The following is a 110,854-nucleotide window of genomic DNA, read 5'->3' as shown; positions in this document are numbered from 1 at the left end:
CGGTTCGAGCCTTCTCTGGATCCACCCGCAGGTGGAAGGTGTTGTGCCGCAATCGGTTGTGATGGCGGTAACAATGTGCTGTCATGAAGATACAGGGAAACGCAGATTGTGTCTCTGTATCTCTCGACGATGAGGATTCGATGATGGACGCACACCACCTCAGCCGCCGCGACGCATTGCGCACCGGTGGAGGGCTATTGGGAGTGGTCGGCGCAATGGCGCTGACCGCGCGGACCGCACGAGCGGAGCCGTGGAAATGGTCGCCCGCCGATTCGGTGGTGGGCAGCGGTGACGGCGCAGATCCCATGACGATGTTCGATCCGGACGCGGACTCGGTACTGGCCGATGTCATCGATCACTACGATGTGCCCGAGGTCAACAGACTGCTGGCGACATGGGTCTACAACGATCAACCCGTACCCGCCGGACTGCCGAAAGGGTTGGCGGACTTCATCGAATCCGCTCGGCAGCTGCCCTCCTGGGCCGATCAGGGCAAGCTGGCCAGCTCCTTCGAATTCACCAAGAAGCGCGGGCTCTACCTCGGGGTGCTGTACGCATTCGCCAGCGGCATGATGTCCACGGTCATCCCGCACGAGGCGCTCGCGGTGTACTACTCCCGAGGCGGCTCCCACCTGAAGGACCGCATCGCCAAAACCGCGAAATTCGGCTACGACATCGGCACGGCCAACGCCTACGGCGCCGGCGGCGAAATGATCGTGACCTGCGTGAAGACCCGGATCATCCACGCCTCGGTGCGGCATCTGCTGCCGCGCTCACCGCATTGGCCCGACGGGGTCACCCCGATCAGCCAGGACGATCTGATGGTCACCTGGCACAGTTTGGCGACCACCATCATGCGCACGCTCACCGCGTGGCGAATGCCCATGCCCGTCGCGGAATCCGAAGGCTACCTGCACAGTTGGCAGCTGGCCGGGCATATGCTCGGCATTCGCGACGAATACCTGCCCGCCACCTGGGAGCAGGCCAACGTGCAGGCCGTACAGCAACTCGACCCCATCCTCGCGCCGACCGCCGAGGGTAAGGATCTGGCCAATCAGCTGCTCAATCTGGGCGCGAACCTCGACCTGACGCTGCTGAGCCGGGGCGTGCTCGGCGCGTTCACCCGATTCATCATGGGGGACAAGGTCGCCGACTGGCTCGCCATCCCGCGCGAACCGGTGTGGAGTCCGCTGCTGGAGGTCGCATGGGGTCCGTTCGTGGCCGTGCGCGAAGGCGTGCTGTCGGTGGCCCCGGTGGTCGATGCCCCGTACTGGATGTTCGACGAATTCCTGCGTCAATTCGCCATGTGGTACCTGGCCGAACTCCGCATGCCGTTGAGCATCGAGATCCCGCTGACCAACCGGTGATCGAAACCGCCTGTGCCCCCTCGCGATACACCGGCGATGCAATGAAACAGCTAACGTAGCTGCGTACCATCGAACGGTCTGTAGGAGGACACCGTGGAAGCTGTGCCGCCCGCGGCCGGGAAATCCCTCATCGAACGTGCCTATTTGCAGGCGGTGCAGCAGACCGACGACACCGACCGGATTCGCTCGCGCGTGCTCGACGCGGCCGCGGAACAGTTCCGGCACTGGGGAATTCAGCGCTCGACCATGGAGGACGTTGCCCGCCGGGCGGGTGTCTCCCGCATCACGGTCTACCGCCGATTCGCCACCAAGGAAGATCTGGTCGAGCACGTCATACTGCGGGAGTTCCGGGGCTACTTCGATACGTTCCTGGTCGATATCGCCGCCGCGACCACCCCGGCCGATCGCGTCGTAGCCGGTTTCGTGAGCTCGCTGCGCTCACTGCGCGGCAACCCGCTGATCGGCACCCTGATCACCGCCGAACCCGATCAGTTCACCAGCTCACTGATCGGCGACGGCGGCCGGGCGGTGGCGATGGTCCGGGAGTTCGTCGCCAACCAACTCGGCGTGGAACAGCGCGCGGGCACGATCTCGGCGGACCTGAACACCCCGCTGATCGCGGAGATGATGGTCCGAATCTGCGCGTCATTCCTGGCGATACCGAGCCAGCTCGTCGATCTCGAGGATGAAGAGCAGCTCGCTCGGATCGCCCGCCAGTTCCTGGTCCCCATGCTCGAACTGTGACCTGGCGCACGATTCTTCGATCGCTGTCATAGGCCGTGCGTACACTGCGGTAATCCGGCCGGAGGTTGGTGCGGGCGGACGTTGATCGAGATAGCAGGAGGTTTCGTTCCGCACCGAGGGGGCCGAACGTGCTCGTTGATCTGCGCTTGGTTCGTGACTGGTGGCGTGAGGACGTCGACTACCGATGGGTGGTCGACGCGATCGACGCCCGATCGGCACTGGACGGACTCCGTGTCGCGGTAGGTCTGTGTGGTCTGGCCGCACCGATCATCGCCGTACTGACCGTGTTGTCTCCGACGCGGCCGATGGATTCGACATCGCGAATGCTGCTGTGGCTGTTGGCCGGGATCGGTGTGGTGTGGTGTGCCCGCTGGTGGTTGCGGCCGTGGCCGGGGGAGATCGAATCGCTCGTGCTCATTGCGATCGCCGATGTCTGCGTGACGGCGGTGTGCGCGGTGAGTCCCGGATATGTCGTGCGCGCGGTCGGCATGATGATGCTGTTGATCATCGGCATCTATGTCAGCGCGCTGCACAGTCCGAGAGTGCTTGCTGTGCAGACGGTTTGGTCGCTGCTGGCCGCGGTTCTGCTGGCGATACCGCTGGTGCGTGGCGGCGACATCACCTCGGCGATGATCATGCTGCTGGGTATGTCCGCGGCGGTCATCGTGCCGCCGGGCCTGCAATTCTGCTATTCGCTGCTACGCGGCGAAATGCTCTCCGACCCGTTGACCGGGCTGCTGAGCAGGCGCGGCTTGGACTATCACGCCGCGATCTGGTTCTCCCGGCCCGCACCGGCCCCGGCCTGCGTGCTGATGATCGACCTCGACCGTTTCAAAGCCGTCAACGACACCCACGGCCACTCCGCGGGCGATGAGGTCCTGATCTCCACCGCCGACCGGCTACGCCGGACCGCGCCCGCGGACAGCATCGTGTCGCGTTTCGGCGGAGAGGAATTCGCGATCATCGTGCGCCTGCCCGTTGATCCGGCCGCCGAGGTAGCCGATCGACTACGCCGCGCCGTCGCCGAACCGACCGGAGCCATTGCCGTCACCGCCAGCATCGGATTGGCTCCTTTCCCGGCTCGCCGCGGCCCGACCCGCCATGACGATCTGGTTCGCCGCACCCTCTGCTCCGCCGACAATGCGATGTATCGCGCAAAACAGCAGGGCGGCAATGCGATCGTTATTGCCGAAATTCGGAACCTATCCGAAACGCCGGGGTGAACCTACCCGCCGGGTGCGGACTCGGCAGCTATGTTCGTGAACGAAACAACATGGCCGAAATCCGCACAATTGTGGCCGTGTTTTATCGGCTGAACACCTCGGGCGGTCTCTACTCTAATGCGTGGTGAGCCGTCCCCGCCCGGGGCGGCGCGTTCGGTCCCACCTGCACCGGGACCGAACGGAAGCGATCCCGGGTTCCTGACTATCCGAGGGGAGATCACGATGGGTACCGAAACCAGTGGCGCGCTGAAGTTGATGGCGCAGATCCTGTCCAGCTACAGCAGTCTCGAAGAATTTCTCGCGCACCTGCGCAGTGAACTCGATGCACCCACCCAGGAACTTCCCCGCATCGACTTCGGCACCGTCGCTCGGCCCGGGCGTCACGCCGCAAACCACTGACGATCGCCGTTGCCGCACAGCGGCAACGCCGTCGTTATCGCCGAATCGATGACCCGGTGGTTGACCACCGGGGCGCGATTACGGCGCTACTTTCTCGTCCTCGAGCATCCCGCGAAGCTGTTCACGCAATTCCGGACTGTCCTGATGCTGGTGAACCGAGACCGCATGCTCGGCCGCCGCTCGCAGGACTTCGTCTTCCTCGCCGGAAATGGTGAGCGTGCAATTCGAGTCGCTGGGGAACCGACGACAGTCAGCTACCTTTCTCGTCATCGGAAACCTCCTTGCAGATCATTAATGGTGCTTCTCCACGATAGACCTGCAATGGTGCGGCAATCACGAAAACGAGTAGCCCGAATTGCTCAGAGATGCGGCGACAGCAGGGTGAGGATCGCGAGCGCCGACAGGGCGGATCCCCCGGCCAGCGTGGCCAAACCAGCCTGGGCGCGCACGAGTCGATCGCGCTGCGGGGTGCCGTTCGTGCTGCGGTCCAGCATCGAGATGACGGTTCGGCCGGCACTGGTTTGGTATGTCACGGTCATGATCGGGGGACTACCCCGCCTCGATCACCTCAAACCGTTCGCACAGGAACCGCGTCGAGATTCTGCGCCCCAGTGGTTCGTGCGGACCGGCGGTTTGCGTCGAAATCTGTTGTGCACTAGTCGAAGTCGTACACCGTGACGGCGATCTCCCGGGCCAGCAGGGTTTCGGAGATGATCGGCTCGATCCGCTCCCAGCGCCCGCCCGCCAGACCACAGCCGATGCGCGGCATATGCACACTGGCGTCGAGCCGCATCGCGTCATCGCCGACAGTTCGCAAGCACCGAGCCAGGGCGTCATAGCGAATGGGTGGACCGCCACTGCCCGTACGCATTCCGTGCTGGCCGATCATGTTGGCCACCCAGACATCCGCACGAACCTGAATCAATTGTGTTGCCCCGAGCCCGAAGTCGTTCCGCGCCCGGCCCCGATGCCATTCTCGATAGGTGCGCTCCGGCTCGGGCCAGCGCTTCGATATCGACAGCACAAACCCTTTGCCCCACCCGCCGAGATCATTGCAAACATGCGCAATAATCTTCGGCCCCTTGGCCTGAGGGCTCGTCGCATCACCCTTGATCACCCGCAGCGTCCGCACCTCGCGATGCTGGCAGCGGCCCACCCACGCGTCAATCGGGTTTCGGTCGCCTACCGCTCAGGTGTGCCTGCCCGTATGCCCGTGCTTGTCCTGAAGGCATCCGCAGTACTGCGAATATCCGCTCGTATCGAACCGAACGATGGTCGTCTGCGCCCGCAGCCCCCGCCCTTCGAGATCGCTCTTGCTGACCGGCCGAACCCAGTGCTCCCGCCGCTCGACGTCGGTCGTCTCGAGCATCATTTCATCCTCACCGAGCTGAAAATGACTGTGCAACAAGGCAACCCCGAACCGCTCCAAATTCCCATACTTCTCCAACACCCCCCGAATCTCATCCAGACAGGCGGCATCCCCATCCCCGATAGGCCGCACCTCATCAATATCCTCGAGACTGTTCCACTGCAATGGATTAAGCGAGACCCGACTCATACCGTCGCTCCCAAACACTCGACCCGAACAAGTTCCGCCGAATTCTCCCGCCCCACCCGCACTCCCCACTAGAGCCGAAGGTCACCGAGCAACTCATCTGTGCTCACGGACCGATCCAAGGGCGAGAAGTACACGGACAGAACAGAAACCAATCGTCCCCCGAGACCTACGTGCTGGTCCTATCGCCCGGGCCGCGACGACGGAACTCGATGCCGAGCTTCTCGGCTTCGCGGCGGATCTGTTCGCGCTCCTCCTGAGTGGTTTCCACGCGCTCGATGCGCATCGTCTCCTGAGTCAGTGCTCCCACGTCATTCCTTCACCGCGGGAGCTCGTCGCCGCGCGATCAAGTCCTGCATTTTCTGCGGGGAGGCGGCGGTCGAGTTGACGCCGGTGGTGGTGATTTCCTCGATCTTCGCCTGGAGGCGTGCGTACGCCCCCGGTGACCGTTGCTCGATGGCGGCGACGTGCCGCCAATGTGCCAGCAGCACGAAGACCTCTTCGAAGTCCATCGAGGTTTTGACCTCTTCCAAGGTCAGCGCCCACTCGCGATCGAATACCGGCACGGCCATGGCGGGCAGCGCGGCCCGGATCTGCGCCGGGTCGCCGCTGGGCACGAGCACGCCCGAATGCGGATCAGGCGCGGGGGAAGCCATGGCAGAAAGATAGTCGAACGCTCCGACAAGGTCGCCGACCATGGGTGCTCGATCGCAATTGCCGAACCCGAAGCGGTTTTCGACGCGGCCCGGCTCTCTGACGTGGCGTTCTTACCGAGGTGTGTGTCCGGCCGTTATCGGAGAGTCCGCAGGAGGTTTACAGTCCCGTCCGGTTGGTATTTCTATGGGGTCGGCGCGGCACGAGTTTCACCGGTCGAGCCGATACGAGAGCCCCGCCCCGTGGGCCTGTGCGCCGCCGGGCGAGGCTCTTGTCCACGCTTTGCGGAGACCATTCGGAGAGGTCTCGTGCCTCGATGAGGCTATGCCGACTCGGCGACTCGATCGAGGGGTCATTCGGGATCTGTGCCGTAGATGGAGCGGTGTTCCTTGGCGAAGGCGCGGCGGCCGAGGAGGTGCCAGGCGAGGCGGGCGGGGAAAGGCATGTCGGCGAGGAACTTTCGGCGGTCGGTGGGTGGGACGCCTTGCAGGACGAAGCCGAGGAAGATCAGTTGGCGGTCTTTGGGGATGGCGCCGCGGCCGTGTTCGCCCAGGGCGTTCCATTCGTGGGTGGTCATGAACCGCTCGGCGAGGGGGAGGATGGAGACCTCCTCTTCGGTCATGTGCTCGTCCAGGGCGGTGGCGAGGGCGGACAGGGTGGTCGCGAGTTGGTCGCGGATTTGCGGGTGGGCGGATGTGGCGAATTCCGTGGCTTGGTGATCGGCTCGGGCGATCAGTTCGGCGATGCGCTCGTGTTGTTCTTCCATTCGAAGGATCAGTGCGCCATCGGTTTTCGCGCGCTCGAGCAGTAGCGGCCACATCAGCTCGTCTTCGGCGGTGTGGTGGTGATGCAGGCCGGTGTTGAGCTCGGTCAGAAAATCCACGATGCGGCGTGCGCGGGCGGTGTCCGCGTCGGCGACACCGCGCACCAGGGCCGGTAGCGCGTCGAAATGGCGGCGGAAGGCGCGGTGGATGAGCAGCATATCGGTGGTGTCGGGGCGTTCGACGGTGTGGGTTGTGGCGGTCATGTGCCCACTGTGCGTGGATCCACTTGTAGGGCACTTGCAATAGAATTTGCCGCCATGGTGCGGATTCAGGTGCTCGGTTCGCTGACCGCCCAGACCGGGCGTGGCAGCGTGGATCTCGGCGGTCGCCGCCAGCGCGGTGTGCTCACCCTGCTGCTCATCGCGCGCGGCGCGGTCGTGCCCGTCGACCGGCTCATCGATGACCTGTGGCGCGGCGAACCGCCGACGCGCGCACTTGGCACCCTGCAGGCCTACATCTCGCACCTGCGCAAGCTCCTCGAACCGGATCGACTACCCCGCGCACCGGCCACCGTGCTCGTGAGCCAGGCGCCGGGATATGCGTTGCGGCTCGCCCCCGAAGCGGTCGACGCGTGGCAGTTCGAAGCCGAACTACGCGGCGCGCCAACAGATCCCGTGGAACGAAGGCACCGCCTCGAACAAGCCCTCGGCCGATGGCACGGCCAGGCGTTCGCCGAGTTCAACGATGAATCCTGGGCGCGGCCCGAAGCGAGCCGACTCGAAGAGCTGCGCTTGGCCGCACGCGAACGCCTGGCCGCGACACTGATCGAACTCGGTGACCCGACCGCTGCCGCCGTGGAAGCGGATGCCTTGACCAGTGCGCATCCACTGCGCGAGGAGGCCTGGCGGATATCGGCGCTGGCGCGATTCCACGCGGGACGGCAGGCGGACGCGCTCGCGGCATTGCGCGCCGCACGGGAGATTCTCGCCGATCAACTCGGCGTCGATCCCGGCCCGGCCCTGATCCAGCTCGAGGCCGACCTGCTGGCGCAACGCATTCCGATCGAGCTCACCGCGCCGACTCCATTGCCGTCGCCGACCGCCGTGCCCGCCGAGGCGCATTCCGAATTCATCGGCCGCACCAGGGAACTCGACGAACTGATGCGCGCGGCGGGCCCGGGTTCGCCTCGTGTCGCGGCGGTGATCGGGGAAGCCGGTAGCGGCAAATCGCTCCTGCTACAGCGTTTTCGAGCCGAGTTGGTATCCAACGGCTGGCGCGTGATCACGGGCCGCTGCCCCGAAGAAGACGGCGCACCACCGGCCTGGGCGTGGGTGGAGGCATTGCGCGAACTCACCGCCGCCGTCGACCCCGGCGACTACACCGCACCGCTCGAGCCCCTACTGACCGACCGCCGCACCGGACGCGACGCCGATGCCTCGGTCGGACGATTCCTGCTGCATCGCGCCGTCGGCGCATACCTGGACGAGACGGCCCGCTCACAACCGCTCGCGGTCATACTCGACGACCTGCACCGCGCGGACCTGGAAACGCTCACCCTGCTCGGCAGCGTGGCGAAATCGGCCTCGATCCTGATCGTGATCGCCTACCGCCCCGACGAGATCGGCACATCGCTGGGGGAGGTGCTCGGCTCACTGGCCACCACGACTGCCGCGCGAATCCACTTGCGCGGCTTGGACGTCGACGACGCGGCAGTCCTCATCCGCGCGGTCGCCGGGCACGATCCCGCGCGGGCGACCATCGAGGCATTGACCGAGCGCACCGGCGGAAATCCCTTCTACCTCACCGAAAGCGCTCGCCTACTCGCGAGCGAGGGCGCGCTGGTGGCGACCTCGGAAGTACCGCAGGGCGTGCGCGATGTGCTGCGGCGACGCTTCGCCCGACTGCCCGAGGTCAGCGTGTCGATCCTGCGGCTGGCCGCGGTGATCGGGCGCGAATTCGATATCGAGGTGCTGATCGGCGCGGCCGAGATCGGCGAGGACGAAGTCCTCGATGCCGTGGAAGCCGGTGTACTGGCCGGGCTGCTCGAGGAGCCGGATTCCGATCACGCGCGGTTCACCCACGCCCTGATCCGCGACACGTTGATCGCAGACCTGTCCCGCGTCCGCCGTCGCCGCTGGCACCTGCGCATCGCCGAGTCCATCGAGCGCACCCGCCCCGACGACTTGTCCGCGCTCGCACACCATTTCGGCGAATCCCTCACCGCCGCAACGGCACGACGGGCCGCGAACGCCGCACACGCGGCAGCCGAACAGGCCGAACGCCGATTCGCCCACGATGCCGCCGCCGAAAGCTACGGTCGCGTCGTCACCGCGCTCGAACGGATCAGCGGTGAGAGCACCGCGGCCGAACGAGTCACCGCCCTCTCGCGAATGAGCAGGAGCTACCTCGCCGCGGGTTCGGGCCCGCAAGCTCGCGATGCCCGCGATCGGGCGGTCGCGGTGGCCGATACCCCCGACTTGATGATCGAGGCGCTCACCGCGTGGGACACCCCGACCCCCTGGCTGAACCGCGCCTACGGATACGTCGACCACCAGATGGTCACCGCGATCGAGACCGCGCTGCGCACACCCGAGCTCACGCCACAGGCACGTTGCAGGCTCCTGGTCGCATTGGTCCGTGAGATCGGCGGCGAACTGCACGACCGAGCGCGCGAGGCAGCCGAACAGGCCGAATCCCTCGCACGCGAACTCGGCGATCCGCGAGTGCTGGGACTGGCGTTGCAGGCGCGAACCTCGGTGTACGACACCTCGATTCCACTCGCCGATCGCGACCGGCTCGCGGCCGAGTTGATCGCCCTCGGCGAGGACAACGCACTGCCCGCCGTCGCGCTGATCGGGCGCAACGCCGCCCTGCAGGTCGCCGCCGCGGGCGGCGATATCGACCGCGCGCGGGCCGAACTCGCGGCCGCGACCGCGCTGGCCGACCGCTACCACTGGGCGCAGGCCCGGGCCGCGAACCTCATGGGCCAGGCCATGATCGCGCACCTGACGGGCGAGTTCGAAGCGGCGGAACAGCATTACCTGCGCGCACACGAAATGTTCAGCCGCCATGGCGTTTTCGACTCGGACGGCAATCTGCTTATCGCGATCCTCACCATCCGGCTCACGCAGGGCCGGATCGGCGAATTCACCCAACCGCTCACCGAGGCGTTCGCACACCTCGACACCGCGGGCAATGACCTGGCAGTCGACCCGCTGGCCTTGGCGCTGCTGGCGACCGGCGACCGGCCCGGTGCGCTGGCGGCGACACGGTCTCGCCGACCCCTGCGCAACGACTTCTTCCGCTCGCTGTTCCTCACCGTGCGCGGTATGGCCGTCGCCGGTCTCGAACAGCGTGGCGAGGCGGAACATGTGTATGAGCAGTTGCGCGTGTACTCGGGTCAGATCGCGGGCTCCGACACCGGCGCGCACGCCGTGGGGCCGGTCGACACCGTGCTCGGTGACCTGGCGGCATTGCTCGGCAAGCCCGACCAGGCCGCCGAGCACTACACATCTGCCGAACGCCTAGCTCGCCGCTGCGGATGCCGGGAATGGATCAGCGCGGTCCAGCACCGCATCGGTTTACAAGTCGATCACTAGTCGTCTCCGGAAGCTGGATGGCACATCACCCAGCACAAGGAGCGCCACCATGCCGACCGACCGACAGCTCAAGACCATCACCACCATTCACCGCGCGGTGATCACATTCAGTGGCGGCATGCTCGGCACCACCTTCAAAGGCATGCCGACGATCAAGCTGACCACCACCGGCCGCAAATCCGGCCGTGCGCACACGGTCGTGCTCACCGCACCGATCATCGACGGCGACACGATTGTCGTCGTCGCCTCCCGCGGCGGTGATCCCACCGATCCGGCCTGGTTGCACAACCTGCGCGCCAATCCCTCGGTGCGGGTCGCCCGGGGGAATGGTCCGGCTCTGCCGATGACGGCTCGGGTCCTGTCATCGGCAGAGCGGGACGCGCTATGGCCCGAGGTGATCTCGGCGCATCCCGGCTATGCCGACTATCAGGCGCTGACGACCCGAACCATTCCCCTGGTCACCCTGACACCCTAGGCCTGACGAAAACAGAGTGTGCCCCACTGGAATCCGGCCCCGATCGCGGACAGGAGAAAGGTATCTCCCGCGTTGATCAGGTTCTCACTGCGCGCTTGATGCAGTGCGGTGACGACCCCCGCGGATCCGGTATTGCCGAGCATGTCCAGGGTGACTGGAGCTCGCCACATCGGCACCTCGAGTTCGGCCATCGCGGCGATGAGGATATTGAGGTTCGCCTGATGCAGAAAGAAGTGATCGATATCGGTGACGGCGAGCCCGGCCCGACCGACGGCGGCGCGAATACTCTGCGGCAGGCAGCTGGTCGCGGTGTCCCACACCGCTCGGCCGTCCATGCGCAGATAGTGCTCACGATCGGCGACGGTCTGCTCGCTGGTCGGCAACCGGGATCCACCGGCCCGGATCTCCACACTGTGTGAGAGCTGAGATCCGAAGTCCCAGGCCAGTATTCCGGCCTCGGGGGTGTCGGTGCGGGTGAGCACGATCGCGCCCGCCGCGTCACCGAAGAACACGCCGGTGGTGCGGTTACGCGGATCGGTGACCCGGGACGCGCAATCGGCGGCGATGACCAGCACCGCGCGCGCCGAGACCTGCAGCAGATGGGCGGCGAGCAGAATCGCTTGCAGCCCATTGGCGCACGCGGCCTGGGTGATATCGATCGGTAGCGCTCGATGCGCGCCGATGCGTTCCTTGACCATCAGTGCCGTCGAGGGCAGCGGCTGGTCGTAGGTGTAGCTCGCGACGATGACGGCATCGAGTTCGCCGGGCGAGATTCCCGCCTCGGCGAGCGCCGCCGGAGCCGCCGCGACGCACATATCCGAGACTGCCAGGTCGGGTGCGAGCCGTCGGCGTTCACGAATGCCGGTGCGGCTCAAAATCCATTCGGCCGAGGTGTCCAAGGTCCTGGTCAGTTCGTCGTTCGTGACGACGGTCGCGGGTAGATGAACGCTGGAGCCCGACACGGTCACCGGCAGCGGTCGCGCAACCGGTGGCCGAACGGACACGGGACGCGGCTCGGCCACCATGCCCGTCATGCGGGGATCCCGTCATGTGTGGCGGCAGTGTTGTAGTCGGGACTGATCAGATGATCGAGATCCACATAGAACCTCCCGGATTCACACGGTCTGCCGAGCAGGATGCGCCGCGCGGCCGAGGTGACCAGCGCACCACCCAGCGCCACATCGGACGCCAATTGCGGCCAGCTGCTGAGTGTTCGGCCGATCTCGCCGAAGGATGCGGCCAGCTCGGGGCTGATGCGTTCGGCGTCGACCATCGCCAGAATGAGATCCGACTTGGCTTGAGGGGTCAGTTCGGGCAGATCCGCCGCATGCAGATCACCGATGCGCCCGTGCAACAGCGGACGGTCGGGCTCGAGGTCGAAACGCTCGATATCGAGCATGCCGCGATCGTTGCAGTCCATGACCACCGGAATGCGCAGTGCGCGTGCGCATTCCCGCGCCGCGATCTTGACGTACGGGGTATCGCATTCCTCGACCAGCAGATCGATCGGAGTCCCGTCGCCGTGGAAGAACTCGGTCATGGTCTCGTCGGTGAGCCCGCCCGTGAAGATCTCGATATCCAGATACGGGTCGATCTCGTACATCTGGCGCGCGCACAGCACCGCCTTGCCGACGCCGAGGTGATGCACGCTCGCGCGCAACCGGTTCATATTCGACAGGCTCAGATCGTCGAAGTCGGCCAGGCGGAACGCCCCACCGACTCCTTCGAGCGCCATGGTGACCGCGGCGCTGTTACCGACCGACAGCCCGATGATCCCGATCCGATGCTCACGCAGTTGACGCTGTTGGGGGCGTTCGATTTTCCCGCGATTGCGGTCGGCGCGCACGAGCCGGAACTCCTCGCGCGGCAGCACATGCACCAGCCGCCCGGACCACGGATACCAGAACCAGCTGCCGTAAGCCCACGGCTCGACCCCGGCGAGCTGTTCCTCTATCTTGCGTTCGAGGTCGGCCTCGGTGTGGCGAAGATGCGGTTCGCGGCAGCTGATCAACTCCGCCAGCTGGGCGTCGATGGTGTCGTACACCGCGGTGATGTGGTCCGACTCGAGCAGTGCGGTCAGGGTCGCGTAGTCGGCGGCATGGCAGGGTTCGAGCAGCACCGGCTGCCAGGCATCGCGATCCGGTGCGACTCCCGAGGTGAGAGCCGCTGGCTCGGGCGGGTTTTCGGATCCCGCCGAGGCCCACTCCGCGGGGCTGTCGTGCATGAGCGATGGGAATCGGTGGCGCAATTCGCTCACCAGGTCGGTGTACTCGCCCGCGCCGTCTGCGGTGCGGTGCCGCAGAATCACCACGTCCTCGGTGTACCGCTCTACATAGCAACGGGTTCCGGGCACCGGATGGAATCCGAACCGGCCGTGGAAGCGGTCCTGGCCGTCCTTGGTCCCCGAGGTGCCGATCATGAGCTTGGCGCCGAGGTGGTGCGCCGCGCCGATCGCGACCGCGTTCAGGTAGACGCCCAGCCCGAGTTTGCGGGCACGATGCTCGACCACCAGGCGGCTGTGCTCATAGGTATCGGCGGGCTCGGCGCCTTCCTCGGCGAGCAGCCGCTCGTAGCGCTGCTCACCCAGATGCGCGCGCGACTGGAACAGTTCGCCGGTCTCCGGCGTCGACAGGCGAATGTAGCCCAGCACGGGGCCGCGCGGATGTCGGCGGGCGATGAAATGCCATGCACCGTAATCCAATTCCTGATCATCGACATGCGCGCCGCAGGCGTCGCGGAACTCCGGTCGCCTGCCGTTGTCGTACAGGATGCGAGCCCGCAGTTCTCGTAATCGGCTCACCCGATCCGCGTGATCGGCACCGCTGCGCGGTATCCGAAACGCTGAAACATGCCACCGCACATCATGATCGAGGGTGCGGATATCACGTCGTTCGACAGGCATGCGGGATCCATCAGATGCCGACACGGGCATGGAACCTTTCCGGGGGTTCGTGTGTGTGGGTGGCCTGGCGTGAGCGAGTGCTTGTGTGTGGGTCCGAACGGTGGTGCAGTGTGGGGCCGCACCGCGAATTCGGTTGCTAAATAATAGCTTGAGGGGGATGTGAAGTATCCGTAACGCAGATTCGGCGCGGCGCATAACGGCTGGGGCATAGCCTCGAAATGGCGATTCTGTCCCAGAACAGTCGAAGAAATGATTGATTGCTACAAGATTGCTATAAAAGGCTGCCCAAAACCGCTTTCTTGGCCGAATATGGCCTGTTGCTTTCAGATTGACAAGGTCGCGGGGTAGCACAACGAGCGTCGGCCCACAAGGGCATCGAGGTCCGGATGTGCGGATCGGAGTGAGGCTTGCGGGAGGAGGGTTGCTCGGTGGTGGCTGACCAGACTGGTCCTCACTATCGAGGAGAGGGTTCGGCCGAATGAATGTGGTGAAACGACGGGGTAGGTTGCTCGTCGGGCTGGTGATCGTGACCGTTGCGGTGGGAGCTGGGACGGGTGGGGCGGTGGTAACCCGGGTCATCGACGATCGGCGCGAGAGCACGAACGCGCTGTCGGGGGATCCGAACGTTCCGCTCGTGTGTGCGGACAGCCGCCCGGGCAAGGTCGATCCCGGCAGCTACGGGATGCAGAACAATGGATCGTTCCTGCATCCCGCACTCACCTACGTGAATGAAGAGGAACAGCATCCCTTCCCGGGCGGGGGAGAGGACCTGTTTCCCGCGACCGGCGGATACGACCCGAACACCTACAAGAGCGACAACGTGACCGTCGAGGCGCACTATCCCGGCAAGCAGTTCACCCCGGATCCATTCCACTCCTGGCAGAACATCGTGGATTTCGACGGCCGCCGGTACATGTTCCAGTACGACCGCAGCGAGGCGCGGGTGTACGACATCACCGACGTCAAGAATGTGCGGGTCGTCGAATCGCTGAGCCGCGATGATGTCGCCGATGTCGCGGGCAACGATGAGGCCGTCGCCGGAAAGGATTGGGCCGCACACGATTTCTGGGGAGCCTCCACGATTCAGTGGAGTCCGCGGTACAACGGCTACATCATGGTCCAGAGCTTCGAGATGCGGCGACAGGTGCCGTTCTGGATGGGCGACACACCGGACAAGAGCAAATACGCTGCGGCCGACGGTGTTGCGGCGGCGCGCGCCGATACCCAGCTCAAAGGCTTCAAGGTCTACAAGCTCAACGGTCCCCGCAAGAAGGACTGGGAACTGCTCGCGACGGTGAGCACCGATGAGACGCAACAGAATCCGCTGGCACCGGATATGACCAAACCGCAGCAGGGCTCGGGGTCGCTGGACGTGCCGCAATGGAACGGCGGGCGCTACATGTTCCTGTCGACCGCGCCCAGCGATGACTGGTCGAACCAGGAGTATCCGACGTACCTGTACGCCAATGGATTCCAGGTGTGGGATATGGCCGATCCCGCGACGCCCAAGCTCCTGGACACCTGGCATCGCGACGGCATGGTGCGCGGAGAGGATGCCGCCTACCGCGCCAACCCGCGCTGCGGCAATCGCACCTCGTGGATGGGCTCGCGCAATCCGCTCTACATTCCGACCCCGATCGAGGAGGGCGGCAAATACGGCTTCGCGGCCATGGGCGGCTTCGGGCTCTCGATCCTCGACATCTCCGATCCGTCGAACCTTCGCGAGGTCAGTCATCTCGACATCCCCATGTCGGTGTCCGGAACCGAAGCCGACAATGTCGATGTCTCGCAATTCGAGTCGACCGGCATGGTCTATCTGAGCGGCTACCCGCTCTCGGAAGACTGCTATGAGCCGTACAAGGACATCTTCCAGATCGATGCCTCGAATCCGGCGACACCGCACATTGTCGGACGGCTGCCGCGCCCCACACCACCGGCGGGCGCGACGGTGACCGACTACTGCCAGCGCGGCGGCAGCTTCGGCCCCAAACGCAGCGGCTACTACACCTCACCCGGCGACCCGAAAAACGGCCTGCTCATCTACGACTTCTACAACGCCGGCGCCCAATTCTTCGACGTCACGGACCCCCGAAACCCCAAGATCGCAGGCTACTTCGCCCCACCCACCTTCGGCCCCGAAACCGACGACTGGGCCCGCAGCAACCCGACCCACGGCGTCTACATCGAATACGACCGCAATATCGCCTGGCTCATGACCAACGACGGCATCTACGCCCTATCGTCCCAATCCCTGCTCGGCACACCGAATCTCGGCGCCCCCGCCGAGCCATACCGCACCAGCTCACGCTGACGCCGGGTCATCGACCACATCCTGGAGCGCGTCGATCCGGTCCTGCACCACCTCGGCGCGCGCCACCAACTCGACCCGATCGGGCTCGGTAAGACTCTCGGCCCCAAGCTTCTCGTACACGCACGACAGCGCGGACCGTAGATTCTCGAGCTCCATACCTGACTCCACGAACCAACCCTACGGCCGAAGGTGGCGTATCTATGTAGCGGCTCACAGCGACTGATCGGCAGCCTGCCGAAAGAGCGCGCACAACACCAGCGAGCGTTTGCTCGGCTTGCGCGCAAGTGGTGAGGTGGCCCTGCTCGCGACCCCTTGCTCACACCGAGCCGATGACTCGATCATGCCGCCACCTGTGGCGCAACTGCGAAAACCGCTTTCGCTGAAGATCTTTCAGAACTAGATTGCTCAAACATGGCTGAAAAGCCAGAAAGCTGACGAAGAATGCTTCAGTCTGTTGATCGGCCAGTTTGGTTCGTGGAGGAGACGATGACTGCTGCGGACAGGCTTCGTGCCGAAGGGTTCATCGAAGGCTTCATCGAAGGGTTCATCGAAGGCTTCATCGAAAGCAACGCCGAGAGTTTGCTCGACTTGCTGGCAGTCAAATTTGGGGCGGTGCCTGAGCGGATCCGCGTTCTCGTGTGCGGGGGCGACGTAGCTCGGTTGCGGACGTGGAGTGCGCGGTTGCTCGCGGCCGAGACATTGGACGATGTGTTCGCTGACCCGAACTGACGTGAAGGTCGGCAGGTTGCGCACGCGGCTTCACTCGTACGCGTTCGATGGTGCCGGGCGCGTCGGGACCGGGGTGATTCGCACATCGGTCGCGATACCGAGCTGTCCCAGCGTGAGCGGCATCATGCAGTCGCGTACGGGATGGGTGAAGATCGGGTCGAGGTTCGGGTCGGTGCGTATCGTCGCGGATTTGAAGTAAGGACCGAAGGGTTGTCCGCCGGACACGCTCACGCCGAAGCAGTCGACCTCGAGAATGTAGGTGCCCTCGGCGCAGTGTGCGGAGGCTCCGCTCCACCACCGATCGAGTGTGCAGCCTTGCGGGTCGGCGAGTGCCGAGGCCGCCACGACCGTGGTCGTGGTTGCGGCGGTCGCGATCAGGATTGCCGTCGCGACCATGCGGCGAACAACTGTCATATGATCTCTCCGCTCCTCGCCCGGAAGTACTTCTCGGCCACAGACGCTAGTGCGTGGCGCGGTTCGACCGGCGAAAGACACGAGCGTTGCGACGACTCGAAGGTGATCGCGGTCCGGTCTTCCACCGAGGCGGAGGTCGCTCGTGCTGGTGCGGATCGGTTTTCGATACTTCTGATTAGCGGCCGGGAATTCGGTTATGCCGCTTCGGAGACAACGATGGAGAGGACCAATGCCCTTCAGCCCGAAGCACGTCATAGCCGCCCTTGCCATTTTGGCAGCCACCTCCGGCACCACCGTCGCCACCGCCCAGCCGCCTGCCAATGAGCCCACCGCCGAGGCGGACGTGACCCAAGCGGTCCGTGACCACACCCGGCACATCGGTGAACGCTTACCGGTGTTCGGACACGTCTATTCCGATCTCCCCGCATGGCCGCTGGCCTTCGTCACCGCCGACCCCCAGGAGTTCTACGATCTGCACGGTGTGCGCGTGGAACTGACCGGCCAGGGCGCCCAGACGCTCGCCACCGGCGACATCTTCACCGGGACGATGACCATCACCGGTCGCACCGGCGTGACGGATCCCGTTGTCTCCCTGGACGATGTACATGTCATCGACCATCGCCCGGCAGGCTGGGGCTGAGGACGACACCCGCACCGAATGAGACCGGTTGTCGCGCACAGCGATAGCGTTCTGCTCGCGGCGAATCAGGTCAAAATGACGAGCCGGTGCCGCCGAACGGCCACGGTGGGATCGGGCTGTCGTCGATCACCACATTGTCGTACCTGATCCCGAAGACCGGGTTGGGCCTGCTGCACGATCCCGTGATGTCATCCGAACAGGGTTCGCTGCGACTACCGCACCCACCGTTCACGCTCGTCGTCCGATGCGCGGGAAGGTAGGCCCGAACCACACGCTCCGCTCCAAAACCACAGTTGGAGACCACATCTACGCGATAGGTGTCATCGGTCTCATTGCGGCACCAGAAGTCGGTGCACGACACCCAGGGCGCCAATACGACTGTCGCCGCGGTGGCGGGCGGCGTGGAAAGAACGAGAGTCACGCTGAACAGCGAACTGGCAACGCCCAGTGCGGCTTTCCATCGGCGGTGCATATCACTCACTCCACGGTGTGCATCCGAACTCAGGATCGAATCTACCCCGCGTTCGAACCGGCTCTGCGGTCCTAGACCGGCCCCAATTCTGCAGGCTTGCACCAGATTTCAATCCATGGTCGGCAGCGCCCGCCAAACTGATATGAAACATCACCAAGCATTTGCTAGTTCAGTTTGAATGGCGCCTGAAATCTCGCTCGCACCCCAAGCTTTGACCGAGCCTGATGACTCGTTCATGCCGCTCACCTGTGGCGCAACTGCGAAAACAGCTTTCGCTGAAGATCTTTCGGAACTAGATTGCTAAAACATGGCTGAACAGCCGGAAAAGTTGACGAAGAACCCCCACGACGCCTACTTCCGACACGTGATGTCCGAAGCGTCCGCGGCCGAGGGTGAACTGCGGGCAGTGCTGCCGGAATCGGTTGCCGCAGAGATGGACTGGGATGCCATGGAACTGCAGTCGTGCAGTTTCGTGCCGAAGGAGCTGCAGTCCCGATATAGCGATGTCCTGTACCAGACCCGCTGGAAGGGCCGCGAGGCATTCGTGTTCGTGCTGATGGAGCACCAGAGCAGCTCGGACAATCTAATGGCGTTCCGGATGCTCGAATACATGGTCGCGATCTGGAACCGCTACCTGCGCAAGACCCCGGGCGCCCGACGCCTGCCGGTAGTGATTCCGGTAGTGGTCCATTGCGATCCGCAAGGACGACGCTGGAGCGCACCCACCGAACTGTCCGACCTCCTCGATATCGATCCCGGAGCACGTGCGGCACTGGGTGACTGCCTACCGCGACTGCGATTCCTGCTCGATGACTTGGGCGCCACCGATGTGGCAGCACTGCGCGCACGGCAATTGACCGAAGTCACCAAGGTCCTGCTTGTCACGCTGAAGATCGCCCCCGGAAATCCCCGCCTGGGCCAGGATCTACTGCCACTAACGCGTGAGCTACGGGTGCTGATCGAGCACTACCCACGCGAATTCGACCAGGTGGTGGCGTATCTTTGGGATGTCGGCCAGACCGACTTGGCCGGGTTTGCACCGTTGATCGACCAGCTCGGTCCACGAGCGAAGGAGATGATGATGACCGCCGCCGAACAGTTCCGCACCGAAGGCCGCCTCGAAGGACGCGCCGATAGTCTGCGCGATCAATTGACAATCAAGTTCGGGGCGGTGCCGGATCGAATCGTCAGTCTCTTGCGTGTGGCTGACGTGTCGCAGCTACGGAACTGGAACGCGCGCGTGCTTACGGCGAATACGCTCGACGAGGTCTTCGCGGAGTAGCACCTTGCAGTTCCACCGGGCCGACGCAGAGCATTAACGATATCGATCAAGCGTTGGGTTACCTCTTTGATCGACCCGCTCGGTCTGCGAGCGAAGGAGATGCCAATGACCGCTGCCGACCAGCTTCGCGCGGAAGGGCGGGCGGAAGGGCGCCGCGAAGGGCACGCTGAAGGTCTGCTCGACCTGTTGGCGGCCAAGTTCGGGGAGGTGCCTGAGCGGATTGACGTTTTCGTTCGTGGGGCCGACGTTGCGCGGTTGCGGATGTGGAATGCGCGGGTGCTCGCTGCCGAGACGCTCGACGAGGTTTTCGCCGAATAGCGGCGCGCAACGGTGTGATGTCACGAAAAAGTCGGGGCATCGGTCCGGGCTGAGTGAATCCTGCCGCTGTTCACCCGACTTACGCTTGCGATCGAAATGCGTTGCTGGGCAGAGGTTCCCGTGAGAGACGTCCTCGTGCCGTGTAGAGGAACGAGGTAGCGGCGTATCCACTGTCGTGTTGATCATCGTGACCTCTGTCGTGGACATCGTCTGAGAATCTGTCGTGCCGGGATGGGTGGCGTTGGTACCGGGGGAGTATGGGGAAACCGGGGTTCGGATCGGGGAATCCCCTGATGCGAGGCGGCCGCATCGTGGGCACGATGGTGTGAAAGCTGTTCGAGCGCCTCGCATTACCTTGCCGGGCGTCTCGGCATGAGGAGGAATGATGACCGCCGGTGGGTATTACGGACAGGATGCTGGGCTGACGGTGGGTGGGGTTCCGGCTGGAATCGGTGGTCGCGCCGCGGCCCGGTTCATCGACTGGATCATCGCGGGCATTGTCGGGGCGATTCTGTTCTGGCTGATGAGCAAGGTGCCGGGAGTGCCGGGGTGGGTCGATGTCCTGCCCGGCGCCGGATTCGGGTTCCTCTACTTCGTGTTCTTCGAGGTGACGAGCGGTGCGACGCCGGGCAAGCGGCTGCTCGGCCTGCATGTCAATGGAGCCGGTAGCTCGGCTCGGCCGAGTGTTGCCGAATCGGCGAAGCGCAACGCCTACATGCTGTTGAACCTGATCCCGTGGATCGGCGGACTGCTGTGGTTCTGCTCGGCGATCGCCATCGCCGTCACGGTCGGCTCGAGCCCGACCAAGCAGGGCTGGCACGACAACTTCGCAGGTGGCACGCAGGTGGTCAAGTCCTGATGTTCGGATCGGCCGGATCACGGTTATCCGGCCGAGACCGAAAGGTCACGAATCGGGCGCGGGGGAGTGGCCATCCATTGAATACTCGCCCCGCCCATTGCTGAGAAGTTGCGGCAAGGCGTAGTTTCAGATTCCGTCGATCGCGATAGCGGTATTGCGAGCACCACGTCTTCGCCATTGCGGCGCGAACGCGACGGGGATCAGGGTCGGGGACCCGCCTGTGGAGGATCGACATGAGTCAATATCCGCGTCCGACAACAGAATTGACCATCCCGCGGTCTCGTGTGGAGACCCGCTTCGGCCGGGTCCTGGTCGTCGAAACGAACCCGGCGATGGCCGAACTCGCGGTCCTGGTCCTCACCAAAGCCGGTCACGAGGCATTCGCCACCGCCACCGCCCACGACGCGCTCACCGTATCCCAGCAATGGCATCCGGACCTGGTGCTCCTCGAGCTGTCCCTGCCCGATTTCTCCGGCGCCAACCTCTGCCGGCAACTGCGCCGGCAAGCCGAGGTCCAAGTCATCGCCTCCTCACTGGACAGCGATCCGGACGAAATCAGCGCCATCTACGCCGCCGGCGCCTGCGCCTACCTCCCCAAACCCTTCCGGGTCAGCGCCCTCCTGGACCGCATCCACACCTGTCTCGGCCCAACCGCGCATTCGTGACCTCGGGAAACCGAATCGCACCGGCGATCCCGGTGCATCCTCAGCCTGCTTCCCGCGTCCGTACCCTGGCCTCGGCATAGGCCAGCAGCGTGGACTCTCCCACCGTCGGTGTCGCTTCGAAGAACTCGACGCTGACCCCTTGAGCAGCCAGCAGTTCGTCGGTCCACAGCGCGCGAATGCCCTGATCCACGCCACTCAAATAGAGTCGGCCCGCGCTCGCGTCCAAACGGTGCGCGTAATCCGCGACCACGGTCAGGAACGTTGCGCTGGCGGTGGTGCGGCCGCGCAACCGCAGAATCACCGCCGGCGCGTGCGCGCCCGCGGGGTCGGGCAGTCGAGCCTGCAGGGTGCGCGCGCCCGCGTAGAACAAGCTCCCGTACACGTCCAGGATCACGATCTCGTTGTCGGACAAGCGTTTCGGTGGCAGTTCCTCCACCAGCCGATCACCGTCCACCCGCAGTCGCACCACCTTCAGATCCATTGCCTCCTGATTGAGCTGCAACAGCAGCGACAGGGCTACCCCGACGCCCACGGCCGCCGTCACCGGCAAGAGCAACGTGGCCAGGAAGGTCACGGCCAACGCGATACGCGAGGTGAAACCGCTGCTCCAGATCGCCGAAACCCGGGTGGGATCCAGCGAACCGATCGCGGCGACGATCAAGACCGCGGCCAGGGTCGGCATCGGGACCCGGCCGACGACACCGGCGAACGCGACCAGAATGGCGAGAATCCACACCCCCGACCAGATCGCCGCCCAGCGGGTGCGCGCCCCGGCGGCACTGTTGAGCGCGGTCTGGCCGACCGATCCGCCCACCGGCATACCCCGGAACAACGCGGCGGCCACATTGCCCACCCCCTGCGCGGTGAAGTCCCGATTCGCTTGTGAGCGGCGGCCATTCGGGTTCGGCGCGGCGTCGGCGACCCCCGCGCCCTGCACGAGCACGATCACCGCGACCGCCGCCGCGCCACCGATCAACGAGGGGCTGATCGCGGTGATATCCGGTAGGTGCGGCAGCGGGAACCCCGACGGGATGGCGCCCGCGTCGGAGACCCGGCGCACCGAATCCCATCCGGCCGCCAGCACCAGCAACGTCGGCACCACGAGTGCGCCCAGCGAGGCGATCAGCCGCAGCCGAGTGCGTGCGAATCCGACCAGCACCGCGATCGCCAGCGTTCCGGTCACCAGCGACGGCACATCGATCTCACCCGGATGGGTCACCACGAACACCGCTTTGGCTGCCGCGACATCACCGCGGGCCGATACACCGGTCAGATCGGGCAACTGACCGAAGACGATATTGGCCGCGATGCCCAGCAGGAACCCGGTCATCACCGAATGCGATACGAAGCGGGTGTAGCGGCCCAGCCGCAGCGCCGCGGCGGCGATCATCACCACCCCGGCGATCAGGGTCAACAGCACCAGCGCCGAGGCCCGGTCCTCGGCCGCGACATCGGACAGCGCCGATCCCGCGGCGAGCGCCGACGCGCTGGTCGTGCTGATGACCATCAACTGTGTGCTGGTCGCCAAGCCACCGAACAGCGGTCCCGCCATGCTCGCGTACAGCCCCGCCACCGGGCTGACCCCGGCAAGCACCCCCGCCGCCATACCGTCGGGCACGCTCCCGACGGCCCCCGGCAACCCGGCCACGACATCGGCCCTGGTCATCCGGTCCTGCGGCAGTGCCGCCCGCAACCGCCGCGAAAGTCCTTCCATGTGAAGCGATCCTCGCGCACCACCGCGGTCGCCGACCTCACCCGAATCGGATGAGGCACGATCGCGCGCACTGCCCCAGCATGAGCCGCATGCCGGAATCGCCAACGCAACTCGGCCCCGTGGAACTGGTCGTGCTCACGTTCCCGCACGCCGAAATCGCCCCCAGTATCGGCACCGCGCTGGCCGCGGCCACCGATGCCGGTTATGCCACCGTCCTGGATCTGGTCTATCTGGCCAAGGACGCCGACGGACAACTCACGCTACGCGAGTTCGCCGAGCCGCTCGACGACCTCGGCCTGGGCCGACTCACCGCGACGCGCGAATTGATCAGCAACGAGGACCTGGAAGTTGTCAGTGGCGCGATGCGCCCGGGCACCTCCGCCGTCGTGGTGGTCTACGAGCAAACCTGGGCCCGCGCGCTGGGTGAGGCGGTCCGCGCCGACGGCGGCGAGGTCGAACTCCATCTCCAGGTGCCGCGCGATGTACTCGCGGCGTCGCTGGCGGAAATCTGAGAAAGGTTGCCGGGCATGGCATTCGGACGAGGAACTGTCGGGCGGCCCGGACTAGCGGGGACCGTCGCGCGCACCGCGGTGCTCGCGGGTACCGCCAACGAAGTCAACCGGCGCGCCGAACAACGCGCGGCGCTCACCGACACCGAGGTCGCCGCCGCCAAGGCTCGCCTACTGGGCTGACGGCTGCCCATCAGACGGTCATCCGGATATGAGCACAGGGGAGGAAACCATGACCAGCACAAACCAGGTTCCAGCATCCGAACCCAGCGACCTGACGGTGCGGCGTCTGGAACAGGCCGCGGCAACGCTGCCGATGTCGGATACGAATGACTTCACCGACGCCGATCGCGGCTTCGTCGCCGAACTGAAACCCGGTGTGGTCGAGGACGCCGACGGAAATGTGGTGTGGGACAACGACTCCTTCGGCTACATCCAGGGCAGCTGCCCGAACTCGGTGAACCCGAGTCTGTGGCGGCAGGCGCAGTTGATGATCAAGCAGGGCCTCTACGAGGTCGCGCCCGGCTTCTATCAGATCCGCGGCCTGGATCTGTCGAATATGACGCTGATCGAAGGCGAGACCGGGGTCATCGTCATCGATCCGCTGATCTCCACCGAAACCGCGAAAGCGGGCCTCGAGCTGTACCGCGCGCATCGCGGCGACCGCCCGGTGACCGGGCTGATCTACACCCATTCCCACGTCGACCACTTCGGCGGGGCGATGGGCGTCACCACCGCCGAAGATGTTGCGGCGGGCAAGGTTCCGCTACTGGCCCCGGCAGGATTCGTCGAACACGCGGTCAGCGAGAACGTCTACGCCGGCACCGCCATGGGCCGCCGTGCGGGCTATATGTACGGCGCCGCGTTGCCGCGCGATCCGAAGGGCCAGATCAGCGCGGGCCTGGGCATGACCACCTCGACCGGCACCGTCACCCTCATCCCGCCGACCAAGGACATCACCGAGACCGGTCAGGAGGAGGTCGTCGACGGGGTCCGCATCGTGTTCCAGATGACCCCCGGCACCGAAGCGCCGTCGGAGATGAACTTCTATTTCCCCGACCACCGCGCCCTGTGCATGGCCGAGAACGCCACCCACACCCTGCACAACATCCTCACCCTGCGCGGCGCGGTGGTGCACGACGCACACGTCTGGTCGCAATACCTGACCGAGGCCATCGTGCTGTTCGGGGCCAAGACCGATGTCGCCTTCGCCTCGCATCACTGGCCCATGTGGGGCACCGACAAGGTCACCGAATGGCTTGCCGGACAACGCGATACCTACGCCTACCTGCACGATCAAACACTCCGTCTGCTCAATCAGGGCTATACCGGCATCGAGATCGCCGAGATGATCCAGATGCCGCCAGCTTTGGAGGGCAGCTGGCATACCCACGGCTACTACGGATCGGTGAGCCACGATGTGAAAGCCATCTACCAGCGCTATATGGGCTGGTTCGACGGCAACCCCGCGCACCTGTGGGAGCATCCCCCGGTCGAATCCGCCAAGCGTCATGTCGCCGTGATCGGTGGTGCCGACGCCGCGGTCGCGGCCGCGCGCAAAGCCTACGATGACGGCGACTACCGCTGGGTGGTGCAGCTGCTCAACTACGTCATCTTCGCCGACCCGACCCATGCCGCCGCGAAAGCGTTGCAGGCCAACGCCTTCGACCAACTCGGTTACGGAGCCGAGAACGGCACCTGGCGCAACTTCTTCCTCTCCGGCGCCTACGAATTGCGCAACGGCAACTTCGGCACGCCCACCCAGACCGCGTCACCGTCGATCATGGCGGCGCTGACCGTCGACCAGGTCTTCGAATCAGCGTCCTTCCTCGTCAACGGGCCCAAGGCGTGGGATCTGCACCTGATCAACGACTGGACCATCACCGACGAGAACACCACCTACCGCACCGAATTGCGCAATGGAGCCTTGATTCACCATGTGGTCCCGGCGGATTTCACCGGGCCCGACCCGGATGCCACCTTCACACTGACCCGGCACGACCTGATCGCCACCATCGCCGGCGGAGTCGATATCGCCGACGCCATCGCCGACGGCCGGGTCCAGGTCTCCGGTGACCCGGCCAAACTACGCCAACTGATCGCTGTCCTGGACACACCGGACCCGGACTTCAATATCGTCACGCCCTAGTGCCGCAGCGGATCTAGCCTGCGGGCCAGCCGCCGTTCGACCGACTCTTGTCGGTGTCGGCGGCAGGCCCATGCTCGATACCGAGCTTCTCGGCGAACAGGCGACGCTGGGTGATCCAGCCGATCACGGACAGGCCGATCCATGCCAGGGTCGCGGTGACCTGTTGCAGCCCCGGATCCGGATGGCGCAGGAAGGCAAGGGAATCGGTCATCCGGCCGAGTCCGCTGAGCACCATGCTGGCGCCGCCGATGGAGGTCAGCCACAGCAGCGCGCGGGCACGGAACTTCTCGGCGAGGAACGCACCCGCCACGCAGACCGCGAGCGCCACGATCATGCTCAAGGCCCAGTTCTTATCACCGGGCTGCAGCACGGTGGCCAGTTTGGTGCCGATCATCGCGCCGGTGAGACCGCCGATGAAGTAGGACGCGAACCGGAACACCAGCGAGGTCACCACCCAGGACGACACCGCGCCGATCAGGCCGATCAGGATCAGCCACCAGAACGTCGCGTCGAACAGGTCGGCGATCATCCAGCCGAGTCCGAACCCGATCGCGAGGATCCCCAGGTGCACCGACCGGATCCCATAGAAGCACAGCAGCGCCCCGACCAGTACGACCACGATTCCGTTCACGACACTCCTCTCACCGCCCGAGCTACAACAGCTCAGGGATCGGCGAACACGGACTGATCGACGCTATGTAGCTGTGGCAGACGGCGGGTCACCCGCTTCGGGTGAAATCGACAAGGACGTAATTCGTAGCGTTAATAGCGTCAATCGCGAACGTAATCAACGAAACGAAATGAGATAATCTGGCCGCCGATAAGTGAACCTTATCGGCGGTTAGATATCTCGAAGAATCCGCATCGTCCAATGTGAGACCCGTCGTCAATTGTCAGCAGCCGCACCTGGGGCAGTGTTCGCTCTCAGCACCGGTCGAGGTCGGCGACCGTGATCGCGGCGTAGCGAGACCTGGGGACCTTTACGTCACGTGACTGATATCGCGCCTGTCGCGCTCAGGCACTGGACCACGCGCGCGCCGACCACGCCGAACGGTGGCGCGCCGCACAGTGCAACAGATGCTGCCGCGCATCCAATCAGATCGCACGCTGGGTGAGGCCGCTGTCCTTGCTGCGGCGAAGTGGTCCGGTGACGACCGGAATCCCACGGCCATGCGGTAGTCGCATCAATTGCTGTGCGGTCGTTGACATGTCGGGTGATCTTCACGAGAGGGGACAGTGATCGGTGTCCCTCCGGGTAGCCTGCACGGATGCGCCGATCGCTGCCACTGTGGTCAATTCTGAACGCGATATTGATCGCGGTGCTGGCCGTCGCCGGAATGGCCGTTCCTGCCGCGGCGGAACCCTCACCGTCTCGACTGTGGAGCGTGCCGCTCTCAGGTGTTTTGCGGGTGTGCACGACAGGTGACTACCCGCCCTTTACCGTGCGCGATGCGGGCGGCAATTATCGTGGGGTCGATATCAGCCTTGCCACGGAGTTGGCGACGATGCTGCACGCGGTGCCACAGTGGGTGCCCACGACCTGGACGACCCTGACCCAGGATTTCCTCGCGCACTGTGATATTGCGGTCGGCGGAATCTCCGACACTGCCAGCCGCCGCGCAGTGGCCGATGTTTCGGTCGCGACCGTCACCGACGGCAAGACGCCGGTCACTCGCCGTAGCAGTGGCGATGCCTACAGCAGCATCGACGAGATTGATCGGCCCGAGGTGCGCGTCGTTGTCAATCCCGGTGGCACCAACGAGAATTTCGCGCGCACACACTTCCCGCAAGCGCAGATCATGGTGTGGCCGGACAACCTGACCATCTACGACCAACTCAGTCACGGCAAGGCCGATGTATTCGTCACCGATTCCATCGAGGGCCTCTACCGCCAGCGCGAATACCCCGACTTGCAGGTGCTGCATCCCGATAAGCCCTTTGACTCGGCGGCGAAAGTCTATTTGCTGCCACGGGGTGACACGGCCTTCAACGGTGTGGTGAATGCGTGGCTGCAGGTACAGATCAGCAACGGCAGAACCACCGCGCTGCTCGGAGACTGGCTCAGCTGAGCTGACCGATCGCTGCGAGTGACCGGAGGTATGTGATGGGCGCCCTGACCCAAGAAGCGATGCGTGCAGCCCGCGTGCTGTTGACCCCGGAACAGCGCGAAGCACGCCGTCGTGAAGCCGAGAAGCTGGGCATCAAGATCCGCCGTCGCGGTACCACCGACGGTAAAGAAGACAAGTAATCTTCGTGCCCGGCGTCTCTCTGCGGCACGACCGGCGGCCGAGATTCACGCCGTGGGCGCGCCACCTGCCGCGCGGCGGAACCTGTTCGCGAGGCGGTCGAATGCCACCGCGAGCGCGTCTCCGTCGATTACCTCGATGTCGACGTTGAGTTGGGCCAATGACAGGGCGAGCTGGTCCGCGTCGTTGGAACCCACCTCGAGACGGCATGTGGACTCGTCGACCACCTCGATATCGACCGGGACGGGGATCTTTGCGGCGATCTGGCCGGCGGGAGCGTGCACGAGTACCTGGGCGCGGTAGGCCCAGGCCGCTCTGCTGACGCGTCCGACGACGTAGTCGACGACATCGTCCGCCGGGATCACGCGCGGTGAGTACCGCGCGCCCGTCGGTGTGGGCGAACCCATGCGGTCGACGCGAAAGACTCGCCAGTCGTCGCGGTCGATATCCCACGCGAGGAGGTACCACAGCGGCCCCCAGGTCACCAGCCGGTGCGGTTCGATATGCCGGGGTCCTGTCGTGGCTCCGGGTTTCGTGTATCCGAACCGAAGCCGTTCATGGCTTCGGATCGCGGCGGCGACCGTACCGAGTACCGAGAGATCGAGCGGCGGCTGCGTTCCTGGAACGACGCTCGTCGCCTCGCGGACCGCCTCCACGCGCCGACGCAGGCGTGAGGGCAGTACCTGCTCCAGTTTCGCGAGTGCGGTGAGCGATGTTTCTTCGATTCCGAGCCGTTGGGTCGCGACCGCTCCCAGTCCGACCGCGACGGCGACGGCCTCGTCGTCGTCGAGCAGCAGTGGGGGCATCGCCGTCCCGGCGGCCAACCGGTACCCGCCCGCGACGCCGGGACGCGCGTTCACGGGATAGCCGAGTGACCGCAGCTTTCCGATATCGGCGCGCACGGTCCGCGTGCTCACCCCGAGCCGGTCTGCGAGCTCGGAGCTCGTCCAGTCGCGCTTGAGCTGGAGCAACGACAGCAGTTCGAGCAGGCGTGCCGAGGTCTCCAACATGTTTTCGATCATTGCAGCAATTGCGGAAGCTAGCCTGCCGCATTACCCGGGAAGGTGGGTGTCATGAACAAGGACAACGCACTCACCCCGTTCCGCATCGACATCCCGCAGGTCGATGTCGACGACCTGCGCACCCGGCTGGCACATACGCGCTGGCCGCACCCCGTGCCGGGCCGAGAGGATCGCACCGACTTCAGCCGAGGCATCCCGGCGGCGTACCTGAAGGAGCTTGCCGAGTACTGGCGCGACGAGTTCGACTGGCGCGTACAGGAGGCGAAACTCAATGAGTACCAACAGTTCACGACGGTCGTCGACGGCCAGCGGTTCCACCTCCTGCACGCGCGATCGGCGAATCCCGAGGCCATCCCGCTGCTGCTGAACCACGGCTGGCCGGGCTCGTTCATCGAGTACCAGCGGCTCATCCCGTTGCTGGCCGACGAGTTCCACGTCGTCATCGCGTCGCCGCCCGGCTTCGGGTTCTCCACCCCGCTGTCCGGGACCGGCTGGGAGCTGGCGCGTACAACCGATGCCTTTGCCGAGATCATGACGCGGCTGGGCTATGAGAGGTTCGCGGCCCACGGCACCGACATGGGTTCAGGTATCACCGGTCGCCTGGCGGCGCTCTACCCCGAGCGGGTCATCGGCACGCATATCGGCGCCGACCCCCGGTTGCTCGGGTTGGTCGGCGTTAAGTTCCCGCTCCCGGACGGTCTGTCTGATGACGAGATCGCCGAGCTCGAGGCGGTGCGCATCGCGGATGCGGCCGATCACGGATATCTGTTGATGCAGAACCACCGTCCCGACACGATCGGCGCGGCGCTCGCGGACTCTCCGGTCGGTCAGCTCGCGTGGATCGCCGAGAAATTCAAGACCAGGCCCATCGGCGACCACCGGATGCCGCACGAGTCGGTCGACCGCGACCAGCTCCTCACCAATGTCACCCTCTACTGGTTCACCCGCAGCGGCGAGTCGAGCGCGCAGTTCTACTACGAGGCCGAACACTCCGAACTCGATTTCGTCATGGCTTCCGGTGTTCCGTCCGGATGGGCGGTGTTCGACGCCCACCCGCTCATCCGCCGCACGATGGACCCGTGGAAGGCGGTCGGCCACTGGAGCGAGTTCACCGAGGGCGGCCACTTCCCCGCAATGGAGGAGACCGAACTGCTCGCGCACGACATACGCACCTTCTTCCGCGGCATTTCCTGACCCCGCGATGGCTAGGGGCAGATCACCGAGCCCGTAAGCACGTCGTCGCATCGGTCAGGATGTGGGTATGGAACACGCGCAAACGCACGCGGATCGGATCGCCGGGATCCTGACCGACCTCGGCCGACTGCGAGCGGCCGATCTGAAGACCACTGTCGTCTCGCTCGGTGATCGCGAGGTCACCGGCTACAAATGCCGCATCCACGGGGCAGCCGTACACCGCTACGAGTTCGCTGCTCGCGCGAACCCCGATGCACTCGCGGCATTCGAGCATCGACTTGGTGTCGGACTTCCCGCCGACTACCGCGCGTGGATTACCTCGGTGAGCGATGGCGGAGCCGGACCGATGCTCGGGCTGTTCCCGCTGGAACAGGAGGCGGAAGACGCGGAGATCGACTACGCCGCGGACTTCCCCTTCACCGCCGAGCGACCCTGCCCGCCTGCCGACGAGGACTCCGAGTCCCAGTGGTCGGAGAACATCGGAATGATCCACCGCGGTGCCACCTTCCTCGCGAACGAAGGATGCGGCATGTACAACCTGCTGGTCCTGCGCGGCCCGGCCGCGGGGCAGGTGTGGTGGCACAGCTACGAGCACGCCGCCTCGCTACCGTTGCTGCACCCCGACACCCGCGAGCCGCTGACGTTCCTGGACTGGTACGAGCTCTGGCTCGCACGGGCCCTCGATCCGGACGTGGATCAGATAGGGAGCTTTGCCGAGTTCGCTGACCACGCCTGAAGGTGAGCTGGACCCCGCCGCCCGTCCGGTCGCGCAACCCAAACATGGTCCTGCGCAGCCTGACTGACGGGCATCCAGTCGCGTATCACTCAGGGCTCGAGAGCGAGACGGATACCGAAACCGACAAGGGCCACTCCCGCGATGGCGTCGAGGCGGCGGCGAATGCGGTCCGAACGCATCCAGTCTCCGATCGCATTCGCTCCCATCACCAGTGCCGCGCAATACACGGCAGTGAGTGCGACGTAAATGCCGCCCAAACCCACAGTCGTCCACCCCACCGAATACCCATCGGGCACGAATCCGGGCAGAAGGCTGACGAACAGGATGCCGATTTTCGGATTGAGCAGATCGGTGAGCAGACCGGCGCCGAAGCTGCCCAGCCGATCCAAGGGCGACACAGGCGACGAATGGGCCGCGGAGTCGACAACGGCCGGGCGGCGCAATGCCCGCAGGGATTGAACACCCAGCCAGAGCAGATAGCAGGCTCCGACAATCTTGAGAATCTCGTATCCGAGCTGGCTGGCCTGCAGCAGCGCAGCCAGCCCCAAGGCTGCCGCGCCCACCCACACCATGAGCCCACACAGCACACCTATCGATGTGCGTATGCCCGCGCCCCGTCCACCCCGAACCAGGCTCCGGACCACGACCAGGGTGTCAGGTCCCGGCAAGACGACCAACACCACCGACGCGACCGTGAACGAGACAATTGCAGCCAACACCCGGCCATCGTAGGCAACCCGCACCGGACCTGTCGTAGGTCTATGGGTCCGGGACTATGCGATACGAGAAATCAGAGAGCCCGGCGTCGGCGTTCGATGTGGGCGAGCATGTCTTCCAAGCTGCCGCCCTCGGGATTGCCGCCCTGCTCGAGGATTCGCGCGGCCTTGTCCAGAAGGCGCTGATATGAACCCGGGTCGCGCATCTCCGTCACCGCGGTGTGCTGCCACTTGTTCAGCAGCTCGTGAATGCCGGCCAGGGTGTGGGAGGTCTTGGCTTCTTCCAGCGTCGCCTCCCACTCGCCGTCGAACTCCGCACGTAGCAGTGGCGATAGCGCCGCGCGCAGAGCTTCGGGCTCTGCAGCGGGCACCGACTGATGCGATGGATCGTGGTGCGAAGCGGCCATGTACGCACGGTAGCCGGTGTGACCGACAGAGCTCGATCGCTGATGAGCACAGCAACGCGCACGGTGTCGCGACTCACCGGTGCACGGGAAACCGGCCAACCTGCCCGAGTGATTCATCAAATACCGTCAAGTGCAACGGATCTGACCGCGGTGCCAGGGTTGAATCGCGCGCTGCGACTGTGATAGATGGTCACTGTAGATCACGCTGTGCGGCGTCGATCGCATCGGGAATGGGGCGGCGTGCTACCGATATCGCGACGAAAAGTGTTGGGGCTCATGGTGGCCGGGGTGGCTGTCGGTGCCGGTGGGACGGCGGCGGCGCGGCCCGCGCCGGATAGTGTGCCCGCGCTGGGCGAGGAATTCCTCTGGGGTGTGGGGATGTCCGGCTATCAGGCCGAGGGGCATACGCCTGACAGCAATCAGACCCGCTATATGAGCAGACAGAGTCCGGACTTGCGCAGGTATCCCGATTCAGCCGATTTCTACAACCGCTATGGGTCCGATATCGACCTGGTCGCGGGATTGGGTGCGGGTGTGTTCCGGATGTCGATCGAGTGGGCGCGGGTGCAACCGACCCCCGACGGTTGGTCCGAAGCAGGCTTCGATTTCTACGACCGCGTACTGGATCGGCTGGCGGCCAACGGTATTCGCCCGATGCTCGTGCTTGATGAGTGGGTTTATCCAGGTTGGGTCGCCGACCGCGGTGGGTGGCGGACCGACGAGATCGTTGACCTCTGGCTCGCGAACGCGCGGAAAGTGGTGGAGCGCTACGCATCCCGCAATCCGCTCTGGATCACCTTCTTCCAGCCGTTCAACTACATCAAATACGAATGGCGCGACGGTGATCTGGACACCGCCCAGATCCCGGAGATGAATCGCCGAATCGGCCAGGCGCACACCGTCATCTACGATCACATCCATCGGATGCAGCCGGGCGCGATGGTCACCGCGGCGATCGCCTATTTCTCCGATGTTGTCGAAGGGCTCACCAACACTGCGGTCACCGAGCAGATCGAGGACCGCATCGACTACATCGGCATCGAGACCGTCTATACCCCGACTCTCGATCTGTTGACCAAGAATCCGCTGAACTGGGGCAACCCGGACTCATGGTCGGTCCAGCCGGAAACCATCTACTATGCCCTGACCTATTACGCACGACGGTATCCGGACAAGCCGCTCTACGTCGTGGACAGCGGCCTGTACTCGTTCGACGGCGCGGCCCGCCCCGATGGGTACGGACGCGCCGACCACCTGCGCGATACCGTCTACTGGCTGCAACGCGCGAAAGCCGACGGCGCCAACGTGATCGGTTACAACTACTGGAGCCTCACCGACTCGTTCGAGTGGGACGGGTACAACCCGCGATGGGGCATCTATCAGGTCGATATCCGCACCGATCCCACACTGACCCGGCGTCCCACCGAGGTCGCCGACGCGTATCGGACGCTGGTGCGCGAACGCGGCGTGCCCGCCCGCTACCGGCCCGTCCGAATGCCGCAATCCTGTTCCCTCACAGATCTTCCGGACAGCTGTACCGATCCGGTGACGGTTCCCCGGTGACGGCGGGCGCCCGCTCAGGCGCACACCGCCGGTAGATCGTGCCCCGGTAGCGCGGCGGCGAGTTGCGCGGCGATGGTGTCCCGTGTGAGTCCGCAGATTCGGTCGACGGCGTGGGCGGCATTCAGATCCCACACCCGCAGCATCCCGTTGTCTCCGGCGCCGATGAGAAAGTTCGCCCGGGGATGGAACGCGACCCGCCACCCGGTGGAACCTGGCGCAATGATCGACTGTCCCAAGGCTTTCGGATGTGCAGGGTCGGTGGTATCCCACAGCCGCACCGTGGAATCGGTGCCCCCGGTGGCCATGAGTGCGCCATCGCCGCCGAAGTCCACCGAACTCACCGATATGCTGCTCACCGGCAGCGGCTCACCCACCGGCGTGATCTTGGCGGGATCGGCGATCGACCAGAGCCGGACCGTCCCCGAATTCCATCCGGCGGCGGCGATCCGATGGTCCGGGCTCACGGCCACACCCACCGCGCCGACATCCCGGGTCGCGTCCACGCTGCCCAGAGGAGTGCGGGAATCGCTCTGCGCGAACACATTCCACACCTGCAACTTGTCGGTCAGCGACACCACCTGACGGCCATCACGGGTCTGGGCCAACTGCAATCCATCCGTCAGGAGCGTCTGCGACACCGGTATCAGCACCGGTGCGCCCAATCGCACCGGTGTGGCGGGATTCGAGATATCCCAGAACACCATCTCCGGCGACGGAAGCGCCACCACGGTCGCGAGAATCGGCCGATCGGCGGCGAACGCACCCCCTGCTGCACCCGGAAAGTGTGCCACTTCAACAGGTTTCGCCGGATCGGTGATGTCGACCAAGGTGAAGACGCCGTGCAGTAGCAGTGCGACGTGGTGCCCGTCATGGCTCATGGCGGGCACCGCCGCTGCCGACACACCGGCCAGCGCGAAATCCGGTCGTGCGATCGTGCCGAGCAAACGTACCTCGCCCGGGTTCTCGATATCCCAGATATGGGCATCGGTACCGGGCGAGAGGGTGACCATGCGCCGCCCGTCGGCACTGAGCCCATTGGACAGCGAATCGATCTGGCCGGACTGTCCGGCCAGCACCGCGCCCGGCAGCGACCAGCGTTGCACCGCACCATTGTCCAGACCTGCCACGTACTGCCGCCCGTCCGGGCTGAACCCCGACACCGTCGGGACCGCCGAGCACCCGCGCCCGGACTTCGCACACCGAACAGAGTTGCCCGCCAACGGTGTTCCGAGCACGGTCGGCTGCGACAGGTCGGCGAGATTCCACAGCGTGACGCCCTCGACGGTGACGGTCGCCAGAACCGTGCCATCCTTGTTGGCCGTCATACCGAGCAGGTCATTGGCGGCGGCCACGGTAAACGACGTCCCCTCGGGCGTCATGGCGCCGGAGTCGTCCAGGCGCGCGAAACGCACCACGCTGCTGACGGGTCCGCCGGGTGCGATCCGGCCCTGAATATCGGCGAACACCATGGTCCGTCCGGTGCCCAGCGATGTCGCGGCCAACCCGCCCGCACTCTGGATGAGCGGTGTCGTGCGCGAAATACCATGTACGGGATCTATTTTCGCGAACAGTCCGGTCTTGGTCGAACCGAATCCGCCCTGGATGTGATTCACCGCGACCATGAGATCGCGGTCGTCGCCGAGGAAGACCGCGCCGTACACCTGATCCTCGCTCGTAACTCGCCCGGGAAGCGCCATCGGCGCGGCCGGATCGGCGATATTCCAGAGCGTCACATCGTGGGCGTGCACCACCGCCAGTCGGCCACCGTCACGCGTGAGGGTCGCCGTGACGATCGCATCACCGGTATCGATGGTGCGAATCAGCTTCGGGTGCACCGGATCCGACAGATCCCGAATGCGGACCATGTGATCTGAACCCGCCGACAGCAACAGGTTTCCGGCAGAGAGCAAAGTGATGATTCGCTCGGCCGGATCACTGATCGGCGACCCCAGCTCATGCGATCCGCTCCCACCCCGCGCAGGCCGCAATCGTACGGTGTGATCGTCTCCTGCTATCGCGAGCAGCTCACTGCCGACGAAAGCCATCGCGGCCACTTTGCCCGGATGATCGACGAAACTCGAAGCGACAGGCAGGGTTTGGCTCGCGATCAACCGTGAACCGACCCCGGCGTCACCCGGGCGCATCCGATAGGCCAGCGCGGTCAGCTCCGCCGACAACGTCGGATCGCTGCCCTGCAACCGATCCGCCTCGCTCACCACGGAATTGAAGAACGCTTCATCACGCTGATCGGCCACCACGCGGGTATTCACGAAGCCGACCAATGCGGCCGCTAGTAACACCACGACCCCGAACGCCACCAGCGCCTGCGTCCCGATCATCCTGCGCCGCGCCCGGATCGCCGATACAAGAAAGGCGTGGGTTCCCGGCGCGATCTCGCGGTCGTCGCCCGCGATCAAACGACCCCATCGCCGAGGCGATGCGGCCCTATCCGACTCGTGCGCAGCGGTTTCCGCTACGGCGGGGGAATCGTCCCCCGTCAGCGGGGGCCGACGCCAATGCCGCCGAGCCTGATCCAGTCGAGACCCGCGATACAGCAACGCGCTGGGACGCTCCGAGGTCTCCCATTCCGCGGCATCGGTGGCGGTCCGCTGCCGGATCAGATGGCCTTCCCGGTCGGCGTCGAGCCACTCCCGAAGACGGGGCCAGGCATCGAGCACCACCTCATGCGCGAGATACGCGGTGTCACCGTCGACGGTGACGAGCCGCGCCTGGGTGAGCGTCTCCAGGGCCGCGGCGGCGTCCTCGGAATGGCTTACACCGGTGAACAGTTGGTCACGCGGAACCCGGCGGCGAGTATCACGCGTGCCATCGCCGATGGTGACCATGCGCAGCAGCAGGTCCTTGGCGGCCACCTGCTCATCGGAGTTCAGTTTCGCCCACGCCGCGTCGGCGGTGTGCGCCACCGAACCGGCGACGCCGCCGGCGCCGCGGTATCCGGCGATCGTGAGCTGGTTCTTGGCACGACGCTGCCAGACCGCCTCCATGACGTGTGAGAGCAGCGGCAGGGTGCCAGCGCCCTCTGATCCAGTGGTGCCGCCGAGCCCCACCAACTCGACCATGATCAGTTCCGCGAGACCGGGTTCGAGCCGGAGTCCAGCGCGGCGCGCGGGCTCGGTGATCGCGGTGCGGAGTTCGTCGCCGCGCATCGGCGCGAGCACGAAGGCGCGCCGCACACAGGCTTCCACGAGCTCCGGTGTCTCGAGGCAGCGGGCGAAGAAGTCCGCGCGCACCCCGAGGATGACCGTCTCACCCGCATCGGCGCGGCCGCGCAATCGCCCCAGTAGATCCGTGCGCGCGGGTTCGTCGAGCGCGGTGGTGAACACTTCCTCGAACTGATCGACGATGGCTACGACGCGCCGGCCTTCGAGGTTCGCGTCCGATTCCTCTATCCGCCATGGTGTTCCGCTCACGACGGTCCACTCGGACCCGAGAGCAGGAACCAGTCCCGCCGCCAGCAGCGAGGATTTACCGGCACCGGAGGCACCGACGACGACCACGATTCCGCCGCCCGCCGCCGCGGTGCCGGTGACCAATTCCACCAACTCGCCGGTGACCTGTTCCCGCCCGAAGAACCACTCCGCGTCCGCACTGCGGTAGGGCTGCAATCCCGCGTAGGGGCAGCCTTCCGCCAATTCCGGAGTCCAGGAATCACATTCGACCCAGAGGCGTCGCCAGGCGCGCAGGTCGGTCAGTTCCGGCTCCGCACCCGGCGGCACCGCGTCCATCAGGGTCAGCAGCACCGGTCGTAGCGAATCGAATTGCGCCGGAACATTATCGCCGCGCCGCCACGCGCTGATGCGCTGCATTCGCACGGTTCCCCGCGTCGAGGAGCCCCGCGCGGCTTTGGTGCGCTGATTCGCCGCCCGCGTCACCCGGTCGAGAGTCGGATCACCGGCCAGCTCCCACAATGCCGCGAGCCTGCGGACGAATTCCTCACGCGGCGTGCGCGTCAACCGCTCCCCACCCAGCTCGACCACAAGCCCTCCATGTCCCAGCATCTGTCTCCCGCAACAGATTACGGTGCACGATGCGCAGACCGGCTCGGTTCATGCCGGTGGGATACCTCGCCGCTCGGCTGCCGAGTTCCGGTCAGGAATTCCGGTCGGCGGCCTTGACCTGCCGTAATGCGTTGTACGGCAGCATGACCGACTGCTCCGGAGGGATCCGGCGACCTAGCGTCGCCGCCATGACGAATTCGATCGACGCGAACGAGGCAGCCATCCGGCGCGGCACGTTCGCAGCGGCCGCATTGGCCGTGCTCTTCTTGACCCCCGTCGCCGTGATCGGCGTTATTTCCGTGCAGGACGGTCACTTCCACCCGATAGTGCTGCTGCTGACGGTGGTGCCGCTGATACCCGCGGCGTGGACGCTGTGGGTGACATATCTACTCGTCCGCCGCCGGGCCCATTGGCAATTGCGCAATACCCGAGCCCTCGTCACGGTTACCGCACTGCTCGCCACCGGCGCCGTTCGTTCATTGTTCGCCGCGCACTGGGGCTATGCGGCGATCTTCGCGCTCGCGGTCGGCGCGGTGAGTCTTGGTACGGCGGCGATTTCACGCGCCGGCACCGCCCTGGGCGCACCGAGGCGGCGCTGATCTCACCGCCGCAAAGCTTGCCTGCGACAACCGATTAAGCAGAAAGGGTTCACGCCATGACAGTTCGATCCATCCATGAGCTGACCGACACCGATGACCCCGCATGGCCCATGATCGCCAAGAAGCTCACGACCGGTCCGGTGACCGTGCAAGTGCTGCCCGTCGATGCCGACCGAGCGCGGCAATCCCTGTTCCGCCTGCAGGTCACCGCGCGATCAGTGCTCGGCACACTGGTGTTGAACACCGGTGGACTCCTCGTCGATCACGGCTGGCTGCGGATCCTCGGCGGCGGACACGCGGGCCTTCCTGACGTGGCGACCATGAACCGAATCAGCGACCCCGGCGACGATCAGGGAGCCCTGATCATCGCCATCGACGTGCTGGGCGGCCTATTCGCCGTCAACGGCGGCGCGCTACCCGGAAAGCCCGGCGGCATATGCTTTCTCGGCTCCGACACCCTCGCCTGGATACCGATCGGTGGCGGCCACACCACCTTCGTCAACTGGGCCCTCGACGGCGGCCTCAAAAGGTTCTACGCCAATGTGCGCTGGCCCGGATGGGCCGACGAGGTGAAACACCTACCGCCCGATCAGGGCCTGTCGGTATACCCGCCGCTGTGGAGCGCCCAAGGCATAACGAACATCGCCGGAACCAGCCGCCGCAGCTGCGACCTACTCGAACTCGCCGCACTACACCTCGACCTCACCGAGCAGCAGAGCTGACCGGCGTCGCAATACTCGCAGCACTGAAAGACAGGGGGATGATGATGAGTCATCGGATCGTCGCGGCGATCGACTTCGGCACCCACGGGACGGGGTACGCGTGGGCGTTCACGTCCGAACTGGATCGGGAGCCGCGCCAGCGCGGTATTCATTTCTTCGATGAATGGGCGGGCCAGCCCAGTAGCTATATCAAGAATCGGACCGCCCTGCTGTTGGGGCCCGATGGCTCACCGGTGGAGTGGGGACATCAGGCGCGGCGGCGATTCCACACGGACTCTCGCACCGGGGTTTTCGAGTATGTAGACCAGTTCAAGATGGATTTGCTGCAGGACCCGGATCCGAATCTTCCCGGCACCTCGGTGGCGCGCCGCACCGATATGAGTACATATTTGGTCACGGCCTATCTGCAGCTCTTCTTCCGGTTCGCGGTGCAGGACATCGTGGCGCGCAGCGGTGTCACCGAGAGTGAAATCCTCTGGTGTCTCACGGTTCCCGCGATCTGGCGGGATCGGGAACGTCAGCTCATGCGGCAGTGCGCGGAGCGTGCGGGTATACCCGGGGATCGACTGCTGCTGGCGATCGAGCCCGAGGTGGCGGCGCTGTACTGTCGTCACGATGCCGGGCTGTCCGGCGCGGACACCCCGGGCGATCGCTTCATGGTCGTCGACGCGGGCGGTGGCACCGTCGATATCACCGCATACGAAGTGACCGATGCGGGTTTGACCGAGATCGGCTACACCTCCGGCGGCGGCCACGGGTCGACGTATCTGGATCAGGACTTCATCAGCCAGGCCATGGTTCGCAGAGTCGGCCGCAGTTCGCTCGACACGGCCTACAACGCCGATCGTGGTGCGTTCGCCGATCTGCTCGATGCCTGGGAGCGAGCGAAACTCGGCTTCGATCCGGCGGCGGGTCACGACCTGGTCGTACCGTTGAACAATCGCCTCTATCGGAACCTCGACGCGGACGCGCGGGAGAAACTGGCCCGCGCGCAGAACGGGATCGACGACGAGATCATCCTCGATTCAGAGGAAACGATCAGTCTTTTCGATCGAACCTTGGAGCCGATTCTCGATCTGGTCGACGATCAGCTCGCCCGTATCGGAGGCGCGGGTGTGGGCCGGATTCTGCTGGTCGGCGGGTTCGCGCAATCGCGACACCTGCAGAACCGCTTGCGGCAACGCATCGGGTCCCAGTCGATGCTCGTCATCCCGTCGAAGCCTGCGTGGGCGGTGTTGATCGGAGCGGTGCACTATGCGCTGGCGCCGTCGACCGCGATCGTGGGCCGACGTTCACGGTTCACGTACGGAATCGCCACAGCGCTGAAGTTCGAGGAAGGGCGCGATCCCGAGGACTATCGGAGGCATAACTACCGGGATTGGCCGTCGTGCACCAATAGGTTTGATGCCTTTGTCCAGGCGGGCGAGATTATCGACTTGGGCCACGAGGTCAGACGCACCTATCTGCCATTTGACGACGGGAAAGCCACGATCGGTCTCCGGATTTTCACCTCGGTGGATCTGGAACCGCGCTATGTCACCGACAGCGGGTGTAACGAGGTAGGTCAGTTGACCGTGGACGCCTCGGCCTCCCTGTCACTTCCGACCTCCGAGCGAACCTCGGAGGTGATCATGACCTTCGGCGGCACTGAGATCTCGGTGCGGGCCAGGGACCTGCGATCCGATCAGGACGTCAGCGTCACCGTCGATTTCGTCACCGACCACTCGACGGATCTCGAGCGTACGGGCGCTGCGGCGACGAAGCGAACGATGATGAGGCGGAACGCATGAACGAGCGCCATCGCGCCGGATCGAGATTCGACACCGCGCGACTGGACAGGGTCGACGACCGTGTTCGACGAGTAACCGAGTACTGCCTGCAACTGCAACAGTCCCTACTGCCGGCAATGTCAGCCGAAATCGCCCAGCTTGCAGGCGAATTCGCCGAGCTGAATGCCAGGTTCACTTCCGTTCTGGCCAACCAGCACCGGTATGAACAACCCGACACCACCACGGCGGGCCACCTGGGTCACTACGAGATCTCACATCAGCTGCGCTCATTCATCGAGCAGGACCTGCGCCGCGCGGTACAGCGGATCCTGCCGCCCGGTGCGTCATCCAACGATCGCTCCGAAGTGATAAGTCGCTGTGCGGCAGCACTTTTCCAGCATTCGGAGATCGATCGCACCGCCCTTGAGGACATCTTCCACTCCGATTCGGGGGATACCGCGCAACTCGAATATGACGTTCTGCAACGGGCAGCCGAAATACGGCAGGCGGCAGCGGATCTGGGGCACGAGCACCGTTGGGACTTCACCTGCGAGCCGGGCGGCCCACTCGATGCGGAGACCCAGGAGCCCTGGGGTGTGTGCGATCCGGACGAGCCGACCGCCTACGTCGTGGTGCCCGCCTACTACGTATCCCGCCGCCTGCTGCTCAAGCAGCAGGTCGTCACATCTGCCGCTGAGCCCTTGACTGGGCGCGGATCTCCGGATTGAACCACGCTCGTCACGTTTCGGTGGTGGGCGCTACTGCATCAGCTGGATGTGGGGGTGATCGGGTGAGGTCGGGCAGATGCGCAGAATCATGTTGTAACCGCGAGCAATAGTGACACGGGGACCTACGGTCGTGCTGTAATCGTCTGCCAGGGCTTGGTCTTCGTAGGGTATCCAGCTGTGGGTCGCGGCGTCCCATTCGCTCGACGCGACGGTGAGCAGCGATTCGGTTCCGGTACCGCAGGTGGGGCAGGGCTGGGGATAGGGATCTGTTGTACCCCAACGGATATGGCCGCCGACCTTCCATCCGGGCGAGACGCATACGTTGCTGACGAACCAGCTCTTGACGTCATCCGGATCGATTGCGATGTGCTCTCGGCTGGCCCACTGTCGCATTTGCTCGAGCGACTCTTCGCCGAGTTCGTCGAAATCAGTGGGGTATTCGACGATGGGTTCGGGGTCAAGTTTGCACGGAAAAGGTATGTAGTCGTAGCCGTATTCCGCTGCGGACGGCACCGGCGCGGCCCGCAGGACGTCGGTGACGTCGGCGGCGGTTCGCCACACCAGCGTGGTCTTGGGCATGACGTCGTCATGGTCCACCGGGCACCAAAGTATCTGCAGCAGATCCTTGCCCGGCGGCGGACGCAACCCGGGGACATCACGTGTAAACAGTTGCGCCACAGGCAACATCGCGTTCGGCACATCACCGATGTCGCGCCATGGTTCGGGGTCGTAGCGCGTCAGCTTGGCGTCCGCGAGCGACTGTGACGGGTCGAGCGCGTCCGGGTTCCACTCGTCGGTCAACAGATCCCAGTCGTGCGGCCCGTGACAGTGCGGCCAGGGTTCATCGGCCGGCCACAGCAGCGGCCCGCCGATCGAACTGTCGTACACCGACGGCGTGCCGCCGCGCGGATGCAGCCGGGTCGCGGCACGCGCGTATGGCGTCATCGCGGGACACGCGGCCGCGACATCGACTGCTCGGGGTGGGGTGGTTCGGCTCATCGGCAACCTCATCGGATTCGGGCGTTCGAACTGTAGTTCGGATAATCCTGAATTCCACGGCTGGGAATACCCGGCTACCGAGTGGCGGGACGGGTTGACGTCCGGAAAGTCGAAGGCGGATGTACCCATCAGCCCGTCGAAGCGGCGTCGCGTACTTCGAGATGTCTTGCTCTTCTCGCGTTACTGGTATGCGAAGGCGACAATAATTCGTTTAAGGCTTCACCCGCACCGCGTGAGGGCTGCCGAATGCATGATGACACCCTCTACGGTGGTGGTATACCGGCGATGTAGATGATAGGAGTCCGAGACAACCTTCATCGGTAACGGACGCTCACCATTCGGATCCAGTTGCAGAGATAGCGGGACTCAGCCGGTAATGCTTGGATGCGCGCGAAGGGCGACCATGCCGTACGCTTCGTGCCCATGTCCGGGGAGATTGCGCATGCCAAAGGGACTGATGGAACGTCGCGAGCGAAACGATGGCTCGAGCGGACCACCCGGGCGAAAGTGCCTTGGGTGCAGCCCGATCCGGCTGCGGTGCGAAAATTGACCTTTAGAAAACCGAATGGTTCGTTCTCTTTCGATCTCGGGGGAGTGCTTCATGGAGGCGAGTTCGACAAGCAGGAGTTCCTCGCCGAGGTGAAGAACTACAAGGACGCCAGCGACCAGCCGGTCCTGTATCGCGAGTTCATCGCCAAATGCTATCGAGCCTATTCTGAGCGTCCTGAGCGGTGTGATCACTTCATGTGGATCACCTGGGCGCCGTTCAATGCGACAGAGTGGTCCAAACTCGACAGCTGCGACAAAGTGAAACATTGTGTCAGGGAGTGCTGGCAGTTCAATTTCACGAGCAAGGAACAAGCCGATGGCGCGATCCTGGATTCAGGGATCGTGAAGGAAGTAGCCGATCGTATTTGGCTGCTGGTGCTGTCGGAGAAACAGATCGATCATCTGTCCATGAGTGATGAGTATCTGTCGGTCATCGCCATGCACGAGGTTCTGGCGGAGGCGAAGAAATGACCTCGTATACCGAATCGGAATTGAATGAGGCCCTCCGCATCGCCGATGGTGCTGCCTCCATCGAACGGGTGAAGGATATCGTCAGCGACGCGTTGCTCGCGGCCGATCCCAGCGCCCGTGTGATGCGCACGGAGTACTTCAACCACACCTACATCCCGGACCTGGTCGTCGAATGGCCTTCTCGCGGTACCAACTCCCTTCGCCGTGTGTATCTGAGGCCGACTCAGGACCCCGGTCAAATCGATATCGATATCAAAGAGCGTGGGTCGACCCGCCCGGTGTTCGTGCACCTGTCGGCGCTGTTACCCCAGCACAACGACATCAGTCTCGAACATCTGTCCGCAACAGCGCGTTCGGCGCAATCGCTGGTGACCGAGATCGGGTCCTTCGAGCGACTTGCCGAGCATTCGACCGCCCCGGGCGCGCGGTTGCTGCCGTCGTCGGTGCTCAGGGGCGGACGAGGGCTGCTCGAATCGGCGCAGGCCACCGCCGCAGCCCAAACGATCAGCCGCGGCTTCGCTGGTGCCATTCTCGCCGACCCCGAGTCCACCGGGTCGGCGCTGGCGACCCTCGAAAGCGTCTTAGCGCCCAGCACGGCCGTCGAGTTGACATCGGTCCTCGAGACGATGTGGATCGCCTCGGGCGCGCCGTTGAGCCAGTTTCCTAGGCCCCGCCAGGATTGGACGACGACGCCGTGGAGTGCTCCCCTGAGCCCGGACAGGTTGCGGGCACTGCTGCGCGCGGTCTCGCCAGAGCTGCACGCGTTCTGGCGAACGATCGGGCACCAGATCACCCTCGACTCATTCGAGGGGATGAACATCCTCGGCGACGACCAGTTGGCACTCCAATCGATTATGGAATCCGCTCTGGACAATCTCACCGCCCGCACCTGCCGGATTCTCGATTCGGCAGGATCGGAGAATATTCCGGACACACTGACCTGGCATGTACAGCACGGGCAGTTGTCGCTGGCCGCGTTCGGTCGACGGTCGTGGTTCGGTCAGCGAAGTGAGGACTTCCCCGCCTACGACAGCAGCGATGATCGCCGCCCTACCCCGCAAGGGTTCACCGATGTCGCAGTGCGCGCGGATATTTCGATCACACGGGTGGATTTGGCCAATGGCAGTCGGACGTTGTCGTTCGGGTCCAAGGACGGCAACGACATCATCGGTGACGATATGACGGCCTCGTTCGCCCAAAACCTGGGCGAGGGCACGGTGGTCGATCGCGCCGTCGCGCTGGTCGAGTCCCGGCCAGTGACAGTCGATTTCGCCACCGGCACTACATTCGGTCGCCCCAATGCCCGCCTCAAGGCCGCGAACCTGTTGTGGACCACCTGGACCATGCTGGCAGGCCTTACCAAGTCCCAGTGGGCCTCGTTCTCGCGTACGATCCGCCAGTCCGAGGCTGGCGACCCGCATAGGGTCTATCTCGAATCGAACTGGCACCCAGCAACATTCCTCGCTCGTAGTCGCCCTGCAGGCGAGCTGACCACGCGCCTGTCCCGGCTCAGAAATGAACTCGACCGCAACCGGATACCCGAGACAGACTTTCGCCAGGCCGCGCAATCCGGTGATTATCTGGCGATGCTGCTGCTGGGCATGCTGCTGGAGAGCAAAGACGAGACGGTCGAAGCCGAAATGTGGTTTCGCAATGCGATCGAGCCCACCAGCGGCGAGGCCATGGTTGCGTTGGCGTCGCTGCTCGAGCGTCAGGGGCAGCGCGTTGAAGCCGAACGTTGGTACCGCCGGGCATCGAACATCGATTTCCGCGCCTGAGTGCCCAGGCTCTCGGAGAATTCAGAAGGACGGCACCCCGACGTTATTCGTCGGACAAGACAACCAACTCCAACGGCCATGGCAGTACGTCACGTACCGCGGCCCACCGTGCTTGGTCGTGTGTGACGATCTCCCAATCCAGATGTCGCGCCACCGTGAGTACATGCGCGGCTGCCCAGTCGATGTGCTCGGTGACGGCCAAGATGTCGGCCAGCTCACCGGTGTCGGCCAGTGTGGACAGCCCGGTCAACGCCAGTGCGTCGATATTGTCGATGACTCCGTCGATGCTCTCGCGTTGTTCCTCGCCGAGCTCGGCCTTCACCGCCGCCAGGGTGAGGGTTGGGACCGCCATTCGTATGTTTCGCTCAGCAAGATGTGCGATCAGACTGGCTGTTGTCAGCGAACCCTGCGCATAGGCAAGCAGTACCGTGTCGTCGAAGACGTATCCCGTCATCCGCGAACGGCCTGACGGGCCGCAGCGCGCTCGGCGAGCGCATCAGCCATCCGCGCGCCCGCCGACCACGCGGCCGGATCCGCCTGTGCCGCAGCAGTCCTCGCCTCGTACGCGGTTCGAAGCCGAACTCGCACCGACTGATACACGTCGAGTAGGCGATTGAGGGTGTCATCGACCGTCTCGTTGGGTGTCGCGATCGCCGCCAGCCGATCACGCGTTGCGGGCAATGCCGACAGCGTCGTCTTCGCCCGCTTACCTTGAGTATCCGCGTCCGTCATGCTCTCAGCATATCCGTCATGCGCAGAATATGCGGCAACCGGCGCGATACCAACGACTTGGTAGCGGCCCTTGCGAGCGACCAGTTCTAGGCAATTATGTAGCTAATATCATCGAGGTGGTGTTCATCGCGATCGCTCACCCCGTCTATGCCCGCGCCGTCGTGGGCGTCGGGTCGGATTGGAGACGCTGATGTCGGAGATGACGGTCTATGACCGGTTGGATGTGGGCGCGGCGAATGTAGCCGATCAGGTCATCGCCTGGCGCCACCATCTGCATCAGAATCCGGAGTTGTCCAACCGTGAGGTCAACACAGCCAAGCTGATTGCCGATCATCTCAATTCTCTTGGGCTCGACCAGGTTCGAACCGGAATTGCCGGACATGGAGTGGTCGGGGTGCTCAAAGGCGGGGTGCCCGGCGATCGTGTCATCGCATTGCGTGCCGATATCGATGCGCTCCCGGTCCCGGACGAGTGCGGGGTGTCCTTCGCGTCGACTTTCGTCGACGAGGAGTATCCGGGCGGGCCGTTCCCGGTCTCGCACGCATGCGGACACGACTGCCACACCGCGATGCTGTTGGGGGCGTCGACCGTGCTGGCCGACGTGCGAGAGCAACTTCCCGGCACCGTCTTGTTCGTGTTCCAGCCGGCCGAAGAGGGCCCTCCGGTGCAGGAGAAGGGCGGGGCGCGCGAGATGATCGCGCAAGGGGCGCTCGACGATCCGCTTCCCACGATGGCATTCGGGTTCCATGTCACGCCGTATCCCAAGGGCTACGTGGGATATCGGGTCGGCAACCAATTCGGCGCGTCCAGCCTCGTCAAGATCGTCATCACCGGTCAGCAGGTCCACGGGTCCACGCCGTGGATGGGAATCGATCCGATGCCCGCGGCCGGAGCCGTGCTCACCGGAATCGGCCAGCTCTACCGGCAGATCGACGCCTTCGACCCGATCACCGTGAGCATCGGCCATATCGAAGATGTCGGCCGGTTCAACATCATCGGCCAGACCGTAACCCTTTGGGGCACAATCCGTTGCGCCGTCGAATCCGATATGGCGGACGTCCGGACGCGGTTGCACACGCTGGCCACCCACACCGCGCAGGCCTACAACTGCACCTCGACGGTGGACTACCTGCAGGACGTACCCGCCGTACACAACCTGGCGTCGTGGGTCGACGCGGGACTTCCCACCCTGCGCAAGGTCGTCGGCGACGATCGTGTCGTGCAAACCTCGCCCACCCTTGGTTACGACGACGTCTCCGAATTCGTCAACAAGTACGGTGGCCTCTACGTCACCCTCGGGGTGCAGGACACCTCATTCAGCGGTCCGAACGGCTTCGAAGCCGAACCGGGCGGACGCGGAGCGTGGATGAACCACAATCCGCACTTCTACGCCGACGACGACACCCTCGTAACCGGGGTGCGCCTGCACACCTACGTCGCCTACGACCATCTACACGGAGATCTGCTTCCGAAATAGCGGCACTTGCACGGGGATGAGGACTGCCGGAGGATTCGCGCAGCAGCCGCCCCGGCGACACCCGGGCCGAGCGGCTCGGTCATGGTGCGATGCGGGCGACCGCTCCGGATTCCAGCGCCGCCCATACCGCGCCATCGGGTCCGACGGTGATGCCGTGTGGTTCGGATTCCGTTGTGGGCAGGTCGTATTCGATGATTTCGCCGGTGGGGCTGATGCGTCCGAGGCGATTGGCTCCCCATTCGGTAAACCAGCAGTCACCCGAGGCCAGCGCGGTGATGGCGTGGGGTTTCGCCGTCGGATCGGGGAGCGGGAACATTCTCATCGTGCCCTGCAGGTCGACGCTGCCGATGCGGCCGGCGGCGATATCGACGAACCACAATGCGTCCGTTCCGCGAGTGATGCCCACCGGTGCGCCTGGGTCGGGAAGTGGGTAGATGGCGGTCTTGCCGTCGAGGCTCATCCGCCCGATGGCGTTGGCCTGGTTGAGGGTGAACCACAGTGCGCCGTCGGGCCCGCGATCGATCATGGACGGGAACCCGCCTTCGATGGGAAGGTCGAAGTGCGTGACCTTTCCGTCAGCGGTGATGCGACCGATGCGGTCGGTGTTCATCTCGGTGAACCACATCGCCTCGTCCGGACCGACGCAGATCCCGAACGGGCTGGCTCCTGACGGCAGGCCGAACGCGGTCACGACACCGTCGGTGGTGATGCGCCCGATGTGATCGTCACCGGATCGGGTGAACCACAAGGCATCGTCCACGCCCGCAGTGATGATGGTCGGGCGGCAGCCGACAGGGCCGGCCGGATACCGGTCGAACGCGCCGTCGACCGTCAAGCGAGCGATCTCGCCGCTCTTGACAAGGGTGAGCCAGAGCGCGCCGTCGGCACCGGTGGTGATGCCATAGGGGCTCGCTTCGGCGTCCGCCACCCAGATCTCTTGAACGATGCGATCGTCGGCTTCGGGCATCGTGAGTTGCCTTTCCTGGCTTTGTCATTCGGTATCGATCGGCTGTCCGGCTCACACATCGCCCTTGGTCGCGGCGAGCCGGGCATCGGCAGGTTATGTCCGATTCCGATTCCGATGTCGATCAACCGTCTTTCGTTCCCAGCCTCGATCGTCGGCGAGCGTAGCCGCGTCGCGGGACGATGTCGCCGCGCTCACACTTGAACATGTTCAACAAAGGTCCTAACCTCAGAGTTGAACACGTTCAAATCAGCAAGGGAGCTGGGAAAATGAACCTCGTCGTTGCCACCTATGCCGCGTACGCGGCGATCAGCTTGGCGGTCACGTTCTGGGTGGCGCGCACCCTGCACCACACCGGGGCACGGTTTCTGGTGGATGTCATGAATGGCGACAGCGATCTCGCCGATACCGTGAATCATCTTCTGGTCATTGGGTTCTGGCTGGTCAATGCCGGATTCGTGGCGCTGGCGCTGCGGATCAGCGGACCGGTGCCCGATGTGCGCGCCGCCATCGAGGAACTCGCCATGAAACTCGGGATGGTGCTGCTGGTGCTCGGCGGAATGCACTTCGCAAACCTGATCGCGCTGAACAAGATTCGCCGCAGCAGGCATCAGGAGCGGCAGGACGCCATCGCACCCGCTCCGATTCAGTTCGACACGGTCCCACTAGCCTGATCGACATGACGCGCCCTGAGCCCACGACCGCGCGCGGTGAGGAAACTCGCCAGCAGATCATCGCCGCCGCCCTGCGTCTGTTCGAGCAGAACGGCTTCACGAAGACCACCATGCGCGCGATCGCGGGCGAGGCGGGCGTCAGCGTCGGCAACGCGTATTACTACTTCACGTCCAAAGAACAGCTGGTTCAGGGCTTCTACCAACAGATTCAGACCCTGCACGAACAGCGGGTGCAGCAGAGCACCCGCGGCGATTCCCTCGCCGCGAGATGGCAGACGATGGAAATGGCCTTCGTCGACGTAGCCGCTCCCTATCACGAGTTCGGCGGCAAGTTCTTCGCCATCGCCGCCGAACCCACCAGTCCGCTCAGTCCGTTCAGCGATGAAAGCCGCCCTGCGCGAGAGTCTTCCATCGACATCATGCGCAACCTGGTCATCGGCGACGACGTCAAAGGCGACAAGCGCTTGCTGGCCGAGCTGCCGAGTCTACTGTGGCTGGCCCATATGGGCATCGTGCTGTTCTGGGTGCACGACCGCAGCCCCGATCAGGAACGCACCCGAATGCTGATCCGCCGAGTCGCCCCCCTCGTCGAACGCGTTGTGGCGCTGTCGAGATTGCGCCCGCTGCGTCCCGTCCTGTACCCGGCCCTGGATCTGATCAACGACCTCGGTAACTAGACGGGTTGGGCGGGTGCGTCGGCCTTGTGGCCGCGCTGGGCGTCGCGGTCGAAAATGCCCAGGATCTCGCACGGTCCACCCTCGGCGCCGATGGCGTGCGGGAGCATGGTCGGGAACTCCGCGGCCTGGTTCGCTTCGATGCGAAAACGCTTGTGGCCCAACATGAGTATCGCGGTTCCGGACAGGACCACGAGCCACTCCCGGCCCGGATGCGCGCGCATGCGGGCCGGATTGTCCGGCGGCGGTTCGGTCATGCGCTGGCGCACCACGCTCATGCCCGGCTCGCCCTTCATCGTCCAGCGCATGAGCCCGTGCGCGGCATCGATCATCGGGCTGGTGACGATATCGTCCGCGGCGGTCTCCACCAGCTGGTCCAGCGAGGTGCCCAGGGCGCGCGCGAGGGTGACCAGCTGATCGAGGGCGAGACGCCGTTGACCGTTCTCGATGCGTGAGAGCGTGGACTGACTCAGATGCGCGCGGTTCGCCAGTTCCTCGAGCGACCAGCCCTGCGCCACCCGCAGTGCCCGGATGCGTTTGCGCACGAGGCTGTCCAGGTCCCCATCGTCTTGCGTCATAGGCAAGATCCTATGCCATTGATGCAAGAGGAGCTTATCGTCGCTGATAGGTGTCCGGAACAGCTGGGCCGTGCAGGAAGGGACCGAGGCAATGGTTGAGATGGCTGCGGGGTACACGAGCGACGCCCTGCCCGCTGAGACCGTCGACGTCGTGGTGATCGGCGGCGGTGCCGCGGGTTTGAATGGTGCGCTGATGCTCGCCCGCTCGCGCCGCTCGGTCGTGGTGATCGACAGTGGCAGCCCGCGCAACGCGCCCGCGACCGCCATGCACGGCTTCTTCGTGCTGGACGGCACCCCACCCCTCGAACTGCTCGAGCGGGGTCGGGAGCAGGTGCGCGGTTACGGCGGCGCGATCATCTTCGGTGAAGTGGCCTCCGCCGAACCCGCCGCGCCGGTCGGGGGAGACCTGCGTTTCACCATCGTTCTCGCCGACGGACGCAGCCTGACCGCACGCCGAGTGCTGGTGGCCACCGGACTGCGCGACGTACTGCCCGACGTGCCCGGCCTGGCCCAGCACTGGGGACACGGTGTGGTGCACTGCCCGTACTGCCACGGCTGGGAGGTACGCGATGAGCCGATCGGCATCCTCGCCACCGGCCCCGCCTCGATCCACCACGCCTTGCTGTTCCGGCAGTTGACCGAGGACCTGGTCTACTTCACCGGCGACACCGAACTGGATGCGAACACTCGCGCGCGCTTCGCGGCCCGGAGCATCCGCATCGTCGATACCCCGGTAGCGGAAGTCGTCACCGCCGAGGACGGCACGCTCACAGGTGCGCGGCTGGCCGATGGACAGTTCATCGCCCGCCGCGGGCTCGCGGTCGCCACTCGCATGCGGGCGCGCACCGAGGGCCTCGAGGGACTGCACCTGCCGATCCAAAACCTGCCCGACGACATGGGTTCCAGCTTCGCGTCCGGCATGGCGGGCACCACCGAGGTGCCGGGCGTGTGGGTCGCGGGCAATGCCACCGACGCGAGTGCCCAGGTCGGTGCCTCGGGTGCAGCTGGTGCCCTGGCCGGTGCACATATCAACGCCCTATTGGCCACCGCCGACACCGATGCGGCGCTCGCCGCCGCGCAGGGGCGCATCACTACCGACTGACGTTCCCGCACACCGCGCGACCCACTGCCGTGATCGCAGCGCGCGATGTGCGGCGGCCTCCAATCCATCAACTCAGCGACCGACGATGCGTCGGCGCTGGTTTCCCCATGCCCATTCCGAGAGGAAACCCATGTCCACGAAACAACTTTCGCCGACCCCGGCCGCTGACGAGGGAGTGCCCGGCGCGCGTGAGCTCCGCGCGATCCTGATCGCCGTCTCGATCGCGCTGATGGCCGTCATCGCCTCGGTGTCCGGGCTGAACGTCGCCCAAACCCACCTGGCCGTGGAGTTCTCCGCGTCCCAGAGCACGGTCCTGTGGATCATCAACAGCTACACCCTCGCCCTGGCCGCACTGCTGCTGCCACTCGGCGCACTCGGTGACCGCCTGGGCCGCAAACCCATGCTGATCGCCGGGCTGGTCGTGTTCGGAATCTCGAATGTCGTTGCCGCGCTTGCCCCGTCGGTGGAGGTCATGTTGATCGCACGGGTGGCGGCGGGCGTCGGCGCGGCGATGATCATGCCCATCACCCTGGCCGTCATCACCGCCACTTTCCCCGAAGAGCAGCGCGCGAAGGCGATCGGTGTGTGGACCGGTGTCGCCGGTGGCGGCGGGATCCTGGGCATGTTCCTCTCAGCCCTGCTCGTCGATATCGCGAACTGGCGCTGGCTTTTCGCGCTACCGATCGTCCTGGTCCTCATCGCGCTGGCCATGACAGTGCAGGCAGTTCCCAACTCCCGCGAACGCTCGGCGCACGGCTTCGACATCGTCGGCGCGCTGGCATCCGCGATCGCGGTGGTCGGGCTCATCTTCGTCCTGCAGGAAGGACCCGAACGCGGCTGGACCGCGCCGATCACCCTGATCAGCCTGGCCGTCGGTATCGCGGCCACAGTCGCCTTCGTGGCCTGGGAGCTACGCCGCCGAGAGGCATCCTTGCTGGATGTACGCCTGTTCAGCGAGCGCGGCTTGGCCGGTGGCTCCCTCACACTGCTGGTGCTTTTCGGAGTGCAAGCCGGTATCGCGGTGGTCCTGTTCCCGTTCTTCCAGTCCGTACTCGGCTGGTCGGGACTTCTGTCCACCGCGGCGATCATGCCGATGGCCGTGATGATGATGGTGAGCTCCGGCCTCGCCCCACTGCTGTCCGCCCGCATCGGCGCCCGCGCGACCATGGCCACCGGCATCGCACTGGCCGCCGCCGGTCTGTTGCTGATGGCCGCGATCGTCTCCGTCGACGGCGGCTTCTGGTCCGTGCTGCCCGGCATGGCAGCCATGGGCCTGGGCGCGGGCCTGTCGATGACACCCTCCACCGAAGCCATCACCAGCTCCCTGCCACGCGAAAAGCAAGGCGTCGCTTCAGCACTCAACGACGTCACCCGAGAGTTCGGCACCGCCCTCGGCGTCGCCCTACTCGGCGCACTCGTCGCGACCGGCTACCGCACCGCCATCGACGACAAACTAGACGGCATCCCACCGACCACCGCCGACACCGCCCGCGAAGGCATCGCCAACGCCCTCGAAACAGCAAGCAGCGCAGGCACGCACGCACCGGATCTGATCCACGCGGCCCAACAATCCTTCATCGAAGGCTGGCAGCAAGCCATGTGGGCAGGCACCGCCCTCATGGGAGTTCTCTTCCTCTACATCGCTTTTCGTGGTCCGAAGAACCACCGCCCCACAGCGCACAACGACGTCCAAGCGTCCGAGGCCCTCACACGGACATTGAGTGAATGAGTATGGGACAGCGGCGCTTTCGGTTCTCACAGCCGTTCCGGGGCGGCGATGCCGAGCAGCCCGAGCCCGTGGGCGAGGGTGCGGGAAGTGAGCTGACACAGCGCGATTCGGTTGGCGCGAGCGGGTTCAGGCGCAGCCAGGACCGGGCAGGTGTCGTAGAAGACCGTGAACACCCGCGCCAGCTCGTAGAGATACGTCGCAAGGCGATGAGGCTCGAGCGACTCGGCGATATCGGCGAGCACCCCGGAGTACTCGTCCAGGTGCAACAACAGCGCCCGCTCCGCCGATTCGATCGAGGCGCCGGTGTCGACCCGAGCATCTGCGGGGTCACCGGCTTTGCGCAGAATCGAGCAGATCCGCGCGTGCGCATACTGCAGGTACACACCGGTATTGCCGTTGAACGCGGTCATGCGGGCGGGGTCGAACATGTAGTCCTTGACCCGGCTGGTGGACAGGTCCGCGTATTTGACCGCACCGATACCGGCGTGCTCGGCGATGGCGTCGAGCTGGGCGTCCGGCAGATCAGGGTTCTTCTCGGCCACCACCGTCCGTGCGGCCGCGACGGCGTCATCGAGCAGATCCATCAGCCGCACGGTGCCTCCGGCACGGGTTTTGAACGGTGTGCCGTCCGGACCCAGAATCGTGCCGTAGGCGACATGATCGACCTCGATGGCGTCGGTCAGTCACCCCGCGCGCCGCGCCGCTTCGAAGATCAGCTGAAAATGCAGGGCCTGACGGGAATCGGTGACATAGAGCAGCCTATCGGCGTGCAGGTGCGCGATCCGGTAGCGGATCGTTGCCAGGTCGGTGCTGTCATAGCCGTATCCGCCATCGCGTTTGCGGACCATGAGCACCGCGGGGGAGTCGTCGGGTCCGGTGACCTGTTCGGAGAGGACGACGACCGCACCGTCGCTGTGTACCGCCACCCCATTGTCGAGCAGTTCGGCAGCGGTGTCGGCGAGCATGGGGTTGTAAAACGATTCGCCCGCATAGTCATTCGGGGTGAGCAGCACCCCGAGCCGGTCGTAGATCGCACCGAATGCCTTCTCCGATTCGGCAACGATCTCCCGCCAGCGCGCCACCGTCGCCTCGTCACCCGCCTGCAGTGCGACCACCCGGGTCCGGGCGCGATCGGCGAAGTCCGCATCGGCATCGAACCGGGCGCGCGCGGCCTTGTACAGACCGTCGAGCGCTGACACCGAGGAGCCGGTGCCCAGATCGTCGGCATGCCAAGGTGTTTCGGGATGTTCGTCGATGAACTGGATCAGCATCCCGAACTGGGTGCCCCAATCACCGAGATGGTTGGCGCGCACCACATCCGCACCCAGGAACCCGAACACCCGGGCCAGGCTGTCGCCGATGATCGTGGTCCGCAGATGCCCGACATGCATTTCCTTGGCCACATTGGGCGCGGAGTAATCGATGACGATCCGCTGCCCACCACAAGGCGCACCGACGCCGAGCCGAGCACCTGCCAACCGAGCGGCCAACTGCCCCCACAGCGCCGCATCGGTGAGGGTGATGTTGAGAAACCCAGGCCCCGAGGCCCGCACGTCAGCGATGACCATGCCGCTGTGGCTGGCGATCCCGCTGCTGAACTCTGCAGCCAACATTGTGGGCTTGTCACCGCTCCGCTTCGCCAGCGGCAGAGCGGCATTGGATTGGAAATCCGCCCGATCCGATCGGCGCACCACCGGATCCGCCCCCGCCAATTGCGGACGGGCACGCACGATCGCCTCCGACACAACGGTAGCGACAGTTGCGAGCAGCGGCACGACGGCGGCAGCACTCACCAGCGGATCCTTTCATCGAAAACGGGATGGTTCAGTATCCCAGCGCCCGCCACCCAATTTCGGCCCAGCGGCAAGGCTGCGAGATGCGAGACACGCCACCGCCGCCCGCGCAGACCACGATATGAGCGAACCTTCTCCCCACGCGGCCGGACTACTGCTCGGCGCGCCGCTCATGCGTCATCAGCAGCTGCACGGCGCGGTCAGCCTGGCTGGTGGGGACGGTCGATCGCAGCTCGACCAAAGTCTTCTGTTGTCCGGGAGCCAACTCACGCGTCAGCGCGGCTGCCTCCAGCTCTGCCAGCTGCTCACGCGCGTTACGTGCCGAGTCGGACAGGGTGTTGTTGAGCCCGAACAGATCTGTCAGCAAGGCCTCGTCTACGGTGCCGTTGACGACCCGATTGAATGCCTCTCCGGACAGTATCTCGGCCCTGGAACCTCCTTCCCATGGGGACGAGAGATGGATCAGTCCACCCTCATCGGCCGCCTGGCAGATGAAGGGGCTATGGGTGGTGACAAAGAACTGCATTCGCGGAAAATGGCTCTTCAGCCAGAATCCGATTCGTTTTTGCCACTCGATATGCAGATGAGCGTCAATCTCGTCGATCAGTACTACTCCTTCATGCATAACGCTGATGTGTCCGCCTGAATCCTCTTCTGTAGCAATGGAATCGAAGCCAGAGAAAAGGTGTCTGATCAGGTCCAGAACCAATCCGGCGACAGTGCGGTACCCATCACTCAACGAAGCCAGCGCTAGGACGCGGCCCTGCCGGGTTCGCACCCACAGCCCGTCGGAGTCGACCTTCTCAATCCGCATCCCTTCCGATAGCAGTCCGTCATCGAGCAATTTCAGGATCAGCTGTTCGGTGGCGGCCGCCCCTGGACTGCCTTCGAGACGACGCAGATAGATCCGCTGAAGCCATGCCACCGATTCCGACAGCGACGCGTCTTGACGAAACAGACTGGCCAAAGCTGCGGGGCGGCCGGGCATCAGCAGCCGCTGCGCTTCGGTCCGTGTTGGCGAAAGGTGCCAGAACGGCCCGTAGCCAGCAGCGAACCATCCACGAGGGTTCTCCGCCCAAGGCCCACGTACAGGTGTCCAGTTCCCTCCAACAGTGGCTCTGGCCATTGTCGGCTCGGGACCGTCAGCGCGCTTCCATTCCATTGCGGCCCACGGATCGAACGCAGGCCTGCGTCCGGTACCGAACCAATCCTCGTCACCGAACCGCAGTCTCACCGCAGCCCGTTCGAACGACTCTCCATCCCGAACCCACCCCTGGAACGTCGCGGCCAGCAACCGAGCCACGGATGGACCTGCAATCGCTAGGGCAATCGCCTGCAAAAGCGTCGACTTTCCAGCACCGTTATGACCGGCGATAACGATCCACCGCGGCAAAACGCCACCCTTGCGCGCGAACACGAGCGAGGATGCGCTGCCGCCGGAAGGGAATCCCCGAATACCCTCCAACTTGATCTCCACGATCTGCACTCGACGAGCCTACAAAGTTGCCGTATCCAGGTGGACCTCCTCGACCAGCCTTGCCGCGCAACCATCTTCAGAGGGGTGCACTGACGCGACAAGGAGCCGAAAGTCTGGTATCAAGATCCGGCACGGCAGCACCCCGGAACGAAAGACAGGTAGTCCTTCCGGCGGCCATGTCGTATTCATAGCCCCCTAGAGCTCAGGCAGAGTGGATCCTGTTAGGAGACCGGCGAGTTCGGCGATGTGCAGTACTGCCGTGAGCTCAGCAGGGGAGAGTTTGTACTCACCTGAGGCGATTGATTCGGGGCCGATGCGCCCGAGCAGTGTCTGCAGTGTGGTCGCGTCGAGGCTTCGAGCGGCAACGTGTTCGGTCAGCTCGCCGACAGCCGCTTCGGAGTCCTCGCTGAGTTCTGATTCCGAGTCCTCGCTCAGCATATGAATGATGTCGGCGGCGCGGTGGAGGTTTTCGCCGTCGGCGGTGAAGCCCGGCGGGTAGGGGGCTCGATCCCAGCTGGTGCCATCCCACCAGTAGAGGAATCCCGCCATGTCACCGACGCGGTCGAACCACTCGCGCGGGAACCACTCCGGCGCACCGGCGAGCAGGTCGACGTCGTAATCCATTGTCTCGCTGAAGTCGACGTCACCGCCGACAACGACGGCGCGACCGCCGCTCATGAAAGTCAGTGACCACCACCAGTTTCCGCCGAGGTGGCGGACATGCATGCCGTCGGCATCGATGCGCACCTCCTCGGGTGTCTGTACGTCGACGCTGTACAGCAGCCCGATCACGGCACCATATCCCCAGATATCGATGGGTGTGGGCAATGAGTATTGGGCATCGTCGGATTCGGCCATGATCGGATCGTATGCATCACGCCGCTGTAATCCGAAGTGTCCCTGGTGATATGCCTATGGCATGTCCGCTAATCACGATCGCGCTCGAGCACTCGGTAAGGAACTCATCGATACCCACAATTGGCTTCGTGGCGAGCTGGGCCGGGTGGCCCGCGAACTCGACGAACATCGGGAGGGCGACACCATCCGCCCGCTTCGCGAGTTGCGCGGGCACTGCCTGGCCTTCTGTCGCGCGCTCAGTGCGCATCACACCAATGAGGATGAGTCGGCGTTTCCCCTTCTGGCACAGCGCTTTCCGGAGTTGGCGCCAGTTCTAAGAGAACTCGGCGACGATCATCGCCTGGTCGCGGATATCCTGACCAGGATGACCGCCCTGCTCGCCGACCTCACCACCGAGAACGTGACGGCGGTGCGCAACGAAATCACCGGCCTGGCAGCCATTCTCGAATCCCATTTCCGCTGGGAAGAACGTCGTATCACCGAGGCCCTCGATCAGCTCTCGGCCGCCGAGTTCACCGGACCAGAACTCTTCGGCACGGCCACTAGGGACGCGGGGGACACCGCGGCCCGGAGTTCCCAACAGTAGTCGCGCCAAAATCAGCGAATCGGCGTAGCGCTCATCGCCTTGTCTCGTATCGGGCCAGCGCTACGCCGCCTGGAAACGTCCGGGTCTCCACCAGCGTCAGATTCACCCAGCTGTCCAGCGCCGTGAAGAACGGCGTGCCGCCACCCACCAGGACCGGGTGCGTGACGATCAGGTACTCGTCGATGAGCCCGGCCCGCATGGCCCCCGCGGCGAGCGTCGCGCCGCCGATATCCATCGGGCCACCGTCCTCGCCCTTGAGCCGCGAGATTTCGGAAACAGCGTCGCCGGAGACCAGACGGGTGTTCCAGTCAACCGTGCCGATGGTCGAGGAGAACACCACTTTGGGCATGTCCCGCCACCTGCGGGCGTACGCGATCTCCGCCGGTGTGGCCCCGGGCTGCTGATCGGCGGTCGGCCAATGCGAGCTCATCGCCTCCCACAGCTTGCGCCCGTACAGCGACAAGCTCGTGGCCGCCACCCGGTCGGACCACCACTGAAACAGCTCGTCACTCGGCGAGGAATCCGGCCCCTCACCCCCACTCCAGCCGAGATCGTCACCGGGCGCGGCAATGTAGCCATCCACGGTCACATTCATGCCAAACGTCAGTTTCCGCATGACGCCAGCCTCTCGTGAGTCGTTCCACATGTACAGGCGGACACGGCGATAGTCATTGTTTCGTGCGGCTACCACGACACCTGCGTGGGATAACGTTCACACGATCGACGCGTCCACCTTGTGTTCCAGGCACCACGACCGCCAACAGCGACTATTGGAGCGGAAAAGCGCTGCGAGGATGGAGAATCCGCCATTCTCGACCATGAACCGCATCTCTCCGCGTAGCGATGTCGATTCGGGCGTGTAGGGCCACGACATCATCGGATTCACATCCGGCTGGGCAGGGAAGAGCGAGTACCCGGACTCCTGGATGGGATAGTTGCACAGCGTGCCGCCATCCCAGCGTTCGTGGCACTCGATCAAGAAGCACGCGAACTCGTCTGTCAGAACGAGATTTTCGGGCGAGATGACGGCGGACATGTCCGGGAACAGCGCATCAATGGCCGACGCGATCCGACCCACCGTGTTCTTACGCCACGGAGCAGAAGGCAGTTCGATCATCCCGATGCGCTCGCGAAATGCGGCCGCTGCGTCGGCACGCCGCTTCGGCTCCGCCCAGTCCCGCCACTCCTGGTCGGTGTGGCGGATCTCGATCGCGAGATCCAAAGACAGTTGGTCAGGCTGATCGGTCGTCATCGCACCTCAGGTTCCCTCGCGTCACCGCCGGCCCGCTCGCCGAGTTGCCGCTCGTGCTGCGAGCGCGTCGGCCATACGCGCGCCCGCTGCCCACGCTGCCGGATCAGCTTGTGCTGCAACAATCCTCGCCTCGTGCGCCGTGCGAGGTCGTAGCGTCTGGTGCATGTCCAACACGCGAGCGAGCGTGTCATCCACCGTCTCACCTGGTTGCGCGACCGCAGCTAATCGATCCCATGTCGCAGGCGACACCGACACCATCATTGTCGCCCGATTCCCCTGGGACACAGCGTCCGTCATCTCCCGAACACTACTCCGCACGCGTTGTCGGAGATCGTCAACGCTCCGGCCGACGGACGTGTGGTGTCATCGCCTCTCGGGTTCAGGGAGTGATGGCGGATCGCAGGATTCCCGGGGGAGTCGGACCGAGTGCGGTGGTGATCTTGTCGAGGGGGACCGGGGGTGCGATGAGGGTGTGCCAGGGGTAGCGGGTTCGGGTGCGGTCCAGTAGGGCTATGGCTCGGGTCAGGTGGCGGGGTTCGTAGTTGTGGACGCCGGTGAGGGTGAGCCATTGCCGGACAACGGCTTCGGGGTCCAGGGGCAGGGGCGGACCGGGTTTGACCGAACCGGCCAACACCAGGGTGCCGCCGATGTCCAGGCGCGAATATGCCTCGCGGACGGCGTCGGTGGAACCGCTGAAGTCGAATGCGATATCGGCCTTCGAGCCGTTGTCGGGGCGCGCGCCGAAGTGTTCGGCCAGGTGCAGGCGGTCCGGGTCGATATCGGTGATGTGGACGGTGGCTCCGGCCTCGTGGCAGGCGGCGGCCGCGGTGATGCCGAGCATGCCTGCCCCGCAGATGAGTACGCGGCGTCCGGCTAGTTCGCCCGCGGCCTCGAGCGTTGCCATGACGGTGGCGGTGGCGCAGGCGGCGGGTGCGGCGACCTGGTCGGGCATTCCGTTAGGGACCTGGACCACGGTGGTTCCCGCGGGCAGCACGATGTGCTGGGCGTAGGAGCCGGAGAGCTCCCAGTCCGGATGCATCGCCTCGTGGCCGATCTTGCGCACGGCAACGCATTTGGCGGTGCGTCCGGAGCGACACCGGGCGCAGTGGCCACAGGCCACGGTGACCGACCAGACAATCCGATCACCCACGGCGGCAGGGGCATTCGCGCCGATCGCGATAACTTCCCCGACCGCTTCGTGCCCGAGGATCGACGGGTACGGTCCGGGTCGCCGACCGCTGATGGTGTGCAGGTCACTGCCGCAGACGGTGGCCAGCCGAACGCGGACCAGACATTCACCCGTGCGGAGTTCGGGTATCGGGATCGTGCGGATATCGACGCCGGTGCCGTCCCACACCGCGGCGCGCGTCAAACCAGTTGGGAGCGTATCCATCCCGAGAGCCTTTCGATGGCGTAGACGATGACGAAGATGACGAGCACGAGGGCTCCGGCCACCTGGAAATTGAGGGTGCGGATCGATTCGAACAGCAGGAATCCGATACCTCCGGCCCCGACCATGCCCAGGACCGTGGAGGTCCGGATATTGACGTCGAGCAGATAGAGGCTCGCTCCCACGGCCGCGGGTAGTGCCTGCGGAATCACCGCCGCGAAAAGCGTTTTCCACCAGCCGCCGCCGACCGATCGGACCGCTTCCAGCGGACCGGGATCGATCTCCTCGATCGCGTCGGCGACGAGTTTGGCCAGGAACCCGATCGATCCCAGGGCCAGGGCGCACGCCCCGGCGATCGGTCCGAGCCCTACCGCGGCCACGAACACCACGGCCAGGATCAGCTCGGGAACCGCGCGGACCAGCAGGATCCAGGCGCGAGATAGCGAATACACCAAGAGATTCGGGGTGACATTGCGGGCGGCGAGGATTCCCGCGGGCACCGACAGTACGATCCCGATCGCTGTCGCCACCACCGCGATGGCGACAGTTTCCAATGCGGCGGTGAATAGTTCACCGCCCAGCGCACCGAAGTCGGGCGGTGTGAGCCGGGTGAAGATGTCCAGGGCGGGCCCGATCCAGGTGAACAGCGCGATCGGATCGAAGTCGAGCACCAGCGGACCCGCGATGATCGCCGCGGCCAGCAGCAGCGCGAATCCCATGCGGACCACGCGGTCGGCACGGGGACCGAAGCGCGACGGCAGCAGCAGCAGTCGGCGAATCCAGATGGCCGCCAACTCCATTGCCGCGATGATCGCCAGGATGACGCCCACGATGCCCAATGCGTCGCGATACACCAACCCCCGCAGCACATCCTGCAGCGCGAAGCCGATACCACCCGCACCGACGAAACCCAGAACCACCGACATACGCAGGTTGATGTCGATCCGATAGACGAAAGCGCCGATCCACGCCGGAATCACCTGCGGGACGACCGCATTGAGCAATTCGCGCAGGTATCCCGCGCCGGTGCTGCGCACCGCTTCGCGCGGCCCGGGATCGGATTGCTCGATGGCGTCCGCGAAGAGCTTCCCGAGCATTCCGATGGAATGCAATGCGAGAGAGAGGATTCCGGGCAGCACCCCGATCCCGAGCGCCCGGACGAACAGGGCCGCGAACAACAGATCGGGAATGGCCCGGCAGCAGGTGATGATCGCCCGCGCTGCCGTGTACACCACCGGGTGCGGGGTGGTGTTACGTGCGGCCAGAAATGCCAGCGGAACCGAGGCCACGGCCGCCAGGACCGTACCCAGGATCGCCATCAACAGGGTTTGAAATCCCAGTAGCGCAATGCGTTCGGGTTCATCCAGTCGTGGTGGCCACATGCGTTCGAGCAGCGCCCGCACCGCGTCCGCACCATCGATGAGCGCGCCCGGCGCGAAGTCGATCGACCATGCCGACGCCGCGGTCGCGACCACCGCCCCGGCGGCGAGCAGCGGCAGCCGATATCGCCGCACGCGGGTACCGAAAGCATCTGTTACCGAAGCGGATTCGGTGCGATCGAACAGTGTCGAGTTCACGATCGCTCCGCTTGCGAGGATGCGGCGGACAGCGACTCGCCCCGCTGATAGATGGCCATGACGTCCTCACGGGTCATTCCCGCCGCGGCATGGTCGAGCACCTTGTGGCCATCGCGCAACCCGATCAGCCGATGCGCCCAGCCCAGCGCGATATCCACCTGATGCAGGGTGCATACCACCGTGAGCTTGTCCTCGATACACACCCGGAACAGCAATTCCATGACCGCCCTGGCATTTTCGGGATCGAGCGAGGCCACCGGTTCATCGGCGAGCAGCACACTGGGACGCTGCATCAAACTGCGCGCGATGGCGACCCGCTGCTGCTGACCGCCGGAGAGCGTGTCCGCCCGCCGTTCGGCGTAATCGGCCAGCCCTACTCGATCCAAGTGCGCAAGCGCCTCAGCACGCATGCGCCTCGGGTAGGTCGGCACCCCGTAGCGCGGCAGACTCAGCCGCCCCAGCGCGCCGATCAGCACATTCTCCAGACAGCTGAGCCGCCCGACCAGATTGAACTGCTGGAAAACGAATCCGACATCACGGCGCAGCACCCGCAACTGGCGTCCGGAGGCCCGGTCGACACGCACCCCGTTGACCTCGACACTGCCCGAGGACACCGGATGCAAGCCGTTCAAACATCGCAGCAGCGTGGACTTTCCGGATCCGGAGAGCCCGAGCAGTACCAGCAGTTCACTGCGGTGCACATCGAAGGTGACATCGTGCAGGGCGACGGTATCGCCGAATCGTTTGCCGAGATCGCGGACCGCGATGACGACATCGTCGCCCGCGATCGGCGACGGCGTGGGACCGGGCACGGACATCAGCTCAGCCCTTGCACTTCTTGGAGCCGGTCACTTCGCAGACGTGGCGCACGCCGCTGTAGGCCGAATCATCCACGGCCACAACGCCCCAGGCGCGCTCATCGGTGAACCGACAGGCATCGCCCTGGCAGTGTCCGGCGGCCTGGAGCTTCTCGATATCGATCTTGTTCGCGAAAATGTCCTTCAGTTTCCCGATGACCTCATCGCCGAGCGCGTTATTGGCCGCGAACACCGATCCCGCGATGGTCTCGGATTTCCACACCGTCTTGAGCTGCCCGGGTTTCAGGTCGCCCTTGTCGATCATGGTCTTGTCGACCATGGTGTCGAAGGCGAATCCGGCATCGCAGTCGCCGTGGGCGATGGCCAGCGCGGAGGCGTCGTGCGCACCGGCGTAGACCGGCTTCATCGCCGCCGAGATATCGCCGTCGCTACCGGATTTGATGACCCCGGCCTCCATCAGCCCGGCGGTCGGGTAGAGGAAACCCGAGGTCGAACCCGGGTCGACGAAGCACACCTTCTTACCGCTGAAGTCCTTGAGCCCGTTGATATTCGACTGATCGGCCCGGGTCAGGCCGTAGGACTTGTAGCCGGGCTGGAGCCCCTTGTCCTTGATCACCGCACCCAGCGGGGTCAGGTGCGCGCCGTTGGTCCCGGCGACCACGTAGGCGAAGGGGCCGAAAAAGGCCAGATCGACCTTCTTGGCGATCATTCCTTCGACCACGCCCGCGTAATCGCTGGCCTGTTTGAATTCGACCTTCGATCCGGTCTCGTGTTCGAGCAGTTTGATCAACGGGCCGTAACTGGCCTTGAGATCAGTGGAGTTCTCGGCGGGAACCGCTGCGAGAGTGATGGTTTCGGGGAAGCCCTGAGCATTGCGCGCGGTGGATTCCGAGTGTGAACCCGAGCAACCCGAGACCGTGAGGGCAAGGGCGGCAGCGAATCCGGCCGCGGCGAGCGAGCGGCGGGTGAAGACCTTCATGGTGGAACTTTCTTGTGTTCTTCCGACCGGAAGTCGAGCGTGGTGGCGGAGGGAGAAGGACGGAAGGAACGATGATCCTTGGTATAGACCAAGAAGTATGCGGCGGTAGACCGGCAGGTGAACAGTGCCTAACCACTTGGTCTATACCACTGGTCTATACCAGCGACTGCTAGAGTTGACCCCATGACCGCGACCGACGAACCTCGCGTCCTCAAGCATCAGGTGGTCCGAGGGCAACTCGACCGCCTCCTGGACGGCATGACCCCGGGCGAACCGTTCCCGGCCGAACGCGAGATCGCCGAAAGATTCGACGTGGCACGCGAAACCGTGCGCCAGGCCATGCGCGAGCTGCTCGTGGCGGGCCGCGTCGAACGCCGCGGCCGCACCACCATCGTCGCCCGCGCCAAGGTGACACTGCCCCTGGCGATGGGCTCCTACACCGAAGCCGCGAAAGCCAACGGGCTCAGCACATATCGCATGTTGGTGGACTGGACCGACCTGTACGCCGACGACGTACTGGCCGCCCAACTCGAAATCGCCGTCGGCGCACCGATTCTGCAACTCGAACGCGTCTTCAGCACCGACGGCATCCGCGTCGGCCTCGAAACCACCAAATTGCCCGCCGACCGCTATCCGGGCCTACGCGAAACCTTCAACACCGAAACTTCGCTCTACGCCGAAATGCAAAGCCGCGGAATCATTTTCGAAAAGACCGTCGACAGCATCGAAACAACCCTCCCCGACGCCCGCGAATCCGCCCTACTCACCGCCGACGCCCGCACCCCAATGTTCCTGCTCAACCGCATTTCCTACGACCAACACGGCATCCCGATAGAACAACGCCGCTCCCTCTACCGCGGCGACCGCATGACCTTCACCGCGATCATGCACTCGACCCAGCGGCCCTAACAGAGGGCCTTCGCTGGTCTCGATCAGATGGGTGATTCGGTGTGGTACGAACTCCTCCGCCAAGATCCCTCACCGTGAGCGTGCGTCATCAGCGGAATTGCTCCATTTCGGACTCGCGCTCATCGTGTGATGTGAACGCGGCCGGGTTCTTTCGTTCGGCTGCCAACTCCACGCGTACTGCCGCTCGGGTCAGTGCGTCTTCACATGCCTTGGTGACCCACGCCGAGAAGTTGCCACCGGATTGGGCCTTGATCGCCGCTTCGACATCATCGGGAAGTCGCACGCTGACCCTCGCCATACCGGCAAGCCTACCCAGTGTCGTACAGCAGGTATGACGACTTCCCTCATGCAGGCGCGGAGCGATTCCAGGTGCAGTAGGCCAGGGCGATCAGGACATCTCTGGGACGCCTCGTGGACCCTTGGGTGGTAGCCAGGCGACCTACTTGGTCGACCCCGATCCTGAACCCGAGGTCAGCAGACTCACCAGGCACGCAAGTGGGTTGATGGGGTTCGGGTGCGAGGGATCGGTGTCGAAGCACAATCCTTGCGCGATCAGTCCGCCGCTCGGCGTCGAGGGCTCCGGGCTCTGCGCGTCTGCGGCTCCCAATCCTGCGGCAAGCCCTGCGGTCAGCAGTGTGGAGACGGTGCCGATGCGAACAACGGCGTGAAGCTTTCCCATGTGAATCTCCTGATCGCGTTTCGGGCACCAATGCTCGAATCCGCATTGAAACGCTAGCCTTTCAATGCTTGTCGCTACACCCCCAATTCGTGGGGCACGTTCCGCTCGGCCTCGGTTCTGATGCCGAGAATGGCGAGGAAGGCGCTCGCGGCAGGGGTGCGGCCGGAGCGGTTCCAGATGGCGTACTCCACTCGGGCTGGTGCGTCGGTGATTTCGATCGTGGTGATGCCGGTGAGCTGGGGTGCGTAGGTGGCGGGGAGCATGGCGATGGCTATGCCGGGGCGGACCAGGCGGGCGATGTAGTCGGCGGTGGTCACCTCGAACGCGACATCTCGATCCAGGCCGGCGGCGGCGAATGCTTGATCGGATTGCAGGCGTCCGGCGGTGCCGGTGGGGAGGTCGACGAAGGGTTCGGCGGCGAGCCGGTGCAGGGGGACCGCCGATTCGGAGGCGAGGGGGTGGTCTGGGGCGACGACCGCGACGAGCCGATCGCGGGCGAGTTCTACCGCGGTGACCTCGCGGGGCTCGGCGGTGGTCGGCAGGCCGAGGAAGGCCAGATCCAGTGCGCCGGTGCGGATTTGCTCGGTCAATTCATCACTGGCGCCGACGCGGAGGCTGATTCGCACCTGCGGGAATCGGTTCCGGAATTCACCCAGCGCGGTGGGGACGTCGACCGCGGCCACGGTGGGGATCAGGCCGACGGCGAGGCGGCCGCGCACTTCGCCGACAGCGGCGGCGACTTCGGCGGCCGCGCGTTCGGCCGCGTCCAAGCAGTCGCGTGCGGCGGGCAGGAACGCCGATCCGGCGGCCGTGATCCGGACCCGGCGGCTGGTTCGTTCGAATAGTTTCGCGCCGAGTTCCCTTTCCAGTCGCGCTATTTGGTGGCTGAGCGCGGACTGGACGACGTGGCAGCGTTCAGCGGCACGGGTGAAGCTGTTGGTCTCGGCGACGGCCAGTACGTAACGCATCTGCTGCAGCTCCACCTATCAATCATGATTCACGATTGATGGGCTGACAAACATGTCTTGGACTCATCGATCATGTCGGTGTCAGATCGAAGTGTGCGACAACTATTCGGAATCCTATGCGTACTGGGCTATTTCGGCGCGGCCCTACTTCCCGCCTACCCGGCGACCGCGGAACCCCCGATCTTCCCCGGTGTGATCGAGCTACCCGCCGGGTTTCGGCCCGAAGGAATCGAGATCGGATCGCTGCCCGTGGCCTACCTCGGATCCCTGGCGGACGGCTCCATCTATCGCGCCGATCTGGTGACCGGGCGAGGTGCGATCCTCAGCCCCGGCCCGGGCACACCGGCGGTCGGACTCCGGCTCGACGCACGCGGCCGGTTGTTCGTCGCCGGTGGCACCAACGGCGACGCCCGGGTCATCGATACCCGCACCGGTGAGGTGCTTGCTCGCTATCAGTTCGGCACAGCGCCTGGCACTTTCGTGAACGATGTGACGATCACACCCTCGGGAGCATGGTTCACCGACTCGCGTGCACCCGTGCTGTACCACGTGCCGATAGCTCCCGACGGTGCGCTGCCGACGCCCGACGATACCGTTCGGATACCGCTGACCGGTGATATCGACTACGTCCCAAACACATTCAACGCCAACGGAATCACCCGAACGCCCGATGGGACGGGACTGATTGTCGTCCAGTCGGTTACGGGCCGACTGTTCCGCGTCGACTGCGAAACAGGTCTGACCCGGGCGATCGATCTGGGCGCCGAGACCGTGCCGGACGGCGATGGACTGCTCCTACAGGGTACGACCCTGTTCGTCGTGCAGAACCGGCTCGATACCATCGCCGTGATCGCGCTCGATCCCACGGGCACAACGGGTGTGGTCGAGAAGCGGATCACCGACGCGGCCCTGGACGTACCGACAACGGTCGCGACCTTCGCGGGTCGCCTGTACCTGCCGAATGCCCGCTATGACACCGCGCCGGAGCCCACCACCCCGTACTCGATCGTCCGGGTCGATTAGTGCGTGTGTAGCCCGAATCCCGTGCGCCCCAACGGTTCGAGTCCTTGCTTCAACTGCAGCGACGGGATCTCGTAGTCACCGAAGTTCTGTCGCCGGAAGGCGATCGGCTCGGTCGACTCCAGGGTGAGCAGGCGTTGTTCCCACGCTTTGGCCAGATCCGGATAGTCCTCGGCGGCCAGGCGGTCGGAGCTGTGCACCACGAACGGCGGCAGTACCTCGATGCCCGGATAGAACAGGATGCCGTGGTGGATCGGGAACAGCAAATCCGCTATGGGACCGTTGATTCCGCGTGCGGAGTAGTGCGATTCCGGGCCGCCCGCAGTGACCGACAGCAGTGCTCGCTTGCCCGCGAGGGTGCCTTCGCCGAACCGTTCGCCGTATCGGGTGGCGCTGTGTTCACCGACGCCGTAGGCGAAGTGGAAGGTAAATACCCGGTCCACCCAGCCTTTGAGGATCGCGGGCATCGTGTACCACCACAGCGGGAACTGGAAGATGATGGTGTCGGCCCAGAGCAGCTTCTCCTGTTCGGCGCGCACGTCCGGGGTGAGCGCGCCGGAGTCGAAGGCTCGGCCCGAATCCCGGGCTATCCGAAGGGGATTCGAGGCGGCGGGACCGTAGTCGGCGGCGTCGACTACGGCCTTCCACCGCATCGCGTACAGATCGCTGATCTGTACCTCGTGTCCGGCGTCTTCGAGCGTCTTGACCGCCAGGTCTTTCAATGAACCGTTGAGTGATTCCGGTTCGGGGTGCGCGTAGACGATCAGCGTGTTCACGTGGACTCCTCGGTCAGTCGAGTACGCGACCCAGGAAATCCCGGATCAGAGCGGCGATTTCGGGCCCGTGGGTCTCGAGCGCGAAGTGACCTGCATCGAGCAGGTGAAGTTCGGCGTCGGGCAGATCGCGCAGGTAGGCACGAGCGCCGTCGGCCCCGAAGATCTCATCGTGTTCGCCCCAGGTGATCAGGACCGGTGGGCGGTGCACGGCGAAGTACTTCTGAAACGCCGGATAGCCGTCGAGATTGTTCTTGTAGTCGGCGAACAGCTGGAGCTGAATCTCCTTGTTGCCCGGTCGATCCAGGTAATGCTGATCCAGAATCCAGGTGTCAGGGCTCACCCGGTCCAGCCGATCGGCCGGAACCCCGTGGGTGTACTGCCATTTCGTGGCATCGAGTTCGAGCAGCTTACGCACGGCGGGCTCGTGCGCGACGCGATCGTTGGCGTGCGCGAACAGCACTTCCCAGAACGGGGTGAACCCCTCCATATAGGCGTTGCCGCTCTGTGTGATCAGCGCGCTGACCTGTTCGGGATTTTGCGAGGCGATCCGCAGTCCGATCGGCGCGCCGTAGTCCTGGATGTACAGCGCGAATCGTTCGATCCCGAGGGTGTCGAGCAGTTCCAGGGTGATCTCGGTGAGCTTGTCGAAGGTGTAGTCGAATTCGTCGACCCGCGGCATCGCCGACTGCCCGAATCCGATGTGGTCCGGCGCGATCAGGTGGTAATCCGCCGCCAATTCGGGCAGCAGATTGCGGAACATGGCCGAGCTGGTCGGAAATCCGTGCAGCAGAACGATTGTCGGCTTGGACGGATCACCGGCCTGTCGGTAGAAGACCGGCAGGCCCTGAATGTCCACAGTGTGATGGGTTACGTGTGTCATGGTGGTCTCCGTTGTCGAGAGGGGGTTCCGGCAGGCGGTGCAGAGGGGCATGGTGGACCGGTTCGTTCCTACGGATGAGCAGCGCCGCGGCCGCACTGAACAGCAGGCCGAGCGCGAAGTAGCCGCGATAGCTGTCGGTCAGGGCGTGCAGCGTGCTGGCGATCGCCAGGCCCGCCGCCGCGGCGAGTTGGTGAATCACCCAGGCAGGGGACAGGGTTCGGCCCATCCGCGCGGGGTCGAGGCCGCGCGATACGACGGCCATGGTCAGCGGGACGATCGGGAAGGATGCCGCGCCGAACAGCACCGCGACGGCAATCAAAGTGGCGGGCGCGGTATTCGACACCGCCAGCGCGAGCGCGATGATCCGTACGACATACAGTGCCCGCAACAGGTTTTCGACCGCGTATCGCCGCTGCAGCCGAACCATGGCGATCGAGGTGAGTCCTGCCGCGAGCGCGGCCAACGCGACCAGGCGGCCGGCGGCCACCACGGACCAGCCCGCCTCGACGGCGTGTTTGGGCAGCATCAGAATCACCACGTACAAGGTCGCCGAATGCAGCCCGAAGGAGACCAGCACCCGGCCTCGCCCGGCCAGCGATTCCGGCTGTCCCGCAGACAAATTCGTACTCCGGTCGGCGGGGAGGATGAGCCACAGCACCCCGGCGACAGCCAGCCCGGCGGCACCGAGCAGCGCGTAGGTCGCCCGCACCCCGACGGGTTCGAACAGTGCGGTGGCGGCCCACGGTCCGATCAGCTGTCCGAGATTGATGCCGACGGCGGCCCGGGTCAGCGCCGGTCCGACCTGGTTGCCGAGCGTCCGCCCGATCAGGGTGGTGACCGTGAGCGTGGACGAGGCCGCGAACCCGAGACCGCCGAGCAGCATGTAGGCGGTGACGTATTGCCAGGTCTCGCGCACCACGGCCAGCGCGAGATAGCTGCCGGAGATCAGCGCCAGCCCGCCGATCAGTACCGCCCTCGCCCCGGCACGGTCGAGCAGCCTGCCGACGAACGGCTGCGCGAACCCGGTCACCGTGGTGCCCAATGCCGCGGCTACCGCCAGGGCGGTCGCACTGACGCCGTAGGAGGCGGTGGTCGGAGCGAAGAACACTCCCATGGAGAAGTTCAGGCCGAAGGAGATCGTCATCGCGGCGAGCCCGGCCCAGGCTATGTGCGAAGGGTGTTTCATACCCGCACCTCTTCGTCGCGCGGCCCGAAAATGGTGCGCTCGGCGGCGGTGATGCGCAGGTCGTTGATGCTGGCTTCGCGGCGGCTCATCAACCCGGCGGAATCGAACTTCCAGAGCTCGTTACCGTGACTGCGCCACCACTGGCCTTCAATGTCGTGCCATTCGTACGTGAATCGCACGGCGATTCGGTCTTCGGTGAAGGCCCACAGGTTCTTTCGCAGCACATACTGCTGTTCCTTCGCCCATTTCGCGGTCAGGAACTCGACGATCTGCTCGCGGCCCACGAGGAACTGATCGCGGTTGCGCCACCACGAATCCGGGGTGTACGCCTGTGCCACGCGCAGCGGATCGCGGGTGTTCCACGCGTTCTCGGCGGCCAGTACCTTGGCGGCGGCGGTCTCGGCGGTGAACGGCGGAACAGGGGGACGGGTTTCGGACATGACGGAATCCCTTCCAGGACAGCGGTGTTCGCTACTTGACGCGGTCGATCTTGGCGGTGAGCGCGGTGAGCAGACCCTGCAGCAGTTCGATGGTGTTCTCGTCGACCAGATTGCCGTCGGCGTCGAAACGCTCATGCGAACGGAACGCGATCACCTCGGGCTTGACCACGATGTCGCTCTCGGTCCATACGAACACCTGACGCAGTGCGAGTTGTGCACGCACGGAACCGAATTGCGTCGGCGCCGCGCCCATGATGGCGACCGGCTTGTGCAGCAGCGGCAGTCCCTCGGTCTTGGTCCAGTCGGTGCTCACCCAGTCGATGGCGTTCTTGAGCACACCGGGAATGGAGTAGTTGAACTCCGGGGTGGCGATCAGCAGGCCGTCGGCCTCGGTGATGAGGCGGCGCAGCTCGTTGACCTGCGCCGGGCGGTTGACCGGGTTATCGAGATCCTGGTCGTAGGGCGGGATCTCACGCAGTCCGTCATAGATGACCACCTCGAGCCCGGTGGAGAACTTCTGTGCCGCGCGCAGCAGCGCGGTGTTGTGCGAGTCCGCTCGCAGGCTGCCGGAAATGGCGAGGATCTTGTGGTTGGTCATGGCGAATGTTCCTGTCCGGCTTACAGATTCGATGGAGAACGCACACCTTTCGGTGTACGTCCATCAATCTATGGCCGGATTTCGTGCGGACAGGGAGTCCGGATATGCCGCATGGCGGCCCGAATGTGCCAAACCAACCGGGTGGAAACGAACCGTCACATACCGCTGGCCATTCCACGGCGGAACGCGTCCGGTGTATCGCCGGTCCAGCGCTGAAACGCCCGGCGCAGCGCCCGCGCATCCTGGTAGCCGACCTTGGCCGCGACCGATTGCACGGGAAGTTCGGTGTCGCGCAACAGATCCACCGCATGCTGGTGCCGGGTCGCGGCAACCTCCGCACGCCAGGTGGTGCCCTCCTCGCTCAGGCGGCGCTGCAGCGTCCGGGCGCTGACGGCCAGGCGGCGCGCGACATTGTTCAGATCGAGCTCACCCGCCACCATCGACTGCCGCATGGCCGCGCGCAGCTTGTCATTCCAGCTCGGCGCCGGCCGCGCGGCAGCGAGATTGAGCTCGGCGTAATGACTCAGCACCGCGGCCAACCGTGGGTCGGCTCCCGTGGGCAGCGCGCCGATATCGAGAAATGTGATTTCCGAATGCGGAGCGCGGAAATCGATATTCCCGGTCCCGAACTCGTCCACCAGTCGCGCACGACCCGGCCCCGGTGGCTGGGTGAACCGGACCCGAATCGGCACCAGATGTTGCCGCGACGCCGCGCGCACCCGCCGCAGCATGACCGACAGCACAAACACTTCCACCGATGCGAGCACCGCCTCCGGTTCGACAGCGACCGTACAGCGGATGGTAAGCAGCCCCCCGTCCTCGACCACCTCCCAGCCCACCGCCGGATCGGTCACCACCGCCCGCAGCTCCATCGCGGTGCGCAAGCTATCGGCGAGCGAGGTCCGACTGGTGAACAGGTAATCCCACACATGTAGCCCAACCCGATCGGCCTGCTCCGCGGCGAGCAACCCCGGAACAGACCCCACCCCCGCCACCGTTTCAACCAATTCCCATATCCGCCACACCGATTCGGTCGGCACCCGCAACAGGAAGTCATCAAAGGTAGCGGGATCCAGCCCCGACGCAACCGCAAGCTGCGCAGGCGACACACCCACCTGTACAGCGGTCGCCCAAACCAACGCCGCGCTTCGTACCGGCATGGTGTCTTCGTTCACCACCGAAGCATATCGACCGACCGGTACGCGAGACCGCCGAATTATCCCGTCTGACCCGCGCCGACACGTGAACGCAGCTAACGGGGAGCTGGGCCGGCAGCTCTATTGTCAGTCTCGCCTCGCGCCGCTACTTGTTCGTGCCGATTGTCCTTGGACGGGGCAGCTTCCGCCCCAGGATCTGCTCTGCCTCGCGACGACGCTCAGCGATTTGCTCTGCGGTGAGCTTTACACGAGTGATGCGCATCGTCCCCTGTGTCAACGCACTCATCAGTTGCTGCCTCCCAACGCCATTGCCGCTAGCGGAAACTCGTCGAAACCGTAGCCATCCCGTGCGTGCGTCACACCTGGATTGTGAAGGATGACGGAGTGCTGACGCAGCCTCGGTCGCTCTCGTGGTTTGGTGCTTCGGTGGGACTACGCATTGGATCGATTGCGGATGCTAGAACTCGTGCATGACATACAGGTTCACCGCGCGGCTCGCGTGCGGTTGCGATGACCCGGATGCGGACGATTGCGTGCTGGCCGGGGTGGCGGAGTCCGATGACGATGAGGGTTTCATCCTGATGTTCATGTGCGACTTCGCGGAGCCCTATGACCAGGAAGTGGCACTGGGCATGGACACACATTGCCTGGTCACTCGCGATCAAGGTACCGCGTACGGTTGCATCCGCGAAGTCGAGTTGACCGACGAGATACTGCGCGTGACTTTGGATCCCGAATCGCTCCACGACCTCGGTCTGGACGATCACATTATCGAGGCGGCACTGCGTGCACCTGCCGCGGATCTGGCACGCCTGCGGGAAGTGCTGCCCCGCATCCTGTCCTACGGTCGCCCCGAATCCCGTGCGCGACTGACCATGTCCTAGCCGTGCCCGGCCGAACAGGAAATGGTTCGACTCAATCCGGCGGCGACCGTACGCTGCGCGAATGTGCTTCTACCCGAGCCGGACACATCTGGTCTGCGTGAGCTGCCGTATCTCACACAAACACCCGATCGGCCGCGGCCCCGCACACTGCCCCCGGTGCCGAGGATCATTCATCGACGCCGGCCCGCACCTGGCCGTGCCCAGAAGAACCGACAGGGCCGGATGGCGCACATTGCAGACAGTGCTCGATTCCGGCCTCACCTTCTACGGCGGATGCTGTGGCGAGGGCCCCGGCTATCGCCCCCGCACCCGGCGCGAGGTCCGCGAGCGAATACTGCTGGCCGCGCGCACCGGCATACCGATCACACAGGCACTGGCCGAACCGATTCTGTGAACGGCAGTCGATGCAAACAGCCGCAGCGTCGCACCTCGCGAACGATACGGTCCCGTGGTGAGTGCGGTTGATCCGATTGTCGCCGAGTGGGAGTCGCGATTCGACGAGCGCTGGGACAGCTTCTGGTCCTGTTTGAGTCCGATATGGCGAGAGACGCTGTGCGGGTCGAGGACCGAGGACGCACCCGATGCGGCGGCGATTCTGCGGCGGACGCGATTGACCAGTGACTACGGCTGGCTCGTCTATTTCGGACCGATCCGGTGCTTCCCAGCTGTGCGGGAGGCACTGCTGTGGGATTCCAACGGAATGGATCTGGGGCTGTTGGCTTTCACCGCGGACGGTGAGCGTCGGTCGTGGGATCGGTTGCTGTTGGGTGGTCCCGCGAATGTGGACCTCGAGCAATTGCGTGGCGCGCCGATCCGCGAGCTGATTCTCTCCGCGGTTGATGTGCGCCAAGTCGAAGCGCTGGCGGAGATACCCGGTCTCGAATCATTGACGCTCGACCTCTACGGCAGTTCCATCACGCTGCCAGAGCTTCCTCACCTGAGGCAGCTGACCCTCTACTCGAATACTCAGGCGTATTTGCCTGCGGCGCAGGCGCACTCCGACGCTCGTATCGTTCGCCGTGACGACCATTTCTGCCCGCCGTTCGGGCCCGGTGACGTGGCTTGATCCTCCACATCGGGTTCGGCGCCATCGGGCGGTAGTAGCCTTCGCTCATGGTGACCGGACTTGTGATCGTGATCGTGGTGATGGCGCTGGTCGGGTTGGTTGTCGCGGGGGTGAGTCGGGATTCCGATCAGGGTAGGCGACGGGATCGGTGGCAGTCCGGTGGCATCGACGGGGGCGGCGATAGTGGTTGTGGCGGTGGGGATTCCGGGCACAGCGGGTGCAGTGGCGGTCACAGTGGCTGCGGTGGCGGGCATAGCGGATGCGGCGGCGGGGACAGCAGTAGTTCCGACTAGGTTGCCAGCCCGATAGGGAGCGGGCGTCGGCCAGTGCGTCCACTGGCCGACGAACCACGTCAGTTGTAGCCGGTGGTGAAGCCGAAGCTGAAGTGGTGGCCCTTGGAGTTGCAGGTGACCTGGGCGCGGAAGCCGCTGCCGCTGCAGGTCGCGCCACCGTAGGTGATGGTGGCGTCCGGACCGTAGCCGGAGCCGGGGGCGGGCTGGCCGGGGGTGAGGGCGGCGCTGTCGGCGCGGCCGTGCTGGCCGAGCGGGCCCAGGGGCGGGTGCGCGGGCAGGAAGGGCAGATCGATGGAGATATTGGCGATCTGCAGGCCGTACCAGTTCATGGTGCCGTTGGTGATATCGCAGCCGACGTCGCCATTGGGTCGCATGGCGCAATTGGCCAGGTTGCCGTACGTGAAGTAGACGGTGTCGCCGATGAGGTAATTGGCGGGGTCCTGGGCAATGGAATCGCCGGCGGCGGTTCCCGTTCCTGACAAGGACGCGCCTATTGCCAAAGCTGTTCCGGCGAGGGCGGTTCCGATGCGGGTGCGTGTGCTCATGAATATCCCTTCGGTATGAATTCGGCAGTGATGCCGTATGTCGTGTTCGAATGGCTCAATCAGGTTCGCGCTTACCGTATTCCGGCGATCGTCACGATACGACGTCATCCATGGATTTCGCAATTCCCCTTTCTCGCAACGCCTTTCGAATTCGTGGCCTTCACCTAAGTTTGGCATTGATCGAATGGCCGTATTCCCCTTGATAGCCTGCTTAAACCCCCACTTTTGGTGGCAGCGTGACCAGGTGTGTAGTGGTTAGGATTCCCGAGTGTCGTTGAATCCGTTCATGCTCGGCGTACGGTTCCTGCTCGAGCTCGCCGCTATCGTTTCCTTCGGAGTCCTGGGTTGGCGCGAATTCGACGCACCTTGGCGATATCTGCTGGTCGTGGTACTGCCGCTGATTGTCGCGGTCGTGTGGGGAACCTTTGCGGTGCCGGGAGATCCGAGCCGCAACGGGGAAGCGACGGTCGCCGTGCCGGGCGCGGTACGGCTCGTGGTGGAGGTCGCGGTATTGGGCGGCGGCGCGGTAGCCCTGTGGGCGGCCGGACTCACTGTGACAGCACTGATCTCCGCCATAGTGCTGGTGGCGTACCAGGCCCTGGCCTACGACCGCGTGGGCTGGTTGCTCTCCCACTGACCTACAGCCGCGAAGTCTCCTGCGCGAGAACATGAGCCAGCACGAGATCGGCGACCCGCCCGACCGGTACCGTCGTCACGACCTCGAGCGTGGCCGACTCGCGCAGCAATGGCTCAACGGTCTCCAAAAACCCCAGCGTCTCGGCGAGTTCGCCCGGATCCTTCCCATACGAATTGCTCGTACGCGACATCAACCGTTCGACGAGCACTTCGGCCGGAGCGCTGAGCAGGACGATGTGATCGAACCGCGGATAGAACACCGTCTGATTGCGAGTCGTCCCCTGTACGAACAACACCCGAGCATCGTCACGGGACAGCAGCGCGTCGATCCTGTCCTCGCGCCACAATCTCTCACCGTCAACCACCCGGTGGTAATCGCCATAGTCGGTATCGACTGTCGAATAACCGCGCGCGGCAAGCTCATCCAACAACGCCGACTTGCCCACCCCCGACATGCCGGTGATCAGCACCCGCTTCACACGCGAAGTCAGCGCTCGGGGGAGAAGACGGTATCCGGGGCGACCAGTCCGACGAGCGCTCCGACAACCTGGCGCAGGGTGGTTTCGCTGACGACTCCGATACGGTCCTGAAGCCAGGGCCGGTAGACGGGAGTGATGCGATAAACCACCGCAGACAGGCCGGGCAACGGGTCGGAGTCGGCGAAGGGCACCGCCAGTCCCGGCATCTTCGGTGCGAGTTCCACCGGGATCGCGAGCACCGTCGGCAAGATCGCATTGGCTGCGGTTCGCGAGACGATCAGCACCCGATCACCACCGAGCGATGACGGTTTCTGGCGGCCCGCGATGGTGGGCAGGTAGTGCCAGAGTTCACCGTGTGCGGGCGTGGCGGCGGTTACCACGCGGCGCCGTCGGCACGAATCGCCTCGGCCATGGCGGCACGCTCGGCTTCGACCTCGGCGAAGTGTTCGGCGGTATCGCGCCCCTGCGCACGCTCGTAATCGGCGGCGATGCGCGCGGAGTTGGCGAGCAACTTGTCTCGCAATGCCGATTCCACGAAGGCGGAGAGCTTGATGCCCATCTGCGCGGCGACTTCCTTGGACTGCTCCAACACCGTGCCGTCCAGGCTGAGCGACGTATTGGCCTTCATAGTACGAATCGTAACAGGATTCCAAGCATGATTCCCCGTTGCTCTCAGACCTGGGGCTCGAGGCTGCGTCACAGTGACGAACCCACCAGGTCAACCCGGGCTGTGGCTCCCTTCGAATCTCGCCGCCAAATCCGCGAGCAACGAGGCGCGGCGCACCTTGCCCGCGTCGTCGCGCAGGGCGACTTTCGTGTACTCGAAGGTGCGGGGAATCTTGTAGCGGACCAACCGTTGGGCGATGAAGGCCCGGAGTTCGTCGTCCGTGAGCGCGGCCGAGGTCTCGATGACCGCGTGCACGCGGTGGCCGAGGTCCTCATCTGGTACGCCGAGCACGACCGCGCCGGTGACCTGTGGGTGTTCGGTCAGCGCGGCTTCCACCTCCGCGGGGTAGATGTTGGCGCCGCCGGTGATGATCAGATCGGCTCGGCGCTCGTCGATGTAGAGGTAGCCGTCCCGGTCTTGGCGTCCGAGGTCGCCGACCGCCTCCCAGCCGTCGATCACGCGGGGGGTGGCTCCGATGTAATGGTATGTGGGGGTGTCGTTTTGGGGGCGGACCAGGATGTCACCTGTCTCACCGGTAGGCAGTTCGGAACCGTCCGGTCCGGCGATGCGCACTCGGCCCCACAGGGGCAGGCCCACCGAGCCCGGGTGGCGCAGCCAGTCGGTACCGTCGATATGGGTCATCATCGTGCCCTCGGTGGTGGCATACATTTCGTGCAGTGCGGGCGCGCCGACCAGGTCGATCCATGCGCGTTTGAGCCACTGCGGGCACGCTGCGGCACCGTGCCAGACCGATCGCAGCGAGGTGACGTCGTATTCGTCTGGGCTGCTGCGCAATTCACGGATCAGGCGGCTCATCATGGTGGGCACCAGGCTGATCCACGACGCCCGAACCAGGGCGATGGACCGCAGCACCGCGACGGTGTCGAATCGCGGCAACACCACCAGATGCTGTCCGGCCAGCAGTCCGTAGATCGAGAAGTTGAACGCCGCGTTGTGATAGAGCGGACCGCACACCAGCTGGGTGTCCCCGTCGCGCTGATCCAGGACGGACGCGGTCCGTTCCACATCGAGCTCACCGGGCTGAGCCGAGACGATCAGCTTGGGTCGCCCGGTGCTGCCACCGGAGGTCGGGGCCTTCCACGAGGGTGCGACCACCGTCGGCGTGATCGGGGTATCGGGCACCGTGGACGGGGGAGTGAATCCGGCGGGGAGCCACCGTATCGACGGGTTCTCGGGTTGCGCCCCGATCACCAGAACCGGTTGCGCCAGTGCGAGAATCGCCTCGCGCTCGGGTCCGGGCAACGCGCTCGACATCGGCTGCGGCACCGCACCGATCTTCCACAGCGCGAACACCGCGATATAGAACTCGGCCCCGTTGGGCAGCGCGACCGTGACCATATCCCCGGCGCGCACCCCGAAGTCGCGATACACGCGGGCCAGGCGATTGGCCGCGCCATCGAGTTCTGCGCGGGTATAGGTGCGCCCGGCATCGGTGATGGCGGGCCGCTCGGGCGCGCGGGCGGCCAGATCCGTGAGCAACTGCCCGAGCGGAATCGCCTCAGCCATGGAGAAACCTCTCCACGAACGCGGGTTCGACGACCAGCCCGTGCACCTGCATATTGTGGCTGTGCGCGAGCTGGTGCAGCGCGAAGGCGTTACGAATGGCCTCGGGTCGTCCGGCGGCGTCCTGCGCGGCATTCACCGATTGCTTGGCCAATTTCAACGCGAATGGCGGTTGCTTTGCGATGTGAGCAGCCAATTCCAGTGTCGCGCTGGTGAGTTCGGCGCGCGGCACCACCTTGTTGACCATGCCGACTCGTTCGGCCTCGGTCGCGGTCATGGCGCGCGAGGTGAACAGCAGCTCCTTGGCCTTGCGGACACCGAATTCATAAGGGTGGTTGAAGAATTCGACCGCGTTGACGCCCATCGACACCACATTGTCGATGAATTCGGCATCATCCGCGGCCACGATCAGATCGCACGGCCACGCCAGCATGAGCCCGCCGGAGATGACTTTGCCGTGCACCTCGGCAATGGTCGGCTTCGGGATATTGCGCCAGCGTTCGCTGAATCCGAGATAGATCTCCTCCTCGCGCGCCATCACCCCGGCCGCGCCGGTTTCGTTGAATCCGCCTCCGCTGCCGACGGTTTCGAAGCGCTCGTGCGCGGCCAGCGGATCTGGTTCGCGCATATCGTGACCGGCGGAGAAGTGCGGGCCGTTGGCAGCGAGCACGATCACCACAATGTCGTCATCGTGCGCGGCGCGGTCGAAGGCGGCGTTGAGGGCGTAGAGCAGTTCGGTGTCCTGGGCATTGCGCCGATCAGGGCGGTTCAGGACGACGCGGGCGACTTTCGGGATCGGTACTTCGTAGGTGATCGGTTCGGTGATGCTGATCGTCATCGCTTGCCCTCCCAGAGGATTCGTTCGTGTCCCGCCGGATCGTCTGCGACGGTGATGGTTTCGGAAATGAGCCCGGTGGTGCGGGCGTCGATGTCGTAAGGTGCCCAGCCGGGATCGCCGTGGGTGATGAACTCGACCCAGATGCGATGGTTGGTGTCGGCGACCGCCTGCGGCGGGGTGTCACCGATGCGGGCGCTCAAGCCCGGCGCGACGAGGGTGTCGAATGCGAAGGGGATATCGACCGCGTGACCGGAACCCAGTGTCGGAGAAGCCCATTCGAATCGATACAGCCACGTGCTGCCGGGCTCTCTGGCCTCGGCGACTCGTACGGAGGGGATGCGGAAGTACCAGTCGGACACGATCGCGGATATCAATTCACCGGCGGTGGCATCGGGCCGATCGCGCCGGTACGCGGCCAAGGTCTCTTCCACCGGCAGTCCGTACCCCTCGATGGTCGCGGTCAGTGCGACCTCGTCGAGCACTGCCAGCGCTCCGGACGCGACCAGAATCGCGCGAGCCTCGTCCGCGGTGGTCCCGATGAGCAGCCGCACCCCGGTGCGATCGGCAAGAGCCTCGAGTGTGGGTCGGGGCAGCACCGCCCCGTCGACGGTCGGTGCGTAGGGCTGCTGTGTCATCGCGAGCGCACCCCATTTGCCCGGGTCCGGTGCGGTCTGAATCTCGGTGATGACCGTCCGGCACACCTCGGCGAGCACCTGCGGATCCACCGCGGCGAAGGCTTCGCGTTTCGGTTCGATACCGAGCAGGCGTGCCAACTCCCGCGCGACCGTCAGCGATTGTTCCGGCGGCAGATGATGATGCGCCCCGCCGCTCTGCGAAATCGCCTGCTGGAAAAGACCTTCCGCGTCCGGGGCAGCCAGCAGCGTATTCACGCTCCACGCGCCCGCGGATTGCCCGGCCACCGTCACTCGATCGGGATCACCGCCGAATGCGGCGATATTGTCGCGCACCCATCGTAGCGCCGCGATCTGATCGAGGATGCCGAGGTTGGCCACCTCGTCCCCGGTGTACAGGAACCCCTCCGCGCCGAGCCGATAGTTGATCACCACGGTGACCACGCCGTCCCGGGCGAAGGCCGAACCATCGTATTCCGCAAGCGAATTCGAGCCGTTGGTGAACGCGCCACCGTGAATCCACACCAGAACCGGTAGCCGATCGGCGTCGATGCGGGTGTGCACATTGAGGTTCAGGCATTCGGTGCCCGCGATCGTCACCTCGGGGTAGTACGGCACGTACATAGCGATGTAGTCCGCTTTGGGCACCGTTGCCCCGTACTGCCGGGCATCGCGGACGCCCTGCCAGTGCGGTGCCGGAATCGGCGGGCGCAGGCGGTTCGCGCCGAAAGGTGCGGCCGCGTACGGGATGCCCAGGAATTCGAGCAGGTCACCCCGCTGTCGCCCGCGCACCGTTCCTTCTCGGACGATCACCGTATCGGTCACCGTGCTGCCCATTGCGGCCTCCTCGCCTGCAAGGTCACTCGAATACCGCGGTGCCGCAACAGGATCGCGCCACCGGTCGAGTGTGAAACATTTTGTTGAGATGTTGCATGAGCCTAGACCCGATGCAACATCCCGGCAAGATGTTGCACAAAGGAAATGTCCGGCACGATATGCTGCATCGGTGGCATCGACACCGCTGGAACGACAACTGGCCCCGGACTCGACCCCGCGCCGCCCGACCGCCCTGGACGCGTTCGCCCTGGCACGGTCCGATTTCCTGGCCGGGGACCGCATCGACATCGGCTCGATCGCGCAGCGCCTGGGCGTCAACCGGGTCACCCTCTACCGCTGGGTCGGCACCCGCGAACAACTGATCATCGAGGTCGTCTGGTGGCTCACCGAACGCACCCTCGACCAGGGCTGGCAAACCGTCGAATCCACCCCCGGCCCAAGGGTTCCCGCTCTCCTGGGTCACCTACTGCATGCCATTTGGGATCAACCCGGCTCCCGCCGCTCCATCGAGCGCGATAACGCCATGTACATGACCCTGCTGACCGTGGCCTCGCACGGCTTCCAGCCCCGCATGCTCGCTTACGTCCGCGCCAAACTCGCCGCCGATCTCGAAACCGGCCGCATTCACACCACTCTCGACCTGGACGACCTGTCCTACACGGTCCTGCGCGTCGCGGAGTCCTTCCACTACATGCCCACCATCATCGGCGAACCCGCCGACCCCGACCGAGCTGTCCGCGTATTGACCGCGATCCTCGGGCCGAATCCCGCCTAGCGCCGCCGACATTCGTTCCGGTCGGAGTCACCGTCCAGGCTGGCGTTCGGCCGCACCGGCCCGGACGTATAGCGCAAACATGACCCCACATGCCGAAGCCAGGTCCCGCCGCTATTGATCGTGCCGCTATATAACGGTACATTCGATGAGTCAGGTCACCGGTATCGGCGAGGGATCGAAGTTCTGCGCTCAGCCGCAGCGGTCCGGCTCAGTCGCTGCTCGGGCGTAGTCACGCAACATCTTCGATCGAAAGACGTACTTGCGATGGTCGCAGTCACGCTTGGGTTCGTATTCCTATTCATCGCGATCGCCGGCGGGCTCAGATCCGTCGAGGTCGGTCTACAGAACACCCAGAAGATCTACATACACAACCCTTGGCTATGCGCGGTGATCTCGTATGCCGTTGCGCTGATCGGTTTTTCGATCTTTCTGGCGGTAGCCGCGGTGGTATCCGACCCGCCCTGGCCGACGTGGGCCGACGTGCGAAACATGCCGTGGTGGGCGCCATTCGGCGGTCTCGTCGGCGGTGTGGCCGTGGTCGGCATGATCACCGTGGCGAGATACGTCGGTATCGCGACCTTCAACGCGGTCGTCATCACGAGCGAAATGCTGGTCGCCCTTGTAATGGACGATCTCGGCCTGATGGGCTTCGCGGCTCGCGAGGTGACTCCGCTGCGCCTGGTGGCTGCCGGATTGATCACCGGCGCAGTCGTTCTCATGGCTCGCAGCTCCACGAAGCCGGTCTCGGTACCCGAACGCGACGCGATCCTGGAGGAGGCTCTCTGATGGCTACTCTCCTCAGCGAAACCCGCTCGAAGCTGTCCCGGTCGATGCTCGCGTTGGTCTTCGCATTCATGCTGCTCGGCGGCGCGCTGCGATCGGTCGAGGCGGGCTGTCAGAATTCACTCAAACTCGCCCTGAAGAACGTCTGGCTGTGCGGCGTCATCTCCTACGCGGTCGCCCTGACCGGTGTCGGACTCATTCTTGTTGCCACACTGGTGTTTTCGTCACGGAGCTCCTGGCCGACATGGACCGATGTGAAACTCATGCCGAAGTGGGCCCCGTTCGGCGGCCTCACCGGCGGCGCGGCGATCTTCGCCATGATCACCGTCGCCTCCAGCGTCGGAGTCAGCACATTCAACGCCGTGATCATCGCCGGGCAGATGTTCGTCGCCGCGGCGATGGACCACTACGGGGTGATGGGTTTCCCGCGCCGCGAGATGGACACGCAGCGCTTCATAGCCATCGCGATGATCATCGCCGGGTCCTACCTGATGGCCAAGTACTGACCGAACACGGCGTAGTCAGTACTCGATCCGACTGCCCTACCTGCCCTACAGTGAGCTACTCGGTCGCGACGCGCGTGTACTCGTCGTGCAGGAGGGCGGCCGGTAGGTAGTCGGATCGAATCCCCAACTCCCAGCCGTGAACCTGGATGGCCAGCTTGACCAGTGCGATCGTGCCGAGCGGCAACAGGGTTCGTGGCGGCGCGTCGATTGGCGCGTACTCGCGATACCGAGCGAGATGAGTGGTCAACGCGTCCTCGAAGGCAGACCGGTCATCGTCCAGCAGCGTCACTAGCAGCTGCTGATCCGATGTCAGCGCACCGGCTGCCTTCAACTGTCCTGCGGCCTCGGCACGCTCATCCGCGCTGGGCTTACGCAGTATCAACGACGACCTTTGCGCGGAAAAGTCTGAACGCGACGGCCTGGATATGTAGCTGCACAACGCGTCCATCTCCGCGATATCCGCTGGATCCGAATGCGATACCAGCGGCGAATATGGCACTCCCGCACGGATTGCGGGCGCGTAGTCGACGAGCAGCAGCCCGCCCACCGCACGGTCCGGCTCCCAAGGGGAGCTGGTCACACACAGGGAGAACACCTGCCGCCAGGTTCGGGCGGTCGGCGCCTGGTCGACAGGCGGCGCGTAGTCGGGTACGTCGCTGCTGAACATCTCGCCGATGAGCGGGAGCGGAACCTCCTGATCGCCATTGGGAGCCGCGCCATGACTCAAAGCGCCGAGAGCGCACTCCGCTGCTGTCCGCAGGACGATGGTCGAAGAAGGGGAAGACAACTCGGGGTCGTCCGCGATGCGAGCGGCGAGATGGTCGAGGAGCATGTCACACATCTCCTGCAGAATCCCGAGAGATGGACCATCGCGCCAGTGCTCCCAGTGGATGTTGAGGCGCCCGGCGATATCACCCAGCGCGTAGGTCATCCGCCACTCGTCGATACGGTGACTCGCCAATTCCCCCACGCCGCAGTCCTTTCGGTTCACGCTGTTCGGAGCGGAAGGCCACGCCCTCGGCTGAACGGCTGCACCGTTCAGTGAGTCAGCGACACGACGTAGCCCCCTGATATGCCGCGATTGTGCCTTGCTCCCACCGCTGGGCAGGGTTTGGTGCTATCCGCGCTGCTGAACGAACCGGCGAGGACTCCGAAGGCCCGCACCCTTTCCCCCTCAGCCCGTCCAGCCGGTGAGCTATTCGATCGCGGAGCGCGTCGGTTCGACCGTGCTGGCCGAGAGCGGTGGAGCGATGTCCTCGAGGGAGCGGCCTTCGGCGTCGACGGCCAGGCGGTAGGCGATGAGGCCGCCGGCGATCATGACGGTCGCGCCGACGAGGTAGCCGAGGAACAGGCCCAGGGGATAGGTGCCGTCGCCGATCAGGGCACCGTAGATGACCGGGCCGAGGGCGCCGAAACACTGTGCGATGGCGAAGAATACGGCGATCGCCTTGGCTCGGACCTCGAGGGGGAAGATCTCGCTGACGGTGAGGTAGGCGGCGCTGGCTCCGGCGGAGGCGAAGAAGAAGATGACACACCAGCAGATGGTTTGGGTGATGGCGTTCAGGGCTCCGCTGTAGAACAGGCAGGCCGAGAGGGCCAGCAGTGTGCCGGAGCCGATGTAGGTGCCCGCGATCATGACACGGCGGCCGACGGTGTCGAAGAAGCGGCCGATCGTCAAGGGGCCCAGCAGATTTCCGATGGCGAAGGCGATGAGGTAGAGCGGGGTGGCGGCAGAGGGGACGTCGTAGAACTTGCCGAGCACGAGGGTGTAGGTGAAGAAGATCGCGTTGTAGAGGAATGACTGGCTGATCATCAGACTCGCGCCCAGAATCGCGCGAGAGGGATAGTCGCGGAACAGGATTCGCGTCAGCGCTCGATAACCGATCTGGTCGGCGGGCTTGACCACCATGGCCTTGGATTCATCCAGCGGTGGCAAATCGACCCCGCAGGCCCGCACTTCGTCCTCGATGGCCCGGATCGATTCCTCGGCGTCGTCGGCTCGGCCCTGCATGATCTGCCAGCGTGGGCTCTCCGGAAGATTGCGCCGCACCAGCACGATCACCAGGCCCAGCACCGGGCCTATCAGGAAACCGAGCCGCCAGCCCAGGTCCAGGCTCACGTGATTGAGCAGGATGTACGCGCCCAAGGTGCCCAGAATCGCACCGGCCCAATAGGTTCCGTTCACCGCGATATCCACCCGGCCGCGATACTGCGCCGGAATCAGCTCATCGATGGCGGAATTGATCGCCGCGTATTCGCCGCCGATACCCATGCCCGCGATGAATCGAGTCAGGTACAGGAACACCAGCCAGCCCGGGCCACTGCCGAGGGTGAAGGCGGTGAGCCCGCTGCCGATCAGGTACACACCGAGCGTGATGACGAACAACTTGCGTCGCCCCAGCCGATCGGACAGGTTCCCGAATACCAGTGCGCCGACTACCTCCCCGGCGAGGTAGACAGTCGCCAGGAACCCGACCGCCGTCGAAGACAGTTGCAGCGCTTCGGGTTTGGTGAGCGTATCCGCGACCGCGCTGGCGACGGTGATCTCCAGCCCGTCGAGAATCCATGCCACACCCAGCGCGATGACCATTCGGGTGTGAAACCGCGACCACGGTAACCGATCGATCCGCGCGGGAATCAAGGTCCGCACCCCACCGGCAGCGCCGGTCACTTCCGCCATGACGACTCCTGTGTCCGACCAATGCGGAAGGAACCCTAGCGACGGAAGGTCCGGCCCGTCAGCGCTGGGAACGCGATCGGCAGCGCCGCACCCGGTCGATCACGTGGATGTGGTTGTCACGGTGCGAGTTCGGCCAGGATGCGAAAGCGGGTTCCCGCACCGGATGCGGTGATGAGCTGAATCTGCGCGCCATGTGCGGCGAGAATGGCGCTGACGATGGCCAATCCGAGTCCGGAACCTCCTGTGCGGGAGCGGGATTCGTCGGCGCGGTAGAAGCGATCGAAGACGTACGGGGCCTTGTCAGGTGCGATACCCGGTCCGTTGTCACGGATTTCGATGATTGCGAGGTCGCCTGACTCGGGCATCGCGGCACCGGCTCGGGCGATGACTTCCGTGGTCGAGGGTGCGGGTCCGCGCGAGATGGTGAGGTCGACGGCGGAATCGGCGGGGGTGTGGGTGAGGGAGTTGCCGATCAGGTTGGTCAGGACCTGTCGTAATCGATGCTCGTCACCGTAGGTGTGTACGGGCTTCGCCGGAATGTGTAGCCGCACAACGCGTTCGGGTGCACGGACAACCGCATCATGCACGACGTCATCTGCGATGGCGGTCAGGTCGACCTTGGTCATATCCATCGGGCGCTCCTCATCGAGGCGCGCGAGCAGCAGCAGGTCATCGACGAGCAGGCCCATGCGGACGGCTTCGTCCTCGATGCGGCGCATCATGCGCTCGACCTCGTCGGCAGATTGCGGGCCGCTGAATCGATACAGTTCGGCGTAGCCGCGAATCGAGGTGAGTGGGGTGCGCAACTCATGCGAGGCGTCGGCGATGAACAGCCGCATTCGCGCCTCGGATTCCTCCATGCGATGCAGGGCGGACGACAGGCGTTCGACCATGATGTTGAACGCGGAGCCGAGGCGGCCCACTTCGGTATACGAATTGGTTTGCGCAACACGGCGATCCAACTCCCCGGCGGCAATCGCCTGCGCGGTGTGCTCGATGCGGGTCAGCGGGCGCAGGCCGACACGGACCAGCCAGGTCGCGACCGCGCCGAGTATCGCCAGCAGGCCGATTCCGGCGGCGATCTCGATGGTGCGGAGCTGGCTCAGGGTGGCGTCGTAGGTATCCAGTGACATGCTGACCGCGACGGTGCCGCCATTGGGCTCGAACTGATTCGGCGGTTGATACGCCGTTCGGACGCGCCACTGAACGCTGCCATCATGGGCGGGGACGGTGACCGCGCGCGTGCCTCGCGCTCGCACGGCGGTGGCATCCATCGCGGGCAGTTCCGGTGGCGATACCGAGCTACCGATTCGAATGGTGGGTTCACCGTTGATATCGAAGAACAACACCCGAAATGGCGAGGGCACCTGATCCTCGGCCGTACTGTCGACGGGCCGCGGCGGCGGCGGAGGCCGATTGACCGAAGTCATATCGGCCACCACGGTATTCAGCTGTGCGTCGATGCGCGCGAGCTCGGCCCGATCCAGCATCGAGACCGCGAGAATTCCGAACGCCGCCATTCCGACCGCGGTAATGGTCAGCGCCGCCACCAGCACGCGCGTGCGCAGAGTCCACCTGCGGCGCAACCGAATCACGAATTCTCACCGGGCAGGCGCAGCGAATACCCCACACCCCGAACCGTATGAATCAAAGCCGGACCGTGCGCGTCGACCTTGCGCCGCAATTGACTGATGAACGTCTCGACCACCCGATCCCCGCGCCCGTCCGCCGAATCCCAGACCTGATCCACAATCTGCCGCTTACTGACCACCTTTCCGGCATTGGTCATCAAGTAGCGCAGCAAATTGAACTCCGTGGCCGACAGCCACAGCCCTTCGCCACCGCGAGTCACGCTGTGCGCGTCCGCATTCAATTCCAGATCGGCGAACCGCAATGTCACCTCCGCATTCTGCGGTACCACCGTGCGCCGCATGATGGCGTGCAACCGCAACACCACCTCTTCGAGGCTGAACGGTTTGGTGACGTAGTCATCCCCACCCGCGGTCAACCCCTCGATCCGATCCTTGACCGCATCCCGCGCGGTCAAGAACAGCACCGGCACATCATTACCAGCGCCTCGCAACCGCCGGGCCACCGTATACCCGTCCATATCCGGCAGCATCACATCCAAAACCACGATATCGACCGGATTCGCCGCCGCGCTCGCCAGCGCCTCCACTCCATTCGCCGCCGAGGTCACCGAAAAGCCACTTGCCCGCAACGCCGCCCCCAGCAGATCCCGAATATTCGGTTCATCGTCGACAACGAGAACCCGCATGCTCGCAGACACCATTCGCTCGGCCACGATCCCACAATAAGGCCAGTCCAGCCACTCATTCCTGGCACCCGCCGACACCGAACCGCCCGAATTCCCAGCCAATCCACAGCGTCACGCGCGGCTACCCCAGAGACTTCCCACCCGAGGGCCATGGATTCGCGAACGCCCACGCAACGGTTCCGCAATCGCGAACTCGGCGGGGAAGAGGTCGGCGTATTGCCGGCGCAGCTGGGCTCTCGAATGGGCCGGGATAATCGTTCTGGCCCTCGAGTGGAGACAATGCGCGACCGAAGCTCAGATGCGCTGTCACGCTGTTGAATTCGTACCGTCGGTCGAGTCGGTCGTGAGCCTCGATGCCGGTGTCGAAAGGATCCGATGGCTGATACCGCCGCCGACGGTGTCATCGATTCGGATCGGGGTCCTGACCCTGATGTGGTGATGTCGCCGAGCGTGTTCTCCATCACGGTTTTGCCAGGTCGGGGCTATTCCCACCGGTGCGGATGCCACCCTAAGTTACTGTTCCTTCGATATTTTGAAACTACATAGTTCCACAAAAGAGGGGTGTCTTCGGTGACCCAGCAGGCTCGGGCCATATTCCGCGTGATGGACTCGGACGAAGGCCGGATCGCGCGGTTAGTGGGCTCGATTGCCGATCACCCTCGAGATCACTGTTCCCGAGATACCCGGCGGAACGAATCCCCTTGCGCCGCAGGGCGTGCGGCATGAGATTCGCGCACGCACACCATGCGTTCCTCGCCCAGTGCCGGTATTACGCGGAGATTGGCAAGTCCCTGGAATCCGCTGCGCTGGCGGTGATTACGGCCGAGGCGGCCCAGTGGAGCCGCTATTCGGCGGTCCGCGCGGAAGCGCTGGCCCAATGTCGCCAAGCTCGACATGACCTGTCGCTCACCGACGCCGCTCTCAATGCCGCCGTGCGCGCCGGAGCCGATCTGACGAGCCGTCAGGTCAGCGTGTTCCATGATGCCGAGAACGCCGCGAGGCGTGAGGTGGCGTCATTGAGGCAGACACTCTCGAGTATTGAGATGGCTTTGCGCACAACCTGATCCCGATTCACGATTCCCACTCGGTGCCCGTGAATCAGCGTCAGCCGGCGCGGACTCTGCTTCGTTTGAGGGTGCGCAGGTCGGTGCGCACATCGATCGAGTGCAGTCCGTCGATGCGGGCGAGTTCATTGGTCAGGAGGTTGTAGAGGTGTTCGGTATCGCGGGCGGCGATGGTGGCGAAGATGGCGGTGGGTCCGGTTGTGGCGCAGACGTAATGGATTTCGCTCATGCGCGCCAGGGCGTGTCCGGCGGCGTCGAGTTTGTCCAGGTCGACCCCTGCCCAGAGCGCGGCCGAGATGCGCAGGCCGAGACGGTTCTGATCCACCTCGAGGTCGAAGCGCAGGACTCCGGCTTCGGTGAGGTCGATGATCCGTGTCGCCACGCGCGCCGGGGTGAGGTTGGTGACCCGCGCGAGGTGACTGTACGAGGCGCGCGGATCCTCGGCGAGCAGCGCGATCAGCCGCCGATCATCCGCACTGAGGTCGGCGGCATCGTGGTTCGGGGTATCCCCGTGCCGGTCGATCGCGAATAAGGGATCTGCTGCCTCGGTGAGTCGTTCGCGCTGGGTGGCGTCGAGGGTCCAGCCGAGATCGGGCCAGGTGGTGTGCAGCGGGAAGCGGCGCAGAACCTGGCGGGCATCCATCGATTCGACCAGGGAGGTGGAGCGAATGCGGTCGGTGAGCATGAGGTCGTTATCGGCGGCCGTCTGCGGTTGATAGAGGCAGACGACATCGGCGGCGGTCATGCTGACCCAGCTCATATCGTCATGCTGCGCAAGCATTTCGGCGAGCTTGGTACCTTCGGAGCTCGGGGTGATTCGCAAAATCCATTCGTGCTGCCCTAGGGTGCGGTGATCCAAAGTGGCGGTGCATCGCAGGATGCCGTTGCGGACGAGAGTTTGGTATCGGCGTGCTGCGGTCTGTTCGGAGATTCCGGCGACCGTGGCCATGGCGGCGTAAGACATCCTGACATCACAACCAAGCATGTGGATGATCTGGAGTCTTTCGATCGTCTGACTGGAGGGCATGCCGGAAATCTACTCGATTGTTGGAGGTTTTAGTAGATTTTCTGCTAGAGCGACGATTACCGCAGGCAGTCGCCGCCGACCGGCGGCCTCGGCACCCCGCCGCCGTCCATCAACATCACGATCGTGATTCTGACACTGCCTGGGATCCGGCGCGATTCGGACGCGGGTCTCGGTGTGCTGCAACAGGTTCTGGACATACCGGAAATGTTGTTTGATACGGCGCATTAGATCCGATCATTACGGATCGGACGGGGACCGAGGGCATCGCGCAGGGCCGCGCGCGAGGTCACGCCGAGTTTGGGAAACAGTTGGTAGAGGTGGGTGCTGACGGTTCTGGGGGACAGGAACAGGCGTTCGGCGATCTGTTTGTTGGTGAGCCCGGATGCGGCCAGCAGCGCGATCTCTCGCTGCTGCGGGGTGAGGGTGTCGATGAGCTCGGGCACAGCGGCTGGCTGGCCGGTGGCGCGGAGTTCGTTGCGGGCCCGTGCTTTCCACGGTTCGGCGGCCAGACGGTCGAAGACGTCCAGGGCGGCTGTGAGGTGGCGGCGGGCGAGGGTGGTGAGCTTCGCGCGGCGCAGGCGCTCACCGTAGGCGAGGTGGATACGAGCCTGGTGGAAGGGCCATTGTTCGACGCCGGGCGTCGCCAGGGCCGTCTCGAAACGCGACCGATAGTCCTCGGAGTTGGCGATCATCGCCTCGGCTCCGGCGACCACGAGCGCGAGTCTGGGTGAGAGCGAGGCGATATCGGCCTCGGCGAGGTCGCGCACATGCTGAGTGGCCTCGATGGTGCGGCCCGACCGGACCGCGGCTTCGACCAGATCCTGCAGCACCCACAGCGTGTGCGGAGCGTGGGCCGGGACCGTGCCGGGACCGCACACTCCGGCGGCGTACAGGTAGGCCGTCTCGAACTCGCCGCCGCCGAGGGCGGCCAGTGATTTCGCATGAGCCGCGTAGTTCAGGATCAGTCCGATGCGGTTGGGGGCTGCCCATCCAATCGTGTTGTCCGCCAGCGTTTTCGCGTCGTCGTACGCACCGCGCGCGGCCGCGACGTAGGCCTGGTGCTGGTATAGGAGTCCACCGAGCAGCCGGTATCCGTGCCGTTCGGCGAGTTCGAGGCCCTCGGCGGTCAATCGCAGCACCCGATCCCATTCCCCGTTCTGCACCGCCTCATAGCCCAGCAGCACGAAAGCCTCGATCGCGGAAGTGATTGCGCCACCGGCACGCCCGTGCGCGGCGACCTGTTCCAGGGCCGCACGGCACCCGGCCAGGCGATCGACGTACAGGGCGGCGATGGCGACGCGCACGATATACGCGTGATCGGTCTGCTCACCGATTCCCGCGATCGCCGCGTCCAGGCGGCCCATGGTGGACAACCCCAGGCGGGACGGCAGCATGAACGTGCTCCCGAGCAGGACCAGGAACTCCGGCGGCGCGGGGTCCAGACGTTCGAGCGCCCCGTGGAACGCCTCGGATAGACCTGCGCGAGAACCGAATACGCAGGTGGCCTGCAGGACATACAGGGCTTCGACCACGGCCGGATCGCCCGCGTCGGACGGATTGTGCGCGCCCTTGATCCCATTGACGAGCAGCTGGTGAATGGTGTCGATATCGCCGCCGCTATTGAGCATCACCGAGGTGGCGGCCACGACACCGGCGAGCGAGCCGCCCGGCCCGCGCTCCGCGCTCTCGATCATTCGATGCGCCTCGGACAGGTCGCCGGTCACATCCGCGCCCAGGTACGCCGCGACCATGATGCGACGATCGCGGTCCGAGGTGCGCGGGCTGAGTTCGGCTGCGCGCAAGAGCAATCCGATGGCGCCCACCGGATCACCGCGGCGCTGAGTACGCGCGGCGGTTCGCTCGAGCAACTCGGCGACCTGCTCATCGGGTTCGACGGTGGCCTGCGACAGATGCCAGGCATGGCGTTCGGAATCCTCCGGAAACCGTTGGGCCAGTTCCCGATGCGCCTGCCGCCGCTGCTCATGGGTGGCCAGTTCCACCACCGCCGCACGGATCAGCGGGTGCCGGAATCGCAGTTCATGCGTGCCGGGATCGACCCGCACGAGTCGCATCTCCTCCGCGGGCGCGAGGTCCGCGCTATCGCAAATCCCCGTCGAAAGCGCCGACGGCAGCGCCGATCCCGCACCGGCGAGCGCCGCCGCGAGCAACTGCTGCCGGGTGCGCGGCGGCAGGTTCGCGATGCGCCGCGTGAACAGCGTGTGCAGGCGACGCCCGACGCGAGTGACACCCGGGGCCCGATGCGCGCTGTGCGCACCGGGCAATTCCACCAGCGCCAACGGATTGCCCTGCGATTCGGCGAGGTAGCGATGCCTGCTGCGCGTGGGCAGATCGGGGTAGTGCGCTGTCATCAAGGCCGCGGCGGCCGCATCGTCGAGCGGACCGACGGGGAGCTCATCCAGCCCCTCGGACTCGAACAGACTGTCCTCACCGGCGCGCACCGCCGCGACCAGACCCACCCGGGTTTCGCGCAGGCGACGGGCGACCATACCCAGCACCAGGGCGCTGGCCCGGTCGATCCAGTGCACATCGTCCACGATCAGCAAGACCGGCCGCCGCTCCGCCGCGAGAACGAGCAACGCCCGCACCGCATGTGCCAGCGCGAGCTGATCCGGTGCCGTCCCATCCTCGATCCCGAGCCCGATCGCCAGGGTACGACGATGCGAAGCAGGCAATTCCCGCAGCTCCGCATCCAGCGGATAGAGCAATTGATGCAGCGCGGCGAAACTCACGGTGGCCTCGAATTCGACGCCGGCGCCACGCAATACCCGCACCCCCGCCGCAGCGGCCATATCCGCGGTCGCATCCAGCAATACGGTCTTGCCGATACCGGCCTCACCGACGATCAGCAGCGCACCGCCACCGAGACTGGAATTCGTTGTGAAGACCTGCAACTGGGCCAGTTCCCGGTCCCGGCCGATCAGTTGCGCCACTACCACGATCACCGATGTTAATCGAGGTCATCAAGGCCGTCCGGGGTTATCCGACACGGTGGGATCCGCCGCGCGTACCCGGTGTGTGCGCATCTCGACGATGTCCAGGCCCAGGTTCTCGATATCGACGAGCAGGCCGAACAGCGCCGCCCGGTCCGGCAGCTGCCCGGTCAGCACCGTGCAGGCGTCCTGGTGGATGGCGGTCATGGTGGGAAAGGCGGACAGGGCGATGGGTCCCAGGCGGCCCTGCACCCGCAGCCGGATCACGTGCGGGTCATCGCCCATACCGATCAGTGTCGGTGCGGCGCAGGTGAGATGCCATCGCCGGGATCAGGTGAGCGAGGTGGTGCGTCCGCTCGACAACAGGCGTAGTTCTCGTGCGCGTCGCACCGCCCCCGAGCGATCGGTGACGCCGAGCTTGGCGTAGATGCTGCGAATATGCGTGTTGACCGTATTCACCGAAACCGACAGGGCGCTCGCGATTTCGGGGCGGGTGAGATTGGTGGGCAGGTAGCGGAGCAGGCGCAGCTCACTACGGCTGAGCGCCGCCGCGGGTGTGGTCGTTGGCAAGGACGCGGGAGCGCCGCCCCGCACGGCGTCGAGAATATCGGCGATCAGGGCGGCGTGCGAAGTGCGTTGCGGTGGCAGGGTTTCCAATAGCCGCCACGCGCCGGTCACAGCGAACGGGAGAATCAGGCGCTCCGGTTCGGCCAGATCGAGCCCGCGGTCCAAAGCCGTGAGCGCCGCGCGATGATCGCCCTGCGCGTGGCTCGCCAGCGCGTCCACCAGGTGCGCCTCGACCAGCGTGACATCGTGAGTCACCGGCGCCGCGCCGTCCAGCACCGCGCGCAGTTGTGTGCGCGCGGTGTGTGGATACTGTTCATGCAGGCTCACAACGGCCAGGGCCGTGCGGATTTCGCTCGCACCCGCCAGCCGTTCGGGCAGCGCGTTGACCGTGGTGCGTGCGTCGCCGATCCTGCCGAGCCTGGCCTGCGTCGCTATAACGCCACCGAATACCCGTGACGCCAGCGCGTGCCGACCGGCCATGCTCGCCTGCACGGTGTTCGCCAGATCGAACTCCTCCAGTGCCCGATGGAGCTGTCCGCGTCCGGCATGCAGCATTCCGGCAATAAGGTGAATGAACAGGGCCAGGCCCGGCTCGCTCCCGGCTCGCGTCACATGCATCGCGCGCTCGAGCCAGATTTCACCCCTGTCGAACTCACCGGTCCAGATCATGGTGCCCGCGAGCGTGGCCAGCGCGGGCGCGATGACCGGCTGATCTTGCCAGCCGTGCTGTTCGGCCAGTGCGATCGCCTCCGCGCCGCGCTGACCGGCAACGACGAGCGACGATGTGGTCGAGGCGAATGCGAGCTGTGCCCGGCACGCCACCTCCAGATATGGGCGGCCGATGGAATGCGCCAGTGCCGCACCCTCGCGCAGATGCCGAGCGCTGTCCGCGAGCCGCAACGACCAAGACTCGGTCACACCGAGATTGAGCAGCGCCAGCGCACGCAGGTCACCGCTGACGGCGAGATCGGCATTCGATTCACCCGCTATCGCCGCGGGCAATGATCCGACCTGTTCGATCACATCGTCGAAATTTCCGCGTAGCCGTGCCAGCAGCAGCTCCAGCGAGGTGATCGAGGTCCAGACGGTCTGCTGACGTTCCGCGGGCGTTGCGGCGGCGTGCTTTCTGGCCAACTCGAGATGTGCAGCCGCCGCACCCAGGTGCATGCTGTCGAGCGCCGAAATAGCATGCACGACAGCGAGTTCGGGTTGACTTCCGTCCACGTGCACCGGAAAGGCCTGCAACAGTGCCTGCACTGTTGCCGCCCGGCCGTCCAGCGTGAGACTCAACGCGTGATCGGTGAGAAGTTCTGCCGCCCAACCCCATTCACCCGCGGCTTGCAGGTGCGCGATTGCTTCGAGCACCTGCCCGTGGGCGGCGAGCCAGCTCGCCGCGAGCCGGTGCAGGCCCGGAATCCGTTCCGGCATAACGCGGCGCGATTCCAGGCGCAGCAATCCGCTGAACATGTGGTGGTATCGGAACCAGGTGCGCTCGGGGTCGATCGCCAGCACGAAGGCATTGGCGTCCTCGAGTTCGAGCAGCAGCTTCTCGGATCCGGCGCTCTCGGTGAGCAGATCGGCCAGTTCGCCGTTGACCTGGTCCAGCAGAGCGGTCCGCAGCAGCATGTCCTGCACTCGGGCGGGCTGACGTTCGAGCATCTCGGCGATCAGATACTCCGCGACGGTGCGATCGCTGCCGGAGAATTCGGCAACGAACCGCTCCGGGTCGGGATGCTCGGCCAGGGACAGCGCCGCGAGCCGCAGGCCCGCCGCCCAGCCCTCGGTGCGCTCGTGCAGCGCGGCTATCGCATTGCCGGACAGCGAGATTCCCGCCGCGGCCAGGAATTGCCGGGTTTCGTCGACGCTGAAACGCAGTTGTGCGCCGCGGATTTCGGCGAGCTGCCCCGCCAGTCGCATCTTGTGCAGGCGCAATGGCGGATCGCGCCGCGCCGCCACGATCGCGTGGACATGCTCCGGCAGGTTCGTCAGCAGGTGCGTGAGCTGCTCGAGAGCATCGGTGCCGGAGAGTTCGTGCAGATCGTCGATGACCAGGAACACCGGTGTCGCGAACTCGGCCAGTTCGGACAGGATGCGTTCGACCATGGCGTAGCCGTCGAAATCCGGTGTGGTAACTCGCGATTCGGGGTCGTTCCCAGCGGCCCGCTGAATGGCTGCCAGCAGTGTAAGCCAGAACTGCTGAGGATCACGCTGTCCCGCCCGCACCTGTATCGACGCGATAGGGCGTTCCTGGTCCGCGCCTGCCGCCCATCCGTGCAGGAGTGAGGTCTTTCCACTGCCGGCGGGTGCGGCCACGATGGTCACCCTGTGTGTCGTGGCGGCGCGCTCGAGGGCCGCAACCAACTCGCTCCGGGCGATCAACCCGGAACGCCCGGAACCGAGCCCCGCCGCCCGAGTGTCCCCGGCGGCCGCATCGGATATACCGGGGAGTTCTGCCATATCCGCCTCTCGTTGCGCCCATCTCAGGGTAGCCGCGCCGCCGTTCCATCTGCACCGCAACCGGATTCGACGCACGGTCGCCGGAATTCACCGGATCCGGGTGACGCCGATTCACCAGGGTCGCGGTGAGGCTGATGTGATGAACAACGAACAGATCATTCGGGACGCGTATCGGATCGCCGAGGTCAAGGACCTGGACGGGTGGCTCGACGCGTTCACCGAGGACGGCACCTTCACCGATGAATCCGCCGGGGTGACCTACCTCGGGAAGGACCGCGCCTGGCCGGTGGAGAACTACGGCCGGGCGTTCCCCGATATGCACCGCGAGCTGTACCGGGTCTACGTCAGCGGTGATCTGGTGATCGTGCAACTCGCCCTACAGGGCACCCACCAGGACCCACTCAGCTTCGGCGACGGCCGGATCCTCCCACCAACCGGAAACCGCATGGACGCACCATGCTGTGACGTCTTCGAACTGTCGAACGGCAAAATCAAGCGATTCGACTGCTACCCCTCGGGCACGGTCATTCTCGCCCAACTCGGCGTCCTCGGAAACTTCGAAGCCGCGCTCCAACCCTGAAACGACACGGCACTCGTACAACGGAAAGGCGTGGCACATGGACATTCTGCTCACCGGCGCGACCGGCTACATCGGATCGCACGTGCTCACGGCGCTGACCGGGGCGGGCCATACGGTGACGGCGGTGGTACGCAGCGAACAGGCGGCGGCGAAAGTGAAGTCCGACAGGGTGAATGCCATCGTCGGTGCGGTGGACGACGAGGCGTTCCTGGTCGAACTCCTGCGCCGCTGCGAGGGTGCCATCCACACCGCCTCAACCGGCGATGCGAAGGCGGCGGACTTCGACGCGGCGGTCGTCGCCGCGGTGCGCAGCGCCTTCACCGGCACCGGCAAGCCGTACGCGCATATCGCGGGCCTGTGGGAGTGGGGTTCGAATTCCACTGTCGCGGAGGATGAACCGTTCAACCCACCCGCCATAGTGGCCTGGCGTCCCGCCCTCACCGAGCAGGCACTGGCGATCGAGGGCGCACGCGTATCGATCGTCAACTCGGCGATGGTGTACGGCGACGGAGGCGGCAGCGCTGCCGGGCTGATCGCGGGAGCGCCTCGCGACAGCGCCGGAAACTTGACCACCGTCGGCTCCGGGCGACAGCACTGGTGCACGGTACACGCTGCCGACGTGGCCGAGCTGTTCCGCCTGGTCATCGAAACACCCACGGCCCGTGGGCGGTTCATCGCGGCGAGTGGGGTCAACCCAACTGTCCGGGAACTGACCGAAGCGGCCGCGCGGGCCATCGGAGCACCGGGCGTGGTGTCCGAGACCGACGAGGCGACCACCGCGCGCCTCGGGGATTACCTAGCCGAGGCGTTGCTCCTGGATCAACAGGCAACAGGTGCGAAGGCGCACTCGGAGCTCGGCTGGACACCGCACGGACCCAGCCTGCTGGAGGAATTGGAATTCGGCAGTTACGCCCCGAAAGCCTGACCCGCGCCGAAAGTCGGGCGGTACAGGCGACTCGAGGAAATCATCTCGCTATTTCGCTGATTAGTTCGTTCCCTGTTCCAGAGCCGCGTCGCGCAGGGCCTCGGTAACCCGGGCGACGGGGTCGGGGAGGGGGCCCGGCAGCCGGGCCAGCAGCATGCGCCGCTGTTCGGCGGGTCCCCCTCGCACGGTGAGTACCCGCACCCCCGGCGGTGCGACGGCGATCAAGCCGACGGGGATGGTGGTGATGCCGCAGCCCGAGGCGACCAGGTGCAGTTTGGCCAGCCAATCATGCACGGTATGAACGATATTCGGGCGCTCGTCGAGACCGGGCCAGACTCCCATCGTGCGATCGTCACCCGGTCCGGCGATCCATGATTGGCCGTGCAGGTCGGCTACGTCGACGGTGTCGGCGCGAGCCAGCCGATGGTCCGCCGGGACCGCGACGCGCAGGCCGCGTTCGGTCAGGACCTGCACCCGCAGCGCGGGGGATTCGGCATCGAGCGGCCGGTAGGGCGGGGCGGAGGCGACCAGCGCCAGGTCCAGGGTGCCCGCGCGCAGTGCGCGAACCAGCGCGGGCGTGCTGCCTTCGCGGCCCAGGACCGTCACCCCGGGATGGGTGCGACGCAGCCGAGCCAGCGCGAGCGGAACCAGACTCGCGCCGGCGCTCGCGAACCAGCCCAGGCGAACGGTCGCCCGTTCATCCGGCAGCCCGGCCAATTCCCGTGCGGTGGCGTCGATCTGATCGATCACCGCGGCCGCGCGCCGGGCCACGATCCGCCCCGCGGGCGTCAATCGCACACCATCGTGGCGGCGCACCATGAGCGGGGTTCCGGCCGCGCGCTCCAGCGCGGCGATCTGCCGCGACACCGCGGATTGGGTATAGCCCAGCGCGGTGGCCGCGGCGGTGAGTGTCCCGCGCTCGGCCACCTCCCGGAAAACCCGTAGCGAGGTCAGCGACGCAGCACCGAAGGTCATGACTATTACGCATACCACCTCTGACAATTTCTCGCTGCCGACATGACCGCGTGGCTTCTAGCGTGAAGATATGACACTGATCAGCACCCCATTCGGCTTCGACAGCAGCACGACCGACGCCACGGCGGGACTCGATCTCACCGGACGGCGCGCGATGGTCACGGGCGCTTCCTCTGGACTCGGGGCCGAGACCGCACGTGCCCTCGCCGCGATCGGCGCGGAGGTGACCCTGGCCGTCCGCGATCCGGAGGCGGGCAAACGCGTCGCCGCCGAGATCACCGAATCCACCGGCAACACCAGCGTCCATGTGGGTGTGGTCGATCTGACCGATCCGGAATCGGTGACCGGGTTCGCCGCCGGATGGGACGGGCCGCTGGACATCCTGGTGAACAACGCCGGGGTGATGGCCAGGCCGGAACGCCATACCGATCAAGGCTGGGAATGGCAGTTCGCCACCAACCATCTCGGTCACTTCACCCTGGCCACCGCGCTGCATCGCGGCTTGGCGGCGGCCGAAGCCGCGCGCATCGTCACGGTGAGCTCCTCGGGCCATCAGCTCTCGCCGATCGTGTGGGACGACATTCATTTCGCCTTCCGGCCCTATGATCCGTGGCTGGCCTACGGCCAATCCAAAACCGCCAACGTGCTTTTCGCGGTCGAGGCCACGCGCCGGTGGGCCTCCGACGGCATCACGGCCAATGCGGTGACCCCCGGTGCGGTCTACACCAACCTGCAGCGCCACACCGGCGGCCGGGGCAGCGGGCGTGTGCCCGCCGAACAGATCAGGACGGTCGACAAGGCCGCCGCCACAGCGGTTCTGGTCGCCACCAGCCCCGAACTGCATGGAATCGGAGGTCACTACTTCGCCGACTGCAATGAGACCGACACCGTCGAGAGGCGCACCGGCACCCTGTATGGAGTCGCCCGATACGCGCTGGATCCCACGGGCGCGCAACGATTGTGGGAACGCTCGGAGCGGATGATCGCCGAGGCCACCCGATGAGCCGGGTCGCGCTGGTCACCGGGGCAACCCAGGGATTGGGCCTGGCGCTGGCGGAAGGTCTCGCCCAGCGCATGGATCCCGCCGACACCGTCTACCTCACCGGACGCGATCTGGGGCGCGTCACCGAGGCCGTCGCCTCGCTCCCTGCAGGAGGAGCGCGGGTACGCGGCGCGATCCTGGACGTGAGCGATCCGCGCGGCGCGGAAAAGCTTGCCGCGGAGATCAATTCCCGCCACGGTGGGGTGGATGTGGTGTTCGGCAACGCGGTGATGCGCGTCGGCCCCGAGGACGATCCTCGCCGCATCGTGCACGACTACGCCGAGGTCAACAACTTCGGCACCACCCGCCTACTGCGCGCCTTCGCGCCGCTACTACGCGATAACGCCCGCCTGCTGATCGTGGCGAGTTCCCTTGGCACACTGCATTATCTCGCTCCGGTACTACACCCCCGATTCGACGACCTCGCCTCCCTGGACGCCGTGGACGCCCAGATCACCGCTTGGCGTGACGCGGTCGCCGACGGCTCCGCCCGCTCCGGCCCCTGGCCCGGTTTCGTGAACATCCCCTCCAAAATCGGCCAGATAGCCGCGGTCCGCACCCTCGCCGCCCTCCGCCGCGAAACCGACTCGGCCCGAGGCATTCTCATCGCCGCCCTCTGCCCCGGCATGATGAACACCCCCACCTCGGCGCTGTGGTGGGACGTCGCCACCGCCCCCACCCCCGCCCAAGCCGCGACGGCCCTGCTCGATCTCGCCTTCGACCCCGTCGATCCCGCGCACTACGGCGAACTCATCCGCGACCACACGGTACTGCCATGGTCGCCGACGAGTGTCCGATAGCAGTGTCGGCGTGCGCCATCACGGCCGTGACCAGATCGTGCCGGGTGAGTTGATCACGACGTGGTGAACTCACCCGGACGGTTGAAACGGTAGAAGAAGGGGCCGAGATCGCCCCGATCGAGCGTCGACGTCAGCGCGATCAAGCTCTCCAGCAGCGGTGCTTTCGTCAAGTCGCCCAGGTGGATCGGATCGAATCCGGCATCGCGGATGAGACGCTCGGTCACCGCGCGCGCCTCATCCTCGGCCGCGAACAATGTCCCCGGTGGAACCGGCTCGGCATCGATGGCGTCGTAGATCGAAGCGAAGTTGGTATTGAACGCCTTCGCGGTTGGGCCGCCGACAATCGATTTCACCTGCAGGGCAACCGAATCGAAGCCCTCGGGTCGATCACCGAATGAGTTGGTGGCATCGATCGTCACCTGCCCGCCGAGCCCGGACACCGCGGCCAGTCCCTGCACCACCGCATTCCCCGGAACCGCCACAACCACAACCTCCGAGCCGGTGGCGTCACCACCGTCTCGGCCCACCGCCGTTACCTCGTGCCCGGCTTTCGTCCACCGCTTCGCCAGTCCGCCGCCGACGTGTCCCCGGCCGATCACAGTAATTCTCATGGATCCACATCTACCCGAAGTCGTCGTCCACGGCCTCGTATCCAGGCATGCGGGGATAGTCGGTTCGGCCATTGACACTTGGTCGACGACCAAGTTAACTGGAATCGTGTTACTTGGTCGGTGAACAAGAATGTTGGAGGACAACATGTCCGAGAAGACATGGCTCATTACAGGTGCATCCAAGGGCTTCGGCCGCGAATGGACCGAAGCCGCACTCGAACGCGGTGATCGCGTCGCCGCGTTCAGTCGTTCGGGTGATGCGTTCGATGACCTGGTGGGCAAATACGATGACGCGATCCTGCCCATCGAGGTCGACGTCACCGACCGCGCGGCGGTTTTCGCCGCAGTCGATGACGTGGTCGAGCGGTTCGGCCACCTCGATGTGGTGGTGAACAACGCGGGCTACGGGTTGTTCGGCATGATCGAGGAAATCGATGAACGCCAGGCGCGCGATCAGGTCGAGGTGAATCTCTTCGGCCCGCTGTGGGTTACGCAGGCCGCCCTGCCGCACCTGCGTGCGCAGGGCAGCGGTCACATCATTCAGGTGTCCTCGATCGCCGGGGTGTACTCACTGCCGGGGCTCGGCCTCTATCACGCGTCGAAGTTCGGGCTGGAGGGGTTCACCGGCAGTCTTGCGGCCGAGGTCAAGGACTTCGGCATCAAGGTGACCCTGGTCGAACCGGCCGGTTACGCCACGGACTGGTCCGGTCCGTCGTCGGTGCACGCACACCGGCTGCCTGATTACGACGACTTCCGCGCCGCGATGGCGCGTCCGGCGGGCGTGCGCGGGGAGCCGAGCGCCACCCGGGCTGCCATTTTGCAGGTGGTCGATGCCCAAGAACCGCCGCTGCGAATCTTCTTCGGTCGTGGGCCGCTGGCGGTGATGGAGCAGGAATATGCCGCCCGGCTCGCCGAATGGCGGTCGTGGGATGTGGTGTCGCAGGCCGCATTCGGCGCATGACTCAGCCATGATCCCCGTACTTGTACGATGACCAACCGGACTGGGCCATCGCGGCAGCCGTCCGGATATCGGGAAGGGGTATCGGCCATGCGCAAGACCCAGGGCGATGTCATCGAGGCCGCCTTCACGACGCTGGAGGCGGCCGGCTTGGAGGGGCTGACGTTGCGCGCGGTGGCGCGAACCCTGGACGTGCACCTGAATTCGGTGAGCTGGCAGGTTAAGACGAAGCAGTCGCTCATCGACCTCATGGCGGACACCATCGTCGGATCGGTCGACACCGGAACACTGCCGTCGGACCCGATCGAGCGGGTGCATACGATCGCCACCCGGTACCGGGCGGCGCTGCTGGCCCATCGCGACGGCGGCCGTCTGGTCGCGGGCACGTTCACCGGCACCGGTAAGACGCTGCGCGTGGCCGAGGTCATTGTCTCCAGCCTGCTACAGGCCGGATTCTCCGATGCCGACGCCGCTCGATTGTGCTGGGCCATAGTGTATTTCACCCTCGGCCTGACCCAGGAACAGCAGACCCCGGACGAGCAGCCCCGGACCTACGTGGCGGGACTGCTCGACACCGGGTCCTACCCGGCGCTGGCCCGGGTGGGCATTCCGCTGCTGCTCGACGATTCCTTCGACGCCCGCTTCGAGTACGGAATCGCACGCCTGTTGCATCTCGGCTAGTTCGTTCACGAGTGCGCTGCGCGAACCTCGTTCGGTGTCAAGACAATTCGCTGTGTGGTGCCGGGGGCATCGGACCATGCGCGCTCGATATCGGCCAGCGGCATCGCCCGCGCGTCGATATCGAATGTCCCGGTGGTGATCTGCTCGGCCAATGCGGGCAACTCCGCGAGGATGTCGCGGGTATCGACCGATCCCTGTCCGCTGCCCACGATCTGCAGCCGTGCGGCGCGCAACGCGGCGGATGGGATCGACGCGGTCGGTCCTGCGACAGAACCGATTTCGATCCAGGTGAGTGGCCGGCCACGATCGGCTCGATCGGTGACCACGGCCGCCATTGCCGCGGCGGTGGCCGCACCCCACACGTAATCGATGACGACATCGACCTCGGCGGCCGCTCGACCCAGTTGTGCCGCAACGGTATCGGGCTCACCGACGAGTTCGACGGTATCGGTCGCACCGAGGGCGACCGTCGTAGCGAGCCGTTCGGTATCGCGTCCGGCGGCGATGATCTGGTTGGCGCCGAACAACTTCGCGATCTGGACCGCCATCTGACCGGAGCTGCCGGTAGCTCCGAGGATGAGCACATTCTGCCCGGCCTCGAAGGTGATGCGCCTGCGCAGCGCCACCCACGCCGACATCGCGGGATTCATCGCGGCGGCGACCGCGATCGGATCGCTGTGCTCGGGCAGCACGATACTGCGCCGCGGGTCGATAACGGTCTGTTCGGCCATCGCGCCCAGTGCGGTGTCCGGCAGCACGAAATAGCGCAACAGCCCGTCCGCTCCGCGCCCGACGCCATCGATGCCTGGAACCAGCGGCAGTGCGCCCGTGCTGGTGTAGTGCGAGCCGTCGGCCTGCGAGCGCACGCGTGGATGCAGGCCTGACGCGAGCACCTCTACGACCATATCGTGGCCGTTCGCCGCGGTCCGGCTCGGAAAGTCCTGGTAGTGGGGTGGATTGTCGAATGAGGAAACGACTGCTGCCTTCACGACGAGCTCCTAGATTTAGTTGGTAATACAAATCAAATGTAGTTTGCAGTACCAACCAAGTCAACTAGTCTGAGGTCATGGAAGCCGAACCCGAAACGCCTCGAATCAGGGCCGATCAAGCCGATTTGCTCGATGCCCTCGCGCAAACCGCGTTCGTGATCATGGCGATGCTGAACAAGGTGGGGGCCCAACATGACTTGTCGCTCACGCAGATTCGCGTGCTCGGAATCCTGCGAGACCGCCGCCCGCGCATGGCCGCACTCGCGGACTACCTCGGTCTGGACAAATCGACGATGACCGGACTCATTGCGCGCGCGGAGAAGCGCGGCCTGGTTCAGCGCGCACCCGCCGCCGATGACGGGCGGGCGGTGGAGGTCTTCCTGAGTCCGGCCGGGCTGGAGTTGACCACGCGGCTTTCGGCGGAGATCGCCGACGACCTCTCCTCGCTCACCGGATCCTTGCCTCGGGCAGAGCGGGATCAGCTGCGGATTCTGTTGCAGCGCATGCTCGGACCGACCCCGGAGGTGCGCTGACGCGGCGATCGAGCGCTCCCGCATCGAATTATGTTGCGAGTCTGTGAAATCGGCGATATCGGGGTGCGCAGAGCGTGACATACTGCGCGCATCGGATTAACAGCTGTTGACTGTGCGCAGGGGTGCGGGTGACCATGAAACATGGCAGCAAATGATGAGGATCAACAGATCAAAGCACTCGTCGGGCGTCTTGCCGACAAATTTCCCACGATCGGCACCGGGGCTATCGCCGATATCGTGGCCGATCTACACCGTACCTTCGACGGGCGGCCGGTTCGGGACTTCGTTCCGCTCCTCGTCGAGCGAATGGCTATCCGCCAATTGGCTTCGGCGGTGCGCTGATTCGAGCCGCGGGTGAGCGGCGAGGACTCCGAGGAAGCGCAGGCGCGAATCTTCCTCACCGAACTCGAAGGGCACGCTCATGCGTTGATTCGGCGGCGTGGCCAGTGGCGCGACGGGGAACCGAATCAGGCTATCGAGGCCGAACTCGACCAGATCCGGCAGCAGATTCGCACGATCCGGCGCCGATTCCCGCAGCTACCGGCGCCGGAATTCTGATCTGCCGAGCCGGATCGGACGGGCACGCTTGCATGCCGCTGGGCTGCCGCACATCTCGGTGTGCGGCAGCCCAGCGGTTTTCATCTGATCACATGGATCAGACGGCTTCGGCCGCACTGCGGATGATGTCCGCGACGACGGCGGGACGCGATACGTAGACCGCGTGGCTGCCGGGTGTTTCGACCACGGTCGAGCCCATGCGCTCGGCCATGGAAGCCTGTGCAGCGGGCGGGATCATGCGGTCCTCGGTCACGTGCAGGTACCAGGTGGGCTTGGAGCGCCAGGCGGCCTCGCTGATGACGCCGCCCAGGGCCTCCAGGCCCCACGGCACCTGGGAGTCGGCCAGGAACTTGGCGTCCTGTGCGGGCAGATCACCGGCGAAGGCCTCGGCGAACTTGGCGCGGTCCAGGAACAGGTAGCCGTCCACCGGGGGAAGGATCGGGGGCTGCGGGCCGTCCTGCGGGAAGGTGCCCAGCAGGGCGTTCACCGATTCGCCCTTATCGGGGGCGAACGCGGTGATGTACACCAGCGCTGCCACCTTCTGGTGTGTGCCGGCCGCGGTGATGACCGCGCCGCCGTAGGAATGCCCGACGAGTACGACCGGTCCGTCGATGCCGTCGAGAATCTGGCGGGTGGTGGCCGCGTCGTCATCGAGCGACTTGGTCGGGTTCTGCACGACCCGCACGTCGAACCCATCGCGGGTCAGCTCGTCATAGACGCCACGCCATCCAGCCCCGTCCACGAACCCGCCGTGAACCAGCACGACCGTCTTGTCCTGCGCAGTCATCTGAAGTCTCCTCGATCAATGAAATGCTGTTCTGCACAATCGAATCTAGGAAGGTGACGCGGTCGTGGCATCCGTCATTTGACGTAGATCGGGGTCGTGATCACTGTCGGTTCGACTCGGCCGCCGGGTGAAAGCTGAGATCCGGTCGTAGCCGGTGGTGACGATCAGGCCGATGACGACACCGAGCAAGGCTCCGACACCGACATGGATCCAGGCCGCGCGCAGTCCCGACAGGGGAACCGAGTGGAGATAGAGGATCGAGCGCAACCCGGACACGATCGGTTGCATCGGTTCGAAATTCGCGATCACGCGGAAGAACGCGGGGGTGGCTTCCGCGGGAATCGTGCCCGCCGAGGAGGTCATGGCCAGGGCGATGAAGAAGAACATATTGACCAGTGGGGCGAGTGATCCGAAGATCGCGAAGACCGTCAGGGCGCTGAGCGCGACCGCGGCAATTGTGCTGGTGGAGAACAGGTACAGCTGCCAGGGGGAGTCGGCCGGCATGTGCAGCACTTTGGTCGCCATCAACTGAATCAGTCCGGCGCTCAGGGGTGCCGCGATCAGCGCCACACACCATTTGACGACGAGCATGTGAAGGCGGGACAGATGGGTGTACCGGCGGCGTTGCACCTTCGGGCCCAGCTCGCTCGGCTGAAAACCGCTGGCGGAGTCCACAATCGGATGAATTACCGAGGCACCGATGAAGCCGAGCAGAACCAGCACGACGGCGTAGTAGAAGACGCTGGTCCCGAATCCGGTACGCGCGGGTAGCGGTGTGAGCGGTGCGGTCGTGATGGTGAACGGGCTGGCCAGCGCGGTAGCGGTGGCGGCGCTGATCGGCGCTTTGTACGACGGCTCCACCATGCCCAGGTACGTGTTCACCGACGCGACCAAAGGCGTGAGATGGCCGGTGAACAACCCCGTACTCATCGTCGCGGCCGCCGGGTTGGTGTCGAGATAGACCACCGCGTGAGTGGCGGGACCGGGTGCGCCGCTGACGAGTCGGCCGGTCTCGGCATTGAAATCGGCGGGTATGCGGACGGCTCCGGCGATCTTGCCGCCCGCCATCTGCTCGCGTTCCTCTTCGGGCGTCATCTCGATGAGGTCGATGGCCTCGCGGTCGACGTGCTGGGCGATGGCTTCGCGAACCTGCTCGGCGGCATCGAAACCAGCGGTGGTCTGCGGTTCGACGACCAGGGCGACCGGTAGCCCACGCAGATTCGCGGACGGGTCGAGAGTCCCGCCGAGGTAGATCGCGGGCAGCGCCAGCGCCAGCAGCAGCATGATGAACAGCGGTGGGAGCCAGGTCGCGGGGTGACGGCCGAAGTCACGGGCGACCCGCATCGGGTTGGGGCTCATGCGGGGGAGGAGGTCGGTGCGGTCGAATCGCGCTGCGCGTCGATGCGACGGCCGATCTCTTCCCAGGAAAGGCGCATGTCATCCGCCGGTGCGGTGAAGAAAACGAAGGTGGCGTCTCGCATGACCTTTCGCTTGCGCGCGACGGTCGAGCGGTGCGGCTCGGTGCGCGCGTAGGAGTAGATCGCGGATTTGTCGTCCCAGGCCGAGTAGGTCCAGAAGACGCCTTTGAACATCTCGGCCTTCAGGGCCACGCCCAGTACTCCCGGGGAGCGGCGGGCCTGCCACCACAGTGCGAGTGAGGCCAGCAGGAAGCCGGGCGCGTTGCGCAGCGACTTGACCTCCAGGCGCGAGGCCATGCACTGCACCTCGGGGGTGCCGGGCGTGCCGATGGTCGACCACGGAAGCGTTGGCATTGACTGCTCTTTCGATCGGGCGGGCGGCGAACGCCCCCTCGGCGGTCGTCGATGATCTCAGCCTCGGTTCGCGGCGGGAATTGATCAACGGGGAAATGCGTATGATGCGATAAGCCGCCGTGATCGATTGGAAAACCGCATGGACCTGCGCGATTTGGATTTGCGCGATATCGAGATTTTTCTGACGCTGTCGGCGGAGCTGCATTTCGGCCGGACCGCGGAGCGATTGCATGTTTCGCAGGCCAGGGTCAGTCAGGTGATCGGGAAATTGGAGCGCCGTATCGGCGGCAAACTCTTCGAACGATCAAGTCGCACAGTGAGATTGACCCCGATTGGGGTGCGGCTGCGGGACGATTTGCAAACCAACTATCGGGATCTGCGCGCGAGTCTGGGGCGGGCGTCGCGGGCGACTCGCTACGGCGATGCGGGCATTCTGCGGCTGGGGCTCACCAGCAGTGATCTCGAACAGGTGCGGCCGCTGCTGGACGCTTTCCAGTCGAAGTACCCCGATTGTCAGGTGCATCTCGAGCATATTCACTTCGGCAATCCCTTCGGCGCGCTGCGCGAGGACGCGATCGATGCGCTGGTGAGTTGGCTGCCTATTCACGAACCCGACCTGGTGGTGGGTCCAACGCTCTATGAGGAGCCGTTCGTGCTGCTTGTCGGCGCGGATCATCCACTGGCACAGCGGGAATCGGCGTCCTACGAGGATTTGGCCGATTACGGCGTCTTCGGTGTGCCGCCATCGGACCCGGACACGACGCCCCCTGATTACTGGGCCGCGGCGGCCGTCCCGTTCTTCACTCCCAGCGGGAGGCCCATCGCCCGCACCGCGCACGCCGCCAACTTCCAGGACTTGATCCTGCTGGTGGCGGCGGGCAGGGCCATCACCCCGGTACATGGGCACGCCGCCCGGTATTACGGCAGACCCGATGTCGCCTATATCCCCATGCCCGATGTTCCGCCTGCCCGCTGGGCGCTGGTCTGGCGGCGATCGGGCGAAACCGATCTCGTCAAGGATCTGGCCGAAGTGTTCGCCACCGGTTATGTGCCCGATGCCGACGGTGATCCGATCGGGGAGCCGAACTAGGCCCGGCTACTTCACCTCCGCCAGCCAGCGCGCGACCTGCTCGCACACCCAGGCGGGGTCATCGAGGGGCAGATCGTGGCCCGCATCGGGATGCAGCTCCAAGGGAGCTCCGAGGCGGGCGGCGATTCGCTTGGACATGTGATGGTCCAGCAGACGGTCGCCCTTGGACGCGAGTACCAACAGCGGCAACGGGATTCGTGTCGGCAGGCGGAATGTGGCGGCGGCGGCCACCTGCGCCGCCGCGCTTGCGCTCAGTGGCGCGGCTTCGCGCTGATACTGCGCCCAGGTCACCGCCAACTTCGTCAAATCCGCCTTCGGTTGATTGCTGGAGAGCTCCAACGCCGCGGCCTCATGCGCTTCCAGTGACCGAAACTGTTTGCCCGCCACCAGCGATACAAGTCCGAACTTCATTCGATGTGGCCGGAATACCGCTGGTGCTCCGGTATTCACCACCACGCAGCGCTGAAAATCCTCCGGATATCGCTCCACCCAATTAAGGGCCATCATGCCGCCGAGGGAGATCCCCAGCAGCGACCACTCCTGGTCTCCGCGTTCGAACCGTCCTCGAATATCGTCGGTGATGGCCGACATGTTCCGCGGCGAGACCCGGCCATTCTGCGTCCCGAAACCTGGTGGATCGATCGTCACGACGCGCACCCCCAACCGCGCCGCCAACTCCCGATCGAACCCACCCCAATGCCGTTGATCCCGTGTAAGCCCCCGCAGCAGCAACCAATTCGTCATCGAATCCCTCTCCTCGCACCGCCATTTCGCGCAATCGTCCAGCCGCGCACGGAAACGGTCAATGCCACGAGCTGCCATTCCCGCGGATCTGGGAAATTGCCCGGCCCTACGACACCGATGCATGCAATCTGCCCAAACCCGCAGCTCGCGGTGGATTTTCGACGTTATTTCGGGGCGACGAGTTCCAGCGCGATGTTGTCCGGATCCCGGAACTCGAGGATATAGCTGACGCCGATGTCCTTGATGTCCTCGTGCGCCACACCGCAGGCGTCCAGATGCGCTGCGGCAGTCTCGAGTTCAGCCAGTGACCCGAGCGAGAACGCGAGGTGGTCCAGCCCGACCCGATTCTCGTCGAAGCGATCGGACGCTACCGGCCGCAGCCCGATCAATCCGTGCTGCATGCGGTAGATCACCCCGCCATCGAGAAAGCTCAACCGTTGCCGCAATTCCGCATCGGCGTCATCCGGAACCTCCAGCGCCACCGGCCATTCGAAGACTTTCTCGTAGAAGTCCCGCGATCGGTCGATATCGGACACCGTCAGCCGCAGGTGCGCGATGGATTCCGCAGAGATAGCCATGCGACCGATGCTTGCACACCGTCACCCTACCCGCTGGTTCGAGGCCCACTGGCCTGGACGGGGTGTGACGGAGGGGTTCGGGGCTCCGTCACACTCGCGGTGAGATCGCGGCATCGTTGCCGCAAGATACCCTTGTCAACCTCGAATCTGCTTGTCGATCAGAGAGATTGAGCTCAGGCCGGGTGGCTGGTCACGTTGGGCTGAATCGTTCCGCCGTGGGCGAATACGATGGGGGCTATCAGCCCGCACGAGCCCTTGACGTTCTCGGGTGTGAACGTGACCAATGACTGAAATGCGCTGCCCCTGTTCACTTGCCAGCTCAGTGGGCTTGCCTGAGTGAGGGTGTATGAGCAGCTCGACGCGTTGACGGTGAGGCTCAGCGTGCCCACCGGCAGTGTTCCGGATACCGTCTCGCCGCCGGTCACGGTGAGTGTGGCCGGATGGACGGTGGCGGTGACCGTCGCGGATGCTCCGGACGGCAAGGTGCACTGTGAGAACGTGTACCCGGAGAAGGTCCCGATCGCGCCTGCGGAATTGGTCACGTTGGGCATCAATCCACTGAATGACGCTGTAGCGCAAGACAGTACGTCCGCGTACCCGGCGTTCTTGAACACCGGGTGGGGGCTTGAGCCGGTGAACGCACCGCCTGGCGCGGTACTGCCGGTGACGTTGTACAAATAGGTGGTCGCGGTTGCCGGTGTGGTTCCGGCCGCCACCATACCGGCGGTGGCGAGCGCGACGGCGGCGACCGAATAGGCACTACGGAATCGGCGCAGGTAAGAACGCACGATGTCTCCTAGGGTTCGAAATATTCAACGAACCCAACGGTAGTGTCGCACAACACATTTCGATGGTGGCGAAACCCGCCACGATGGGGACCTGCGACGCCAAGCGGGGTTGCCGCTCGGCGCCGACAGCGGGCTATCAGTTGGAAGTCTCGAAGAGCTGTTCGCTGGGCGGCCCGGCCAACAACTCGGCTCCCGCCTCGAAGGCCTCCCGCATGTGCGAGCTGACCAGATGTGCCTCGAATGCCGCACGGCTATCCCAGGTTTCGACGACTACCCAGTTCCCGGGCTCGGTCGGATGCTGATAGGGCTGGTAGCTCAGGCACCCTGGCTCGGCCAGCGAAGGCTCGATCAACGAGAGCGCCTGCGCGCGCACCAGCTCTTCCTTTCCCGGGCGAGCCTGCAACGTGGATACGGCGGTG

At 65.0% G+C, this 110,854-nt stretch carries 118 protein-coding genes and 1 pseudogene (1 of these 119 only partly in view); 53 read left to right on the top strand and 66 right to left on the bottom strand.

Going from position 1 to position 110,854, the window contains the following annotated elements; all coding sequences use genetic code 11:
• Positions 1-143: 143 nt before the first annotated feature.
• The 4 genes from ACFC0O_RS17555 (at position 144) to ACFC0O_RS17540 (ending at position 3,733) form a co-directional block, all read left to right on the top strand.
• A complete protein-coding gene (locus tag ACFC0O_RS17555) occupies positions 144-1,367 on the top strand; it encodes an oxygenase MpaB family protein (protein WP_375958938.1) in 1,224 nt (407 codons plus the stop codon).
• Positions 1,368-1,460: 93 nt separating this feature from the next.
• Entirely contained in the window at positions 1,461-2,111 is a 651-nt protein-coding gene (locus ACFC0O_RS17550) for a TetR/AcrR family transcriptional regulator (RefSeq protein ID WP_375958936.1), read from the top strand.
• Positions 2,112-2,239: 128 nt separating this feature from the next.
• Positions 2,240-3,334, top strand: coding sequence for a diguanylate cyclase (locus ACFC0O_RS17545; RefSeq protein ID WP_375958934.1), 1,095 nt, complete (start codon positions 2,240-2,242; stop codon positions 3,332-3,334).
• A gap of 222 nt (positions 3,335-3,556) precedes the next feature.
• Positions 3,557-3,733, top strand: a complete 177-nt coding sequence (locus ACFC0O_RS17540; RefSeq protein ID WP_364650746.1) for a hypothetical protein — start codon at positions 3,557-3,559, stop codon at positions 3,731-3,733.
• Between the two features lie 78 nt (positions 3,734-3,811).
• Here ACFC0O_RS17540 and ACFC0O_RS17535 read toward each other — a convergent pair whose 3' ends face one another.
• From ACFC0O_RS17535 to ACFC0O_RS17505, 7 genes are all read right to left on the bottom strand, one after another.
• On the bottom strand, positions 3,812-4,003 hold the full coding sequence (locus tag ACFC0O_RS17535) for a DUF1059 domain-containing protein (RefSeq protein WP_364650749.1): 192 nt from the start codon (positions 4,001-4,003) through the stop codon (positions 3,812-3,814).
• Between the two features lie 89 nt (positions 4,004-4,092).
• Positions 4,093-4,272 (bottom strand): hypothetical protein, encoded by a 180-nt coding sequence (locus ACFC0O_RS17530; RefSeq protein WP_375958931.1) that lies wholly within the window; start codon positions 4,270-4,272, stop codon positions 4,093-4,095.
• A gap of 116 nt (positions 4,273-4,388) precedes the next feature.
• The gene (locus ACFC0O_RS17525; protein ID WP_375958929.1) at positions 4,389-4,865 is read right to left on the bottom strand and encodes a macro domain-containing protein; all 477 of its coding nucleotides are present in this window, start codon (positions 4,863-4,865) and stop codon (positions 4,389-4,391) included.
• Positions 4,866-4,922: 57 nt separating this feature from the next.
• Complete coding sequence (locus ACFC0O_RS17520) at positions 4,923-5,291, bottom strand: hypothetical protein (protein WP_375958927.1); 369 nt, start codon at positions 5,289-5,291, stop codon at positions 4,923-4,925.
• Positions 5,292-5,457: 166 nt separating this feature from the next.
• A complete protein-coding gene (locus ACFC0O_RS17515; RefSeq protein WP_375958925.1) occupies positions 5,458-5,598 on the bottom strand; it encodes a hypothetical protein in 141 nt (46 codons plus the stop codon).
• 1 nt (position 5,599) lies between these two features.
• Positions 5,600-5,944: a DUF6247 family protein gene (locus ACFC0O_RS17510; RefSeq protein WP_375958923.1), complete on the bottom strand. Its 345-nt coding sequence runs from the start codon at positions 5,942-5,944 to the stop codon at positions 5,600-5,602.
• A gap of 350 nt (positions 5,945-6,294) precedes the next feature.
• Positions 6,295-6,969, bottom strand: a complete 675-nt coding sequence (locus tag ACFC0O_RS17505) for a hemerythrin domain-containing protein (protein WP_375958921.1) — start codon at positions 6,967-6,969, stop codon at positions 6,295-6,297.
• A 54-nt stretch (positions 6,970-7,023) separates the two neighbouring features.
• On the opposite strand from ACFC0O_RS17505, the gene ACFC0O_RS17500 reads away from it, so the two are divergent.
• Complete coding sequence (locus ACFC0O_RS17500; protein ID WP_375958919.1) at positions 7,024-10,305, top strand: BTAD domain-containing putative transcriptional regulator; 3,282 nt, start codon at positions 7,024-7,026, stop codon at positions 10,303-10,305.
• 49 nt (positions 10,306-10,354) lie between these two features.
• Positions 10,355-10,780: a nitroreductase/quinone reductase family protein gene (locus ACFC0O_RS17495; RefSeq protein ID WP_375958917.1), complete on the top strand. Its 426-nt coding sequence runs from the start codon at positions 10,355-10,357 to the stop codon at positions 10,778-10,780.
• On the opposite strand, the gene ACFC0O_RS17490 is transcribed toward ACFC0O_RS17495, so the two are convergent.
• Together ACFC0O_RS17490 and ACFC0O_RS17485 are read right to left on the bottom strand one after the other, a co-directional pair.
• A complete protein-coding gene (locus tag ACFC0O_RS17490) occupies positions 10,777-11,814 on the bottom strand; it encodes a 3-oxoacyl-ACP synthase III family protein (protein ID WP_375958915.1) in 1,038 nt (345 codons plus the stop codon). The genes ACFC0O_RS17495 and ACFC0O_RS17490 overlap by 4 nt on opposite strands.
• Positions 11,811-13,682, bottom strand: a complete 1,872-nt coding sequence (locus ACFC0O_RS17485; RefSeq protein ID WP_375958913.1) for a ThiF family adenylyltransferase — start codon at positions 13,680-13,682, stop codon at positions 11,811-11,813. The genes ACFC0O_RS17490 and ACFC0O_RS17485 overlap by 4 nt, the downstream gene beginning before the upstream one ends.
• A 487-nt stretch (positions 13,683-14,169) precedes the next feature.
• Between ACFC0O_RS17485 and ACFC0O_RS17480 the strand changes: the two genes are divergently transcribed.
• Positions 14,170-15,993: a hypothetical protein gene (locus ACFC0O_RS17480; protein WP_375958911.1), complete on the top strand. Its 1,824-nt coding sequence runs from the start codon at positions 14,170-14,172 to the stop codon at positions 15,991-15,993.
• Here the strand turns inward: ACFC0O_RS17480 and ACFC0O_RS17475 are convergent.
• Positions 15,985-16,149, bottom strand: a complete 165-nt coding sequence (locus ACFC0O_RS17475) for a hypothetical protein (RefSeq protein WP_364650784.1) — start codon at positions 16,147-16,149, stop codon at positions 15,985-15,987. The genes ACFC0O_RS17480 and ACFC0O_RS17475 overlap by 9 nt on opposite strands.
• A gap of 330 nt (positions 16,150-16,479) precedes the next feature.
• On the opposite strand from ACFC0O_RS17475, the gene ACFC0O_RS17470 reads away from it, so the two are divergent.
• A complete protein-coding gene (locus tag ACFC0O_RS17470; protein WP_375958909.1) occupies positions 16,480-16,722 on the top strand; it encodes a hypothetical protein in 243 nt (80 codons plus the stop codon).
• A 30-nt stretch (positions 16,723-16,752) separates the two neighbouring features.
• Here ACFC0O_RS17470 and ACFC0O_RS17465 read toward each other — a convergent pair whose 3' ends face one another.
• A complete protein-coding gene (locus ACFC0O_RS17465; protein WP_375958907.1) occupies positions 16,753-17,136 on the bottom strand; it encodes a hypothetical protein in 384 nt (127 codons plus the stop codon).
• A gap of 229 nt (positions 17,137-17,365) precedes the next feature.
• On the opposite strand from ACFC0O_RS17465, the gene ACFC0O_RS17460 reads away from it, so the two are divergent.
• The gene (locus ACFC0O_RS17460) at positions 17,366-17,776 is read left to right on the top strand and encodes a hypothetical protein (protein WP_364650792.1); all 411 of its coding nucleotides are present in this window, start codon (positions 17,366-17,368) and stop codon (positions 17,774-17,776) included.
• A gap of 70 nt (positions 17,777-17,846) precedes the next feature.
• On the opposite strand, the gene ACFC0O_RS17455 is transcribed toward ACFC0O_RS17460, so the two are convergent.
• Complete coding sequence (locus tag ACFC0O_RS17455) at positions 17,847-18,197, bottom strand: hypothetical protein (protein WP_375958905.1); 351 nt, start codon at positions 18,195-18,197, stop codon at positions 17,847-17,849.
• 358 nt (positions 18,198-18,555) lie between these two features.
• On the opposite strand from ACFC0O_RS17455, the gene ACFC0O_RS17450 reads away from it, so the two are divergent.
• From ACFC0O_RS17450 to ACFC0O_RS17435, 4 genes are all read left to right on the top strand, one after another.
• Entirely contained in the window at positions 18,556-19,530 is a 975-nt protein-coding gene (locus ACFC0O_RS17450; RefSeq protein ID WP_375958903.1) for an Rpn family recombination-promoting nuclease/putative transposase, read from the top strand.
• A gap of 105 nt (positions 19,531-19,635) precedes the next feature.
• Positions 19,636-19,848 (top strand): hypothetical protein, encoded by a 213-nt coding sequence (locus ACFC0O_RS17445; protein ID WP_375958901.1) that lies wholly within the window; start codon positions 19,636-19,638, stop codon positions 19,846-19,848.
• A gap of 385 nt (positions 19,849-20,233) precedes the next feature.
• Positions 20,234-20,707: an RDD family protein gene (locus tag ACFC0O_RS17440; RefSeq protein ID WP_375958899.1), complete on the top strand. Its 474-nt coding sequence runs from the start codon at positions 20,234-20,236 to the stop codon at positions 20,705-20,707.
• A 233-nt stretch (positions 20,708-20,940) separates the two neighbouring features.
• A complete protein-coding gene (locus ACFC0O_RS17435) occupies positions 20,941-21,372 on the top strand; it encodes a response regulator transcription factor (RefSeq protein ID WP_375958897.1) in 432 nt (143 codons plus the stop codon).
• 40 nt (positions 21,373-21,412) lie between these two features.
• Here the strand turns inward: ACFC0O_RS17435 and ACFC0O_RS17430 are convergent, their stop codons facing one another.
• Positions 21,413-23,086, bottom strand: coding sequence for a SulP family inorganic anion transporter (locus ACFC0O_RS17430; protein WP_375958895.1), 1,674 nt, complete (start codon positions 23,084-23,086; stop codon positions 21,413-21,415).
• 89 nt (positions 23,087-23,175) lie between these two features.
• Between ACFC0O_RS17430 and ACFC0O_RS17425 the strand changes: the two genes are divergently transcribed.
• From ACFC0O_RS17425 to ACFC0O_RS17415, 3 genes are read left to right on the top strand one after another with little or no spacing between them, the layout of a single operon-like run.
• The gene (locus ACFC0O_RS17425; protein WP_375958893.1) at positions 23,176-23,598 is read left to right on the top strand and encodes a DUF6325 family protein; all 423 of its coding nucleotides are present in this window, start codon (positions 23,176-23,178) and stop codon (positions 23,596-23,598) included.
• Positions 23,599-23,613: 15 nt separating this feature from the next.
• A complete protein-coding gene (locus tag ACFC0O_RS17420) occupies positions 23,614-23,778 on the top strand; it encodes a hypothetical protein (RefSeq protein ID WP_375958891.1) in 165 nt (54 codons plus the stop codon).
• Positions 23,779-23,827: 49 nt separating this feature from the next.
• On the top strand, positions 23,828-25,744 hold the full coding sequence (locus ACFC0O_RS17415; protein WP_375958889.1) for an alkyl/aryl-sulfatase: 1,917 nt from the start codon (positions 23,828-23,830) through the stop codon (positions 25,742-25,744).
• A 13-nt stretch (positions 25,745-25,757) separates the two neighbouring features.
• Here ACFC0O_RS17415 and ACFC0O_RS17410 read toward each other — a convergent pair whose 3' ends face one another.
• Positions 25,758-26,375, bottom strand: a complete 618-nt coding sequence (locus ACFC0O_RS17410) for a DUF4203 domain-containing protein (protein WP_375958887.1) — start codon at positions 26,373-26,375, stop codon at positions 25,758-25,760.
• 637 nt (positions 26,376-27,012) lie between these two features.
• Between ACFC0O_RS17410 and ACFC0O_RS17405 the strand changes: the two genes are divergently transcribed.
• Both ACFC0O_RS17405 and ACFC0O_RS17400 read left to right on the top strand, forming a co-directional pair.
• On the top strand, positions 27,013-27,813 hold the full coding sequence (locus tag ACFC0O_RS17405) for a transporter substrate-binding domain-containing protein (RefSeq protein ID WP_375958885.1): 801 nt from the start codon (positions 27,013-27,015) through the stop codon (positions 27,811-27,813).
• Positions 27,814-27,848: 35 nt separating this feature from the next.
• Positions 27,849-27,992: a hypothetical protein gene (locus ACFC0O_RS17400; RefSeq protein ID WP_375958883.1), complete on the top strand. Its 144-nt coding sequence runs from the start codon at positions 27,849-27,851 to the stop codon at positions 27,990-27,992.
• A gap of 45 nt (positions 27,993-28,037) precedes the next feature.
• Here ACFC0O_RS17400 and ACFC0O_RS17395 read toward each other — a convergent pair whose 3' ends face one another.
• Positions 28,038-29,000, bottom strand: coding sequence for a helix-turn-helix transcriptional regulator (locus tag ACFC0O_RS17395; RefSeq protein WP_375958881.1), 963 nt, complete (start codon positions 28,998-29,000; stop codon positions 28,038-28,040).
• 63 nt (positions 29,001-29,063) lie between these two features.
• Between ACFC0O_RS17395 and ACFC0O_RS17390 the strand changes: the two genes are divergently transcribed.
• Both ACFC0O_RS17390 and ACFC0O_RS17385 read left to right on the top strand, forming a co-directional pair.
• Entirely contained in the window at positions 29,064-30,206 is a 1,143-nt protein-coding gene (locus tag ACFC0O_RS17390) for an epoxide hydrolase family protein (RefSeq protein WP_375958879.1), read from the top strand.
• A gap of 67 nt (positions 30,207-30,273) precedes the next feature.
• Entirely contained in the window at positions 30,274-30,942 is a 669-nt protein-coding gene (locus ACFC0O_RS17385) for an SMI1/KNR4 family protein (RefSeq protein ID WP_375958877.1), read from the top strand.
• Positions 30,943-31,031: 89 nt separating this feature from the next.
• Here the strand turns inward: ACFC0O_RS17385 and ACFC0O_RS17380 are convergent, their stop codons facing one another.
• Positions 31,032-31,661 (bottom strand): LysE family translocator, encoded by a 630-nt coding sequence (locus tag ACFC0O_RS17380; protein ID WP_375958875.1) that lies wholly within the window; start codon positions 31,659-31,661, stop codon positions 31,032-31,034.
• Between the two features lie 71 nt (positions 31,662-31,732).
• Positions 31,733-32,065 (bottom strand): DUF6247 family protein, encoded by a 333-nt coding sequence (locus ACFC0O_RS17375; RefSeq protein ID WP_375958874.1) that lies wholly within the window; start codon positions 32,063-32,065, stop codon positions 31,733-31,735.
• Between the two features lie 288 nt (positions 32,066-32,353).
• Between ACFC0O_RS17375 and ACFC0O_RS17370 the strand changes: the two genes are divergently transcribed.
• Positions 32,354-33,628: a family 1 glycosylhydrolase gene (locus ACFC0O_RS17370; protein ID WP_375958872.1), complete on the top strand. Its 1,275-nt coding sequence runs from the start codon at positions 32,354-32,356 to the stop codon at positions 33,626-33,628.
• A gap of 14 nt (positions 33,629-33,642) precedes the next feature.
• Here the strand turns inward: ACFC0O_RS17370 and ACFC0O_RS17365 are convergent, their stop codons facing one another.
• Entirely contained in the window at positions 33,643-37,626 is a 3,984-nt protein-coding gene (locus ACFC0O_RS17365) for a WD40 repeat domain-containing protein (protein ID WP_375958870.1), read from the bottom strand.
• A 209-nt stretch (positions 37,627-37,835) separates the two neighbouring features.
• Here ACFC0O_RS17365 and ACFC0O_RS17360 point away from each other — a divergent pair, with 209 nt between their 5' ends.
• The 4 genes from ACFC0O_RS17360 to ACFC0O_RS17345 are packed head-to-tail and all read left to right on the top strand — an operon-like array spanning position 37,836 to position 41,465.
• Positions 37,836-38,246, top strand: coding sequence for a hypothetical protein (locus ACFC0O_RS17360; RefSeq protein ID WP_375958868.1), 411 nt, complete (start codon positions 37,836-37,838; stop codon positions 38,244-38,246).
• A 56-nt stretch (positions 38,247-38,302) separates the two neighbouring features.
• Positions 38,303-38,968, top strand: a complete 666-nt coding sequence (locus ACFC0O_RS17355) for a DUF2625 family protein (RefSeq protein ID WP_375958866.1) — start codon at positions 38,303-38,305, stop codon at positions 38,966-38,968.
• Positions 38,969-39,012: 44 nt separating this feature from the next.
• Positions 39,013-40,758 (top strand): Hsp70 family protein, encoded by a 1,746-nt coding sequence (locus ACFC0O_RS17350; RefSeq protein WP_375958864.1) that lies wholly within the window; start codon positions 39,013-39,015, stop codon positions 40,756-40,758.
• Complete coding sequence (locus tag ACFC0O_RS17345; RefSeq protein WP_375958862.1) at positions 40,755-41,465, top strand: hypothetical protein; 711 nt, start codon at positions 40,755-40,757, stop codon at positions 41,463-41,465. The genes ACFC0O_RS17350 and ACFC0O_RS17345 overlap by 4 nt, the downstream gene beginning before the upstream one ends.
• 30 nt (positions 41,466-41,495) lie before the next feature.
• Here ACFC0O_RS17345 and ACFC0O_RS17340 read toward each other — a convergent pair whose 3' ends face one another.
• Complete coding sequence (locus ACFC0O_RS17340) at positions 41,496-42,353, bottom strand: hypothetical protein (protein ID WP_375958860.1); 858 nt, start codon at positions 42,351-42,353, stop codon at positions 41,496-41,498.
• A 534-nt stretch (positions 42,354-42,887) separates the two neighbouring features.
• Between ACFC0O_RS17340 and ACFC0O_RS17335 the strand changes: the two genes are divergently transcribed.
• Both ACFC0O_RS17335 and ACFC0O_RS17330 read left to right on the top strand, forming a co-directional pair.
• Complete coding sequence (locus ACFC0O_RS17335; protein WP_375958858.1) at positions 42,888-43,484, top strand: hypothetical protein; 597 nt, start codon at positions 42,888-42,890, stop codon at positions 43,482-43,484.
• Positions 43,481-45,262, top strand: coding sequence for a tetratricopeptide repeat protein (locus ACFC0O_RS17330; RefSeq protein ID WP_375958856.1), 1,782 nt, complete (start codon positions 43,481-43,483; stop codon positions 45,260-45,262). Before ACFC0O_RS17335 ends, ACFC0O_RS17330 begins: the two co-directional genes overlap by 4 nt.
• A gap of 43 nt (positions 45,263-45,305) precedes the next feature.
• Here the strand turns inward: ACFC0O_RS17330 and ACFC0O_RS17325 are convergent, their stop codons facing one another.
• Both ACFC0O_RS17325 and ACFC0O_RS17320 read right to left on the bottom strand, forming a co-directional pair.
• On the bottom strand, positions 45,306-45,614 hold the full coding sequence (locus ACFC0O_RS17325; RefSeq protein ID WP_375958854.1) for a hypothetical protein: 309 nt from the start codon (positions 45,612-45,614) through the stop codon (positions 45,306-45,308).
• A gap of 98 nt (positions 45,615-45,712) precedes the next feature.
• Positions 45,713-45,994, bottom strand: a complete 282-nt coding sequence (locus ACFC0O_RS17320) for a hypothetical protein (protein ID WP_375958852.1) — start codon at positions 45,992-45,994, stop codon at positions 45,713-45,715.
• Between the two features lie 190 nt (positions 45,995-46,184).
• Between ACFC0O_RS17320 and ACFC0O_RS17315 the strand changes: the two genes are divergently transcribed.
• Positions 46,185-47,471: a M20 family metallopeptidase gene (locus ACFC0O_RS17315; protein ID WP_375958850.1), complete on the top strand. Its 1,287-nt coding sequence runs from the start codon at positions 46,185-46,187 to the stop codon at positions 47,469-47,471.
• Between the two features lie 79 nt (positions 47,472-47,550).
• Here ACFC0O_RS17315 and ACFC0O_RS17310 read toward each other — a convergent pair whose 3' ends face one another.
• A complete protein-coding gene (locus tag ACFC0O_RS17310) occupies positions 47,551-48,438 on the bottom strand; it encodes a virginiamycin B lyase (protein WP_375958848.1) in 888 nt (295 codons plus the stop codon).
• Between the two features lie 266 nt (positions 48,439-48,704).
• Here ACFC0O_RS17310 and ACFC0O_RS17305 point away from each other — a divergent pair, with 266 nt between their 5' ends.
• Both ACFC0O_RS17305 and ACFC0O_RS17300 read left to right on the top strand, forming a co-directional pair.
• Positions 48,705-49,109, top strand: a complete 405-nt coding sequence (locus tag ACFC0O_RS17305) for a hypothetical protein (RefSeq protein ID WP_375958846.1) — start codon at positions 48,705-48,707, stop codon at positions 49,107-49,109.
• Positions 49,110-49,114: 5 nt separating this feature from the next.
• Entirely contained in the window at positions 49,115-49,786 is a 672-nt protein-coding gene (locus tag ACFC0O_RS17300) for a TetR family transcriptional regulator (RefSeq protein ID WP_375958845.1), read from the top strand.
• Here ACFC0O_RS17300 and ACFC0O_RS17295 read toward each other — a convergent pair.
• Positions 49,783-50,361, bottom strand: coding sequence for a helix-turn-helix domain-containing protein (locus ACFC0O_RS17295; RefSeq protein WP_375958843.1), 579 nt, complete (start codon positions 50,359-50,361; stop codon positions 49,783-49,785). The two genes, ACFC0O_RS17300 and ACFC0O_RS17295, sit on opposite strands and share 4 nt — an antisense overlap.
• Before the next feature lie 91 nt (positions 50,362-50,452).
• On the opposite strand from ACFC0O_RS17295, the gene ACFC0O_RS17290 reads away from it, so the two are divergent.
• Both ACFC0O_RS17290 and ACFC0O_RS17285 read left to right on the top strand, forming a co-directional pair.
• Positions 50,453-51,463 carry an NAD(P)/FAD-dependent oxidoreductase gene (locus ACFC0O_RS17290; RefSeq protein WP_375958841.1) on the top strand — a complete coding sequence of 337 codons (1,011 nt, stop codon included), beginning with the start codon at positions 50,453-50,455 and terminating at the stop codon, positions 51,461-51,463.
• Between the two features lie 130 nt (positions 51,464-51,593).
• A complete protein-coding gene (locus ACFC0O_RS17285; protein WP_375958839.1) occupies positions 51,594-53,192 on the top strand; it encodes a DHA2 family efflux MFS transporter permease subunit in 1,599 nt (532 codons plus the stop codon).
• Between the two features lie 26 nt (positions 53,193-53,218).
• On the opposite strand, the pseudogene argS reads toward ACFC0O_RS17285, so the two are convergent.
• The 3 genes and pseudogenes from argS to ACFC0O_RS17270 all read right to left on the bottom strand — a co-directional run bounded on the left by argS (position 53,219) and on the right by ACFC0O_RS17270 (position 57,320).
• A pseudogene (gene argS, locus ACFC0O_RS17280) lies at positions 53,219-54,886 on the bottom strand (arginine--tRNA ligase).
• A 250-nt stretch (positions 54,887-55,136) separates the two neighbouring features.
• The gene (locus ACFC0O_RS17275) at positions 55,137-56,471 is read right to left on the bottom strand and encodes an AAA family ATPase (RefSeq protein WP_375958837.1); all 1,335 of its coding nucleotides are present in this window, start codon (positions 56,469-56,471) and stop codon (positions 55,137-55,139) included.
• A 186-nt stretch (positions 56,472-56,657) separates the two neighbouring features.
• Complete coding sequence (locus ACFC0O_RS17270) at positions 56,658-57,320, bottom strand: hypothetical protein (protein WP_375958835.1); 663 nt, start codon at positions 57,318-57,320, stop codon at positions 56,658-56,660.
• Between the two features lie 61 nt (positions 57,321-57,381).
• On the opposite strand from ACFC0O_RS17270, the gene ACFC0O_RS17265 reads away from it, so the two are divergent.
• Positions 57,382-57,906: a hemerythrin domain-containing protein gene (locus ACFC0O_RS17265; RefSeq protein WP_375958833.1), complete on the top strand. Its 525-nt coding sequence runs from the start codon at positions 57,382-57,384 to the stop codon at positions 57,904-57,906.
• Positions 57,907-57,937: 31 nt separating this feature from the next.
• Here ACFC0O_RS17265 and ACFC0O_RS17260 read toward each other — a convergent pair whose 3' ends face one another.
• From ACFC0O_RS17260 to ACFC0O_RS17235, 6 genes are all read right to left on the bottom strand, one after another.
• Positions 57,938-58,522, bottom strand: a complete 585-nt coding sequence (locus tag ACFC0O_RS17260; RefSeq protein WP_375958832.1) for a dihydrofolate reductase family protein — start codon at positions 58,520-58,522, stop codon at positions 57,938-57,940.
• Between the two features lie 96 nt (positions 58,523-58,618).
• On the bottom strand, positions 58,619-59,158 hold the full coding sequence (locus ACFC0O_RS17255) for a hypothetical protein (RefSeq protein ID WP_375958830.1): 540 nt from the start codon (positions 59,156-59,158) through the stop codon (positions 58,619-58,621).
• A gap of 379 nt (positions 59,159-59,537) precedes the next feature.
• Positions 59,538-60,551 (bottom strand): zinc-binding dehydrogenase, encoded by a 1,014-nt coding sequence (locus tag ACFC0O_RS17250; protein WP_375958828.1) that lies wholly within the window; start codon positions 60,549-60,551, stop codon positions 59,538-59,540.
• Positions 60,527-62,062, bottom strand: a complete 1,536-nt coding sequence (phnE, locus tag ACFC0O_RS17245; protein ID WP_375960752.1) for a phosphonate ABC transporter, permease protein PhnE — start codon at positions 62,060-62,062, stop codon at positions 60,527-60,529. Before phnE ends, ACFC0O_RS17250 begins: the two co-directional genes overlap by 25 nt.
• A gap of 59 nt (positions 62,063-62,121) precedes the next feature.
• Complete coding sequence (gene phnC / locus ACFC0O_RS17240) at positions 62,122-62,943, bottom strand: phosphonate ABC transporter ATP-binding protein (protein WP_375958826.1); 822 nt, start codon at positions 62,941-62,943, stop codon at positions 62,122-62,124.
• A gap of 4 nt (positions 62,944-62,947) precedes the next feature.
• Positions 62,948-63,922 carry a phosphate/phosphite/phosphonate ABC transporter substrate-binding protein gene (locus ACFC0O_RS17235; RefSeq protein WP_375958824.1) on the bottom strand — a complete coding sequence of 325 codons (975 nt, stop codon included), beginning with the start codon at positions 63,920-63,922 and terminating at the stop codon, positions 62,948-62,950.
• A 183-nt stretch (positions 63,923-64,105) separates the two neighbouring features.
• On the opposite strand from ACFC0O_RS17235, the gene ACFC0O_RS17230 reads away from it, so the two are divergent.
• Positions 64,106-64,831, top strand: coding sequence for a GntR family transcriptional regulator (locus ACFC0O_RS17230; RefSeq protein WP_375958823.1), 726 nt, complete (start codon positions 64,106-64,108; stop codon positions 64,829-64,831).
• 88 nt (positions 64,832-64,919) lie between these two features.
• Here the strand turns inward: ACFC0O_RS17230 and ACFC0O_RS17225 are convergent, their stop codons facing one another.
• The 3 genes from ACFC0O_RS17225 to ACFC0O_RS17215 form a co-directional block, all read right to left on the bottom strand.
• The gene (locus ACFC0O_RS17225; protein ID WP_375958821.1) at positions 64,920-65,129 is read right to left on the bottom strand and encodes a hypothetical protein; all 210 of its coding nucleotides are present in this window, start codon (positions 65,127-65,129) and stop codon (positions 64,920-64,922) included.
• Between the two features lie 141 nt (positions 65,130-65,270).
• Complete coding sequence (locus ACFC0O_RS17220) at positions 65,271-65,510, bottom strand: hypothetical protein (protein WP_375958819.1); 240 nt, start codon at positions 65,508-65,510, stop codon at positions 65,271-65,273.
• 74 nt (positions 65,511-65,584) lie between these two features.
• Positions 65,585-66,493 carry a LysR family transcriptional regulator gene (locus tag ACFC0O_RS17215; RefSeq protein ID WP_375958817.1) on the bottom strand — a complete coding sequence of 303 codons (909 nt, stop codon included), beginning with the start codon at positions 66,491-66,493 and terminating at the stop codon, positions 65,585-65,587.
• A gap of 78 nt (positions 66,494-66,571) precedes the next feature.
• On the opposite strand from ACFC0O_RS17215, the gene ACFC0O_RS17210 reads away from it, so the two are divergent.
• Positions 66,572-67,501: an SMP-30/gluconolactonase/LRE family protein gene (locus ACFC0O_RS17210; RefSeq protein ID WP_375958815.1), complete on the top strand. Its 930-nt coding sequence runs from the start codon at positions 66,572-66,574 to the stop codon at positions 67,499-67,501.
• Here the strand turns inward: ACFC0O_RS17210 and ACFC0O_RS17205 are convergent.
• The 6 genes from ACFC0O_RS17205 to ACFC0O_RS17180 all read right to left on the bottom strand — a co-directional run bounded on the left by ACFC0O_RS17205 (position 67,498) and on the right by ACFC0O_RS17180 (position 72,553).
• Positions 67,498-68,274: an NAD(P)H-dependent oxidoreductase gene (locus ACFC0O_RS17205; RefSeq protein WP_375958813.1), complete on the bottom strand. Its 777-nt coding sequence runs from the start codon at positions 68,272-68,274 to the stop codon at positions 67,498-67,500. The two genes, ACFC0O_RS17210 and ACFC0O_RS17205, sit on opposite strands and share 4 nt — an antisense overlap.
• Positions 68,275-68,287: 13 nt before the next feature.
• Positions 68,288-69,154, bottom strand: coding sequence for an alpha/beta fold hydrolase (locus ACFC0O_RS17200; protein WP_375958811.1), 867 nt, complete (start codon positions 69,152-69,154; stop codon positions 68,288-68,290).
• On the bottom strand, positions 69,087-70,340 hold the full coding sequence (locus ACFC0O_RS17195) for an MFS transporter (RefSeq protein WP_375958809.1): 1,254 nt from the start codon (positions 70,338-70,340) through the stop codon (positions 69,087-69,089). Before ACFC0O_RS17195 ends, ACFC0O_RS17200 begins: the two co-directional genes overlap by 68 nt.
• Positions 70,337-70,780, bottom strand: coding sequence for a DUF1348 family protein (locus ACFC0O_RS17190; protein ID WP_375958807.1), 444 nt, complete (start codon positions 70,778-70,780; stop codon positions 70,337-70,339). The genes ACFC0O_RS17195 and ACFC0O_RS17190 overlap by 4 nt, the downstream gene beginning before the upstream one ends.
• Before the next feature lie 31 nt (positions 70,781-70,811).
• The gene (locus ACFC0O_RS17185) at positions 70,812-71,378 is read right to left on the bottom strand and encodes an NADPH-dependent FMN reductase (protein WP_375958805.1); all 567 of its coding nucleotides are present in this window, start codon (positions 71,376-71,378) and stop codon (positions 70,812-70,814) included.
• Positions 71,379-71,533: 155 nt separating this feature from the next.
• Positions 71,534-72,553, bottom strand: a complete 1,020-nt coding sequence (locus ACFC0O_RS17180; RefSeq protein ID WP_375958803.1) for a helix-turn-helix domain-containing protein — start codon at positions 72,551-72,553, stop codon at positions 71,534-71,536.
• Positions 72,554-73,005: 452 nt separating this feature from the next.
• On the opposite strand from ACFC0O_RS17180, the gene ACFC0O_RS17175 reads away from it, so the two are divergent.
• The 3 genes from ACFC0O_RS17175 to ACFC0O_RS17165 all read left to right on the top strand — a co-directional run bounded on the left by ACFC0O_RS17175 (position 73,006) and on the right by ACFC0O_RS17165 (position 74,485).
• Positions 73,006-73,419, top strand: a complete 414-nt coding sequence (locus ACFC0O_RS17175; RefSeq protein ID WP_375958801.1) for an Imm10 family immunity protein — start codon at positions 73,006-73,008, stop codon at positions 73,417-73,419.
• Positions 73,420-73,660: 241 nt separating this feature from the next.
• Positions 73,661-73,813, top strand: a complete 153-nt coding sequence (locus ACFC0O_RS17170; RefSeq protein WP_375958799.1) for a hypothetical protein — start codon at positions 73,661-73,663, stop codon at positions 73,811-73,813.
• A 57-nt stretch (positions 73,814-73,870) separates the two neighbouring features.
• On the top strand, positions 73,871-74,485 hold the full coding sequence (locus ACFC0O_RS17165; protein ID WP_375958797.1) for a hypothetical protein: 615 nt from the start codon (positions 73,871-73,873) through the stop codon (positions 74,483-74,485).
• Positions 74,486-74,837: 352 nt separating this feature from the next.
• On the opposite strand, the gene ACFC0O_RS17160 is transcribed toward ACFC0O_RS17165, so the two are convergent.
• Positions 74,838-75,323 carry a hypothetical protein gene (locus ACFC0O_RS17160; RefSeq protein ID WP_375958795.1) on the bottom strand — a complete coding sequence of 162 codons (486 nt, stop codon included), beginning with the start codon at positions 75,321-75,323 and terminating at the stop codon, positions 74,838-74,840.
• A 268-nt stretch (positions 75,324-75,591) separates the two neighbouring features.
• Here ACFC0O_RS17160 and ACFC0O_RS17155 point away from each other — a divergent pair, with 268 nt between their 5' ends.
• The gene (locus ACFC0O_RS17155) at positions 75,592-75,960 is read left to right on the top strand and encodes a YrdB family protein (protein ID WP_375958793.1); all 369 of its coding nucleotides are present in this window, start codon (positions 75,592-75,594) and stop codon (positions 75,958-75,960) included.
• 1 nt (position 75,961) lies between these two features.
• Here the strand turns inward: ACFC0O_RS17155 and ACFC0O_RS17150 are convergent, their stop codons facing one another.
• The 6 genes from ACFC0O_RS17150 to ACFC0O_RS17125 form a co-directional block, all read right to left on the bottom strand.
• Positions 75,962-76,438 carry an AAA family ATPase gene (locus ACFC0O_RS17150; protein WP_375958791.1) on the bottom strand — a complete coding sequence of 159 codons (477 nt, stop codon included), beginning with the start codon at positions 76,436-76,438 and terminating at the stop codon, positions 75,962-75,964.
• Between the two features lie 8 nt (positions 76,439-76,446).
• On the bottom strand, positions 76,447-76,818 hold the full coding sequence (locus tag ACFC0O_RS17145; RefSeq protein ID WP_364648730.1) for a hypothetical protein: 372 nt from the start codon (positions 76,816-76,818) through the stop codon (positions 76,447-76,449).
• Entirely contained in the window at positions 76,812-77,066 is a 255-nt protein-coding gene (locus ACFC0O_RS17140) for a hypothetical protein (protein WP_364648733.1), read from the bottom strand. Before ACFC0O_RS17140 ends, ACFC0O_RS17145 begins: the two co-directional genes overlap by 7 nt.
• A 90-nt stretch (positions 77,067-77,156) precedes the next feature.
• Complete coding sequence (locus ACFC0O_RS17135) at positions 77,157-78,632, bottom strand: AMP-binding protein (RefSeq protein WP_375958788.1); 1,476 nt, start codon at positions 78,630-78,632, stop codon at positions 77,157-77,159.
• Positions 78,625-79,467 (bottom strand): enoyl-CoA hydratase, encoded by an 843-nt coding sequence (locus ACFC0O_RS17130; RefSeq protein ID WP_375958786.1) that lies wholly within the window; start codon positions 79,465-79,467, stop codon positions 78,625-78,627. The genes ACFC0O_RS17135 and ACFC0O_RS17130 overlap by 8 nt, the downstream gene beginning before the upstream one ends.
• On the bottom strand, positions 79,464-80,936 hold the full coding sequence (locus ACFC0O_RS17125; protein ID WP_375958784.1) for a carboxylesterase/lipase family protein: 1,473 nt from the start codon (positions 80,934-80,936) through the stop codon (positions 79,464-79,466). Before ACFC0O_RS17125 ends, ACFC0O_RS17130 begins: the two co-directional genes overlap by 4 nt.
• 169 nt (positions 80,937-81,105) lie before the next feature.
• Between ACFC0O_RS17125 and ACFC0O_RS17120 the strand changes: the two genes are divergently transcribed.
• From ACFC0O_RS17120 to ACFC0O_RS17110, 3 genes are all read left to right on the top strand, one after another.
• Positions 81,106-81,711, top strand: a complete 606-nt coding sequence (locus ACFC0O_RS17120; RefSeq protein WP_375958782.1) for a QsdR family transcriptional regulator — start codon at positions 81,106-81,108, stop codon at positions 81,709-81,711.
• 120 nt (positions 81,712-81,831) lie between these two features.
• The gene (locus tag ACFC0O_RS17115; protein WP_375960750.1) at positions 81,832-82,497 is read left to right on the top strand and encodes a DMT family transporter; all 666 of its coding nucleotides are present in this window, start codon (positions 81,832-81,834) and stop codon (positions 82,495-82,497) included.
• The gene (locus ACFC0O_RS17110; RefSeq protein ID WP_375958780.1) at positions 82,497-83,000 is read left to right on the top strand and encodes a DMT family transporter; all 504 of its coding nucleotides are present in this window, start codon (positions 82,497-82,499) and stop codon (positions 82,998-83,000) included. Before ACFC0O_RS17115 ends, ACFC0O_RS17110 begins: the two co-directional genes overlap by 1 nt.
• A gap of 55 nt (positions 83,001-83,055) precedes the next feature.
• Here the strand turns inward: ACFC0O_RS17110 and ACFC0O_RS17105 are convergent, their stop codons facing one another.
• The 4 genes from ACFC0O_RS17105 to ACFC0O_RS17090 all read right to left on the bottom strand — a co-directional run bounded on the left by ACFC0O_RS17105 (position 83,056) and on the right by ACFC0O_RS17090 (position 87,985).
• Positions 83,056-83,931, bottom strand: coding sequence for an immunity 49 family protein (locus ACFC0O_RS17105; protein WP_375958778.1), 876 nt, complete (start codon positions 83,929-83,931; stop codon positions 83,056-83,058).
• 264 nt (positions 83,932-84,195) lie between these two features.
• Positions 84,196-85,680, bottom strand: coding sequence for an MFS transporter (locus tag ACFC0O_RS17100; protein WP_375958776.1), 1,485 nt, complete (start codon positions 85,678-85,680; stop codon positions 84,196-84,198).
• Between the two features lie 116 nt (positions 85,681-85,796).
• Complete coding sequence (locus ACFC0O_RS17095; protein ID WP_375958774.1) at positions 85,797-87,275, bottom strand: sensor histidine kinase; 1,479 nt, start codon at positions 87,273-87,275, stop codon at positions 85,797-85,799.
• Positions 87,272-87,985 carry a response regulator transcription factor gene (locus ACFC0O_RS17090; protein ID WP_375958772.1) on the bottom strand — a complete coding sequence of 238 codons (714 nt, stop codon included), beginning with the start codon at positions 87,983-87,985 and terminating at the stop codon, positions 87,272-87,274. The genes ACFC0O_RS17095 and ACFC0O_RS17090 overlap by 4 nt, the downstream gene beginning before the upstream one ends.
• Before the next feature lie 695 nt (positions 87,986-88,680).
• On the opposite strand from ACFC0O_RS17090, the gene ACFC0O_RS17085 reads away from it, so the two are divergent.
• Complete coding sequence (locus ACFC0O_RS17085; RefSeq protein WP_375958770.1) at positions 88,681-89,022, top strand: hypothetical protein; 342 nt, start codon at positions 88,681-88,683, stop codon at positions 89,020-89,022.
• Between the two features lie 40 nt (positions 89,023-89,062).
• Here the strand turns inward: ACFC0O_RS17085 and ACFC0O_RS17080 are convergent, their stop codons facing one another.
• The 4 genes from ACFC0O_RS17080 to ACFC0O_RS17065 form a co-directional block, all read right to left on the bottom strand.
• Positions 89,063-90,049 (bottom strand): Lrp/AsnC family transcriptional regulator, encoded by a 987-nt coding sequence (locus tag ACFC0O_RS17080; protein WP_375958768.1) that lies wholly within the window; start codon positions 90,047-90,049, stop codon positions 89,063-89,065.
• 224 nt (positions 90,050-90,273) lie between these two features.
• Positions 90,274-93,006, bottom strand: a complete 2,733-nt coding sequence (locus ACFC0O_RS17075; RefSeq protein ID WP_375958766.1) for an AAA family ATPase — start codon at positions 93,004-93,006, stop codon at positions 90,274-90,276.
• Positions 93,007-93,030: 24 nt separating this feature from the next.
• Positions 93,031-93,285 (bottom strand): hypothetical protein, encoded by a 255-nt coding sequence (locus tag ACFC0O_RS17070; protein ID WP_375958764.1) that lies wholly within the window; start codon positions 93,283-93,285, stop codon positions 93,031-93,033.
• Between the two features lie 45 nt (positions 93,286-93,330).
• Entirely contained in the window at positions 93,331-96,024 is a 2,694-nt protein-coding gene (locus tag ACFC0O_RS17065; protein ID WP_375958762.1) for a LuxR C-terminal-related transcriptional regulator, read from the bottom strand.
• A gap of 139 nt (positions 96,025-96,163) precedes the next feature.
• Between ACFC0O_RS17065 and ACFC0O_RS17060 the strand changes: the two genes are divergently transcribed.
• Positions 96,164-96,604 carry a nuclear transport factor 2 family protein gene (locus ACFC0O_RS17060; protein WP_375958760.1) on the top strand — a complete coding sequence of 147 codons (441 nt, stop codon included), beginning with the start codon at positions 96,164-96,166 and terminating at the stop codon, positions 96,602-96,604.
• Between the two features lie 37 nt (positions 96,605-96,641).
• Positions 96,642-97,529 carry an NAD-dependent epimerase/dehydratase family protein gene (locus tag ACFC0O_RS17055; RefSeq protein WP_375958758.1) on the top strand — a complete coding sequence of 296 codons (888 nt, stop codon included), beginning with the start codon at positions 96,642-96,644 and terminating at the stop codon, positions 97,527-97,529.
• A gap of 60 nt (positions 97,530-97,589) precedes the next feature.
• Here ACFC0O_RS17055 and ACFC0O_RS17050 read toward each other — a convergent pair whose 3' ends face one another.
• Positions 97,590-98,504, bottom strand: coding sequence for a LysR family transcriptional regulator (locus tag ACFC0O_RS17050; RefSeq protein WP_375958756.1), 915 nt, complete (start codon positions 98,502-98,504; stop codon positions 97,590-97,592).
• 70 nt (positions 98,505-98,574) lie between these two features.
• Here ACFC0O_RS17050 and ACFC0O_RS17045 point away from each other — a divergent pair, with 70 nt between their 5' ends.
• Both ACFC0O_RS17045 and ACFC0O_RS17040 read left to right on the top strand, forming a co-directional pair.
• Entirely contained in the window at positions 98,575-99,507 is a 933-nt protein-coding gene (locus ACFC0O_RS17045) for an SDR family NAD(P)-dependent oxidoreductase (protein ID WP_375958754.1), read from the top strand.
• Complete coding sequence (locus ACFC0O_RS17040) at positions 99,504-100,346, top strand: SDR family NAD(P)-dependent oxidoreductase (protein WP_375958752.1); 843 nt, start codon at positions 99,504-99,506, stop codon at positions 100,344-100,346. The genes ACFC0O_RS17045 and ACFC0O_RS17040 overlap by 4 nt, the downstream gene beginning before the upstream one ends.
• A 53-nt stretch (positions 100,347-100,399) precedes the next feature.
• Here the strand turns inward: ACFC0O_RS17040 and ACFC0O_RS17035 are convergent, their stop codons facing one another.
• Positions 100,400-101,125: an NADPH-dependent F420 reductase gene (locus ACFC0O_RS17035; protein WP_375958750.1), complete on the bottom strand. Its 726-nt coding sequence runs from the start codon at positions 101,123-101,125 to the stop codon at positions 100,400-100,402.
• Between ACFC0O_RS17035 and ACFC0O_RS17030 the strand changes: the two genes are divergently transcribed.
• Entirely contained in the window at positions 101,103-101,918 is an 816-nt protein-coding gene (locus tag ACFC0O_RS17030) for an SDR family NAD(P)-dependent oxidoreductase (RefSeq protein ID WP_375958748.1), read from the top strand. The genes ACFC0O_RS17035 and ACFC0O_RS17030 overlap by 23 nt on opposite strands.
• An 87-nt stretch (positions 101,919-102,005) precedes the next feature.
• On the top strand, positions 102,006-102,596 hold the full coding sequence (locus ACFC0O_RS17025) for a TetR/AcrR family transcriptional regulator C-terminal domain-containing protein (protein ID WP_375958746.1): 591 nt from the start codon (positions 102,006-102,008) through the stop codon (positions 102,594-102,596).
• Between the two features lie 5 nt (positions 102,597-102,601).
• Here the strand turns inward: ACFC0O_RS17025 and ACFC0O_RS17020 are convergent, their stop codons facing one another.
• Entirely contained in the window at positions 102,602-103,585 is a 984-nt protein-coding gene (locus ACFC0O_RS17020; protein WP_375958744.1) for a zinc-binding dehydrogenase, read from the bottom strand.
• 77 nt (positions 103,586-103,662) lie between these two features.
• Here ACFC0O_RS17020 and ACFC0O_RS17015 point away from each other — a divergent pair, with 77 nt between their 5' ends.
• From ACFC0O_RS17015 to ACFC0O_RS17005, 3 genes are all read left to right on the top strand, one after another.
• Positions 103,663-104,118: a MarR family winged helix-turn-helix transcriptional regulator gene (locus ACFC0O_RS17015; protein WP_375958742.1), complete on the top strand. Its 456-nt coding sequence runs from the start codon at positions 103,663-103,665 to the stop codon at positions 104,116-104,118.
• Positions 104,119-104,259: 141 nt separating this feature from the next.
• Positions 104,260-104,460 carry a three-helix bundle dimerization domain-containing protein gene (locus ACFC0O_RS17010; protein ID WP_375958740.1) on the top strand — a complete coding sequence of 67 codons (201 nt, stop codon included), beginning with the start codon at positions 104,260-104,262 and terminating at the stop codon, positions 104,458-104,460.
• Positions 104,461-104,472: 12 nt separating this feature from the next.
• Positions 104,473-104,676, top strand: coding sequence for a hypothetical protein (locus ACFC0O_RS17005; RefSeq protein WP_375958739.1), 204 nt, complete (start codon positions 104,473-104,475; stop codon positions 104,674-104,676).
• A 97-nt stretch (positions 104,677-104,773) separates the two neighbouring features.
• Here the strand turns inward: ACFC0O_RS17005 and ACFC0O_RS17000 are convergent, their stop codons facing one another.
• Genes ACFC0O_RS17000 through ACFC0O_RS16990 form a run of 3 tightly spaced genes read right to left on the bottom strand, consistent with a single transcriptional unit; the run spans position 104,774 to position 107,235 of the window.
• The gene (locus tag ACFC0O_RS17000) at positions 104,774-105,463 is read right to left on the bottom strand and encodes an alpha/beta fold hydrolase (RefSeq protein ID WP_375958737.1); all 690 of its coding nucleotides are present in this window, start codon (positions 105,461-105,463) and stop codon (positions 104,774-104,776) included.
• A 45-nt stretch (positions 105,464-105,508) separates the two neighbouring features.
• Entirely contained in the window at positions 105,509-106,822 is a 1,314-nt protein-coding gene (locus tag ACFC0O_RS16995) for a YhgE/Pip domain-containing protein (protein ID WP_375958735.1), read from the bottom strand.
• Positions 106,819-107,235, bottom strand: a complete 417-nt coding sequence (locus tag ACFC0O_RS16990; RefSeq protein WP_375958734.1) for a hypothetical protein — start codon at positions 107,233-107,235, stop codon at positions 106,819-106,821. The genes ACFC0O_RS16995 and ACFC0O_RS16990 overlap by 4 nt, the downstream gene beginning before the upstream one ends.
• A 139-nt stretch (positions 107,236-107,374) precedes the next feature.
• Between ACFC0O_RS16990 and ACFC0O_RS16985 the strand changes: the two genes are divergently transcribed.
• Positions 107,375-108,325, top strand: a complete 951-nt coding sequence (locus ACFC0O_RS16985) for a LysR family transcriptional regulator (RefSeq protein ID WP_375958732.1) — start codon at positions 107,375-107,377, stop codon at positions 108,323-108,325.
• A gap of 6 nt (positions 108,326-108,331) precedes the next feature.
• Here ACFC0O_RS16985 and ACFC0O_RS16980 read toward each other — a convergent pair whose 3' ends face one another.
• The 4 genes from ACFC0O_RS16980 to ACFC0O_RS16965 all read right to left on the bottom strand — a co-directional run.
• Positions 108,332-109,069, bottom strand: coding sequence for an alpha/beta fold hydrolase (locus tag ACFC0O_RS16980; RefSeq protein WP_375958730.1), 738 nt, complete (start codon positions 109,067-109,069; stop codon positions 108,332-108,334).
• Positions 109,070-109,233: 164 nt separating this feature from the next.
• A complete protein-coding gene (locus tag ACFC0O_RS16975) occupies positions 109,234-109,647 on the bottom strand; it encodes a VOC family protein (RefSeq protein WP_375958728.1) in 414 nt (137 codons plus the stop codon).
• A 173-nt stretch (positions 109,648-109,820) separates the two neighbouring features.
• The gene (locus tag ACFC0O_RS16970) at positions 109,821-110,435 is read right to left on the bottom strand and encodes a hypothetical protein (protein ID WP_375958726.1); all 615 of its coding nucleotides are present in this window, start codon (positions 110,433-110,435) and stop codon (positions 109,821-109,823) included.
• 136 nt (positions 110,436-110,571) lie between these two features.
• A protein-coding gene (locus ACFC0O_RS16965) for a putative quinol monooxygenase (protein WP_375958724.1) crosses the window boundary here: on the bottom strand, positions 110,572-110,854 show its 3' portion. The gene runs 8 nt beyond the window's last position; only the last 283 of its 291 coding nucleotides appear in the window; its start codon lies beyond the right edge, outside the window; its stop codon occupies positions 110,572-110,574.

It is taken from the genome of Nocardia sp. NPDC056100 (assembly GCF_042266325.1).
In the GTDB taxonomy this organism is placed as follows: Bacteria; Actinomycetota; Actinomycetes; order Mycobacteriales; family Mycobacteriaceae; genus Nocardia.
Note: the sequence above shows the minus strand (reverse complement) of the source record. Positions and strands in the feature narration are given on the sequence as shown.

Bases quoted from the DNA above. Each gene is read 5' to 3' on its own strand.
- ACFC0O_RS17310 (WP_375958848.1), bottom strand. From the start codon at position 48,438: ATGCCCGAAGCCGACGATCGCATCGTTCAAGAGATCTGGGTGGCGGAC.
- ACFC0O_RS17520 (WP_375958927.1), bottom strand. From the start codon at position 5,291: ATGAGTCGGGTCTCGCTTAATCCATTGCAGTGGAACAGTCTCGAGGAT.
- ACFC0O_RS17140 (WP_364648733.1), bottom strand. From the start codon at position 77,066: ATGAAGGCCAATACGTCGCTCAGCCTGGACGGCACGGTGTTGGAGCAG.
- ACFC0O_RS17330 (WP_375958856.1), top strand. From the start codon at position 43,481: ATGACCTCGTATACCGAATCGGAATTGAATGAGGCCCTCCGCATCGCC.
- ACFC0O_RS17085 (WP_375958770.1), top strand. From the start codon at position 88,681: ATGAGATTCGCGCACGCACACCATGCGTTCCTCGCCCAGTGCCGGTAT.
- ACFC0O_RS17355 (WP_375958866.1), top strand. From the start codon at position 38,303: ATGACAGTTCGATCCATCCATGAGCTGACCGACACCGATGACCCCGCA.
- ACFC0O_RS17230 (WP_375958823.1), top strand. From the start codon at position 64,106: ATGACCGCGACCGACGAACCTCGCGTCCTCAAGCATCAGGTGGTCCGA.
- ACFC0O_RS17030 (WP_375958748.1), top strand. From the start codon at position 101,103: ATGTCCGAGAAGACATGGCTCATTACAGGTGCATCCAAGGGCTTCGGC.
- ACFC0O_RS17110 (WP_375958780.1), top strand. From the start codon at position 82,497: ATGGCTACTCTCCTCAGCGAAACCCGCTCGAAGCTGTCCCGGTCGATG.
- ACFC0O_RS17400 (WP_375958883.1), top strand. From the start codon at position 27,849: ATGGGCGCCCTGACCCAAGAAGCGATGCGTGCAGCCCGCGTGCTGTTG.
- ACFC0O_RS17465 (WP_375958907.1), bottom strand. From the start codon at position 17,136: ATGACAGTTGTTCGCCGCATGGTCGCGACGGCAATCCTGATCGCGACC.
- ACFC0O_RS17485 (WP_375958913.1), bottom strand. From the start codon at position 13,682: ATGCCTGTCGAACGACGTGATATCCGCACCCTCGATCATGATGTGCGG.
- ACFC0O_RS17260 (WP_375958832.1), bottom strand. From the start codon at position 58,522: ATGCGGAAACTGACGTTTGGCATGAATGTGACCGTGGATGGCTACATT.
- ACFC0O_RS17315 (WP_375958850.1), top strand. From the start codon at position 46,185: ATGTCGGAGATGACGGTCTATGACCGGTTGGATGTGGGCGCGGCGAAT.
- ACFC0O_RS17490 (WP_375958915.1), bottom strand. From the start codon at position 11,814: ATGACGGGCATGGTGGCCGAGCCGCGTCCCGTGTCCGTTCGGCCACCG.
- ACFC0O_RS17105 (WP_375958778.1), bottom strand. From the start codon at position 83,931: ATGACCTACGCGCTGGGTGATATCGCCGGGCGCCTCAACATCCACTGG.
- ACFC0O_RS17040 (WP_375958752.1), top strand. From the start codon at position 99,504: ATGAGCCGGGTCGCGCTGGTCACCGGGGCAACCCAGGGATTGGGCCTG.
- ACFC0O_RS17395 (WP_375958881.1), bottom strand. From the start codon at position 29,000: ATGTTGGAGACCTCGGCACGCCTGCTCGAACTGCTGTCGTTGCTCCAG.
- ACFC0O_RS17425 (WP_375958893.1), top strand. From the start codon at position 23,176: ATGCCGGAATCGCCAACGCAACTCGGCCCCGTGGAACTGGTCGTGCTC.
- ACFC0O_RS17385 (WP_375958877.1), top strand. From the start codon at position 30,274: ATGGAACACGCGCAAACGCACGCGGATCGGATCGCCGGGATCCTGACC.
- ACFC0O_RS16995 (WP_375958735.1), bottom strand. From the start codon at position 106,822: ATGAGCCCCAACCCGATGCGGGTCGCCCGTGACTTCGGCCGTCACCCC.
- ACFC0O_RS17270 (WP_375958835.1), bottom strand. From the start codon at position 57,320: ATGGCCGAATCCGACGATGCCCAATACTCATTGCCCACACCCATCGAT.
- ACFC0O_RS17420 (WP_375958891.1), top strand. From the start codon at position 23,614: ATGGCATTCGGACGAGGAACTGTCGGGCGGCCCGGACTAGCGGGGACC.
- ACFC0O_RS17360 (WP_375958868.1), top strand. From the start codon at position 37,836: ATGACGAATTCGATCGACGCGAACGAGGCAGCCATCCGGCGCGGCACG.
- ACFC0O_RS17555 (WP_375958938.1), top strand. From the start codon at position 144: ATGGACGCACACCACCTCAGCCGCCGCGACGCATTGCGCACCGGTGGA.
- ACFC0O_RS17345 (WP_375958862.1), top strand. From the start codon at position 40,755: ATGAACGAGCGCCATCGCGCCGGATCGAGATTCGACACCGCGCGACTG.
- ACFC0O_RS17505 (WP_375958921.1), bottom strand. From the start codon at position 6,969: ATGACCGCCACAACCCACACCGTCGAACGCCCCGACACCACCGATATG.
- ACFC0O_RS16980 (WP_375958730.1), bottom strand. From the start codon at position 109,069: ATGACGAATTGGTTGCTGCTGCGGGGGCTTACACGGGATCAACGGCAT.
- ACFC0O_RS17195 (WP_375958809.1), bottom strand. From the start codon at position 70,340: ATGAAACACCCTTCGCACATAGCCTGGGCCGGGCTCGCCGCGATGACG.
- ACFC0O_RS17470 (WP_375958909.1), top strand. From the start codon at position 16,480: ATGACTGCTGCGGACAGGCTTCGTGCCGAAGGGTTCATCGAAGGCTTC.
- ACFC0O_RS17390 (WP_375958879.1), top strand. From the start codon at position 29,064: ATGAACAAGGACAACGCACTCACCCCGTTCCGCATCGACATCCCGCAG.
- ACFC0O_RS17000 (WP_375958737.1), bottom strand. From the start codon at position 105,463: ATGACTGCGCAGGACAAGACGGTCGTGCTGGTTCACGGCGGGTTCGTG.
- ACFC0O_RS17435 (WP_375958897.1), top strand. From the start codon at position 20,941: ATGAGTCAATATCCGCGTCCGACAACAGAATTGACCATCCCGCGGTCT.
- ACFC0O_RS16990 (WP_375958734.1), bottom strand. From the start codon at position 107,235: ATGCCAACGCTTCCGTGGTCGACCATCGGCACGCCCGGCACCCCCGAG.
- ACFC0O_RS17510 (WP_375958923.1), bottom strand. From the start codon at position 5,944: ATGGCTTCCCCCGCGCCTGATCCGCATTCGGGCGTGCTCGTGCCCAGC.
- ACFC0O_RS17320 (WP_375958852.1), bottom strand. From the start codon at position 45,994: ATGACGGACGCGGATACTCAAGGTAAGCGGGCGAAGACGACGCTGTCG.
- ACFC0O_RS17200 (WP_375958811.1), bottom strand. From the start codon at position 69,154: ATGACACACGTAACCCATCACACTGTGGACATTCAGGGCCTGCCGGTC.
- ACFC0O_RS17065 (WP_375958762.1), bottom strand. From the start codon at position 96,024: ATGGCAGAACTCCCCGGTATATCCGATGCGGCCGCCGGGGACACTCGG.
- ACFC0O_RS17185 (WP_375958805.1), bottom strand. From the start codon at position 71,378: ATGACCAACCACAAGATCCTCGCCATTTCCGGCAGCCTGCGAGCGGAC.
- ACFC0O_RS17190 (WP_375958807.1), bottom strand. From the start codon at position 70,780: ATGTCCGAAACCCGTCCCCCTGTTCCGCCGTTCACCGCCGAGACCGCC.
- ACFC0O_RS17160 (WP_375958795.1), bottom strand. From the start codon at position 75,323: ATGAGCACACGCACCCGCATCGGAACCGCCCTCGCCGGAACAGCTTTG.
- ACFC0O_RS17010 (WP_375958740.1), top strand. From the start codon at position 104,260: ATGGCAGCAAATGATGAGGATCAACAGATCAAAGCACTCGTCGGGCGT.
- ACFC0O_RS17540 (WP_364650746.1), top strand. From the start codon at position 3,557: ATGGGTACCGAAACCAGTGGCGCGCTGAAGTTGATGGCGCAGATCCTG.
- ACFC0O_RS17045 (WP_375958754.1), top strand. From the start codon at position 98,575: ATGACACTGATCAGCACCCCATTCGGCTTCGACAGCAGCACGACCGAC.
- ACFC0O_RS17295 (WP_375958843.1), bottom strand. From the start codon at position 50,361: ATGACGCAAGACGATGGGGACCTGGACAGCCTCGTGCGCAAACGCATC.
- ACFC0O_RS17080 (WP_375958768.1), bottom strand. From the start codon at position 90,049: ATGCCCTCCAGTCAGACGATCGAAAGACTCCAGATCATCCACATGCTT.
- ACFC0O_RS17255 (WP_375958830.1), bottom strand. From the start codon at position 59,158: ATGACGACCGATCAGCCTGACCAACTGTCTTTGGATCTCGCGATCGAG.
- ACFC0O_RS17495 (WP_375958917.1), top strand. From the start codon at position 10,355: ATGCCGACCGACCGACAGCTCAAGACCATCACCACCATTCACCGCGCG.
- ACFC0O_RS17300 (WP_375958845.1), top strand. From the start codon at position 49,115: ATGACGCGCCCTGAGCCCACGACCGCGCGCGGTGAGGAAACTCGCCAG.
- ACFC0O_RS17250 (WP_375958828.1), bottom strand. From the start codon at position 60,551: ATGGATACGCTCCCAACTGGTTTGACGCGCGCCGCGGTGTGGGACGGC.
- ACFC0O_RS17060 (WP_375958760.1), top strand. From the start codon at position 96,164: ATGAACAACGAACAGATCATTCGGGACGCGTATCGGATCGCCGAGGTC.
- ACFC0O_RS16985 (WP_375958732.1), top strand. From the start codon at position 107,375: ATGGACCTGCGCGATTTGGATTTGCGCGATATCGAGATTTTTCTGACG.
- ACFC0O_RS17130 (WP_375958786.1), bottom strand. From the start codon at position 79,467: ATGACGATCAGCATCACCGAACCGATCACCTACGAAGTACCGATCCCG.
- ACFC0O_RS17445 (WP_375958901.1), top strand. From the start codon at position 19,636: ATGACCGCTGCCGACCAGCTTCGCGCGGAAGGGCGGGCGGAAGGGCGC.
- ACFC0O_RS17100 (WP_375958776.1), bottom strand. From the start codon at position 85,680: ATGGCGGAAGTGACCGGCGCTGCCGGTGGGGTGCGGACCTTGATTCCC.
- ACFC0O_RS17375 (WP_375958874.1), bottom strand. From the start codon at position 32,065: ATGGCCGCTTCGCACCACGATCCATCGCATCAGTCGGTGCCCGCTGCA.
- ACFC0O_RS16975 (WP_375958728.1), bottom strand. From the start codon at position 109,647: ATGGCTATCTCTGCGGAATCCATCGCGCACCTGCGGCTGACGGTGTCC.
- ACFC0O_RS17265 (WP_375958833.1), top strand. From the start codon at position 57,382: ATGTCCGCTAATCACGATCGCGCTCGAGCACTCGGTAAGGAACTCATC.
- ACFC0O_RS17025 (WP_375958746.1), top strand. From the start codon at position 102,006: ATGCGCAAGACCCAGGGCGATGTCATCGAGGCCGCCTTCACGACGCTG.
- ACFC0O_RS17070 (WP_375958764.1), bottom strand. From the start codon at position 93,285: ATGGGCGATGACCCGCACGTGATCCGGCTGCGGGTGCAGGGCCGCCTG.
- ACFC0O_RS17335 (WP_375958858.1), top strand. From the start codon at position 42,888: ATGTCCGGGGAGATTGCGCATGCCAAAGGGACTGATGGAACGTCGCGA.
- ACFC0O_RS17530 (WP_375958931.1), bottom strand. From the start codon at position 4,272: ATGACCGTGACATACCAAACCAGTGCCGGCCGAACCGTCATCTCGATG.
- ACFC0O_RS17055 (WP_375958758.1), top strand. From the start codon at position 96,642: ATGGACATTCTGCTCACCGGCGCGACCGGCTACATCGGATCGCACGTG.
- ACFC0O_RS17225 (WP_375958821.1), bottom strand. From the start codon at position 65,129: ATGGCGAGGGTCAGCGTGCGACTTCCCGATGATGTCGAAGCGGCGATC.
- ACFC0O_RS17405 (WP_375958885.1), top strand. From the start codon at position 27,013: ATGCGCCGATCGCTGCCACTGTGGTCAATTCTGAACGCGATATTGATC.
- ACFC0O_RS17475 (WP_364650784.1), bottom strand. From the start codon at position 16,149: ATGGAGCTCGAGAATCTACGGTCCGCGCTGTCGTGCGTGTACGAGAAG.
- ACFC0O_RS17235 (WP_375958824.1), bottom strand. From the start codon at position 63,922: ATGAAGGTCTTCACCCGCCGCTCGCTCGCCGCGGCCGGATTCGCTGCC.
- ACFC0O_RS17325 (WP_375958854.1), bottom strand. From the start codon at position 45,614: ATGGCGGTCCCAACCCTCACCCTGGCGGCGGTGAAGGCCGAGCTCGGC.
- ACFC0O_RS17125 (WP_375958784.1), bottom strand. From the start codon at position 80,936: ATGGGCAGCACGGTGACCGATACGGTGATCGTCCGAGAAGGAACGGTG.
- ACFC0O_RS17460 (WP_364650792.1), top strand. From the start codon at position 17,366: ATGCCCTTCAGCCCGAAGCACGTCATAGCCGCCCTTGCCATTTTGGCA.
- ACFC0O_RS17035 (WP_375958750.1), bottom strand. From the start codon at position 101,125: ATGAGCCATGTCTTCTCGGACATGTTGTCCTCCAACATTCTTGTTCAC.
- ACFC0O_RS17350 (WP_375958864.1), top strand. From the start codon at position 39,013: ATGAGTCATCGGATCGTCGCGGCGATCGACTTCGGCACCCACGGGACG.
- ACFC0O_RS17305 (WP_375958846.1), top strand. From the start codon at position 48,705: ATGAACCTCGTCGTTGCCACCTATGCCGCGTACGCGGCGATCAGCTTG.
- ACFC0O_RS17290 (WP_375958841.1), top strand. From the start codon at position 50,453: ATGGTTGAGATGGCTGCGGGGTACACGAGCGACGCCCTGCCCGCTGAG.
- ACFC0O_RS17050 (WP_375958756.1), bottom strand. From the start codon at position 98,504: ATGACCTTCGGTGCTGCGTCGCTGACCTCGCTACGGGTTTTCCGGGAG.
- ACFC0O_RS17415 (WP_375958889.1), top strand. From the start codon at position 23,828: ATGACCAGCACAAACCAGGTTCCAGCATCCGAACCCAGCGACCTGACG.
- phnC (WP_375958826.1), bottom strand. From the start codon at position 62,943: ATGTCCGTGCCCGGTCCCACGCCGTCGCCGATCGCGGGCGACGATGTC.
- ACFC0O_RS17175 (WP_375958801.1), top strand. From the start codon at position 73,006: ATGACATACAGGTTCACCGCGCGGCTCGCGTGCGGTTGCGATGACCCG.
- ACFC0O_RS17500 (WP_375958919.1), top strand. From the start codon at position 7,024: ATGGTGCGGATTCAGGTGCTCGGTTCGCTGACCGCCCAGACCGGGCGT.
- ACFC0O_RS17430 (WP_375958895.1), bottom strand. From the start codon at position 23,086: ATGGAAGGACTTTCGCGGCGGTTGCGGGCGGCACTGCCGCAGGACCGG.
- ACFC0O_RS17220 (WP_375958819.1), bottom strand. From the start codon at position 65,510: ATGGGAAAGCTTCACGCCGTTGTTCGCATCGGCACCGTCTCCACACTG.
- ACFC0O_RS17450 (WP_375958903.1), top strand. From the start codon at position 18,556: ATGGCTGAACAGCCGGAAAAGTTGACGAAGAACCCCCACGACGCCTAC.
- ACFC0O_RS17535 (WP_364650749.1), bottom strand. From the start codon at position 4,003: ATGACGAGAAAGGTAGCTGACTGTCGTCGGTTCCCCAGCGACTCGAAT.
- ACFC0O_RS17285 (WP_375958839.1), top strand. From the start codon at position 51,594: ATGTCCACGAAACAACTTTCGCCGACCCCGGCCGCTGACGAGGGAGTG.
- ACFC0O_RS17015 (WP_375958742.1), top strand. From the start codon at position 103,663: ATGGAAGCCGAACCCGAAACGCCTCGAATCAGGGCCGATCAAGCCGAT.
- ACFC0O_RS17440 (WP_375958899.1), top strand. From the start codon at position 20,234: ATGACCGCCGGTGGGTATTACGGACAGGATGCTGGGCTGACGGTGGGT.
- ACFC0O_RS17135 (WP_375958788.1), bottom strand. From the start codon at position 78,632: ATGGCTGAGGCGATTCCGCTCGGGCAGTTGCTCACGGATCTGGCCGCC.